Here is a 115343-nt window from a genome sequence, read left to right as displayed (position 1 = left end):
AATTTTTGCTCCAAACATTTCTTTATATGGTTGTTATTCCAATTTTATCTCAAAACATTGCAGAACACATCTATATAAAGTAGCAAAAATATTTAGTTTGTCACATTCTAGTACATGATATAAACATTTTCGAAACAATATTTTCTTTTGATAGACTTTGGATATACGAGTATTCTCCTGATTCAATAGTAGCACAAAAAGGGCTATCCAATTAGTCATCACTAATTAGATAGCCCTAGCCTGTATAACCTTATTCTAAGAAATCTTTTAAACGTTTGCTACGAGAAGGGTGGCGTAGCTTTCTAAGTGCCTTAGCCTCAATTTGGCGAATACGTTCACGTGTTACACCAAATACTTTTCCTACCTCTTCTAACGTACGTGTGCGACCATCATCTAGACCGAAACGTAAGCGAAGTACATTTTCTTCACGGTCAGTTAATGTATCTAACACATCCTCTAATTGCTCTTTTAACAATTCATAAGCTGCATGGTCAGATGGAGATTGAGCTTCAGAATCTTCAATAAAGTCTCCTAAATGTGAATCATCTTCTTCTCCAATTGGTGTTTCAAGAGATACTGGTTCTTGTGCAATTTTTAAAATTTCACGTACTTTTTCAGGTGTTAAATCCATTTCTTCCCCAATTTCTTCTGGAGATGGTTCGCGACCTAAGTCTTGTAGTAATTGGCGTTGTACTCGAATTAATTTATTTATTGTTTCGACCATATGCACGGGAATACGAATTGTACGTGCTTGGTCCGCAATAGCACGTGTAATTGCTTGACGGATCCACCATGTTGCATAAGTAGAGAATTTAAAGCCTTTACGGTAGTCAAACTTCTCAACAGCCTTGATAAGCCCCATATTCCCCTCTTGAATTAAATCAAGGAATAGCATTCCACGGCCAACATATCGCTTTGCAATCGATACTACAAGACGTAAGTTTGCTTCCGCTAGACGTTTACGTGCTTCTTCATCACCTTGCTCAATACGCTCAGCTAGAGCGATTTCTTGCTCGGCAGAAAGTAAATCAACTCGACCAATTTCTTTTAAATACATACGTACAGGGTCATTTATTTTAACACCCGGTGGTACACTCAAATCATTTAAATCGAAAGTCTCTTCGTTCGCTTCTTCTTTCATTAAGCTTTCTTCTTCAAACTCTTCTTTTCCAATGATTTGAATGTCTTTTGCCTTTTCAAGATCCTCAGCAAAGTGGAAAATCTCTTCGTTCTCCAATTCATAAGGCGCAAGTTTCTCTGAAATTTCTTTCATTGAAATTTCACCTTCTGTTTTTGCTTTTTCTTGTAGTAGCTTTTTTGCTTCATCTAATGTAATTTCTACTTCTACCTCTTTTGAACGTTCTGACTTGTCCGCCATAAACCTTCCTCCTTCTAAACAACCGAATCGGGTTAAATCGCCGATAACGATTTTCTTAAATGAATAATCTGTTGGGCGATTTCAAGTGCACGCGCATACTCGTGCATCTTCTCCGCTTCCTTTGACTCATGCATCTTTTGTTGAATTTCTTGCTCAATTCTATATTTTTGCAGCTGACGTATTGAGTCTGTGACCTCTGCCTCTGCTTGGTCGGGATCCCGTTCCGTTAAAGCCGCTTCCATTACTATCTTGCGTAATTCAGAGTCATCTAATATTTCAACAAAACGCTGATAATCAGGATGACCATATTCCTCATAAAATCCTACTAAGCGAACAAAAACAGCCAAATAGGCATCTCGTACAAACGGTTCTTTTTGCTCACTACGTAATACCCTGTCCACTACATCTATATTATGAAGCATATGAGCCAGTAATAAACGTTCTGCACGTTCTGCTGCGTCCATAGGCTTATGTTGCTGAGCGACCGGCATCGAAGGCGCCTGAACTGGCATTTCTTCTTTTGTAGAACGCACCTGATTTGCCTCTAGCTTTCGGAATTGAGCATAAATCGCTTCTTCCGAGATATTTGTCTCATTCGATAGCTGTCTTATATACAAATCTCGTTCAACTGGTGACGATCTACCTACCAGTTGTTCAAGAACTTCTTGAATATATTGAAGCGTATCATTTTCAAACTGAAAGTTCTTATTTCGTCTAGCATGCATCATCATAAAAGCAATATACGCATGAGGGTTTTCCAAAATTTGTTCTTTAAATGCTTGTCCACCTAAACTACGAATGTATTCATCGGGATCTAGCTTATCTGGTAACACTGCAATATTGACTTTCATACGTTCTACTTGAAGTAACTGTGCCGCTCTTTTTGCCGCATCAAAACCTGCATTATCACCGTCATAGCAAACCGTAACCTGCTCTACTAAGCGCTTTAGCTTTGTGATATGCTGATTCGTAAGCGAAGTGCCCATTGTTGCTACAGCATTCGTTACACCAACAGAAGTTGCTGCTAAAACATCCATAAACCCTTCCATCAATACTACTTGACGATTTTTTCTAATGGAGGTTCGTGCTTTATCTAGGTTATATAGCACTTCACTCTTTTGAAAAATCGGTGATTCTGGACTATTTAAATATTTTGCCTCTTCACCAGTCGATGTAAGAATTCGTCCTGAGAATGCTATAATCTTACCGTTCTCATCACGGATGGGAAACATAATACGCCCTCTAAAACGATCAAAATAGCGTTCTTCCCCTTCACGCTTAATCACTAAACCACTTTCCGCGATTTCTTGTAAGTTATAACCTTTTCTTTCAAGCAATATCGTTAATGCATCAAAGCTTGGAAGAGACCATCCAATGCTATTAGATTCTATAAGTTCCCTTGTAAATCCTCTTTCTAGCAAATAATTTAAAGGTTCTTCACCATCTTCCGTATTTAACAGTAAATGATGAAAAAAATCTGCTGCAAAAGCGTGTGCTTCTTTCATCCTTTCTTCTGCTTTAGATACCTTTTTCGTTACTTCTGGTAAACTTGGCCCAACATCTAAATGTATGCCAATACGTTCACCAAGTTTCACAACAGCGTCAGGAAAAGAAATACCTTCTATATCCATGACAAAAGTAACAGCATTACCACCCGCACCACAACCGAAGCAATGAAAAATTTGTTTGTCTGATGACACAGAAAAAGATGGCGTTTGTTCTCCATGAAAAGGACATAGTCCAAACCAATTGCGCCCACGCTTAGTAAGCTGCATGTATTCGCTTATGACATCAATAATATCCGATTGTGTGCGAACCTGTTCAATCACTTCTTCAGGAATCTTCCCTGCCAAATCCATCACCATCTTTAAATTACGTTCTAAAACACAATTCGCTATCCGATTTAAAAATCCTTTATTTCTCGACAAAAAAACAGGATTTTTCTCTTAATAAATATTTTTACCACAATTTTATTATTATAAAACATAAATTAGTTTTTATCTATACTATTTTCAAACCCGACTCAAAAAAACCGCCTCTTATAACCGAGGTGGTTTATCATCATTCGTTTCTTATTTACAGTTTAAAATATGCTCAATAATGACGTTTGCTGTTTCTTCAACAGCTTTGTTTGTCACATCAATAACTTTACAACCAATTTTAGAGACAATTTTTTCAAAATGCTGGATTTCATCTAATATTCGATTATGCTGCGCATAGATAGCATCATCATTCAATCCTAGAGACATCAATCTCTCTTTTCGAATTGAGTTTAATTTATCAGGAGAAATAATTAAACCAAAACATTTTTTCGGATCAATTTTTAAAAGTTCTTCAGGTGGCTCCACTTCTGGTACTAAGGGCACGTTCGCTACCTTATATCGTTTATGTGCTAAATATTGTGATAGCGGTGTTTTAGAGGTACGGGAAACACCAACTAGCACAATATCAGCCTGTAAAAGACCACGTGGATCTCTACCATCATCATATTTTACTGCAAATTCAATAGCCTCTATTTTTTTAAAATAATCATCATCTAGCTGGTGAACAATTCCTGGAGCCTCTAATGGGTATTCTTCCACAAAGGTTGCCATTGTTTTTAAAGCAGGCCCTAAAATATCGACGGCATATACATTTTCTTGCTCACACAGTTCACATAATAACGATCGCATCTCCTGTCGAACTAGTGTATATACAATAAATGCCTTCTGTTTCGCTGCGAGGCATACAATTTTACGAATGAGCTCCTCTGATTGTATATGAGGAAAACGACGAATTATCGTGTTTTCCAAACCAGGTCGAAACTGACTAATAACCGCTTTCGCTACTTGGTCACCAGTTTCACCGACAGAATCAGATACAACAAAAACCCGTAGTCTTTTCATACTGCTCTCCTTCAACTATTTAGTCATTTTGTGCAAGTGATAAGAAAGCTCGTGTAATCGTCGTTTTTGTTAGACGTCCAACAATCGTCAATCCACCTTCTTGTGGCTCAACTACTGGTAGCGAATCAACTTCTCGATCAATTAGTTTATTCGCTGCGACGACTAAAGAATCTGATCTTTCACAGTACGATATATTTGGCATGCGTGTCATAATTATATGTACAGGAATTTTGTTTAAATCCTGCGTGCCAATACTTGTACGTAGTAAATCTTTACGAGAAAGTACCCCTGTCAAAAATTCATTCTTATCTACGACAAATAGTGTACCAACATCCTCAGAAAACATGAAGCAAATCGCATCATAAACAGTCATTGTTTCTGGTACAACAACAGGTCCTGAATGAAAATCTTTCACCTTTAAATTGTTAATACTATCCGTCAATGTAACGGATGTTTTTTTACCTGAATAGAAATAGCCAACACGAGGTCTAGCATCTAAAAAGCCTGCCATTGTGAGTATTGCTAAATCTGGTCTTAAAGTTGCTCTTGTCAGATTGAGACGTTCTGCAATATGTTCGCCTGTGATAGGGCCGTTTTCTTTCACAATTTGTAAAATGTCTTCCTGACGTTTATTGAGTTCGATTGGACTCACCGCCTCAAATCTAATAGTGTTATACTTATGCTCAATTATTATATACTATTTTAATAATTATTGCGAAGAAAAGAACTACATGCTACAATATTGACACATACGCTTGTTCTCGATGTATTTTCGAGTGATTTGCGTTATATAGGCGATGACGGGAAAAAAGTATCTGTTCCATTTTAAAGCGAGTAGAAGATGGTGAAAGTCTACACAGCAACAGAGAAAAGGCACTCCTTGAGCTAACTTTTCGAAAAGAGGTTTTAAACAATTCGTTTAAAACAATCAGGGTGGAACCGCGGGTTTTAGCACTCGTCCCTGGGCATTTATCGTGCCCGGAGACGGGTGCTATTTTTAATTTAGTCTTACCTAAATTAAAAAAATTTAGCGAATTTATCAATTGTATAAATACGCTAAAACAAAATCAAAGTTCACTCTTTGAAAACTATAAAGGAGGCTATTTTTATGGCTAACAAATCAATGGAAACAATTGTATCATTAGCGAAGCATCGCGGCTTTGTCTTCCCAGGTTCTGAAATCTACGGAGGCTTAGCAAACACTTGGGATTACGGTCCACTAGGTGTTGAATTAAAAAACAATGTAAAAAAAGCATGGTGGCAAAAATTTGTCCAAGAATCAGAGCACAACGTTGGGATCGATGCTGCAATTTTAATGAATCCAAAAGCTTGGGTTGCGTCTGGTCACGTTGGTAACTTTAATGATCCAATGATCGATTGTAAGGCATGTAAAGCGCGTCATCGTGCTGACAAAATCATCGAGGATGCTGCGCTAGCTAAAGGCGATGAAATCATTGTTGATGGTATGACATTTGATCAAATGAAAGAAACAATGGTTAAATATGACGTAGTTTGCCCAGATTGCGGTAAAGCTGATTTTACAGATATTCGTCAATTTAATTTAATGTTTAAAACTTTCCAAGGTGTAACAGAATCTTCTACTAACGAAATTTATTTACGCCCAGAAACAGCACAAGGTATTTTCGTGAACTTTAAAAATGTACAACGTTCTATGCGTAAACGTACACCATTCGGTATTGCACAAATCGGTAAGTCTTTCCGTAACGAAATTACGCCAGGTAACTTCACTTTCCGTACACGTGAATTCGAACAAATGGAACTTGAATTTTTCTGTAAGCCAGGCGAAGATCTTGAATGGCACGCATACTGGAAAGAGTTTTGTAAAAACTGGTTATTAAATTTAGGCATGAAGGAAGAGTCTATGCGCCTCCGCGATCATGAAGAAGACGAATTATCTCACTACTCAAATGCTACAACTGATATCGAATTCAAATTCCCATTCGGCTGGGGCGAGCTTTGGGGCGTAGCGGATCGTACAGATTACGATTTAAAACAGCATATGGAGCATTCTGGTGAAGATTTCACTTACATCGATCCAGTATCAAACGAACGTTATGTACCATTTTGCATCGAGCCATCTTTAGGTGCAGACCGTGTGACATTAGCTTTCCTTTGCGATGCTTATGACGAGGAAGAGCTTGAAGGCGACGATAAACGTACAGTTTTACGCTTCCACCCTGCTCTAGCGCCATTTAAAGCTGCGGTCCTACCACTTTCTAAAAAGCTTTCGGATGAGGCTACTGATGTTTGGGCAGAGCTTCGTAAATCATTCCCAGTTGACTTTGACGAGTCACAATCAATTGGTAAACGTTACCGTCGTCAAGATGAAATTGGTACACCATTCTGTATCACTTACGACTTTGACTCAAAAGAGGATGGTCAAGTTACAGTACGTCACCGCGACTCAATGTCTCAAGTTCGTATGCCAATTACAGAAGTTAAAGCATACATTGAAAAACATCTTCAATTCTAAGTTCATAAGATATAAAGAGGGAGTCGCATTTTAAGCGACTCCCTTTTTCTGTGGAAAAATGACTACTCGTACTAATGATGAGGAACCGGCGATTTACCTCGACCAGCAAGATGACTTGCAATGAAAGCCCTTCCGGAAAGAGAGGCTAATCCCGCAGAAAGTGCCCACTCGGAGCGAAAATCAACCTTAGTTTTTGGATACACATTTCAATCTTTTGTCAGGTCTTAATTGATGAAAACAAGCGCTCTTGCATCTTCTCCTCAAATGAAAATCTTTTCATACTCATACCTACTAAGCTTATTAGAATTTCCTCTATATCTCCAAGCGTATAATAAAGGAAGGTTCCTTCTCGCATTGGGCGAACCCTCTTATCGATTGTTAGTTTATCTTCAATAAAGTAAGCTACATTTACGTTACAATGTTCCATCAATTGCGAAATACGTTGGTCATCATCTGGATTAATAAAAAACGGAACAATTTTGTCAATATACAAAATACTTTGCACAAGTTTTATAAAGAAATTTTCACGAAGTGCAGTTTCCACAACTACTACAGTTGTTTTTTCATGCTGGTAATCCATATACAATATATTTATTTGCTCTTCTAATAACTTTTTTAGAATATCAATAGAATTTCTATACTTTGTCATATCCGTTTGGATTTCTCTTGTTAATAAACGTAGAATTTGAAAAGCAGGTAAAAATATTTTTAAAACAATTTCTTTAGGATGTAAATGATCTATTAATCTTTTAAAGTAAACTCTTAAGCTATTTTCATCACAGCGAATTAATTGTTCTACAAATAAGTTAAAAATTTCTTCAAAGCTGTTTGTACGATAATCTATCATTTTCGAAATTTTCACACTATAATTCAAAGGTAAAATCATTGACTTTTGCTCATCTAATAGCTTAACTTTAGGCAATGTCGGGAATAAATCATAGACAAGTTCTACTTGTGCACTTCGATTATCTGATAATTGAACGACTGAGTTGACAGGAAAAATTCCTAGACACTCTACAAATTTATGCATAAATTTCTCGTTATATAAATGTCGATCACGATATAAAACAGCTAATGCATCTGTTGCAGCATATCCCGAATGGTATACTCGCTTTGATGTCATCGCTGAATAAACATCAATAATCTGCAGTATTTGAACTCCCTCACACATATCATCCTCACAAAGCTGATTCGGATAACCTTTACCAGCAAAGCGTTCATGATGATCCCGTGCTAAATAGGCAATATCGTCTTCCCCATTTTCAATGAGTAGCTCATAACCTTTAGTCGTATGAGTTTTGACAATATCAAACTCATCTTCCGATAATTTTCGTTTTAAATTTAATATATCTTGCGGAATACATACCTTCCCAATATCATGGAACAAATAGCCTCTTGCTAGCGTTTCAATATCCATTAAACCTAAATTACGGGCGAAGATTGTACCTAAAACGAAAACATCAAATGAATGAACAAAAGAATATTCATCCCATTCTTTTAATCGCATGAGTAATTCATAGCGATGTTTCTTTTCTAAAATTTTTTCAAAAACACCTCGTACATAAGCAGTGTCTTGGATGCTTTTTAAAATTTGGCCATAGCGTAATTCATGCACAACATTCTCTAATGTAGTCATAAAAAGCTGACTTACTGTTTCTTTATACTCATCTGTATCATCATTTTTATCCATTAGCGGTGCAAAAACATCCTCGTAATCCTTTGAACGCTGAACACTCAAATCATGAACAATACGGACTGAATCAGTCGGTAAATAAACAGATAATTCGTCAACTTTTCTAAGTTTAAGTAAAGCAATAATTCGTTCCGTTAAAACAAGATCTTTTTTAGCTAATAAACGATAATCAGAAAAAATATCTTCAGCTAAAATATCATTCGCTTCAACTTCATCAATACATAACGTCACTTTTCTTAGCATAATTTCTGCCACATACGCGATGCTTAAGCATTATGTGACTCCCTCCTTCTCCCGTAAGACTGCGTTGTTCGTTATTCGTCAATTATGCCTCGGCATAATTGGTCCGGAATTGGCTTTTTATTTAGGCCTGCAAATATTTTTTGTGCGAAAGCAAGGCGACAGTAGCAGCAATATGAAGGCCAACACGATGTTGGGCATTTCGCTAATGCCACAGCATGGCTTTTTTACCGATGCAGGTCCATTAGCTGTTATCACATGGATGAGATGGTTTTAGGCTAACATCCAACGCTAACTCCTTACCGATTCCATGACATCTGCGGGAGGCTTTAACTTCTTTCACATGCGTAACTTTCGCTACAGAGATTATTTATTGTAAGAAGTTAAATATCATCATCTATATCAATTACAATATCATAGATTAAAATGCCTTTTCAACTAGTATATGGCATTAGAATGAATAGTTTCTACTATGTTTATATTAAAAACTCTACCAAAATTAATATTTTATACCTAACGAATTGTATTGTATTACTCGTTAATTTGAAATAAAAAGTATATAAATACCTATATAGTAATAAGTATAAGTTTTTATTTATAAGTTATAGTTAAATTTCTCTCATAAATATTATTTCTACAATTGATAAAGGATTAATCAATTTGTCCTAATGCCATTTACAAAAATCAATGCAACTCCAAAATAAATAGCATTTTGATAAAATAACTACCAAGCATGCGAATAAGGAACATTAGAAAATCACCTTTTCCCTGTATTTCACCAAAAGTTGCGGATGACATTTGTTAAAAACATAAAAATGCCAGAAGATCAATGTTAATGGTCTTCTGGCGTTTTTTCTTGTTCTGTATTTGTTCTTATCTGAAATTCAGGCGTTCGCTCTAGCTGTTCAATAAATTTTTTAGTCTTAAAACGAATTCCTGTTTGTTCCTCGTAAATAGTTGTAATTATTTTTTTAATAAAATATTTTGTTTCCTTTTTCAGGTCTAGTTTCCCAATCTGGTCAATTGGTACAGTATAGAACATCCGAATAAGCTTAAGCTGGGTCGGTGTTAATCGAATGATATAAGGATCATGGTGATAACAGCGATGACACAAAAAACCACCTTGTGCAAAAGAAAATGCAAATTCACCGTCTACGGCACCACAAGCAGCACAAGTATGTAAAATAGGCTGCACACCTGTATAGGGTAGCATTTTCCATTCTACGAACAATGTAATGGCCTCCGGGTCATAACCTTCCTCAATGGCTTGTAACGCTTGTAGGAGCACATCAAACGCATATGGCTCAGGCTTCCCCTCTTCTACTACTCGCTCGACAAGTTCCATTATATAACTAGCATATGCTGTTGCCATAATATCCTCACGAATATGGCGCATTGAATTGAGATGCTCACCTTGTTGCAATGTTCCCATACCAGTATGATGCTGCACCATAAACATGCCATACGTAAATGGCTGTGTCACAGATGCTAGTCTACTGGAAGGCTTCTTCGCTCCACGAGCCATCGTCGCAACCTTTCCAGCTTCTCTTGTTAGTAATGTTACAATTTTATTTGATTCTCCATAGGCACGCACCTTTAGGACAATCCCTTCCCATTTATGAAGCATCGATCCCCCTCCTTTCTACACTGTTTCGCATGAAAATAGAGCTCTCCAATAAAATTATTGGACAGCTCCATTTAAAACTACAGCGATAAATAAGATTGTTGTAAAGTTGCTTCTTAACTTAAAAACAGATCCTATTAATATTCATCATCACGGAAACCGAAGTCACGTAAATGCGTTGATTTATTTCGCCAATCCTTTTGCACCTTTACCCAAAGCTCTAAATACACTTTTGAACCAAGAAGCATCTCAATATCTTTTCTAGCACGTATCCCTACTTCTTTTAATAGCGCACCACGTTTACCAATGACAATCCCTTTTTGCGAATCTCTTTCTACGATAATCGTTGCTGCTACACGAATTTTATCTTCATTTTCTTCATCACGGCGAATTTTATCAATCACAACAGCGATGGAATGAGGTATCTCTTCGCGCGTTAAATGCAACACCTTTTCACGAATTAACTCTGAAATAATGAAACGTTCAGGATGATCCGTTACTTGATCTGCTGGATAATATTGCGGACCCTCTGGTAAATATTTCGTTAATGTCGTTAATAAATCTTCTACATTATTCCCTTGTAATGCTGAAATCGGTACAATTTCCGCAAAGTCATAACGCTCTTTGTAGCTTTCAATTATCCCTATTAATTCATCTGGATGAATTTGATCGATTTTATTGATTACCAGGAAGACAGGCGTTGGATTACCCGCTAGCATTTCAAGGATGAATTCGTCACCCTTTCCAAGTTTCTGCTCTGCATTAACCATGAACATAATAACATCCACTTCACGCAATGTATTTTTAGAAACCTTTAGCATAAAATCCCCTAGCTTATGTTTAGGCTTGTGGATTCCTGGTGTATCTATAAAGATCATTTGGCTATCATTTGATGTTAGTACACCTTGTACTTTATTTCGTGTTGTTTGTGGCTTATCACTCATAATCGCAATTTTTTGACCAATAACACGGTTTAAAAATGTTGATTTCCCAACATTCGGTCGACCGATTATGGAGATAAAACCTGACTTATAGCCATTATTATTTTCCAGCATTCTCTAAATCCTCCGTTGTAAATGCAAACGGTAGTAATTCGCCTACAGACGTTACCGTGACATCACCTTTTAAATTTGTTAAATATACAGGCATAGATGGCTTGCAAAACTCCATCATCACTTGACGACAAGCTCCACATGGCGCACATGGTCCATCTGTATCAGCTACAATAGCAATCGCCTCAAAATCATAAATACCTTCTGACACAGCTTTGAAAAATGCTGTACGCTCAGCACAATTTGTCATACTATAGCCCGCATTTTCAATATTGCAGCCATGAATGACCTCTCCATCTTTCGTTAAAATCGCCGCGCCAACTTTAAATTTTGAGTAAGGTACATAAGCCTTTTCACGCGCTTTTTTTGATTCTTCTAGTAATGCTTGCATATCAATTGTCATCAATGTCCACCTCTACATAATCAATTTCACCTCGGCGTAATTGCGTCCGGATTTTGAATTGTGCCTAGGCCTGCATGAGGACCTACACGAAATCGGTCATTTCGGTAATGCCACAGGACGTGGCGTTTTTACCGATGCAGGTCAGTTAGCCGTTTTCGCAGGATGCAAAGTTGTTAGTCTAACATCCTTTGTACATTCCTTTCACAATCCGTGACATCTGCCGGAGGCTTTATCTTCATGAATGAAGATAAATAGCTCATCACCTTAAAGCGGGGTTGATTTCCGTTCCGGCTAGGCACTTTCCTAAGGGCGTCAGATGAGCCCTAAGGAGTTGCCCAAACCTCCACTCCAATCAACTTATAATTCATTTTAACAAATGACATCCCGAACTTTTGGTGAGTCTAATAAATCATAAATTCTCCAGCACAATTGCTACTACTTCATGACCGAACAGTAGTATTAAAACCATTTCGGTATAAATATGAGTAATCCGATTATAGCACTGAATATCGCAAATACAAGTACTGCACCTGCAGCAAGATCTTTCGCCTGCTTAGCAAGCGGATGGATCGTAGGTGAAGCTAAATCCACTACTCGTTCAATTGCTGTATTAATCATTTCAAGCGCAAACATTAGAGCAATTAATAACAATACAATATACCATTCTATACGAGATAAACCCGTAAAATAGCCAGCAATCAAAACTATTCCCGCACTAAGTAAGTGGGATTTAAAATTTTGCTCCGCACAGGCTGTAATAATACCTTTAAAGGCATACCCAAAAGAGCGTACAAATTTGCGAACATTCATTTATTCTCGTCCTAAGCCGAAAGATTGTAAAATCTCATCCTGCTTTCCGAACATCACCTTTTCATCTTCTGGCACCATATGATCATAGCCAAGTAAATGTAAGAAACCGTGGACTGCTAAAAAGCCTAATTCTCGCTCAAATGTATGCCCATATTCCGCTGCCTGTTCTTTTGTACGATCTGTTGAAATAATAATATCTCCTAATATACGAGGCATCCCTTCAAATGTTACTTCCATTTCTCCCGCACCTAATTCCTCCAGGGCAAATGAGATAACATCTGTCGGTTGATCCTTGTCACGATATTCTCGGTTTATTTCTTGAATCGCTTCATTTGTAACGAACGTCACTGACACTTCCGTTTCCGGCTCAATATTCTCTAGTTTCGCAGCTAGCTGCAAAAGCTTTTCAACAAGCTCCATATGCTCAGTAGCCACTTCATTTGTTTCATCTGTAAAATCAATTGTTAAAATCATAGATCCTCCTACTTATCTGCCTTTGGATATTCAATTCGTGAATGGAAAATTCCATTCAACGTTTCACAAAGTACTCTCTCTATACATTTTAACTCTTTTATCGAAATATCGCATTCATCAAACTGACTGTCTTGTACTCGATCATCAATAATTGCTCGTACCAACTTTTGAATTTTCTCTGCATTCGGTTCCTTCATCGATCGAACCGCTGCCTCAACGCTATCTGCAACACTAATAACTGCCGCTTCCTTCGTTTGCGGTTTCGGACCTGGATATCTGTACGTTGTATCATCTAAGCATTTTCCTTCTTCCTTCGCTTTAAAGTAGAAGTATTTTAACAGACTAGATCCGTGATGCTGCAAAGCAATATCAATAATTTCCTGTGGCATCTTATATCGTTTTAGCATTTCAGCCCCATCAGTAGTATGCGCAATTATAATTTCCGCGCTTTTTTCCGGAGACAATGAATCATGGGGATTAATACCAGACATTTGATTCTCGATGAAGAAGGCAGGGCGCTTCGTTTTGCCAATATCATGATAATAGCATCCTACACGAGCTAGTAATCCATCCGCACCAATTTCCTCACATGCAGCCTCCGCTAAGTTCGCCACCATAACACTATGATGATATGTTCCCGGGGCCTCCATTAGTAATTTTTTCAGCAATGGATGGTTCGGGTTCGATAATTCAATTAAACGCAACGACGACAATAAGCTAAATGCTGATTCAAAGAATGGTAAGAGACCCATTGTAAGAGCTCCTGATAATAAAGCCGATATCATTGCCGCGATAAAGTAAAACACTAACTCTGACAAGCCGTAGGAAGATTGTGTCATCAGTAAATAAAATGCAATAAATAACATATTTACGAGCCCTATAATACCTACAGTATGTAAAATATGCGAACGTTTTTCCATACTTTGCAAAAAGAATAAACTCGCAAATCCTCCAAAAATTATATACAGTGTAATTTCCATCTGCATAACAGATGAATAACCCTCTTGGAATATAACACCCGCAGATGCTGCTGTCATAACCGTAATAAGAACTGCAGCACGGTCATCCGCTAATAACCGTACTAGCATCGTTGCCAATGCTGTTGGGAAAAGGAAGGCAATCGTAACATCGAAACCTCCTGAGACTAGACTAATAAATTTCATCAGCAGGATCGATAAACTATAAACAATTACTGTTACCAACAGGGCATTACGTTTTTTGTACTCATCTATATGCCAGCGTTCGAATAAAACAAACATGAACATCATTTCAAGAAGTATTAAAATAATCAGCCCTGCAATCGGCTTCATCGATGCCTTATTACTTACCATACCTAGAAGCTCTAATTGACGGAACGCCTCATTATCAATAATTTGCCCTTCCTGTACGATGATTTGTCCTTGAAGAATTCGAGTTGGTTCAACTGATTCCCTCACTTGTTCCTTTCGAATTTTCGTTTGTTCCTCGTTTATCGTCTCGTTTTCAATAATACTCGTACGACCAATTAAAACTACCGTATTAAATATTTTATCAGGATAGCCTCGTTGTCCACGAATTTTTGTCTCAAAATCATTTTGAGACGCAAACACATTTTCAGATCGAATGGATTTTTGTAAATATTCCTGTACGAGTTTTGATAGTTGTGTACTTGTTCTTTTTAGATCCGCTTCACTTTGTACTAACAATCCTTCTAGTTGTGAATCAGTGAAGACAATGGGCATTTGCTCTGAATCTATAGATTCAAGTTTTTTACGAAGCTGCGCCACTTGATCAACAACAGGAATAGGTTCTTTGCTACTCTCAACATCTGCCTTTACCTCGAGAACATAGTCGAATAAAGACGTTACAATCGAAGCTCGCTGTTTAGCAACATCCGCAGAAAATTGATAGACTGGTGCAACTGCATTTGTTGCTTTTTCTCGTTCCTGTTGCGTTTTATAAGTATCTTCTATCGTTTTAGTAGATCGTACTGTTTCAGGCGCTAGCTGTAATGGTTTAAAATCATATGTAACACCTTTAACATTGCCATACATAAAAGTAAATTGTAGGGCTCCTGTTAAGATGAGAACGACAATTAAAAAGTAGCGAAAGCCAATAAGTTCTGTTATTTTTTTTAATTGTTTCTCCATCTTGCACCTCCTCTATCTACCTACTATCATACCAATTCAAAAAACATTTTTCCCGAAAAATGTATAAGAAAGTAAAAAAACAGCTATACACATCGTATAGCCGTCACAAATTTTTCCATTTTTAAACCTTTTTCATGCTTGTTAAGTTTTGGATCATCATCAAAACGTGTGGTTGAGTTCCGTTCCGACTGTGCGCTTTGTTACTGTCGCTTTACTTTCGCACAGTTAAAACATTCGCTGCCGCTACGTTAGGACTGCGCTTTCGCACAGAAAACATCCGTTACGCTGCAGAGTCTCGGGCCAACACGATGTTGGTCACGAAGGCGTTATCACAGGACGTGATGTTTTTAGCCTTCGTTCCTCTATATCGCTAATCCCCAAGGAGTCGCCCAGTCGTAACGAAGATCAACTTATTTACATAGTAGACGTTTTAAACAAAAGTCATCCACAACTTTTGGTGATGAACCTAAGTTTTGTATATCGCGTTACTTTGGTCTTTTAAACACCTGTTGAACCTGCCGCTACGCGGTCATATTAAAGTTGCTGCTCTTCGTATGCTTGGATGATTTTTGCTACGATTGGGTGGCGTACTACATCACCTTGTTCTAAAGTTTGGAAATGTATAGATTTTACGTACTTTAATGTTCGTTCCGCTACGATTAATCCAGATTCCATATTTTTTGGTAGGTCAATTTGTGTTTTGTCGCCGGTAATGACCATTTTTGAGCCAAATCCTAGTCGCGTTAAAAACATTTTCATTTGCTGATGTGTCGTATTTTGAGCTTCATCTAAAATAACAAAGGCATCATCTAATGTACGGCCACGCATATATGCTAAAGGTGCAATTTCTATTGTGCCTCTTTCAATAAGCCTTTGTGTTTGTTCTGATCCGTAAATATCGTTTAAAGCGTCATAAAGAGGGCGTAAATAAGGATCTACCTTTTCCTTCAAATCCCCCGGAAGAAAGCCTAGAGACTCGCCTGCCTCTACTGCAGGGCGTGTTAAAATAATACGCTTAACGTGCCCGTTTTTTAGCGCCTGTGTTGCCATGACTACCGCTAAATACGTTTTCCCAGTACCGGCTGGTCCGATACCAAAAATAACGTCCTTATGACGGATTGCTTGTATGTATTCTCGTTGACCTATTGTCTTTGCACGAATAGGCTTGCCTTTCGTCGTGCGAGCTATTTCTTCATCATAAAGTTCTGCAAAGTATTCAATCGTTCCTTTTTGTGTCATTTCAATTGCTGTTGCAACATCACGCTGATCAATATTAATACCTTTACGAATGACCTTTAAAAGAGCATGTAAAAGGAATGTTGCTTGTTCCTTTGCATCCTCTTCACCAGCAAGCTGAATTTGTTCCCCACGTGTAATAATGTGGACTTTTAGAGCCTCTTCGATTAATTTCATATTTGCATCGGAAATTCCGAGTAGCATGACCGCTTCGTTTGGATTATCCACTTGTAATACAGTTAAATGTTCTGACATAATCATTCTCCTTGTAGGCCTTGTATTGGACTGGCAATGTTTTCATTGACTAAAAATAGAACTTTCCCTTCAACTGTACCATTCCCCCACTTTACCTGTAAAAGGTTTTCTTTTTTTATAACCGTTTTCGCAGGTAGTGAACGAAGTACCTTTTCATGAAGCAATGGTATGAGCAATGAATCTATTTTGGATTCATTAAGCTCTACTTGCACTTTTTTTGAGTACTGCTCCTCAACAACCGAAACATATGGATCGAGCCAATCAGGTAAATCCTTCTTTTGCACATAGTCAACTTTATCTTTTTCTTCATGAATGCCTTTCACTAATACGCGCCACTGCTTTTGTTGTAGCGTTTCCATCGTTAGTTTTGTTGGAATTTTAAATGAACATTCAAGCCAATAATCTGCGTAAACTTCTCCCTTAGCCCCAACAAAGACTTGATCTTCACCACTTTCAATTACGCCACTTACGAGAACATCACCTTCGTAAGCCGTATCGTTAACTGAAATTTTCCGTTCTCCATTTTGAATATTAAAGTGAGTAATTACACCACTTTTTGTTGCTACTAAATGCTCCGCTAACTTTTCATTCGTTTGTTTAGTTTGTTTTGGGGACTCCTGAGGTCGTAAAATTACACGTCCACCGTACTTTTCAATATGCACCCACGAAAGGTCTCGATGCCCTTCTAATAGCTTCTGTCGCATGACAGCATCCGAGGGTAAGTTTTTTTTAGAAATGGGTGTTTCTAATTGAAATGTATCTTGAAAGGTCTTTCCTAGACGTTCCTCTAACTCCGGTGTTGCCGCTTTAATATCAATCCGCCAAATAACCTGCGCACATAGTAATGGTATTAATATCATCAACGCTAGGCCAAGCAAAGTCCAAAGCTGCGCTCGAAAAACTTGAAGTTCATCTGCATAATAGATTGCCATTTTAAGTCGGTAACGACTACGCACACGGCGAATCTTTGGTAGATAATGCATAGTTGTTTCAAAGACAACCTCTTGTTCACGAAAAACAACACGCTTTAATGGCACATGTTGCGCATGCAATGCTTGAATAAAAGGATGAACATTTTCATGGCGCTTTATACGTATGATAATTGGCCGATTATTCCACATTATCGCTCACACCCATATTCTTTGTCATTTTCATCTGAAGCTCCTGTAAATCCTCTACAGAAAGATGCAACATATCTTCTTTAAGAGCATTAATTTCCACCGATTTTCCACGCACAGTAATATGATAGTCTGCGTAGATAAAAGAGCACGATGAAGCATCAGCATGTAGAAAACGATACGGGCCAATGATTTTTAGTGTTTCATATTGTAATAATTCAAGTAGTGGCGTTAATTGAAATAGTTTTCTCATAAAAAAATGCCTCCTTCTTCGGCAATATATGCATCGAAAAAGGAGGACATGCTAGTTATTTTCTTTTTGCTTTTGGAGGGCCTAAAACTTCTGCCATTACAACAGCCTGCATGAATGATTTTTTTGATGTCGGTAATTGAAAAGCCGATTGTGGTTCAGCTACTCCCTCGACTTTTTTTCCAGCTGCCAAACGGCCAATACTTTCTCTATTCGACGTACGACCCATTTTCTCAGTCGGGACTAAAGAGGGAGCTACATAGCTCGGTGTTTTTTCAATTACTGTTTTTTCGACATTTTTTTTCGGCTCTTCGAATTGGGGCTTTTCATTTTCCCATTCACCTAAAAACCCACGTGCAAAATCCTCAAAACTCTGTGGTTTAGATTGTTGCTGTTGCGTCACCTCTGCTCTTTTTATAACAGGAGGCTCTACTTGTGAACCCTTGTTAAAAGGAGGCATTGGTTTTTGTTCTTTCTTTTTTGATTTACCGAAAATAGAGCTGACTATGGCAATTATCACAAATATAATTAATTGTTCCATTTATTAGTACCGCTCCTTTCAGTTTTTTTATTGGTTAGATTCATTAGTTTCTGATTTATCTGAGCCTACTTTAGAAATGGAGTCTCGCATCGCTGTATCTGCTTGAATGTTACGGTAGTTCATGTAATCCATAATACCAAGATTACCCGAACGTAGAGCCTCTGCCATAGCCTGTGGTACTTCAGCTTCAGCTTCTACTACTTTCGCTTTCATCTCTTGTACGCGTGCAATCATTTCTTGCTCGTTCGCTACAGCCATCGCACGACGTTCTTCAGCCTTCGCTTGGGCAATGTTTTTATCAGCCTGTGCTTGTTCAATTTGTAATTCAGCACCGATGTTTTTGCCGATGTCAACATCAGCAATATCGATCGATAAGATTTCAAATGCTGTACCTGAATCTAGACCTTTTGATAAAACCGTTTGAGAAATCATATCAGGGTTTTCTAAAACTTCTGTATGATGCACAGCCGAACCAATTGTCGAAACGATCCCCTCACCTACACGAGCAATAACCGTTTCTTCACCAGCACCACCGACTAAACGTTCAATGTTTGCTCGTACAGTAATACGTGCCTTCGCTTTTACTTCAATCCCGTTCATCGCAACACCTGAAATAAATGGTGTTTCAATGACTTTCGGGTTAACAGACATTTGTACCGCTTCTAATACGTCACGTCCCGCTAAATCAATAGCTGCACAACGTTCAAATGATAACTCAATATTTGCACGATGAGCCGCGATTAACGCATTTACTACACGGTCAACATTACCACCTGCTAAATAGTGACTTTCAAGTTGATTGATCGTAACAGGTAATCCTGCTTTATGTGCTTTTATTAATGGGTTCACGATTCGTGATGGGATTACACGACGTAAACGCATACCGATTAATGTGAAAATACTAACACGGACACCTGCAGCAAGTGCAGAAATCCATAGCGCCACTGGTACAAAGGTAAAGAATACCGCGACTACAATGAATAATAAGACTAGCCCTGCAATTGGACCTAATAAAGCTAAATCAAAACCCATTTGCTATTCCTCCATCTCTTTTTCTGTTCGTCTCACAACAATTCGTGAGCCCTCTACTTTAATAATTTCTACATGATTTCCAGCATCTACGTAGCCACCTTCCGATACTACGTCAATGCGTTCACTACCAAATAACATTGTACCCGCCGGACGAAGGGGTGTAATCGCTTTACCCACTTTTCCAAGCAGTTCTGTGCGATTCACGTTAGATACATAGCCCTCTTCCGTCGTTGTCGCATCCATCAAGACAAGCTTGTTTAAAACATGTAATTTTTTACCGAAAAATTTCATCAAGATCACCATTCCTATTATCGCTACAACAAATGCAATGAAAATCGCTATAATCATTTGCATCATGTTTGCACCTGCCAGTATTAGACTTAGTAATATTAGCGCACCACCTAAAATACCAACAATACCACCGGGGACAAAAAACTCCGCTATAACAAGCGCTAAACCTACAATAAATAAAAGTAATGTCTCATAACCTGCCAAGCCCGCCACCATATGACCGAAGAAAAATAATCCTAACGCTGACAATCCCATTATACCCGGAACACCAAAACCTGGCGAATATAGCTCAACTACAAGCCCCAAGCTTGCAATCGACAATAAAATCGGAACGATAATCGGATTTGTAATAAAACGAGCAAGCTTTTCAGCAAAAGTAGGTTCAATCGGAACGATGTCACGCTCATCTATTTGCGTTGCATTTAAAAGATCCTGGAAATTCGAAACCGTTCCATCAGAATAACCAACTTTTTCTGCCTCTGAAGCTGATAACGTTAATAAATTCCCTTTTCCTGCTCGAAATTCTGGTAAATCAACAGATACATCAGCCATTGCTCGTGCATATTTTGGATCGCGTTTTTTTGATTCTGCAGCTGCCTCCATTTGAGCAACCCATGCACTATGAGCCTTTAAATCTGCTGCATTTCCTGCTGAATCAATAACTGCAGCCGCCCCGATCGTTCCATTTGGCACCATGTAGATTTCATCCGCATGTAAGGCTAAAAAGGCACCTGCAGAATGAGCATCTTTGTTAATGTACGCAATTTTACGTATATCCGTTGCATCCATAAGCATTGCAATATCACCGGCTGCATTCACAAAACCACCAGGTGTATGAATGTCTAAAATAATCGCTTCTGCATTGTTTTCTTCCGCCTCTTTAAAAGCTCGTTCTAAAAATGCGTGAAGTCCTCTTTCTACTTCATTATGAATTGGTATGTGGTAGACCTTGCTACTTGCAAAAGCAGACGTTAGTGGAAACGCTAACAAAAATGTCATCCAAATAACTAGTAAATAACTGAGGATTCTTCGTCTTCGCATCTTTTTCCCTCCCTTCTAACATGCTTCTCTCCTGTATATACGACTGACTTTGCAAAAAGTTTCATAAATCCTAATAATTTTATTATACAGTGAATTATTAACTTATGTGGCCCCGGATAAGGCTTCTACTATAAGTATGTAACATAAAAGCCGAATGAATCACAAAGATCACATTCGGCTTCTCCAATATGTACGTAAAATTGAGCTAATGTAAAATACCTGAAATTAATCGACATGAGATTAATTTCAGGTATATTTTTGTCTGCTCAGTGAATCATACAATTGCGTGTTATGAACGTAGGGATTTTTAATGGGAAATTAAATTACCACTTACGTTTACGTGCAGCTTCTGATTTCTTTTTACGTTTTACGCTAGGTTTTTCGTAGAACTCGCGCTTTCTAACTTCTTGAATTGTACCACTTTTTGATACAGTACGTTTGAAGCGGCGAAGAGCATCTTCAAGCGATTCGTTTTTGCGAACGACAGTTTTTGACATCTCTCTTTCCCTCCCTCCGAACACACGTCAATACACAAATAGGCTAATAACCATTTGCTGTGTACTAAAGAATTATAACGTATTGTCTAAAAATGGTCAATAGAAAGTGTACGAATTAATCTGGTGAATTTTTGGTTTTATTCCCTTAAGAATTTTCAGCTCACTTTTGGACAACAATAAACATACAAATTTTATTAATTATAGGTTCAATGAGGAGAATAAAATGAAAACATTTATCAATAAATTAAATCCTCCAAAAGCACTTGTTTTGGGCTTCGCCATCATCATTTTAATCGGAACATTTTTCTTAACGCTCCCCATTGCAACGGTCGACGCTAATGGTCTTTCATTTTTAGATGCTCTATTTACCGCTACCTCCGCTACTTGTGTAACAGGACTGATTGTTGTAGATACCGGCGATACATTTTCGATATTTGGAGAATTAGTTATTCTTTTTCTTATCCAAATTGGCGGACTGGGCTTTATGACATTTGCGACGTTATTATTTTTACTATTAGGAAAAAAAATTTCTTTAAAAGAACGACTTTTGTTAAAAGAGGCATTTAATAACGTTACAATAGCTGGCCTAGTTAAATTAGTTAAAAGGATCCTGTTATTTACTGCATTAATTGAAATGATAGGTGGCTTCATTTTATCTATACGTTTTTCGTTCGATATGCCTGTAGGTAAAGCCTTTTACTTCGGATATTTCCATGCCATCTCGAATTTTAATAATGCTGGTTTTGATATAATGGGTGACTTTAAGAGCTTAACAGAGTATGTAGATGATCCTTTCGTCGTATTCACTATTTGTGCACTTATTACGATTGGGGGCTTAGGATTTATTGTTATTAACGAACTATATGAATACCGCAGAACGAAGCGACTTTCAGTGCATACAAAAATTGTTTTAACTACTACGTTTATATTAACAGTAGGATCGACGCTATTAATTTTCTTATTTGAATACAACAATAGTAAAACCATTGGCCCACTATCTGAATGGGGCAAAATTCTTGGTTCATTATACCAAGCTGTGACACCTAGAACTGCTGGCTCTAATACCCTCCCTATTGGTGATTTAACACATTCAACACTATTTTTAATCATTTGGTTAATGTTCATCGGAGGAGGTTCTGGATCAACTGCTGGAGGTATCAAAATAACGACTTTCGCAGTTTTAGTTGCTACGATGTGGTGTCAAATGAAAGGGAAAGAAGATGTAGTGCTTTTTAGGCGTAGAATTGTTAATGAAACGATTTTGAAAGCTTTAACAGTTACAATGTGTGGGATGATGATAGTCGTAATCGTTACCATCGTCTTAAGTCTTATTGAACAACGTCATAGTTTTATGATGTATTTATTTGAGGCTACTTCTGCATTCGGAACAGCTGGACTTACAATGGGGCTAACTCCCGAGCTATCAACCGGCGGCCGTCTTCTGATTATATTAACAATGTTTGTAGGAAGATTAGGCCCCTTAACAATTGCTTTCGCCATTACAAATCGTCGAAAAACGGAGGCTTTCCGTCATCCAAAAGGAAAAATTATGATTGGCTAACCATAATAAAGGAGCGATGCACACAATGACGATCAAACAATATGCTGTTATAGGTCTAGGTAGGTTTGGTGTAAGCGTAGCCCGCAAATTATATGAAGCCGGGAATGAAGTTTTAGGAATCGATATTAATGAGGAAAGAGTCGAAGATGCTGAACTTTATGTTACACACGCAGTAGTTGCTGATACGACAGAAGAAAAAGCACTTAACTCCATTGGAATCAGAAATTTCGATTGTGTCATTGTCGCTATAGGTATTGATATGCAATCAAGTATTTTAACGGTCTCATTATTAAAGGAAATAGGCATAAAAAAAATAATTGCAAAGGCTCTCGGCAAAAGACATGGACAGGTTTTAGAAAAGGTTGGAGCTGATTGGGTTATTTACCCTGAAAGAGATATGGGTGAGCGAGTAGCTAATCAGCTTCTTTCACCAAACATGCTGAATTATATTGAATTATCAAAGGAATACAGTATAGAGGAAATTATGATTCCTTCTAAAATGGCCGGACAAAGTTTACGGGATTTAGACATTCGTTCGAAATATAATGTCAGTGTTATTGCCATAGTTCGGGATGGTAATATTACCATCTTACCCTCTCCTGATCAGATTATTGAAGAAAGCGATCTATTAGTTATGATTGGCCATAGAAAGGATCTTACTATATTTTCAAGTGTTGAATAGATAAAATACAAAATAACGAAGGTTGTGTCCGAAGAAGATTTCTCCTTTGAAACAGCCTTCGGTATTTATCAGAAGATTTTCTTGTTATCCCTATCGTCTTTTAAAATCTCTACAGCTTCTCTGAAACGTTGAGAATGAACAACTTCTCGTTCACGTAAAAATTTCAAGCTATCATTTAAATCAGTGTCATCTGATAAATCAATAATCCACTGATATGTCGCCCTTGCCTTTTCTTCAGCTGCAATATCCTCATACAAATCAGCAATCGGATCCCCTTTAGCTTGAATATAAGTTGCCGTAAACGGTGATCCAGCTGCATTCTGATAAAATAATGCCCTGTCATGATTAACATAGTGCTCTCCGAGACCTGCCTCTTTTAGCATCTCTGGAGTAGCATCCTTTGTTAGTTTATAAATCATCGTGGCAATCATTTCTAAGTGAGAAAACTCCTCTGTCGCTATATCGGTTAACAGTCCAACTACTTTATCTGGAATCGTATAGCGCTGATTCATATATCTAAGGGCTGCTGCTAATTCCCCGTCTGCACCACCATACTGCTCAATTAAATACTTAGCCAGCATAGGGTTGCATGTACTAACCCTTACAGGATACTGGAGCTTTTTTTCATAATACCACAAAAATAGTTCCTCCTAGTTACTCATAATCAATTATGCCTGGAGCATAATTGCATTTAGAATCGGCTTTGGTCGTGCACAAAAAACCACTAATACATTTGGTAGCCGACGTTACACTTTCAATAAACAGTTAAACTTGCCATGGCCAAGGTGTATCTATCCAATTAAACGGATAATTTGAATAACTTCTCCCAAAATTCATAAGCGGACCAAATTTCTGTTCAAATTCAACCTTAAGTCGCATACTGATTTCAGTGTTTTCGTTAAATTGCTGAATAGCATCAAAATCGTGAGGATGAGTATCTAAATAAAGATTTAATTCCACTATTACAAAATCAATGGCTTGGATTTCTTCAAGTAGCGTATAAAATTCGGGTGGCATCTCCTTACTCATTCTTTATCCCTCCTTGCTGGGGATTTGGATAGGGGCTAAATAATTGAGGCCATAACGTGCCTGATCTGAGAGCTTCTCTAGGGGTTGGGTATTGCGGTAGCCCAGGCGGTTGAAAACCCATATATAATTGAGGCGGTGTTGAAAAACTTTTAACTCTTATAGGTGGACATGGATCGAACGGACTAACAAAAGGCTTCCAATACTTATATTGAGTAAACATTGTATCCTCCCTTCTGTATCAATTACATCAGTGGAGTATATGAAGTAGATTTAATTTATATTCAGACATAGATCTATTTAATCGTAGCAAATAATTCGCATATCATGTATAAGTATGAACACATAATAAAACTCGCATTTAAAAAATGCGAGCTATATTTTATGTTTAGTTTGGTAGGGTCCTTTGCCCATCAGACGCACAGATAAAAATTACACCTATTTATTTTTAAAATGTTACTCCAAGAAAATATCCTATAGAAATAAAAATAATTACCCATACCATCGCACCAAAACAAGCAAAAGCCAGAAAAGTACTAAACTTCATCTGTGTGATTCCAGACATGTAACTTGTAACGTGTCTAATCCCCGGAACAAAATATCCTATAATTATTGTCCACGGTCCAAAACGATGAAACCAACGTTCAACTTTAGTAAACCGTCTATTATTTAGTCCAAACCACTTTCCATATTTTATTATTAATGGTGTTCCTAATTTATTTCCAATTGCATAGCTAAATACCATACCAGTGGATGCACCTAAAAAGCTTAAGATAATACTCAATAGAAAGTTTAAATGTCCCTCATGACACAAAAATCCCACAAACGTCATTAAGATCTCATCGGGAATGGGTAAGCCAATTATTCCTAAAGATAAGATTAAAAATATAGCTAGGTATCCATATTGACTTATAAAACTGCTTATGAATTCCACGAATAGTTTCTCCTTTTTTAATACAAATCGTTACCTATTTCATTAAACATCATATATTCCCCCATTTTTTCATTTAAAACACTCGAAGGATTATTAAAAACGGAGAGGCAATTAAGATTAAATAATAGTTTTTGATTGACCTGCTAATGATCTACGCATTCAATCTTAAATTCCCTATATTATCGATGTTACTAAGCTATGTAAAAATTCGGTTCATATCTATACAAAGTTCTTGTAAAATGACCCAATCATCAAGATTTTTATATTCATAAGATTCTTAATGATAACACATAAAAATGATGATATTCCTCTCTGTACATTTTTACAAGTACTTTTCATAATACATCATCTACCATGAGTTAAAAAGAGGTGTATTGTGAATAAAACAACAACAATCGTTCAATAGGTTAAATTTTTATAATAATCATCCATAAATGCTAATGGAATTTATCAATTTGCTCATTTTTTATGTACAGGAATATCATTTCAGGAAATGAATATTTTCCATTATTAGACTCTCAATCAAATTTTCAATGAAAACGGGGCTAGTCCATAACGAACAGCCCCGTAGTCCTTACTATTAATAATTAGAATCTGCAATTAATCCGTTCATAATAGCAACACCAGAACTTGCTCCAATACGAGTAGCTCCAGCCTCAACCATCTTTTGCATATCTTCTAAGCTTCGTACACCGCCAGAAGCTTTTACACCTAAATCTGGGCCTACTGTTTTACGCATTAAGGCAATATCTTCTGCAGTTGCACCACCAGTAGAAAAACCTGTTGATGTTTTCACATAGTCAGTACCTGCTGCCACAGCTAGCTCACATGCTTTTACTTTTTCTTCATCTGTTAGTAGGCAAGATTCAATAATTACTTTTACAAGTGCGCTACCTTTTGCCGCTTCAACAACTGCAGCTATATCTGCTTGCACAACGTCATAGTTTTTATCCTTTAATGCACCGATATTGATAACCATGTCTACCTCTTTTGCACCGTTAGCAATCGCATCTTTCGCTTCGAATGCTTTAACAGCTGGTGTGTTAGCACCTAAAGGGAAGCCAATTACTGTACAAACTAAAACATCTGAGCCTTGTAAAAGCTCGCTGCTGTATTTCACCCAAGTTGGATTTACACAAACAGAAGCAAAGTTAAATTGTTTTGCCTCTGCACACAATTTTTCGATTTGCTCTTTTGTAGCTTCAGCCTTTAATAATGTGTGATCAATCATACGTGCGAAATTTTGTTCCATTTTATTAGACTCTCCTTCTATCAACAAGTTGTACGTACCTCTCTGGAATCATAACATTTTTTAACGTTTCCGTCTAATTTTGAATGAAATTAGATGAATTCAAATTATTTTAGAAACAACTCCATCATCCCTAGGCATAATTACATCCGGAATCGTGTTTGTGCTTGCACATTCGACTCCGCGGGTATTCGCTCCGCTTCCGCAGGTATTCCCACACTTCCGCGGGTATTCCCACGCTTCCGCGGGTATTCGCTCTCCTTCCGCGGGTATTCACTTCGCTTCCGCGGGTATTCCACACTTCCGCGGGTATTCCCACACTTCCGCGGATATTCCCACACTTCCGCGGGTATTCACTCTCCTTCCGCGGGTATGTATTCACTCTCCTTCCGCGGGTATTCGCTCTCCTTCCGCGGGTATTCGCTCTCCTTCCGCGGGTATTCCCACGCTTCCGCGGGTATTCACTCTCCTTCCGCGGGTATTTCACACTTCCGCGGGTATTCCCACGCTTCCCCAGGTATCCCCTTCGCTTCCGCGGGTATTTAGACAGAAAGAAGTTAAAATATAGCAAAACACCGTTCAAAGTTTGAACGGTGTTTCTATTCATAGGTACTCTTTTGTTATTTTATAGTTTCTAATACACGAACAAATTGTCCTTTAGAATGAGGATATCCAGCTTGTGTAATTTTCACTTTTACAAGCTGACCGATTAAGCTTTCAGGACCTTCAAATACTACTTTTAAGTAATTATCAGTATAACCTGTTAAAAGCCCTGCCTCACCGCTTTCATCATGCACGAATTCTTCAGGAATTACCTCTAGCACTTGATCTTCAAAGCGAGAAGAATATTCCTTCGCTAATTGATCATTTAAAGCGATTAATCGGTGAACACGTTCGTTTTTAATGTTTTCGTCAATTTGGTCCTCCATGCGCGCAGCTGGTGTACCTGTACGTGGAGAGAATGGGAATACGTGTAATTCAGAAAACTTATGGTCACGAATAAAGTTATATGTTTCCATGAACTCTTCCTCAGTTTCACCTGGGAAACCTACGATTACGTCAGAAGTGACAGCCAAGTCTGGTAAAGCTTCATGTAGTTTAGTTAAACGTTCACCGAAGAACTCCATTGTATACTTACGACGCATACGTTTTAAAACTGTATCTGAGCCAGATTGGATTGGAATGTGTAGGTGGTTAACAACGATTTTTGATTCACGTAAAACTTCAATCACTTCATCTGTTAATTGACTTGCCTCAATCGAAGAAATACGAAGACGTTTTAAGCCTTTTACATTTGCCTCTAAATCACGTAGAAGCTGGGCTAAATTGTAATCTTTTAAGTCTTGTCCATAGCCACCTGTATGAATACCAGTTAGTACAATTTCAAGATACCCTGCGTCCACTAGTTGTTGGGCTTGGCTCAATACTTCTTGAGGATCTCGAGAGCGCATTAACCCACGTGCCCACGGAATAATACAAAACGTACAGAAGTTATTACAGCCTTCTTGTATTTTTAAAGATGCGCGTGTACGGTCTGTAAATGCAGGCACATCTAATTCCTCATACACACGATTTTTCATAATGTTACGCACAGCATTAATTGGTTGGCGTTCAGTAAGATATTGATCTATGTAGCCAAGTAATTTTGTACGATCCTGTGTTCCTACAACAATGTCAACACCAGGAATTGCCATAATTTCAGCTGGAGATGTTTGAGCGTAACAGCCTGTAACACAAATGACAGCGTCTGGGTTTTGACGAATAGCTCGACGAATAACTTGACGTGATTTTTTATCCCCTGTATTTGTTACTGTACATGTATTAATGACATAGACGTCTGCTTGACGATCAAACTCCGTACGATCATAGCCTTCTTCTTTAAACAACTGCCAAATTGCTTCTGTTTCATAATGATTTACTTTACAACCTAGAGTATGGAAACTCACGATTTTTGATCGCTCGTTACTCATAATATATATCATCCTTTCAAGAGTACACTACAATAAATTAAATTATCAACGTGTCTTATAATAGCACAAATAAATATAATGAGCCTAGCTTTTTGGCTAGGCTTCAAAAAATATATAAATGAAAAGTAATTACTAATAAGAGTTACTCTACTAAAAATACAAATAATATAAAAGAAAAAAAGCCCAATCTCAAAATAAATTGCAAAAAGGCAGTTAAAAATTTAGATTCACTCTAATTTTCAACTGCCAACTAAAATAGTAAATTTTTATCAGTGCCTTTAAATAGTCTTGGGCAGTTTTTTCAATTACATTTTCTCATTGAACAGCCCTTTAATTTGTACTGTTGTTCTGCACCTCTAAAAACTAAATTATGGGCTAACAGGAGGAGTAAGTCCTAAAAGAACAGGAGTTACTACAGTACTACCCGTTCCAAGGCGAACTTGTTGAACTTGCAGTACTTTTACTGTAAGATCCAGAACAATTTTTTCGCGTAATGTGCTGAAAGTACCTTCTGGTGCTGCCATAACTGGTGAAAAATCAAGTTCAAAGAAGTTTGCAGCAACTAACTCGCCAAATGGTTGTTCATTGTACTTCACGAGATTTTGGAAGAATGCCTTATCCAATCGAGCATCCATTTGAGTTCTTTCATTCAGGAAGTTCGCTTCGGCAAACTCAGAAATTCCTATGATTGGAGTAGTGCCACCAGGTGTTTGTGGAAAAATTAGTTCAGTAAAACCAGAAAACGGAACGTCTGCAATTCTATCACGAAGTGCGCCATTACATGCTGATGAAGCATATTCTATATTTTTACGAATATGTCCTGCTACAAATAATTTAGCTCTTGTTACTCTGAAAAAGTCAGTGTTATCAATACGTGCAAATCTAACCGGCACTAATTTAACTTGATTTAGGAATACATTTTTTTTCACTCTTTTGATTTCAGTTGCTGCAGGAGTAAGCGTAATATCTGACTCCACAACTATTTGAAGTGTTGGCTCTGCAAGTACAACTGGAACTTTAATAGTTGGAGCTGTAACTGGTGTAGCGATTAGTGGAGTAGCCTCACTATTTAAAGGTATTTGTTCAGTTGATGCTACAGGACAAGGTAGCATTTGATTTTCTATTTGATCACTCAAAAAATTCCCTCTTTTCATTTTTTGTCATTAGAGAGCGCTCTCTATATTGCTAGAATATGTAGCTCTTAACTCTATGCATGGACGTATATACTAGTTTTTTTCTGATATTAAAAAAGGGATTTTTGAGCTGAGAGATAAGTTTTTATTACTGACTGTCATAACGGATTCGAATTTTCTGTACTTGTAGCATATGAATGATTAATTCTAATACTATATTTTGGCACAATTGGTTTGAATGAATTAATGATTCATCTTGTGCAGATACTGCATTTGTAGTCTGAAATGTAGTATATTCAATATTTTGATTTATAAAGCCTTCAATAAATAATTTTCCCTTTAACGCTGTACATGTCCCATTATTCAATGATCGGGAAAACTGACTAGGTACGAATCTACAATTGGTAAGTACTACCTCATTCGAGATATCTTTTATCCCCACAATTCCTTTGTCAAATTGAATAAATTCTTCAAGACATATTTCAATTTTATATTCCCCTACGACAACTGGAACTCTAATATGCATAACATCATCGGAAGCGTAAGAGTGATTATTTGTTTCTCCCTTTTTAATTGATTGTGTGTTATGTAAAGGAACTACAACTGATTTAGACGGATTACTCGTCTGTTTATTTTTTTCATAAGTATCATTTTTCATTAAAAATATTATTTCATTAATTTTTGAGTGAACTAGACGACAATCGGGCTGTTCAGGATAATCCGTTGAAGTATTAAATAGTTTGGTTTCAAGTTGAGGGGTAAGTTGATTGTTTAAATCAAGAAAATCAAATGTATTTTTAACAACCTCACCACAAATAGGAGCATGAAGAAAATCATCAATTTCTATATGAGTAGAAATTAGACTTTTTTTGGTTATAGAATTTATTTGTCCTTGCGCTGAACTAGTAGATACACTAATATCACCTGTAGAATTGTTTTTCTTCATCTCTTCTGCATCAATCTCTACATCAACTTTAGATGTGATGTGTAGCTCGCTATTAGGATCTAAATGCGCTGCTAGATCCTCTTCTTCCATAGGACTGGTTTCATCCGCCTCTTCTTTATTAAGGAGATCATTCATTTCATTCTCTACATCAACTTCAGAAGGGATGTGTAGCTCGCCATTAGAATCTAAATGCGCTGCTAGATCCTCTTCTTCCATAGGACTGGTTTCATCCGCCTCTTCTTTATTATGGAGATCATTCATTTCATTCTCTACATCAACTTCAGAAGGGATGTGTAGCTCGCCATTAGAATCTAAATGCGCTGCTAGATCCTCTTCTTCCACAGGACTGGTTCCATACGCCTCTTCTTTATTAAGGAGATCAATCATTTCATGCTCTAGATCAGCTTCAGAAGGTATGTGTAGCTCGCCATTAGGATCTAAATACGCTGCTAGATCCTCTTCTTCCATAGGACTGGTTTCATACGCCTCTTCTTTATTAAGGAGATCAATCATTTCATGCTCTAGATCAGCTTCAGAAGGTATGTGTAGCTCGCCATTAGAATCTAAATACGCTGCTAGATCCTCTTCTACAGAACTGGTATCATCAGCTTCTTCTTTATTAAGGGGATCGTTCATTTCATTTTCAACATCAATTTCAGGAGGGATGAGTAGCTCACTATCGGGATTTAGATGCGTTGCAAGGCTGGTTTCATCTTTTTCTATAGCAAGGTCATTATTTATAAAATCGGCATTTAAAGAATATGAAATGTCACATGTAGTATCTAGTTGAGGTGTATGATCTATCTTTTTCTTCGGTTTAATTTGATAATTACAATTGATGAAAACTTTTTGTTTGGAACTTATTTCTTTCATTTTTCTAAAATTAATCCATGGAGTTTTCATTAGTTCACTCCCAAATAATGTATTGACAAATAACGTGCAACAGCCTGATCCGTAAAAAACTCCTACGCATTTTTCCAGCCAAGACAGCTTTTTGATCAAATGTTCAGACTTTATGCGTTATTCTTGAGAGACATGTTCAAAATCCGTTTCTTCAAGAAAAACTCACACTAACCCTTTTTCGTTTTTAATATTTCCACGTTGCCTTAATGAATATTGATCGGTTAAAGACAGCGATTATCATTTTCTCTTTCTAATGTCTAATAACAGCTAAACACTTTTTCTTTTATTTTGATTTAAGTGTTGCATTTATAATTACAATCCATTTTATGCATTACTTTTACTTTTGCCACTCGGTACTTTCCAAATCTCAGTAGAAAATTCGATATTAATGCGTTTAAGACGATTACTTAAATAGAAAATATCTATCTTTACATTATTTCGTTTTCAACCCGATCATATTTAGCAAAAAGGCAGTTAACAGTTCTATTCAATCAAACTGTCAACTGCCAAAACTCAAATATTGGACTTTCAGTACCCCTAGAAATACCAGTTTTTATCTACTTGCTCCTCTAAAAACTAATGATTTAACAAGGATTAGAAGGAGGCTCAGGTCTAACTGGTGGATCAGCAGGACTAACCGGTGGAGTCAATCCTGGTAAAACAGGAGTTATTACAGCACTACCAGCCCCAAGACGGACTTGTTGAACTTGCAGTACTTTTACTGTAAGATCCAGAACAATTTTTTCACGCAATGTGCGGAAAGTACCTTCTGGTGATGTCATAACTGGCGAAAAATCAAGTTCAAAGAAGTTCGCAGCGACTAACTCGCCAAATGGTTGTTCATTGTACTTCACAAGATTTTGGAAGAAAGCCTTATCCAACCGAGCATCCAATTGAGTTCTTTCATTCAGGAAGTTCGCTTCGGCAAACTCGGAAATTCCGATGATTGGAGTAGTGCCTCCAGGTGTTTGTGGGAAAATAAGTTCTGTAAAACCAGAAAACGGAACATCAGCAATTCTATCTTGTAGCGCTCCATTACATGCCGCTGAAGCATATTCAATATTTTTACGAATATGCCCTGCTACAAACAATTTAGCTCTTGTTACCCTAAAAAAGTCAGTGTTATCAATACGTGCAAATCGAACAGGCACTAATTTAACTTGATTTAGGAATACATTTTTTTTCACTCTTTTGATTTCAGTTGCTGCAGGATCCAGCGTAATATCTGATTCCACAACTATTTGAAGTGTTGGTTCTGCAAGTGCAACTGGAACTTTAATAGTTGGTGCCGTAACCGGTGTAGCAGCTAGTATAGTAGCCTCACTATTTAATGGTATTTGTTCAGTTGATGTTACTGGACAAGGTGGCACTTGATTTTGATTTTCACATTGACCACTCAAAAAATTCCCCTCTTTTCATTTTGTAGTATTCGAGAGCTCTCAGTATCAGAATATGTAGCAATTAAATCTATGAATGGACGCGTATACTAGTTTTTTATTCATTTAAATAAAGGGATTTTTGAGATGAGGGTTAAAAATGAACACAATGCCAGCTACTCACCGTTGTGATACCTGATTTGACAACGTTCCTTCAACATGGGATTTTACTAAAAAAACCGATTCAAAGTTTTTTGAATCGGTTCTACTTATAGGATTATCTAATAAAAACAGTCATTGAATGTAGTTTTTAAACTTTGCACGACTGCATATATACGCAATAATAATGATGTTTACTCATGCACTGATAAGTGTGTGAAAATCCTCTTTTGACATGGTTAAACGCTGTCTCATTCAAATTCATAAGATATTGCAGATAGTGCATAGAGTGGTGCCGTTTCTGCTCGTAAAATTCGGGGTCCTAAAGACATCGTTTGAGCACCTGCTTGAAGCAGGGCATCCGCTTCTTTTCGTGCAATGCCGCCTTCAGGACCAAAGATAATAAGAATAGATTTTGACTTCTTGTCATACACGTTTTTTAGCTTCTCAGCAAACCTTGTACGTTGTTCTGCTTTTGCATCTTCTTCATCCGCTATAAAAACGGCGTCGAAATTGCCTATTTGTTCTACTAGCTGTTTAAAAGAGATCGGTTCATATATTTCAGGGATATGTGTACGATGGGATTGTTCAGCTGCTTCTTTTGCAATTTTTTGTAGACGCTCTTGCTTTTTGGCACCTTTCTTTTTATCCCATTTAACGATGGAACGCTCCGCTTCAAATGGCAACAAGGCAAACATTCCAAGCTCTGTCGCCTTTTGTGTAATCAGTTCTAACTTATCGCCCTTCGGCAACCCACATGCCACTGTTACATGGACAGGTAACTCTGGTGAAGGAACGATCTCACCCGTAGTTTGAACGTGTATCTCATCCTCTTCAAAGGCTGATATTTCACAAATATGAGCAGTATTTTGTGCGACAACTACGATTTTGTCGCCCTCTTTCATACGCATTACCCGTTCAATATGTCGGGCATCTTCTCCGCTAATTCGTGCTTCCTCTATGGCTGTCTCAATAAAATATCGCTGCATTTAATCGTACTCCTTTCTAGAAAGAAGAGAAAACGCCAAATCACAAGCACTCGGCTCCCGATTTGGCGCTTCCTCAGTCCACTTATTGTGGTCGACGGGCAATGATCGCTACCCAATCTTCCATTAATAATACTTCTTCGATTACAAAGCCAGAAGCTTCTAGTGCTGCTTTTACATCATCACGTTTTGCGGCAATGATACCTGAAGTGACATATAATCCACCCGGTTTAACAATTGAAAATGCATCGTCAGTAAAGGACATAATAATTTCTGCTAAAATATTAGCCACAACGACATCAGCTGGTTCCTTTACAGTATCCAATAAGTTCCCATGGAATACTGATACTTTATCATCCACTTTATTTAATGCAACATTTTCTTGTGCTGAACGTACAGCTACTTCGTCTAAATCAAGTGCATGCACGCTCTTTGCTCCTAGTAAGGCTGCACCGATTGATAGAACGCCCGAACCCGTTCCGATATCGATAACCATATCTTCCTCTTTTACAACCTTCTCAAGCCCCTGTAAACACATAACAGTTGTAGGGTGAGTTCCTGTACCGAAAGCCATACCAGGATCTAATTCAATAATTAGTTCATCTGTTGATACTGGTACATATTCATCCCATGTTGGTACGATTGTAAAGCGTTCAGAAATTTTTACAGGGTGATAGTATTGCTTCCATGCTGTTGCCCAGTCTTCCTCGTTAACTTCCACAATCGAAACAACATTTTCACCAATATCGATGTTGAAGTTCGTTAGATTCGTTATAGCCGCCTTAATTTCTTCGACTGTTTCATTTAAAAAACTAGACTCCGATAAGTAAGCCTTAACAATAACACCATCTTTCGGAAAATCCGCTTCATTTAACGCATAAATTTCACCATACTGATCTTCTCGTGGCTTCGCAAATTCTGCAGAATCCTCAATAACCACACCACTTGCCCCTGCTTCATGCAAAATATTCGAAATTGCTTCTACCGCTTCATTTTTTGTATGAATGGATAACTCTGACCACTTCACGTAGCTCTTCAGCTCCTCTAATTATTCACCTTGGAATTTTTTCTTAATTTTATCGAATAGTGTGCTTCCTTGCTCTTCAGGAATATCACCACTGATTTCCGCAAATTCACGTAGTAATTGCTTTTGTTTTTCTGTTAATTTTTCTGGCGTTACAACTTTTACTGTTACATATTGATTCCCTATACCATAGCCATGGACGTTTTTGACACCTTTGTCTTTTAGACGGAATTGTGCACCTGACTGTGTTCCCGCTGGAATACGTAGTTTTACTTTCCCATGAACAGTCGGAACTTCAATTTCATCACCAAGAGCTGCTTGTGGGAATGTCAGTTTTAGTTCGAAATAAATATCATCGCCATCACGCTCAAACTCTTTATGTCCTTGAACGCGGAACATAATATATAAATCCCCCGCAGGTCCTCCATTTATACCTGGCTCACCTTGACTAGACACACGAACTTGCTGACCATCGTCAACACCTGCTGGAATGTTAACTTTGATTTTCTTACGTTGTTGAACTTTTCCTTCACCACGACAAGTAGAACATTTTTCTTTAATGATTTTACCTGCACCTTGACATGTAGAACAAGTACGACGATTCATCATACGGCCAAATGGTGTATCTACTGCCTGATTTACTTGACCAGCACCTTGACATGTTGAACATGTCTCTGGATTAGTACCTGGTTTTGCACCTGAACCTTGGCAAGTATCACATACTTCGTCTTTAGGAATTTCGATTTCAGTTTCTTTTCCGAAAATTGCTTCCTCAAACGTAATATTCATACGATATTGAAGGTCATCACCTTTGCGTGGTGCATTCGGGTCCTGACGGCGACCGCTACCACCAAAGAATGAGCTGAAAATATCCTCGAAGCCGCCAAAGCCACCGCCTCCGAAGCCACCACCAAATCCTGCATTTGGATCTTCGTGGCCAAATTGATCATAGCGTGCTTTTTTCTGATCGTCACTTAATACTTCATAAGCTTCAGCGATTTCTTTGAATTTTTCATCTGCACCTGGCTCTTTATTAAGGTCAGGATGGTATTGCTTTGATAATTTACGGTATGCTTTTTTAATTTCATCTTTAGAAGCCGATTTCGTTAAACCAAGCACCTCGTAGTAATCGCGTTTCTCCATGATTCACACTCCGCTCTTTTTGCATAAAATCTATTGTATCATGCAGTTAAAAAAACTGCCTCTATTTTATTATTAAATATACATTACAATTGTTGTACCAAAGGGGTTGATTAATCATTTTTATCCACTCTTATTAATTAGAAGGCCACTTCCTCCGCTGTGCTCCGTGCAGGGTCTCGTCTGTCTCGCTTTCCCGCGGTAGTCGAGTAGCCCTACGCTACAATCAGTAAAAATGGACATTCATTAGCAAAATATCAACAAAAAACCCTTTTATCAACCAATAATAAACCAATATTTTCCTAATCCATGTTTTCTCCCTTTTCTCACAAATAATATAGCAACTAGACGACTACATGGGGTCATAGGATATAGCTAAACATAAAGAGAAAAGCCAAAGCCGCAAGCGGTCTTTGGCTTCTTCACTTAACTGTGTTACTTACTATTATTTATCGTCTTTTACTTCTTCAAAGTCAGCATCTACGATGTCATCTTTTTTACCATCGCCAGCTTCTTCACCTGCTTCGCCACCTTGAGCTGCTTGAGCAGCTGCTGCAGCTTGTTCATATACTTTCATTACTAGTGGTTGTAATACACCTTCTAGTTTTTCTTTTGCAGATTTAATGCCTTCTAATTCGCCAGCTTCAAGCGCTTTTTTCAGTTCATCACGAGCATCTTCTACAGATTTTTTCTCATCTTCTGTAATTTGTTCGCCTAAATCAGCAATTGTTTTGTCCACTTGGAACACTAATTGGTCAGCTTCGTTGCGAAGATCTGCTTCCTCTTTACGTTTAGAATCCGCCTCAGCATTTGCCTCAGCATCTTTTACCATACGTTCGATTTCTTCCTCAGATAAACCAGAATCAGATTGGATAACAATTGTTTGTTCTTTGTTTGTACCAAGGTCTTTCGCTTTAACAGATACGATACCATTTTTATCAATATCGAATGTTACTTCGATTTGTGGTACACCACGTGGTGCTGGCGGAATATCTGATAATTGGAAGCGACCTAATGTTTTGTTGTCAGCTGCCATTGAGCGTTCACCTTGTAGTACGTGAATATCTACTGCTGGTTGGTTGTCAGCTGCAGTTGAGAATACTTGTGATTTAGATGTTGGGATCGTAGTATTACGGTCAATTAATTTTGTGAATACGCCACCCATAGTTTCGATACCTAATGAAAGTGGAGTTACGTCAAGTAGAACTACGTCTTTCACATCACCAGTTAATACGCCACCTTGAACTGCAGCACCCATTGCTACAACTTCATCAGGGTTTACACCGCGGTGTGGTTCTTTATTAGTTTCTTTACGTACAGCTTCTTGTACAGCTGGAATACGAGTAGAACCACCAACTAAGATTACTTGGTCAATTTCAGATGTTGAAAGACCTGCATCAGATAATGCTTGACGTACTGGACCTACTGTACGATTTACTAATGGTAATGTAATTTCGTCAAATTTAGCACGAGTTAAAGAAATTTCTAAGTGTAATGGACCCGCTTCACCAGCAGTGATGAATGGTAAAGAAATTTGAGTAGAAGTTACACCTGATAAGTCTTTTTTCGCTTTTTCAGCTGCGTCTTTTAGACGTTGCATAGCCATTTTATCTTTTGAAAGGTCAATGCCATTTTCTTTTTTGAATTCTGCTACAAGATACTCGATGATAGCATCGTCGAAATCGTCCCCACCTAGTTTGTTATCACCAGCTGTTGCTAATACTTCAAATACACCGTCACCTAATTCAAGAATAGACACGTCAAATGTACCGCCACCAAGGTCAAATACTAATACTTTTTGATCTGTATCTTGTTTGTCTAAACCATAAGCAAGTGCAGCAGCTGTTGGTTCGTTAATAATACGCTCTACTTCTAAACCAGCGATTTTACCAGCGTCTTTTGTAGCTTGACGTTGAGCATCGTTGAAGTAAGCAGGTACAGTAATAACTGCTTTTGTTACTTTTTCACCTAAGTAATCTTCAGCATAACCTTTTAAGTATTGAAGAATCATTGCAGAAACTTCTTGTGGTGTATATTCTTTATCTTCCACTTGAACTTTTTCAGATGTACCCATTTTAGATTTAATAGAAATAATTGTGTTAGGGTTTGTTACTGATTGACGTTTCGCTACTTCACCAACTTGACGTTCGCCGCCTTTAAATGCAACAACAGATGGTGTTGTACGGTTTCCTTCTGGGTTTGGAATTACTTTTGGTTCTCCGCCTTCAAGGACAGAGACACATGAGTTTGTTGTTCCTAAGTCAATACCGATAATTTTGCTCATTAAAATTTCCTCCTATTATTGAAACGCAAATGATGCGTTTTCTAACTAATAATTGTAATTAACTAAATAGTACTAAGTCTATTCGTTCACAGATACCATCGTTGGGCGTAATACGCGATCCTTTAACATATAACCTTTTTGAAGCTCGCGTAAGACAACACCAGCCTCTTTTTCACTATCTTGCTCCTGCATAACAGCTTGGTGAACATTTGGATCAAATTGCTCACCTTCAGCTTTAATAATTTGCAAGCCTTCCTTCTCAGTTGCTTCGATCAGAGAACGGTACACCATTTCAATACCTTTTACGATAGAAGCCGTTTCTTCTGAAGTCGCTTCAACTTGTAAAGCACGCTCAAAATTATCGATGACTGGCAGTAAATCTGACAGTAAAGTTTGAGCGCGATACTTTTCAGCAGCCTCACGATCAAGTTGGTTGCGACGACGAATGTTATCGAAGTCAGCACGTAAACGTAGATGACGGTTTTCCTCATCGTCTAGCTTTGCTTGTAACTCAGCTAGCTTTGCTTCGTACTGTTCTTCGATTGTTAATTCGACTTCTTGTTCTTCTACTTTAACTTCTGTTTCTTCTACTTCATTTTCAGCTTGTACATCTTCTTGTACAAGGTCTTTGTTTTCAGTTGTTTCCGTCACTTGAAATCCTCCTCATTATCAATCACTACGATTCTTCGTAAAGGCTTGTGTTAAATCCATGCGCATTACATCTAGTAAAGCAACAACACGTTTATAATCCATTCGTGTTGGACCAATAATTGCTATAGCCCCTTGCTGTTCTTCACCAATAGAATAAGTGGTCGTAATGACACTACAGTTTTCCATTTCTAGTTGTTTATTTTCCGAGCCTATACGAATATGAATGCCCGATTCATTAGGATGGAAGAGCGACTGAACTTGGCTAGTCGTTTCCATTAAGTCCAAAATCATCCGGACTTTATTTAAATCGTGGAATTCCGGTTGGTTGAACATATTTGTTTTACCACCATAAAAAATTTTACTTTCCGAATTATGCATCGTCGCTGTCACGAGAGAGCGAATAAAATCATCCGCTGATTGAACATGCTGTTGTAATACTGTTAGCACTTCAGCTTCGAGTTTTTTATGAATATCTTCTAATGACTCACCAATTAGACGTTCATTTAAGATATTAACCATTTTCTCTAAATCAGAAGCGGTAAAATTAGGAGGTAAATTAAACATGCGATTTTCAACATGCCCATTACTCGTTACGATAATCGCTACTGCTGCATCGCTAGAGAGTGGCACAATTGAAAATCGTTTAACACGATGCCTTTGGACATCTGGTCCTAAAAGAATCGATGTATACGATGTCAGCTCCGATAAAATATTGGCTGACTTTCGGATAATATGCTCTACTTCTACTAAACGATCATTGAAAATTGATTGGATTTGCTGAATGTCCCTTGAATTAATGCCTTGCGGGCTCAACAAATGATCTACATAAAATCTATAACCCTTTTCCGAAGGCACTCGACCAGAGGAAGTGTGCGTTTTTTCCAAGAAGCCTAATTCCTCTAAATCCGCCATTTCATTTCGAATTGTGGCCGGACTAAATGTAATCTCTTGCTTTTTGGAGATTTGGCGAGAACCTACCGGCTGTGCAAACATAATAAAATCGTCTACTATAGCTTGCAATATTTGTAATTGCCGATTTGTTAGCATGATCATCACCTCTGTTAGCACTCAACTAAGAGGAGTGCTAATACTATTATTAAGTTATCAAATCCTACATTTTATGTCAATGAAATCGCTCAATCTTCTAGTAAAAATTGTTGAAATACTTCATTCCCTACAAAACGACCTTTTCGAGTAAGACGAATTCCTTTAGTATCATGCTCCAATAGACCTTCTGAAACTAATTTTTCTATGATATGTGAGTAATGCCTATGCATGGGTTCATTAAATTTTTCTTCATATATAGTGTGTGTAATTCCTTCCGTTTTACGCAGTCCTAAAAACATTTGCTCTTCACATTTTTCTTTCTTTGTTACAACATGTTCATATACAATTGGTAGTTCTCCTGCATTTACTGCATCCATATACTTTTTCAATGGTCCATGATTTGAATATCGCACACCAGCTAAATATCCATGAGCACCTGCACCAAAGCCTGCATATTCATCGTTTTCCCAGTATATTTTATTATGTGTAGAACTGAAACCAGATTGAGCAAAGTTACTAATTTCATATTGATGAAGTCCATGTGCCTCCATCTGTTTCATTAACAACTCGTACATATCCGCCTCAAGATCTTCAGTTGGTAAATGAAGCTTACCTTTTGTGTATTGATTATAAAAAATCGTTTTCGGCTCAACAATTAGTGAATAAGCGGAATAATGTGGTATATCAAGCGCGAACGCTTTTTCTAAAGTATCCTTCCATTGCGCCATCGTCTGCCCCGGCAAACCGTACATTAAATCCAAACTAATGTTTTTAAAGCCTACCTTTTTCGCTAAGTCAATTGTTTCATAGACATGATTGTTGCTATGTGTACGGCCAATCTTTTTTAACAACTCTTGATCAAAGGATTGCACACCCATGCTTATGCGATTTACACCGCCAGCAAATAATGCCTGTAATTTCGCTTCTGATAGCTCGTCCGGATTGGCCTCTGACGTAAACTCCGCCACACTGCCCATTGGAATGTACGTACGAATAAGTTCAAGAAGTCTCTCTATTTGTTGCGGTGTTAATGCTGTTGGTGTACCGCCACCAAGAAATATCGTTTCGATTTTTTTAAAACTTTCAGGATATTTTTTAGTCGCAAGCTCCATCTCCTTGCCAAGCATTTCTATATATTCATCAACTGGTTGATTTTTAAAATAAAATTTATTGAAATCACAATAGTTGCAAATTTGATGACAAAAAGGAATATGAATGTAAACACCTCGTGCCATAGCTATCCCTTCTTTCTCGTTAGTCTTTTTCCATTTCCTCATTATAAACAATCAAGACATGGAACGCCATGAATCCAACCAGTAAAATAACTAAATCAAAACTAAATGGTAGGGACATTATTTTTCTATAAGAAATTACATGACATCAATCCCGCGGACATGTTTTAAAAGGGGAAGATTGTTAAAAAGCTGTATGTACTTATTTAATTAGCCAACTTTCACAAAAAAATCAAACCCACTGCAACAAGTGGGTTTGATTTATCGAGAAAGGAATAAATGCAAATTAATATATTTTTGTGTGTGCTTAATAACATATAAGACCTACACAAATGCCAATAAGAACAAGCAAATAAGGTTGGACTTTCCAACGTATCAAGCACCATAAAAATGTGGCTGCGATTACGATGTCGAGTCCATTTTGAATTGTCTGTGTAACAATCGGATGAATAAAAGCTGCAGTTAATATGCCAACAACTGCTGCATTTGCACCAGCCATCGCTCCTCTTAATCCGGCAATACGATTAAGAGTTAGCCAAAAAGGCATTGCCCCTACTATTAGCAAAAATGCTGGTAAAAAAATCGCTATCGTTGCAATAATAGCCCCTGGCACCCCAGCAATGACCATACCTATATAAGAAGCAAACGTAAATAATGGGCCTGGGACTGCCTGCGTCATTCCGTATCCTGCTAAAAAATCGGAAGAACTCATTAATCCACTTTGGACAAATTGCATCTCTAGTAAAGGTAATACGACATGTCCTCCACCAAATACTAATGCACCAGATAAATAAAACTTTTCAATTAACATAAACCATTCATATTGAATAAATGAGCTAGCGATTGGTAAACCGATAAGCAATAGAACATACAACGCTAAAAAACATATACCGGTTATTTTTGAAATCGGCACAATCGTTTCTTTAGGTTCTTCTCTTTGATTCGTCAACTTAAAAAAGAGATAGCCTATAAAAGAAGCAACAATAATAGTAGTTACTTGAGCAAGTGGATGAACCCATAAAAGCACTACTGCAAGTGCTAACAAAGCGATTATAAAATGTCGAATACTAGGGATTAATTTTTTGGACATTTCAAAAATTGCTTGTGCAACAATTGCAACAGCCACTAATTTTAAGCCATGAACCCAGCCCATATCCAACCCTGTATGTGCAGAAAAATACGCAAATGCCATAAGGAGCAAAACCGATGGCAATGTAAAACCAAGAAATGACACAATACTACCCAATAAGCCGCCTCTTAATAAGCCAATACCCATCCCTACCTGGCTCGATGCTGGCCCAGGTAAAAATTGACTGAGCCCAACTAGTTGACTATATTCTTTATCAGGTAACCATTTACGCTTCTGAACATATTCATTTTGAAAATACCCTAAATGAGCAGTAGGACCCCCAAAGGATGTACAACCTAATTTTAGTGAAACTAAAAAAATTCCCCATAACCTTCGCAATATCTTCAACTACTTTCGATGTCATATATTTATATTACATTGAGTAATCATCTTTTTAGTTTAAGATATTGTAAAATTTAAAATTTACGGATGTAGGTTTCATTATTTATCTTCAATTTTAATAGCAGAGCCCAGTTCACTTCCATTTTTAGCAACCGGAATTAGCTTATAGCTATTATCGGTCAAATATAATGCATCGAGGCGGACACCCCATTTCGTATAATCTTCATTTAAAGGATAAGCAGAGTTAATGCGCCAAGTTTCCCCTGACGCTGATTGAATTTTAAAATGTATCGCTTCATTTAGTAAGCTTTTCTCGGAATGAAAGTAAATCGTTGTAGATATTGGTGTAGAAACAACCTTTTCTATCATTATTTTCTGACCATCTAACAGCTTTACTTTTTTCTCAACAGAGAAGGTTTTTCTATCTGCTTGTAATTGCTCTTGCGAAGCTTCCACTTGAAATTCCCATGGCTCGTCAATCTTTTTTTCCCCGTTCCAGTCGTTATAACGAATATCTAAGCTTAATATTTTATCTTCTGGTAGTTCTCTTAATTTCACACTACTATAGATTGTATAACTTTTATCGGATTGTTGGATTGTCTGTCCTCCATTTCTAACCGTGAGCTCTTTTCCATTCACAAAAACTTGTGGAAAGAAAAAGATTTGATTGTCGAAATTTAAGTCCTTAACTGGCTTAAAAGTAGCGTTCAATAATATTTGGTTATCATCAATGATTATTTCATTTAACGTTAAACGTCCGAGAACATTTTCAGTAGTTTTGTCGACAACTGTTTTGTATGCTTCAAAATTCAAATCTTTCTTAAATAAAAAATAATAAACAATGACACAAGTAGCTACCAATAAAAGCAGTACTACAATAAACCATATTTTGCGTCCTCGATTTTCCTTTGGCTGGTTCTCAACTAGAAGCATATCGGACATCATGTACACCTCATTTTAAGAAAGTATGTCTGCACAAAAGCTTTTTATTTATTGTAGTTTTCAGTTGAACATTATATAACCTCTAACGTTGTCTTGATTTGGCTGATTTCGCTATGTATCTAAAGGAATAATGTATATTCCTTTAATGTTGTTGCAAATCTTGAAGAACAAAATGGTCAATGAAATGTTTGTGATTGTTGCAGTACATTAAATTAGAGTGATTTCTCATGCCTGAAAATATATGCTATGAGAAGAGGTTGATTGGAGTGGAGACTGGGCGACTCCTCGGGGATCAGCGATAGAGGAACTAATGCGAAAATCATCACATCCTGTGATAACGCCTTCGTGACCAACTTCGTGCTGTTGCTGTCGCTGCGCTTTCGCACAAACAAAACCTGCTGCTGCCGCTACGTTACACTCACGCTTTCGCGCAAAAGACATCTGTTGGCTCGAGACCCTGCAGCGAAGCGAAGCGGCTCATCGGACGCCCCCAGGAAGCTTTGCTATGTGCGAAAGCGTAGCGGCAGCTACAAATGTTTTAACTGTGCGAAAGCGTAGCGGCAGCTACAAATGTTTTAACTGTGCGAAAGCGTAGCGGCAGCTACAAATGTTTTAACTGTGCGAAAGCGTAGCGGCAGCAACAAAACACCCAGTCGGAACGGAAATCACCCCCTCGTTTTGCGAAGAGCTTTATTCCTTACTCTTGATGACGAACCTTTTTGGCTTCTTCCATTAAATAATCTACAAACAATTCATCTTTCACTAACCATGCTTGATAATTTCTTTTCAAAAACCATTCCGCTTCATAAAAACTTGTAAAGATTTGATCTAATGGAAGTTTATTTTTTTCAATTATCCAATCAAAATCACTTATTGAATATAGGAGAAAATTTTCTTCTTCAAGGTTTTTATACATTGTCCCAAACGAAGAAAACCTTAAATTATAGCGATTTCGTTTGGCATCTTCCGGTATTGGTGCTATATGAAATGTTTGTGTTACATACTGCTCATACGCTTCATCTGTTAAAGAGCAACCAGCAGCTTTTTGATGCCCTCCCCCTCCGAATTCTGCTGCAATAGCCGAAACATCTACGTGATCATGGATCGTTCGAAATGAAATTCTTTTGCCACCCATATTTAATATAGCTATAAAATCAAGGTGTACATTTTCTTTCCCCAATTCATTTCCAAGCTCTGAGTGATAAGATTCTGCATACACTACACCTGTAAAGTAATTTCCAATCGATGTTTGTACTAGCTCCCGTTTTTTTCGGCGAATGTACCGTTCTATTTTCTCTTCTTCCATACGCAACATTTTCTTTTCAAAATCATCAAAGTCAAAGTGTTCGCTTGTCTTTAAGCGTTCAAGCATTTTTTCTTCAAAGTCATCAATTGATACTAAAAAAAAGAGAGTGTTTAGCCGACGTGCTTGTTGATTATCATTCTTTTCCCATTCCCATGTATCATACTGTCTCACTAACTCTACAAATTCTGTGATGGCACTTGTTTGTTCTAAAAATCCATGTGAAACAAGGTACTGATAAAATAAGGACGTTGCTGATGTTAAATACCCATTTTCATCTGCTACTATTACTTTACCCCATTCATAATCGTTCAAATGATAAGCTGTTTTATGATGATCGAGCAGTTGAACATTGCCAGTTGCGGTATAAAAATCATCTAATCTCTTTTCATTTTCCTCGTTTGGAGATAAGTCTGTAATAAATAAAAAAGTACCTTGGTCGTTCGTGTCTAAAAAAAATTCAATCTCGCGATCCAGCGATGAAATCGAATTGTACCTTACCTTCACTTGATCTTGAAAAGCAAGTTTGGCTAAAATTCCGCAACCTATTCCATCTAAATCATTATGCGATAGCAATTTATACATTTTTTCACCTCCCAATTAGTATGGTTTAACATTAAAAATTTATCGGTATTGTTAGGAGTGTTTATGCTGAAAAAGAGAATTACTTATTTAGGACTTGGTCTATTATTCATTGTTGCTTTAGGGTTTGGTACATATTGTGTTTAAAAGTTCTACTTTTCACAAAAATGAAATCGACAAAACCGATGTGCTTATTGGAAGTATTGGTTATACAGAAACTCCCCTTGTTCGACCGCCATATGGTAAAAAACTAATTGGTTTACCTTTTTACTAAAGTAAAAATAATCGCGATACCATTACGTGGAATTTGGAGTCAGATTCATATTTCTCATTGGTCGAGAAAAAATCAATTATGCTCATTATGCCTCGGCATAATTGCGTTCGGAATCGGCTTTGTGCTTAGGCCTGCACGAGGGCCGGACAATGATGTCGGTCATTTCGGTAATGCCACAGGACGTGGCGTTTTTACCGATGCAGGTCAGTTAGCCCTTATCGCATGGATGCGATGATTTTTTGGCTAACAACCTATACAGAACTCCATTCCGATTCAGTGACATCCGCCGGAGGCTTTAACTTCTTTCATCGGGTGTTTGGACACTCGATGAAAGAAGTTAAAGAAAAAATTCAACCAGGCTCTATAATTTTGATGCATCCTATGTACGATGATACTGGAAATGAATCACAAGCAATTGAAGGGATTTTAAAGACCTTGTTGAAGAAGGTTATACATTTGTCACTATTAAGGAGCTTAAGAAATTAGAAAGGCACATCAGATAATCCTATATGTGCCTTTCTAGTTCAATGAAGCAACTGCATTATCACAATAAAACGCATACTCCCTTTGAGTAATATTCACTTCTCATAAATAGTCATAAAGTATTAATAATCATCATTTTTTTAATTAAATGAAATTATTATTTTCATAGTATTCACCATAAAAAGTTTCTTTTCCTCTTAGCACTTCCTCGTCACTAACTTTGCAATAATTCATAAAAAAAGAGTCATGAAAACCCTTTAAAATCAACATTTCTAGAAAAATCCCACTACACTATTTCTTCCAAATATTTCACCTCAAAATAAATCTAACTATTTTGAAATGTCTAAATTATTTTTCTGGTAAAATATAAATTCATTTATTGTTATAATATGTTATCATTATTTTAGTAAAACGACCTATTTTTATGAAACAAAAAATAGAGGAAAAATGAACTAAAAAGGACGATGACTATGAAAAAAATCCAGCAATTATTCCAAAGTGAAGATGGAAATATCGAACAAAGAGAGAACTTTTTAACCCTATTAGAGAAAATTGTTACATCATTAGATGCATTAAAAGATCCACAAACAACGACTCTTGGGCCGATGAAAGAACGCTCTGACAATTTCTACAAAGAGTTAATGCAAGAAAATCAAGTACCAGTTTCAGGTGTCGGGCTTGATCAAGTTGTAAATGAATTAACGAAATTGATGCAAGGACATCCTTACCATACACGTAACTTTGTAACAAATGTTTTGCCAATGGCCAGCATTCCTGGCATATTAGGCCAATTTACAAATGCTCTACTTAATGGTAACAATCTATGGGATGTATACGGACCTGCTGCCGCAGAATGTGAGGTAAAAGTAGTTGCAATGATGTCGAAGTTAGTTGGCTACGACTATACACAAAGCTTTGGTTACACAACTTGGGGCGGACAAGGGGCTGTTTTCAGTGGGCTTCGTCTTGCAATCGCTAAACAATTCCCTAACGCAAAGGAAGATGGCGTACCTAATAATTTATATTGCTTCGCTTCAGAAAATGCTCATTACAGCTTATTAAAATCAATTGAAGCAGTCGGCATTGGTAGCAAGCATTTAATTCGTGTTAAAGCTGGGCAAGATCATTCAATGGATATCGAAGACTTACGTTTGCGTATGACTGAGGTTATCGAAAATGGTGGCATTCCAGTGTATGTAGTTGCTACAACAGGCGCTACAGATCAATTTGCTATTGATGATGTACAAGCAATCAAAAATGTTACAACTGAGCTAGAACAAAAACATTCCTTAAAGCCTATACATATTCACGCTGATTCAGCGTTAGGTGGTTTTTACGCATTTTTCAACGATTATGATTTTAAGGCAAACCCACTTCAGTTCGAGACTGATGTTTTACAAGGACTTGAACAAATTAGAGAACGTATGCAATATCTACCTATTGCAGATAGCCTTTGCTTCGACTTCCAAAAGCTTGGTCAAACACCGTATTTAACAAGCTTATTCTTAATAAAAGAAGGAAAGCATTTACAGCTATTAGATATTGATGACTTCGACACACCTTATGTAGGCAATCGAGGCTATGGTTCTTACCATACAGGCTATACATTAGAGTGCTCTCGTATGGGTAGTTCAATTGCTATTTATGCTGCATTACAGGCATTTGGTAAAGAAGGCTACCAACAAATATTAGCTAATTATGTACGTGTAAATTTAGCGTTCCGTGCGCAGTTAGCTGAGAAAACGCCAATGTTACAAGTAGTCAACGAGTCTAATATTGGACCAGTCACAGCCTTCCGTTTATATCCAGAAGGTCTGAATTGGAATTCTGAACAGTCAGGTAGCTATACACAAGATCAAATTGAATATATTAATGGCCTAAACGCTTCTTTATTTGAAATTATAGGAGAAGGTCGCGACGAAGTATTTTTCGGAGATACAACACGTGTTTGCACTGTCAACACTAGCGATACAAAACAACAAATTCCAGTCGCTGCTGCAAAATTCTTCTCAATTTCTCCTTATACTGAGATAGAACATATTAGTGATATGGTTCAGTTCTTACAACAAAAGGTGAATGTATTGGAGGCTGCTAAAGTTGAGTATAGTCAAAAAATTTAAAAGCTCGTTACTCTATAAATATATTGCAAGTTTTACTATTCCAATTGCTATTATTTCAGTAATATTTAGTATCGTATTATTTATTACATCTTACCGGATCATCGATGATTATGTTATTACACAATTTGAGTCAGAATTAGAGGTTATATCAAAGACAATTTTTAATGATATTGACAAAAATGACATCGAAGCTGCAGATAACGGCGATAAGGATAAATATGATGAAATATTAAATGAATTAAATGAAACACTTAAAGAGTATGATATTGAAAATGCTTACGTTCTTTCACGTGCAAATGGTAAAGAACATATTGTGGCATTGAGCCAAAAAGATGATTATCAAGCGAGCTATGTGTTTAGTGAGGACATGAAAGAAGCACTAAAGACTGAAACCGTTCAATCGAGTGATATTTATGAAGATGAATATGGAATTCATAAATCGATTTTCATACCATTTAAAGACACTGATATTCTTTTTGGTTTAGATATGGACGCTTCCTTTATTTCTAAGCTTCAAACAGAAACTCTTTGGATTTGTATCATCATGACCGTGATGTTTTTGATATTCGGTATTATTGTGGCTTATGTCATTAGTAAGAGCATTATTAAACCAATTAAAAATATGACTAGTTATGTTGGTAAGGTGGCACAAGGAGACTTAGCTGTTGAATCACTTAACATAAAGGGTTCTAATGAAATTGCACAGCTTTCAGATGGCATTGAAAATATGACAGAAGACTTACGCTCACTAATTCAGCAAATTGCTGAAAATGCTGAGCAAGTAGCTGCTATGTCCGAAGAGTTGTCGGCAGGCTCTGAGCAAACAAGTGCATCCATTCAACAGATTACATCTTCTATGCAAGAGGTAGCTGCAGGATCAGAAAAACAAACTTCCTCTATTGAAGAAGTAGAAACTCATATTACGACAATCTCCACAAAGATGTCAGAAGTTGTATCGAGCGTAAATGATGTCACTACTAAAGCATCTAATGCATCTTCTATTTCAGAAAAAGGTAATACGACGATTCAAAGCGCTACAGAAAAAATGGCCTTAACATCTAATGCTATTCAAGAGACTTCAGATGTTGTGAAACGTTTAAGCACTTATTCAAATGAGATCGGCGACATTGTCACTTTAATTAACGAGATTACTGATCAAACAAATTTACTCGCTTTAAATGCATCTATTGAAGCAGCACGTGCTGGTGAGCATGGTAAAGGCTTTGCAGTTGTAGCTGAAGAAGTGCGTAAATTAGCTGACCAATCTTTAGCAGCGACGAATAGTATTCGAACACGTATTGAGACGATTAAAGAAGAGTCTACTCAAGCTGTGAAATCTATGGAGATTAGCAGTAATAATCTTGCAGAAAGCTCTACTAGCTTTAATGAATCAGGTGTAGCCTTTAAAGAAATATATTCGAATATTACTTCATTAACTCAAGAGATGGATTATGTCAATAATATCATTTCTAACATTAATGACGGGGTTAACAACATTGCATTTTCTGTAGAGGAAGTTGGTGTAATAGCCGTTCAAGCGTCTGGAAACATTCAAAATGTGGCTGCTGCTTCTGAGGAACAATCAGCTAGTATCGAGGAGATTACGGCGTCTTCAAATAATTTAGCTGAGATGGCACAACAACTTCGTAATATCATACAAAAATTTCAGCTGTAAGAAATACTAATAAAAAATCCGCTATGCTTTCTGTAGGTAATTTTCTACCAACAGAAGTTTATGCGGATTTTTTCATTGACTCTTAAAAGTCTTTTTTATGCTCTCTTGTTCATCCATGCAAGCGTTTCTTCTAGTCCTACTCTATATGAAGTATTTGGTAAAGCGCCTATTTCCCTTTCAAATTTCTCCCCACTTAAAATGACCGGTTCTTCTGTTAAATAAAAGATTTCAACTACTTCTTTCATAGAAGGAGCAAATATTCCAATCAGCCGGATCATGCCTTTAGAAACTGTACGAATGCCCTTTTTGTAGCCAGTAATGTCACGTAAAATTTTCACTAGTTCTTCCCCTGCAATTGTGTGAACAGCTGGCACATTCCAATTTTGATTATAGGTCTCGTCTCGTAAAGCAAGCTCAACCATAGCCTTTGCACCATCTACTGTATAAAGAAACTCCCTCTTCACTTGCATATTCCCTACAAAATTAGCTTTTTTATCTTGCACAACATTTTTTAACGTTTCATAAAGTATTGTATTCTCTGCATTTGGTCCGTATAAATCAGGAAAATGTACAATTAACGAGGGTGCATTACTATTTTTCAATTTATTTTCCATCGTTAAACGAATTTTTCCTTTTTTCGTCTGCGGTTCCTTTCTAGCTTGCTCTATTACAGGGTTTATCGATTGTCTTCCATATGCATAAATATTATCTACAAACGCAATCTTCGCTCCTCGCCTCTCGGCTATGTTAATCACCATATCTAAGCATCGCAAATGGTGCTTTTCCCAATCTTGATACGGAAAACTAATAGCATGAAAAATAATATTCACACCGTTTGAAGCTCTCATCATGTCCTGTTCATTAAATACATCACCTGAAATGATTTCGACATTTTTGTGTTGCCGAAAAAGTGCAACTAACTTTTTTTCATTTCTAGCAAATGCCTTCACCTGTATATTTCTACTAACTAGTTCATTTACAAGCGCATAACCCATACCACCAGATGCTCCAATAACTAATGCTTTTTGCATACTATACCCCCTTTAATTAACCACTGGTCAAATAACTGCTAAAAGATGGCTCTAGATTTTTTTCTAGAGCTACTCTCTAAATGTCAAAGCCTTGATAAGAAATTTTGCATGAACATCCACGGCTTCTTTCGCTTCTTCATAATTTTTCACATAATGACGATAATGTGCTACAAATCCATGAAGAGCAATAAATGTAGAATGTATATCTGAAATCAACAGTTCTGTCTTTGATAAGGAACGTACAGATTGTGCAAATTTTTCATAGCTAAGGTTTGCTGCCTCTTGCGATAGCCCATCAATTTCTCTATCCCTCATGATAAACATTAATTCATACTGACTTTGATTATTTAAACCAAACGCCATAAAGCCTACAAAAACATTCAGCAGTTTAGTGTTATGATCTTCAGGACCGTCCATATTTTCATCTAAAGTATTATTTAGTTCAGAAAAATAGTCACTTAATATTGCATAAAATATTTCGGCTTTATTTTTAAAATGATAATAAATAGCCCCATGACTACAACCAAGCTCTTTAGCAATACTACGCATTGATATTTGCTGAAAATCCTTCGTGATAAACTGCTTATGAGCCTCATTTATAATCATTTCTTTCGTCAAATCCTTTGTTGATGGCTTACGTGGCGACATAGTGTTCTCCTTTTTGACCAGTGGTTAACAATAAGTATAAAAGCATTTTCATTTTTTGGCAATACTACAAAAAAATATAGTAATTCAAAAAAACAACCCCGTACTACTTAAGAGTAGGGGGCTGTTTCTAACGATATTAAATAAGGCCCTTCACAACTTTTGAAATAACAGCGCCTTCAGCTTGACCATTTAATAAAGGTTTTGCAATTTTCATCGCTTCACCCATGTTCATTCCCTTTACAACGCCAGCTGCCACAAGCTTTTCTGCAATTTCTTCTTCAGTTAATTGCTCCGGTAAAAATGATTTTAACAGAACTAATTTTGCTTCCTCTTTTTCAATTAAGTCAGCTCGACCTGCATTTTGAGCACCCTCAAGAGCCTGATTTGTTTGCTTTACTTCACGATTTATAATAGCCATTTCCTCTTCAGGCGATAAAGCTTCTCCTTTTTCTTTTTCAGCTAAATCTAGAGCAGATTTCAAAATCGATAATACGCCTTTTGCTAAAACATCCTTTTCTTTCATTGCCTTTTTTAATAGTTCAAATACCTCTGTTTTTAACAATCTTTTTCACTCCTTTGTGACATTTATTATACCATAAAAAAATACCGTAACCTTAAGGGATACGGTAGCATGTGTCACAAAATTATGCCGAGACATAATTGATATTATTTTACTTGTTTAAGCATAGATACTTCAGCTTTTGTCGTTATTACATCCGATGATAAAATATCAAATTTTGCATCTACAAGATCAATTTTTCGACTTAAATTTTGTTCAACTTTGTCTAATCTTTTTCCCAAAGCTTCGTTTTTTTCTTCTAATCTCTTTTCAACTGCATCGAGTTTTTCTTCTAATCTCTTCTCAACTACTTCGAGTTTTTCTTCTAATCTCTTCTCAACTGCTTCGATTTGTTGTTGAAGATCCGATTTTATGTCTTGCATTTGCTTTGAAAGCTCTAAAATTGCTTGAAGAATCGTATGTTGGTTGACTTCTTGTTCCATTTTTGAGTTCCTCCGCTCTTTTATATTTATTACATTATCTATTAATTTCTCGCATTCATCACAATAAAAATAGGTAGAGTTACATAAGCAACTCTACCTGTCATTCTATCTACGATTTATCTAAAAGTCAAAGTATTAAGGGATGGAAATTGTCAAGTATTCATCCGTTAATTTCACTTGATATAATCGCATTGCTTTATATTCCTGTATATGTCAACAGGTGCTTACAATCACTTCTCAAATTGCAATGGCACTAAGTATTTTACTCTACTTAAACAGACTACATTAGCAATATTTAGTGATTTATTAATCTCTGCCATTCACCCAATAAACAAAACCAATAACAGCTCCACCAATAATATTCCCTAGTGTTACAGGCAATAAGTTTGAAATGGCTCCACCAAACGATACTAGTTCACCATGAGGTATGAAAAGAGCAAGAGAAAACAATGTCATATTTGCTATACAGTGCTCAAATCCAATTGTGACAAATGGGAAAATACAGCAGAAAATCATCGCTAATTTTCCTGCTTCTGTTTTCAATTTATACGTACACCATACGGCCAAGCATACAAGTAAATTACATAAAATACCTCGACATAAAAGTTCAACAAAACTACCACTCATCTTAGCTGTAGCCAATTTTTCAATGTAAGCCGCTATGTCTCCACTTGCTAACCCCGAGTAAAAAAATAGTGCGGCCGCTAAAAGAGAACCAAAGAAATTTCCTATGTAACTAAACGTCCAAATGCTCAGCATCTCTAATGGTGATGATTTTTTTGATAGTGTACTAACCGTTAAAACTAGATTATCACCCGTAAATAAATTGGCCCCAGCCATCATAACCATACTAAGCGCCACACCAAATGCTAATCCTTGTAAGATTTTCATACTTGGTACCTCAGTTGGACTTAATAAGCCGCCAATAGTTGTGATGAGCAAAATTCCAAATCCGATAAAAAGCCCGCCAAAAATAGCTAACAATAAATAATTAGCAGGCTTTTGCTTCATCATGTTAATTTTTGTTTCAGCAGTTATACAAACTGAAGAAATAGTTTCTTTCATACTTTCATCTCCTAAATAACATCAAGCTAACTTAATAGCTCTTTTTTACCGTTGATCGCAAGTAGTCACCTAGTTACCACTCTAACCAACTTTTTTACAAGGCTACATTTTAACAAATATTATTCCAAAATATCGTTAATTAGCAAATTTAAAGTAAATCCCTCCAAATAAACATATATTTATGCACTTTAAAGATTACTTTATATCTACTATTAGTTCATTTGGATTAAAATAAGTATAGTTAATCAAAAATAATGCAGGAATTTCTTTCTGATAAGACGTCAATTTAAGTTACACTCGACTCACTTTTGCATAGAAGCATTGTCAATATTAATATTCCTCCCTTTACCTCAGAAAAAATTAATGTGCAGATATGATTCATTATTTTTTTCTATCATTAGATTCGATCTTTCTATCAGGTGTTTTATTGCTTAAATGGATTTATCATGATACGATTCCACCAATTCTTACAAAACAAGTAGGTTAAATAGGAACAATTATACCTCGGCATAATTGCGTCCGGAATCGGCTTTGTGCTTAGGCCTGCAGATGTTTTTTGTGCGAAAGCGCAGTGCTAGTAGCGGCAGCAACAAGATGCAGGTCAGTTAGCCGTTATCGCATGGATGCGATGATTTTAGGCTAACATCCTTTATGAATTCCTTTCCGATTCCGTGACATCCGCCGGAGGCTTTAGGCCAACACGATGTTGGTCACTCAGTCATTGCCACAGGACGTGGCGTTCTTAGACTGAGTTCCTCTATTTCGGCAAGTGTTTGGACACCCGCTGAAAAGTGACTTAAACCTCATTCATCTCACCACCTATAGAGGTGGGTGACTTCTTCTGAAAGAAGTTAAACAATTCAATGTTAATAGGTCATCCTCTGACGTATAATTGCCTTAGAATAAGCTTTTAAAAGATCGGGTTATCGGGGAACTTTTTTGAAGAAAGTTAGGAAATATGACTGAAAAGATAGGAGGTTGGAGCCGCTACTGCGGGAAAAATTAGAAAGGAAGATTTAAATGAAAACCATAGCTGGAACGATTGCTTTATGTTTTTCTTTTACTTTATTCATTTATTTATTTGGTTTAAAAATGGAACATTCAGTGAAATATGATGCAGGCTTCTTCTTTCTTCCGCTAATCCTACTTGTGCTGTCACTTATCTCCTTTTATTCTGATTACAAAATGAATAAGAAAATAGATTGAAAGAAAACCTTTAACTGTTCTAATCATAAAACAGCGCATATTCTTTGGCTCTATCGATGCCGCTTGATGCCAACACAGAAGTACGACACCGTATTCAATATCATTTAAGGCACCTTCATAGCGATACACTTTCCCACCAATCGTCACGAGATCGGTGTCGTCTTTTTTGATATGCGTTGCGAATTGTTTGGCTTGAATACAGATGCCTTGTGGATACAAAATACGGTTCGTTTTGAGTGCGGCTTCAATGATCGTACGGGATGTATACCAGCTATCGCACAATAAATACGTCGGCTGTTTTAATAGTGGCAGTTGGTTCATCATGTCTAACGAAAGTTGAATTTTACTGTCGGTTGTTTCTTTATCGAATAATCAAAAATCGTAAGAATATGCGTGTTGCCCTGATTTCATCATCAGTTGATCTCAGCTCTCACGCTTTTCCCGCTGAAGTCGCCGCCCTCCGTTCCATGTTTTTTTATCAATATATACTGATTCAAGAACAGATTTTGGTGTAGAGCCATTTTCAAGATGATTTTTTAAAAAAACATAAAATTTTATATCAATTGGGTTAAATTGGATTTATGTACTTGTTGTAAAAAGTATATACTTCGAGATTCTGCGTCCAATTAATATTCAACAAAATAAACAGCCAGTCCCCGGTGAAATACCGCGAACTGGCTGTTTTTTATACTAACTTCAATATAGAGGCAAGCACCTTTTCCACTTGACCCTCAACTCTATCAAAGCTTACCGCTTACTACTTATTGGCTTCATATACTTTCAATAACTTACCTTTGATTGTTGTTTTCTTCATGTTTTTTAAAACAATCGGGCCTTTATCATTTAATATTTCTACATAAGTAAAAGCATCTGTAATGGTAATAATGCCTATATCCTCGACTGTTACACCATCGATTTTGGCAATCGTCCCGACGAAATCTACAGCTCTTAGCTTCTTTTTCTTACCACCATTAAAATATAGCTTCATGATTTGCTCGTTCAGCTTTTCACTTTTCGCCTTTTTCAGGGTTGGTTCAATATCCATTTTCGCCTCAAAAGCTGCTTTCTTTTTTAAAGCATCTTCTTCAGTTGGCACTACTTTATTTGGAATTTTAAAACCAATATAGTCTTCAATTTCACTTAAAAAACGATCTTCAAACGGCGTTACAAGCGTAATTGCTTTCCCTTTTAAACCTGCTCGTCCAGTTCTTCCCGTACGATGGACGTAACTTTCTTTTTCTAATGGCAGATCATAGTTAATGACATGTGTGATATTATCAATATCAATTCCTCGAGCCGCTACGTCTGTGGCAACTAAATATCTAAAATCGCCTCTTTTAAAATCATTCATCACTTCAAGTCGTACATCCTGTATCATACCGCCATGAATTTTATCGCAGCTATATCCGAAATTGATTAACTGCTCACATAACGTATCGACTCTATCCTTTGTGCGGCAAAAAATGATACAGCTATCTGGATTTTCAACAATCGTAACTTTGCGCAGCAGGGATAGTTTTAGTTCTTCATCTACTACGTAAAGGGAATGATCAATTTTATCTGTTGTTAATCCCGTAGCTTGAATTTCTACATCAGTAGGTGTTTTCATATATTTAAGAGCTAAGTCTTTTACCTTCTCTGGCAACGTAGCTGAAAATAACATCGTCACACGATTTTGAGGCACTTGTTTAATAATGGCTTCGACTTGTTCTATGAACCCCATATTCAACATTTCGTCCGCCTCATCAATGACAAGATAACGTATTTTGTCTAAGACAAGCGTGCCTCTTTCAATATGATCTAACATGCGTCCCGGCGTACCAACAACAACATGTGTTTTTTGCTTTAGCTCTGTTTTTTGAATGGCAATCGGCTGTTTTCCATAAACCGCTGTTGCTTTAATGCGCTTCAGTCTGCCAATATTCGTAAAATCCTCTTTTACTTGAACAGCAAGCTCCCTTGTCGGAGTTAACACTAAGGCTTGCGGTTTGTTTTCTAGCCAATCAATGGCTTCGCAAATTGGAATCCCGTACGATGCAGTTTTCCCACTACCTGTTTGTGATTTTACAACAAGATCTGTTTTTGCTAATGCTAACGGAATGACCTTACTCTGAACTTCTGTTGGTTGTTCATATCCTAAGCTACCCAGTGCCATTATTATTTCATTACTTAATTCATAATCTTTAAACCTTTTTTTACTCATCATTAAGCCTCATTTATGTTCAATTATTTTTACTATTTCTGAAAGATAATTACCTAACATAGACTCCCATTATACATATGAAAGTGAGTAATAACTACTCTCGGAGTTACTACAACTTACCGAATTATCAGTTTACCTTCTATCCATTAGGCTTTCTCAGACATTCTCCTGCGAAAATATTTACAATTTGAACAGATGGAATGATCCAGTCCTTGCATTATGAATGATAGATCATGACATGTATATAGTGCACTTACATGTTACCTATTCATAAAAGAAGGACGTTGTATTAGCAAATTTAATTAATTATTTTTTTCTATTACTATATTCAATCTTTCTATCTGGAATTTTATTGCTTATAAGGATTTATCGTGATACGATTCCATTAATTCCTATAAAACAAGTTTGTTAAGTAAGCAAAAGATAAGGGGTTGATTGAGATGGGTCAAATTGTAACGAATAAGATCAAACAATCTATTACAGAATTAATCGGTCATACACCACTATTAGCATTAAATCAGTATATAAAAGAGCAACAGCTAGAAGCCGAAATTATCGTAAAGCTAGAGTATTTTAATCCTGCAAATAGTGTGAAGGACCGTGTTGCTAAAGCGTTGATTGAGGATGCTGAAGCTCGTGGTGTATTAACAAAAGATAAAACAATAATCGAAACAACAAGTGGCAATACTGGTATTGGTCTAGCAGCAATTGCAGCAGCAAAAGGCTATAATCTTCGAATTTACATGCAAGATGGTGTTAGTGAAGAGCGCACAAAGGTTGTAAAGGCATACGGAGCGGAGGTTGTACCATTTTCAGATGTCCCAGAAATGGTCGCTGCTTTTGAGGAAACAGAGGGTGACTTTGTTGAAACGAATAAAGTATTTCGAGAAACAGTCGTTGAACAAGAAGAAAATGTTGTGTTTTTAAATCAGTTAAATAATGATGCCAACCCAAATGTTCATAGGTTAACTACTGGTCCTGAGATTTGGGAGGATACAGACGGACAAATTGATATCTTTGTGGCAGCAATCGGCACAGGTGGTACGATAAGTGGTGCGGGTGCATACTTAAAATCTAAAAATCCAGTTATTCAGATCATTGGTGTAGAGCCTGCTGTTAATTCCATTGCAACCGTTGATAATCCAGATATCATTGAAATCACAGGTGTTCACCGCTTCTCCGATGCTGATGAGGTCCGTGTACCATCAAATGTTCATTTAGATATAATTGATGAAGTACTTGAGATAGAAACTACACAAGCTTATGAGGCAGCACGCGCAGTTGCGAAATCAGATGGTATATTAGTAGGGACTTCATCAGGTGCTGCTATATTTGCCGCCACAGCACTTGCAAAACGTGCAGAGAATAAAGGAAAACGAATTGTCGTTATCCTACCTGATACTGGTCTGCGATATTTATCAACAGATTTATTTTAGAATCACAAAGCTTAGATTTTTAGGCAAGTCATACTTATAAGGAAAGATGCTGGGGTAAAAGTGTTTCAGCTAACAAAAATACCGAACTATCCCTATGAAACGCTCATGAAGTGTTTCGGAATAGTTCGGTTTTTCTATTTATTGATAACTTGTTAAAAAAATCTTTCCTTTTGTAGTTTTAGACGATTCAACAGCCGTTATCGCCTTATTAATGTCTAACAAATCATAATGAGAATCCACCGTCATCATTTTTAATTCACCACTATTAATTAGATGGATTAAGTGCTGAAATGTACGTTGCCATCTTTCCACTGATACTTGCTTATTCCAATGACGCAAATGGAACATATTTGTATTTACATTTGCCTCTTTAACGATTCTCTGCCAATTCACTTGTACACCTGATAAAAGACCAATGGCTAAAAAGTTCCCTCCAGATTTCAGACAAAAAGCAAGGTCATTGCCCGCTGTCCCACCAATAGAATCAATAGCAGCATCAGCGCCCCTACCATTTGTTAGTTCCATTACTGTCTCATAAAGCGGTGCTTTTGAAGTATCTATTACATAGGAAGCACCAAGCTGAATTAAATCGTTAGTATGTCTATTATTTCTCGTAACCGCGATTAATTGAAAGCCTAACAATTTTGCTAGCTGAGCAAATATGTGTCCAATTGCGGACCCGCAAGCATTGACTATTAAAACATCATTTGGCTGCAATTGTAATATGTCTGTACATGTTACCCAAGCTGTCATTGGGTTGATATACATTTGTGCTGCAGTAAAATCAGCTATAGTATCTGGGATGGGTACTGCGAATTCTGCGCTTGTTTTTACAATTTCCTGCCAAGTCCCCTCCCCTCGCAAAGGTAATACACGCTTTCCGATAAGATTCTGAGAAACACACTGGCCTACATCCTCTACAATACCTACCCCTTCATAGCCAGGAATATTTGGCAAAGAAATTCGATGAGCATAACTCCCCCATATTGGGATTAAATCGGAAGGGTTAATAGGTCGCGCCAGCATTCGAACAAGAATTTCTTGTTCTTGAGGAGGTTGAATCATTTTATTTTCAAATTTCAAAACTTCTCGAGGGCTTCCAAATTCATATAATTTAATGCTTTTTGCTTTCAAAAAATTAACTCCTTTATATAGCAGTTTTTGTGACTACTCCAAAATGAAACCTCTCGGGGAGCTTTCTTCATCCTCACCAATCGTTCCAGCCTGTTGTTTGGTGTAATCCTATATATTACTCTATTTTGGATTTGCTTCACTTAAGGAGATTCGGTCGTAAAACATCTCCTTTATACTTGTGAGCTTTACTATACTTTCTACCATCTGATACTTTTTTTGTAACACAATTCGTTCTCCGGCAATATTGATTGTTACTGTGGCAAATAGCACAAAGAAAAATTGTTGTGCATGATGGGGATAATGATTAACCTCAACTATTTTAGCAGCCATACGCTCAAAAATAATACTGAGATCATTATTTTTCACTAAATGCCATCCATCATATTGATCTCCCCATATTTAATGTTCTGCATACTGTTTGCTAATTTTCAAAGCTGATCTACCTGAATTCTTAATTCTTATGGATATTTACCTGATAATTCTATAAAATATAAATAAGGGTAATAACTTTTAAAAATCCTAAGCAGTAAGGAGTGAGAACGTTGAATATCCAAAAACAATTGTTGGGCACTGTTCTCGGATATATGCTTGCAATCGTAATTGCATACATCTTTTTTGATTATTTTTCTTGGTCGTTTACTCTAGGTTCTTTTATAGGTATTTGTTTATTTGCTCTAATTTTAATGTTCATCAAAAGGGGATAAATTCCCTATTCATAATGTAATTAAATACTTTTTCGAATTTGTTTGCACTCATAATTTCATATGAAATAACTGACCATTGCAAAATAGTCCAAAGGTTGTCCATATGATAGGTGCATTCTGTGCTTCATCTTTCGTCATTAGTTGATATGTACGAAAAGGAATGCCCCTTTTCTCTACTATATTTTTCAAATCATCTATAAAATCTACTGCAAACGAACATTAGGCCAATATAAATTTGAATATAATTCACTTTACCACCCGCTTCTTTACCTACAAAAATTAATCCTGCTATTGTATTATTCATCACCAAACCAAACTTATAACGTGACAGACATTTAACGAATGCCTTCCCAAACTTTTTATGATGACCCTATTTTATTATATTGAAGGAAGATAACGGATAGTAATTATTAGAATGAAAATAGCCAACATATAATTCGGAAGTGAAATTTCCCATTATAAAAGAGGAGGAAAAATTTATGCAATATAAAATCTTACAGGAGCAAAATGAACATAAAAAATCTTTCATTAATAAAAAGCTTTACGAATACAATTTAAAACACTTCCCAAAAGATTTAAGAGGCCGATATCAAGAAATCAACCTCTTCCTTACAGATGAAAATGACCTAGTCCGTGGTGGCATATTGGGAGAAATTTGTTGGAATTGGTTAGAGATACATACACTTATGATCGATGAGGAAATTCGCGGATTAGGTTATGGCTCTAAATTATTAGTAGAAATCGAACAAATAGCTTTGAATAACAACTGTGATTTCATAAAGGTCGATACTTTAAGTTTTCAGGCTTTAGATTTTTATGAAAATCACGGATATCAAGTTTACGGCACATTAGACAATGTTGGACGGGATTATAAGCACTACTTTTTAAAAAAGGATCTTTCATAATAATCTCCTAAAGGAACTTCCTATCTAACAAAATAATAAATAATCCTCTATTTAATGTAGCAATAAGTTGTAGTTGTAATCATTTAGTATTCATTATGTTTTACAATTACAACTTAATTAATGAATATACATCGTGAGTTTTATTAAAAATAAACGATTCCTTTTCCTTTATTAAACCATTTTTTTCAGCCACACGAATAGAAGGTCCATTTTTGGGGTCAATAATACTTATTATTTTTTCTTGTCCCAAATGTACAAATCCATATTCCACACAACCTTTAGCTGCTTCAGTTGCATATCCTTTAGACCAATATTTTTTATGAATATGGTAGCCCACCTCAATTTCATTTTTTCCATCAACTATTTGTTTAACGAGGCCACAATCTCCAATTAATTCCTTCGATTCTTTTAAACAGACAGCCATAAACCATAACCATCTTCTCGATATCTTTGTTTATTTTTCTCAACCCAATTTTTAGTTTGTTCTAAATTAAATGGTGATGGATAATATTTCATTGTTTCGGCATCTGAAAAAATTGAGTAAAGGACAGAAATATCCTCATCATTAAATTCTCGTAATTCTAGTCTCTCTGTTTCCATAATTATCAAAATAGTGCCCTCCTTAAATCATTTTTCTTATTCTAAGTTTATAACAATCCAAAACAGTATTGTGCAAATCTGTTAATTTATTTTTTCAAGGTTTATGTAAGAATTAAGTTTCTTAGGAGTATATTTAAGGTAAGTAAGACGATGCTCTACTAACTCTCTTTCAAGTGAGGGCTCATTAATAACGTATTTCTTGCCATTAAAATAATAAACGATACTGTTACATAAACTTCTCATTAAACAGACTTTGAAAAGATGCATAATGGTATTTCACCATATTTATTGATGGAGGGACAGTGCATGCGTAAATCGTCTTGGTTACTTATATTATTAACTCTAGTAGCGGTTATTTCAGTCTATTCTTTGATAGATTCATCAAAACAATCAAAAGAGGAAATTACATTCACAGAAGGTACAGATCAAAAAGAAACTTTACAGAATGTGACAAAGGAAGTTTCCTCCCCAAGCTCTTTATTTGAAGAAACGCGCCTACAAGTTAGTAATGAACGAAATCAACTTCGCCAAAAATTAACTCAAAAAATCACATCAGATGGGTATTTTGCTGAAGAAAAAAATAAGGCAGCTATTGAAATTGATACTCTCAATAAAGAAGAATCTACAGAAACAATGCTTGAGATGCAAATTAAGTCACTAGGCTATCCCGATGCTTTAGTAAGAATAGAAGGCAAAGAAGTTTCTGTAACACTGATGGCAAAGGAACTATCGAAATATTCCGCAAATGAAATTATCTATCTGGTAATAAAAGAATGCAGGGATGCTAATGTGCAAGTTAAATTCGGCGCTACTAATTATTAAAGACTAGAGAAAAATGGTCTACAATATATAAACAAACGTTTCTGGGTAGCGTTTACGACATGTAGAGATTTTTTTGTTAGCTTACACCCGTCTCCCAAAATGAGTGGCTTTTTTCATCGTTTAAAAACAAAGAAATAATATTTATCAAGTTTATAGCCCTTCCCACTTCCCTTCTTCAACATATCCTAGCGATAAAAGGAGGGAAGTTTGTGTGCAAAAATAATTGTAATAGTTCATCAGTAAGAAAAGATTGTAATAACTTAGGACCATTTGTGGCCACAGATATCAATTGTATAAATTCAGAAATTGGGAATGGCGGAGAAAATCAAGGTGGTTCAATAATTCCCTTCTCCTCTGGAAGACAAACAGTCGTTGAAAATATACTTGGCAATAGGCTTGCTAGTCTCATAGGGTTTGGTTCTGCTGTAGACCTTGTACCTCTTGCAAATAATACGATTAATTTAACTGCAATTTTTAGTGAAGCCTTCAGCGTCCCACGTGACGGGAAGATAACTGCTATTTCAGCCTCATATAATGCACTCTCAGGGCAGGTTGAATCAGGAGCTTTGACAATCCGTGCTCAAATTTTTCATGCACCTGTAGGTAGTAATACTTTTACTGGTACAAGTGCTAGCGTTGATTTAGTTCCATCTATTACAGAACCTATTCCCGTAGACCTTTTAGTTTTTGCATCGGCTACTATCCCACCAGTACCTGTAACTGCAGGTGATCGTTTATTAATGGTATTTTATATTTCATCGTTACCAGGAGAAATTGCAGTTGACATTATTATTGGTAATGCGAGTGCAGGAATTAATATTGTTTAAAATAGGTTCTCATCCATTTTTGACTCTTGTTGAATCGCTCTTTTCAGATCAATCTATATTTTTATTTAGCCGGTGAGCCTGTACTATATAAGGCTTTATCGCTTCACTTTACTTTCGCTTCTTCACGATGTTAGATACGTGTCAATAAATAAGGTTTTAGCCTCCATTCTCCTACTCTATATTGCATAGAAAGTTTAGATCGTATGATGAATAAAAGACCAGGTACTAACATGTTTATGAGCGCCTGGTCAGCAGTTGTTTATTGGATATAGTACGTGAATTAAATTTGTTTTTCAAACCTTTTAAAAGCATCAGACATTCTGTTAATAATCTCTTCAACCTGTTGGCTTGTAATAATAAGCGGTGGCGCAAGAGCAACTGTATTTGTTCCCTTCCAATCGAAATAACGTAATTGTAGGCCTAAGTCCATGCATATATCTGTATACAGAGCTGCCGCGTGTACCGCCGGATCAAATGAGATGCCGTTTTCAGGATCTTTAACTAGCTCAATACCGGCAAGTAGGCCAAGACCTCTTATATTCGTGATATGTTTATAATTGCTTTCGAGATACTTAAGTCCTTTTAATAATTCTTCACCGCGAAGTCTACTATTCTCAACAATTTGATCTCTTTCTAATATCTCAAGTGTCTTCAGGCCAACCGCGCAAGCCATTGGATGTCCACTATATGTGAATCCATGGAACATCATTTCATCTGATTGAATAAATGCTTCTCTTACATGCTCTCTCATAATTACAGCACCTAGGTGGGCGTAGCCGCTCGAGATTCCTTTTGCAACACATAAAAAGTCCGGAACAATGTTCCAATTATCAACACCAAAGGTCTTTCCTGTTCTTCCAAACCCACAAATCACCTCATCTGCAATAAGCAAAATGTTGTGTTCGTCGCAAAGTTTGCGAACAGCTTGAAGGTATCCGTCAGGAGGGAACCTTACCCCGCCTGCGCCTTGGATTGGCTCCAGAATGACAGCGGCAATGTTACCGGATCCTTCTGACTCAATTATCCCACGAATAGAACGCGAATAATTTGGATCACTTTTATCACCAAGTTCTGCATTCAAAACATGCGCTGCAGCTGTAAGGAAGTTCGGAGCATTAGAAGTCGTAAATTTGTTGAATCCTTCGATTCCAGTAGCACTAGTGGCTCCTACTGTAACCCCATGGAATGATTGTTCAAGAGAAATAATTTTAGTTTTCTCTGGCTGACCTTTTACTTTCCAATAAAAACGAGCTAGCTTAAATGCAGTATCATTAGATTCCGAACCTCCCGATGTGAAAAAGCAAACATTCAAATCACCAGGTGCTAATGAGGCCACTTTCTGTGCTAAAAGGATAGCAGGCTCATTGGATTGTCCGCTGAAAGAAGAGCTGTAAGAAAGTTTTAACATCTGCTGTTTTGCTACCTCAGCAAGCTCTTCATTTCCATAGCCAAGGTTAACATTCCAAAGCATCGAAACCCCATCAATACGCTCTTTCCCCTCTATGTCTTTCAGATAAATTCCTTTACCTTCTGTAAAAATTGTTGAGGGCCCTGATAAATAATGAGCTCTTGGTGGAGTGGTTGGATGTAAATAATGTTTTTTATCTAGTTCTGATAATTCCAATTTGTTTAAGTTATTCCGCTTTGCAACGTATTGCATATTTTATTCCTCCTTTAATGTCTGAGTAGGTATAAAGCTTATTATTTTAGTTAACTAATATTCTGCCCTTTTATATCTGTTAAGAGTTTCTTGGATTCTTTTGAATACATGGATCGAATCGAGAAATAACAAACACCAAATCCCATCCAAGTAAATCCAACTATTTTTCCGGCTGTTGAAAGCCCCCACAAAATATAAAGACAAACCGACACCCCAATTAATGGAACAACCAAATATTTAACGATATTTTTTCGCTTATTTTTTAAATAGTAATGATTAATAACACAAATATTTACGAAAGCAAATCCTAATAATCCACCAAACGCGACTAAGTCGGATACAATTTGCAAATCCAAAGATATTGCACCAATAACGCCGATTATTGACATTAATAAAATATTATTCATCGGTGTTTTATACTTTGGATGAATATAGCTAAAAAATTTTTGAGGGATGACATTGTCACGCCCCATCCCCAAGAGCAGACGACTTGAAGCTGATTGGCTTGCTAAAGCGCTTGCAATTCCAGATGCGATAATCGTAAATGTAATAAAAGTCTGAAGAAACCCGCCCCCTATCGTCTCTAAAACGTTGAAGAAGGCTGTGTTGGGATTATCAATAGTTAAATAGTTTCCTACAAGAATCACTGCTAAATAAGTGACGGAAACATAAAATACCGTTTGAATGACACAGGTAAACATAATGGCCAAACCAATTTTATTCCCCTCTACGTTCGTCTCTTCAGCTAAGGTTGTAATAGCATCAAAACCTAGGTAAGCGACAATAACAATTGCTGCCCCGCCAATAACTGCTCCTATTGAAAAAGAATCACCATCATAAATTGCCTTATAATTTATTAAAGATAAATCACCCGTTATTATAAAATGACTTGCGCTAAAAACGAAGGCAATCACCGCGATAATCATGAAGAGCACTAAAACTGAATTCAACTTAGTTGCTATATCAATTCCGATTATATTAACAATCGTGATTGGAATAGCGAAAATGAGAACCCACCCCCAAACCGGAATACTTGGTACAAGGGCGTTTGCAAAACTTGCACTGATCAAAAAAGTTAGCATGGGTATCAACAGATAATCAAGCAGCATTCCCCATCCAGCAATAAATCCTATTTTAGGGTGTAGCGCTTGATGGGCGTAGGTATAGGTTGAGCCCGCAACCGGGTAAGCTTCAACCATTTTACCGAAACTGTACGCTGTAAATAACATAGCAACAAAACCAAGAACATATGAGAGGACAGAATGGCCCTGAGATACCAATGTGATAATTCCAAACATTGACATCGCTGCAACTGGTGCCATAAAACCAAGACCAAAAATAACTAAATCTCGCATCTTTAAACTTCTTTTTAGACTTTGCCCATCTGATACAATTTGAATGTTCTCTATAATCCCTACCCCCATTGGCATTATTATAATTTTGTTATTTATACAAAGCGTTACCCTCCGTATTCAAAACTTTCCTATTAAAGTAAACCCATGCGTGCTTTGTCTAACTGTACATTTCCGGTTCTGAGATCAATAGACTCAAACGTTCTACTTGACGTAGCCTCAACCCAATTACCATTAATGAACAGTTGGTATTGCGTCAATCATCTGACTCCCCTCTTTTGTTTTGTTGATTGCCCATTTTTCCTTTGACTGTAGTAGGAACAATAAGCATTCTTTCTATTAATTTCAGATTATCAGAATAAGATAATTTGATATTGTAAAAATCGGAACATTCTAAATCTTCACCTAAAAAAAGTTATCAAACGCGTATGTCAGGCGCACGTAAAAGAGGGTGGGACATAACTAATTTGTCCTTTATGAAAGACGGATAATTTTTAAATTAACAAAGAATATAAATAGAAAACCCGAACTATTACGAAACACAGAATGCGCGTTTCGTAATATTGTTCGTGTTTTTATTGGCTAAAATCCTTCTGTCCCAGCCTCTTTAGCTAGACAATCATTATTCTTTTTTGCCCCGTTAATTGGTAAGGTGTCGTGCATCCAAAATTCCGAAACTCACGAATCAAATGAGCTTGGTCATAATAACCATTCTCATAAATAACATCATTTAACGTAAAGTGGGTTGTCCTCAGAAGCATATTTAGTGATGATTGAAATCTAACTATTTGGCTAAATAATTTGGGGGAAATTCCAATATGGTCTTCAAATTGTTTTCTTAAATATCTAGTTGAATATCCTACTTCTTCTGCAAGTTGCGTAATGGTAATATTTCCTCTTGTCGCGTATATATTATATAATGATTGTTTTATTAGTTTTGTTGATTTATCAATCTCAAAAATATGACTTTCCAATATTTCATTGAATATATTGACTCTCTGCATAAAACTTTCATCGGTTGCTACCCTTTCTAAAATATTCGTATTTACAGGAAACATTTCATTTAAGGAAATTTCTTTATCTGTAAGGTCTTTTATACCGAATTTTAGTTTCTTAATATCTAGGCATGGCAGAAAACGAATACCAAAGTATGTACTGTTTGGGAGTAGATTAATCACTCTACTTTTAGTAACGCTTCCACAAATATTACCGTAGTGCTGATCACAATTAATGAGAATATCGATACATCCATCCGGAATAACAGAAATTTGACTACTTACCCCTCCCATTTTAAATTGATAAAACAGAATAGATGGTTGATTTGGTTTAATTCTAACTTTTTGTTCAATATAGTAATCTGTTTGAAATTCAAAGTCAGGCTGGGACGGCAAGTAACTAATTATTTTCGAATTCAAAGGACTAATCAACTTTTTACCCCCTTGTAATACAAATTAGTAAACGCTTACAATTCGATGCTTAATATATGATTATTTCCTAGGTTAATCAAATAACAGCTAAATCAACTGTTTACTACTTTTCTTACACAAAGTAAGTTTAAGTAGGTATTTTGCAATTAATCAGGGTTGATTCCTTATCTACGTCTACTCTCTGGCTAAATGATTACAAGGAGATAAGGTATGATGAACTTAATCTTAATGCCTTTTTTTCGCATAAAAATAGCCATCTTCATTTCAAGAAGTAGCTATTCTTCATTTTGGAAATACCCTGCCAGGAGATTTTCCAAGACACACCAAGCCTTAAATTAAATTTTTCTATACTTACATAAATTAACTCAATAACATGCTATCTAAAAAATTCAAAAATGAACCAAAGTATATTTCTGAATTAGTAGAGCTTTCATATTCCACGTCACTACGAACGTTCGTAAAAAAAGTGTAATTAAAAAAGGAAAAATAATCAATATAACTTTTGGAAAATTTAGATAATTAATCACCTTCCCTCAGTGTTACTGACTTTTTATTTAATGATGATGGTTATTACTTTATTTTAAATCGGAAGTGGCATTGCCGTTCCTGATTCAATCATCGTAAAATCCCTAAATTCATTGAAAAAGTAAAACGAGTTATCAAAAAACGAATAGCGGGAAAATTTTAAAATAGCAATTTAGAGCGCTTTCCCACTCTTAATTACTATCAGTATTTAAGTTAAAAGCCTGTATCCCTTGTTACCTCAAGGTTACAGGCTTTTTTAACAACCATGAATTTCGCTGCAATCCTAAAACGGATAATCTAATTTGCTCGTTTGTACAGATACCCATTTCGCAACAGTAAACTCCTCTACAATCCATTCATATCCAAAGCGTCCAATTCCACTTTGTTTCACTCCACCAAATGGAACATTTCCTTCTAGCACTGCAGGCATATCATTTATATGTGTTGTACCAGATTCGATCTCAAGGGCTAATCTTTCCCCTCTTTCTATGTCACTAGTCAGAATGGCAGAGGATAATCCATATTCCGTGTCATTCGCAAAGCGAATGGCCTCTTCATCACTTTCAGCCGGAATAATTTGTGCAACAGGACCGAAGATCTCGCAAGATGCAAGACTTGAATCATTAGGTACATCAACAAATACAAATGGAGAAATAACATTTCCTGTACGGTCACCTTCTACGGCAACTTTTAATCCCTTTTCCTTTGCTTTATTAACTAAATCCATGATTTTATCAGCTTGTTTTTCATTTATAACAGGTCCAATAATTGTTTTTGGGTCTTTAGGGTCTCCTACTGTTAATCCCTTAACTTTTTCTACGTATTTAGTAACAAATTCATCATAAATATCTTTATGAACAATAATTCGATTTGTAATCGCACAAATTTGACCACTATGCAAAAATTTCCCGAAGATGGCTACTTTCACCGCTTGTTCAACGTCGGCATCTTTTAAAACTACTAAAGGGTTATTGCCTCCAAGTTCTAATGCCATTTGTTTTAATGTTCCGCCTGTTACTTTATTAATATATTTTCCTACTTCAGTTGATCCTGTAAAACTGATAAACGAAGAATTCGTATTTAACAGGAATTCATCTCCTGCTTCTTGAAGATCAGTTAAAATTGTATTAAACACTCCAGCAGGAAGTCCTGCTTCTTCAAAAGCTTTTGCAAAAACTTGTCCGCCAACTATTCCTACTTGGAGATCTGGTTTATGAACAACACTATTCCCGAGAGCAATGGCAGGGAAAATTGTTCTTGTTGCCATGTTAAATGGGAAGTTAAAAGGTGTGATGGACGTAATAACACCTAAAGGTAATCGATATACACGACTAACCTTTCCCGGTGTAGAAGATGTATAATGTTTAGGTGTGTAAATTTCATCTACCATATTTATAGAATCTTTGATGTCACTAACTCCAAAGCCAAACTCAATTTGAGCTTTAAGTAGTGTTCCACCAGTTTCTCGTGTAATTAATTCCAAAATATACTCTTTATTTTTCTCTAAATAGTGTAATGCTTTCGTTAAAACTTCTCTTCTTTGTTCTGGAGTAGATTTAGCCCACTCCTTTTGTGCTGCTTTTGCTTTTTGATAAGCGTCTTTTATTTGCTCTATATTCGCTAATTCTACAGATGTAATAATTGACTGATCATATGGATCCTTTATTGAATAGGTTCTTGCACTACCACCCTCTACCCATTGACCTCCAATATAACTTTTGTTGATTTTACTTGCCCATTCAATGCAGTTCACATCTAAAGCTTGATTGTTTGTCATTTAAAGTCCCCTTCCTAAAATGAAAATCTACACTTAACGCGATGTAACCTAAATTGTAAGCGAAATCAATTTTTTTTTATTGTAAAAAGCGGAACTACTCTTACAAACAGATTCAACCATTGTTTCATATTTACCTCGTTCACATTGTATTTCGCCTTTTCCTGCTCGTTTTCACAATGCATGTTTCATCTAATAAAACGAGTCATCCCGAATGTTGTCTAAAGGCTCATAACCTCGGAAAAATGGAGGTTATGAGCCTTTTAATCAATAAAAAACAACAGTGATGAAAACTAGAAAACTCCTTTTAGCCAAATTCTAATCTATTACCTTGATTGACTTTCAGCCCTTTTACTTTTTAAAACGCTTATGGATATTATTATACTTGTAAGTACCTTCCTCACTGAATTCAATCAATTCCATCGATAATGCTAGATAGCGCCTATTATATAAATCAGCAAAATGATCCTTGATTACTTCGAATAGTTCGTCACAAGTTTCTTTCTTATGTTCAGCCGATCTACCTGCCCCAATTTTTAATGTAGCATGAACAAATGCATCATCTTCTTCTCCATCTGCTACTCGGTAATCATGAAGTTCAACTGCTCTTGATCGAATTCCTCCAGTTGGAAAAAGATTACTACGGCTAATCAAAACATCATTCACTTTTTCAAGCAAATTTGGAATGGCTGCTTCTTCCTTTATGTTATCGGTATACTCAACAATAAAATGCGGCATGTTTTCATCCCTTTCACTGACTAAAAATGGCGTTCTCACTTTCTGTTCTTAAGAACTGTTTTTCACTAATAATAGTATTTACTAGTCGCCCCACACCTTCAATTTCAGTAATGACTTCATCCCCTACCTTTGTATCAACTAAGCCCTCAGGCGTACCAGTAAGGATAATGTCGTTTTTATTTAATGTCATAAAACTACTTAAATACTCAATTAAATGCGGAATACTAAAAATCATATCTTTCGTTGTGCCTTCCTGCGTAACTTTTCCATTTACATAAGTACGCAATGTAAGATTCATAGGATCTTCAATATCTTTTGCATCGACTAGCCATGGACCGATTGGTGTACAATTATCTCTATTCTTTACTTTTAAGTTCGGACGATAATAGTTTTCTAAATAATCACGGATGGCATAGTCATTTGCAACTGTATATCCTGCTACATAATCATAAGCATCTTCTCGTTTAATGTTAGTCCCGGAACGCCCTATGACAACTGCAAGTTCACATTCATAATGCATATTGGTAGCCTCAGCCGGTCGGTACGTCTGACCTCGATGACCAATAAAAGTATTAGGACCTTTTAGAAAAACTAAAGGTTCTGTTGGTGCTTGAAAAGCAAGTTCCTTTGCATGATCTGCATAATTTAGCCCTAAAGCGAAAACGGTTCTAGGTTGGACAGGCGGTAGCCAGACCACTTCCTCCTCAGAAACAATTTGTCCATTATCTAGTTTCAGGTGACCATCATCTGTTTCAATCGCTTGATGAATGACATCCTGAAATACTACACGTGCATGTTTCATAATAATCACGCTCCTTTATAAAACAATGAGATTCTCATTTAACTGTATTTTCTAAATAACCGATTCCATCGATTTCAATTCGTACTCGATCTCCCTCTTTAACAAGAGGAGGATTTTCAGGTACCCCAACTAGTAAAACATCGCCCTCAAACAGGGTCATGAATCCCGAAATTTCAGAAATAAGTTGTGATACAGGTCGAATTAAATTGGCCGTTGTATTCTTTTGTTTTAATTCATCGTTAACGAATACTGTAATCGTCAACTTATTCGGGTCAGCGATTGCATCGCGTTCAATAATCCATGGACCTACAGGGCAAAATTTATCTCTTGCTTTTTGTTTAATAGCTGGTCGGTATAAACTCTCATGTGGAATACTCACATCATTTACAATGGTGTATCCTAATACATGATCTAAAGCTTTTTCTTCTGTTACACGAGTAGCCTTTTTCCCAATGACAATGCCTAATGAGGCACCTACTTGCAGATGCGACGTATCCTCGGGTAGTGGAATTGAAGATTTAAATCCAGTAATCGTGTTTACCGGTTTTATATATAACACAGGCGCTTTGGGAGGCTGTTTATAAGGTTCTATCGTTAAAGATGAGCCTAATGCCTCAAGCTCGCCACTATAATTTAATAAAGCCCCATATACTGTACCCGAAATTGGCGCCTCCAAAGAGGACTGCTCTAAGGTTACATTTCTATCACCGAGAATGATTGTATTGCTTTGAGGATCTACTTCCACTTCTTTTGTGTGAAGGGTTTCACTCAATTTAATAATTGCCTTACTCATAACTATTCACACCTCTCATAAACTCGTAAAATTCTTCTGATGATTACTTAATCTTTTTGAACTTGCCAAACTATCACTAATGATTAACTACACCTTTAACATCATTACCTATATTTGACTTAACGATAATTTCTGAAAAATTATCCTCTACATTTTTTGTCTTACGGGCCCCTATTAATGTACCAATATAGCAGCCTAAGAAACCTAACGGTATAGAAAGAATTCCTGGTGACGCAAGAGGGAAAATAGGCTTACCAGTAAATAAGGCTACACCTGGTTCCGGATTCCAAACATTTGGACTTAACATAACTAGACCAATCGTGCTAATTAATCCTATAAGCATCCCGAAGATTGCTCCATTTTTGTTGAACTTTCTCCAAAAAATAGTTAATAAAATAACTGGTAAATTCGAACTCGCTGCTAATGTAAGAGCGATTGATGCTACAAAGGCAACATTAAAATTTTGAAGAAATAGTGATAAGGCAATGGCGATAGCAGTGATGACAATCGACGCAAGACGTACCATAAACATTTGCTGTTTTTCGGTTGCTTTCCCGTCTTTTAAAATTTCGTTATAAAAGTCATGAGAAAATGCTGTTGCTCCCGTAACTACAATTCCAGCAACAACTGCGAGAATAGTAGCAAAGGAAACCGCAGAAATAAAAGCAAACATAAAATCTCCGCCAATATACTTTGCTAATAATGGCGCTGCCATATTTCCTGCTGGGTTAGCCTCAATAATTTTCGAAGTTCCAACTAGCTTTGCCGCTCCAAACCCAAGGAAAATAACCATAATATGGAACAACCCCATAATCCACATAAGCCAAACAACTGACTTTCTGGCAACCTTAGCATTCGGTACAGTTAAAAAGCGAACTAATACATGGGGTAGACCCGCTGTCCCAAGAATGAGCCCAAGTGTTAAAGAAGCAGCATCCCATCCGTTTTTATATTTCAAACCAGGGTTTAAGAAATCAATTCCAAAAGGAGTGGCTGTTTTCATATCCGTAAAAATGCCAATAAAATTAAAATTAAATTTCCACATAACCATTACAAACATAATAAAGGTTCCACCTACTAAAAGAACGGCTTTAATAATTTGAACCCAGCTTGTTGCGGTCATTCCTCCAAACAAAACAAAAGCTAACATAGCAACACCAACAATAAGGACTGAAGTATTATACGGAATACCTAATAATAATTTGAATAAAGCTCCAGCAGCAACAAGCTGTGCAAGCATATAAAAAACTGAGATGATTATTGTATTGAAGGCAGTTACTCCTCGTACTTGTTTAAACTTAAATCGAGCAGTAATCATATCACCTAACGTATATTTCCCTAGATTCCTTAATGGTTCTGCAACTAAAAATAAAATGACAAGAAATGAAACTAGCGCACCGTACATGAGGAAGAATCCGTCATATCCCGTTAAAGAAAAGGCTCCAATTAACCCTAAAAAGGTAGATGCAGACATAAAGTCACCTGCTAAAGCAAGTCCATTTTGCCTAGCAGTCAGACCCCCTCCAGCTGTATAAAAAGAACCTGCTGTTTTTGTTTTTTTGGAAGCATAGTACGTAATGAAAAGTACCCCTATTGACATGAGTACAAAAAGAAGAATAATATCCCATCCCATATGTTTACAGCCCCTCTTTTACTATGATTTGCTTTACTTTTTCGTCAAATTCAGCAGACTTCTTTACGTAAATACTGCATACTCCAAATGACATAAAGATAATTGAAATACCGTAAATCCACGCCAACGTAATGTCTCCTATTACTTGAACGTTTAATATATTTGTAAACAATGATAGGAATGGTAAAGCTAGTGAATAAGCCAAATAAAAAATTGTGTATGAAATAATAAACTTTTTCTTATCTAAAAGTAGTTGTTTAAAATCCTCTGAAGTGGAAATTTTGTCATAATCGATTTGGTTGTTGTCCTGTTGTTCGATATCTTTTTTTACATTACTCTGTTCTTTTACTAGCTCCAAATTGATAGCACCTCTTTCCTAATAATTCAATAGGGTTCTTAAATGCTTCTAATTTTTAATTTCTATTAAAAACTACTAGTTTTAGCTCTGTCATTTCCTCTACGGCATATTTTATGCCTTCTCTTCCGACTCCACTTTCCTTCACACCTCCATAAGGCATGTTATCTACACGAAACGTTGGAATGTCATTAATCATTATGCCTCCAACATGAAGGTTTTCAGCTGCAGTTAACGCTGTATGAACATTATCCGTGTAAATTCCCGCTTGGAGACCATATCGCGAATCATTTACTTGCTCAATCGCTCCCTCTACTGCTTGCACTTTATTGATGATGACAATTGGAGCAAACACTTCTTGACATGAAACTTTTAACGAAGACTCTGCGTTTAATAATACCGTTGGCAATAGAATATTTCCTTTGGCGATTCCTCCAGTTGCTACTTCTGCTCCATGTTGTTTCGCCTCATGAATCCAATCTAAAGTACGTTCCACATCTTCTTTTGAAATAAGCGCTGAAACATCCGTACGTGGATCTAAAGGGTCACCAATTTTGAGTTGCTGAGTTGCTTCAACAAATTTTTGCACAAATGTTTCGTACAAACTTTCATGAATATAAATGCGTTGTAATGATATACATACTTGACCTTGGAAAGAAAAGGCTCCCTTCACACAACGATTAATAATTGAATCTATATCGATCCCTTTATCAATAATAACGGCTGCATTCGAACCCAGTTCTAATGTCACGCGCTTCAGTCCAGCTTTGTTTCGAATACCAATCCCAACAGCTGGGCTTCCGGTAAATGTAATAGCTGCAATTCTATCATCGGTCACGATTTTATCCCCCACGACTCTACCGCTTCCAGTAATAACATTAAGAGCTCCATTAGGTAAACCAGCCTCCTGTAACAACTCTGCTAAAAAGAAAGAAGATAGTGGAGTTTGAGATGCTGGTTTTAATACAACTGTATTTCCTGCGGCAATGGCAGGACCTACTTTATGGGCTACTAAATTCATCGGGAAATTAAATGGAGTAATCGCTCCAATAACCCCAATAGGTTCACGCACCGTATATGCTACTCGTTTTTCTCCGCCTGGTGCAGCATCCAATGGAATTGTTTCTCCATGAATTCGCTTTGCTTCTTCAGCTGCAAACTTATATGTTTGTATGGTCCGTTTTACTTCTTCGATTGCAGTAGCAATTGGTTTAGCTGCCTCTAAAGCGATAATTTCTGCAGCTTCATCTAAACGCTTCTCATACAAATCTACTAAACGTTCCAAAATAGCTGCACGTTCGTGAGCTGGCATTTTCGCCATGACTGTTTTTGCACGACATGCAGCATCAATTGCCTCATTCACTTCTTTTTCATTAGCCTTAGGAATATATGCAATAACATCTCCAGAGTATGGAGATGTTAGGGATGCATGTTCAGTGGCTTCTTGCCATTGACCATCAATATATAAGTTTTTCTTTCTTACTTGCACTTTTAAATTCATATTCTACTCCTTTCTGTAATAGCCTACTTTTAATTAGATTACTAGTTCATCTTTTTTCATGTATTCATTCATTCCGTATGACTCATTCTGCTTGCCATATTTATAATCTAGCCACTTTACCTTAATCCGCTTCTTGTATGGGTATACAGAACAATCTTTTAATTGTATTAATATTGAAGAATGTTGCTCATTTATAGATATTTGGTGGCAGGTTCCATCATAATTATTACCATCTAGTTCAACTTGAATATGGTAAATACCAGGTTTAGGCATTCGGTATCTCTTTTTTACTATTAATTTTAGAAACTGATGTTTATTGTAAAAAAGAAAACTTTGATTCACTTCTCCATTAATTTCATAAAAATCACCAAGGTACATAGGAATCTTTTGCACATGACCTTCATCAAGCAATTTTCGGATTGCTGTTGAACTAATTTTTTCATCATAATATTGGATCTTTGAAACAGTCGTTACTTCAAAACTTCCGGGACTATACTCTGATAACGTTTTCATATTACCGAGACCTTTATAGCCATAATGATAATCAAAGCCTGCTACAACATGTATACATCCAAGTCCAATAATGTATTGTTCAACAAAATCGTTTGGAGAAAGACGGGCAAACTCGGAGCTAAACTCAACAACAAATAACTTCTCAACACCTAACTTTTCGAATCGATCTTCTTTCAAAGGAAGCGGAGTTAAATAAGTCATTGGCTCCATATGAGGAAAGAGTATATCTTTTGGGTGCGGATAAAACGTTATAACACCAAAGGCACATTGTTTTTGCCTAGCAATTTGTTTTGCTGTTTCAAGAATTTTTTGATGGCCGATGTGAACGCCATCAAAAAAACCAAGAGCCAAAACACAAGCTTCCATTTCAGTGAACTTTGATTTATCAATTGAACTGTTGATAGTAATTGTCTCCATCGTTTGCCCTCCCCTTTTATGTTAAGTTAACTGCGGCGCGGTGATCTGGCCATATTTTCCTGCAAAGAATGTCAGGGGATTTCCTTCACGGAGCACAATATCTTCTATTTCTCCAAGGAATAGCGTATGGTCACCAGCTACTTGCTTTCCATATACATTACATACAATATTCGCCAGAGCATCCTTTACTACCGAGATTTCGCTTAGGCGGTCAAATTCTGGTTCACGCTTTTCTTTGATCTGGCCGGCGAATAACATAGAAACTTCTTGCTGGTCTTCCGATAAAATATTCACTGCAAATTTACCGGAGCGGTTAATTTTATCCAGCATTTTTGCATTTTCTTTAATCGATATTAGTACGAGTTTCGGATTTAGCGACACTGACATGAAGGCATTTGCCGTCATGCCATGAGGCTCTCCATCAATATCCGTTGTAATAACTGTTACGCCGGTAGCAAATTTACCCATGGCATCTCGAAATATACGATCATCCATTGAAACTCCTCCATTCTTTTAATTTATATAACAAGTTCTGGTTTCCTCTGTGCAAGAATTGGTGACATCGATTGAATTTGTTCATTTGTTTCAATATCTAAAAACGGAGATGTTTCATTAAACCAGCTGTCCGGTGCTTTTGCACCCCATAATGTTTGACGACGTGGGTCATTTAAATCCCATCGGATTGGCTCGAAGTCATTGTCACTTGTTAAGTAATCTCCGTTATACAGCTCAATGCGGTATCCATCTGGATCTCTTAAATACAAGAAGAACGCATTGGATAAACCATGGCGTGCTGGACCTCTTTCAATGTTCTGTGAATAGCCAAGAGAAGCTAAAACATCGCAGCAGTGAATTAGAGCAAGTGGATCCGGTAGCCAGTAAGCAAAGTGATGAAGACGCGGACCATCTCCGTTCATAAAGGCTTGATCATGCACAGTCTGTTTGCGGTGGAGCCACGCAGCCCAGATACTTCCATTTTCTATAGTTGTATATTCGGAACATGCAAAGCCTAGTTCGTTGATAAAGAAGTTGTAAGCTTTTTCCACATCCGGTACAGCACAGTTTACGTGGTCAATCCTTTGAATTCGTGCCCCGCTGTATAAGTCGTAGCGCTGAAGTAAGCGCTCTGCTTTTTCAATCTTGCAGAAAAATTCAAGAGGCATTCCTGAAATATCATGTACATGCAGTGCACGTCCAAGAGCATGCTGGGTTCCTTCCTTGAGCCACTTTGTTTTTAAGCCTTTTGATTGAAACAATTCAGCCAGACGATCAAGATCTTCTTCTTTTTCTACTTTGTAACCGAGTGCGTGTACCCCTAACGTCTCGGACTTTTTAAGAACCAAGCTGTGGTGTGTGTGTTCTTCAAGCCCTCTTAAATAAACACAGTTGTCCTTTGTTTCCGTTTCAATCATGCCAAGCGCTTTTACATAAAAATCTTTTGAACGATCTAAATCCTTCACATTAATAACAGTTCTGGCAATGCGAATGATATTGAAATCCATACTCCTCATCTCCCTTAGTCGTTTAATTAGCTATTTTTAACAAACTCTTCTGATCGATTCAAAAATTCTTTTACACGATTAACATATTCCTGTTTGTCATACCCGTTATAAAGCGTACTTGCCATTCTAACGGGATCACCAAAGAAGAAGCGCTCATAAAGTGTTTGTCGAGAACCGAATGAACTTATACATACATCCCACGCCAAACGATAAAGTTTCACACGATCATAAGCATCTCCAGTAGCTGATTGTAAATACTTATCAAGATCCGGACGAATATCAGAATTGAAGTCTGATTCTGATGGAATCGCCATTAAGCCACTTGCACCCATTAATTGCATAATTTCAGTAAAGCGAGGGTAAATTTTAGGGAAGTAATGACGTGCTGCATTTAACGGTGCAAAATCTGGTGTCATAGTTCCCCATCTATCCACTTTTGCATTTGCTTCGGCAGCAACGACATATGCTTTCATCGTTTCAAGTGCAATAATTACTTCAGAGATTTTCTCCTGTATATGTTGGTATTGGCCAATATTAATTGTCTCTGCCATTAATTGAAGAATACCAAGTACAAACTCTGTTTTCGCGATATTTTTTGATACAACTTGATGGGTCATATGAACAACTGCATTACTTTCGTTGTAGGCCTGGTTACACACATTAACATCACCAAGGGCAAAGACTCGATTCCAAGGAACGACAACATTATCAAACACTACAATAGTATCCATTTCTTCAAAGCGAGACCCTAGCGGATGGTCGAAATGAGACTTACCATAATCAAAAGATTCTCGACAAATAAACTTTAAGCCCGGAGTATTATTAGGAATAGAAAATGCAAATGCATATGGATTTTCTTCAGCTGATTGTTTTAACAAAGTAGATGGGAATACCATGATTTCATCTGTAATACCACCTTGAGTAGCAAGTAATCTTGCCCCTTTAATAACAACCCCTTCAGATGTTTTCTCTTTAATCCGTGCTGCAATATACGGATCTGGAAGCTGTGCTGAATTTACTCCCCTATTGACTTGAGGCTGAATCAACGTATGTGTTAAAGATAAATCATTTTCACGGCAATACTCGTAGTAGTTGGCCATGTTTTCGGCATAAATGGAGTCCTGTTTTCCAAACATTTCTGAAGCTGAACCATACGCCATCATCCCGACATTAATGTAATCTGGGGAACGTCCCATCATGCCACCATTATATTTCGCCCATTCTTGCATCATTTTACGACGTGTCACCAAATCTTCTTTTGTTTTTGGCTGTATAAAAGATGTACCTACCCGTTCACCAGTAGTTGGAGATACATATGTCATGTAATCCCTTTTTTCTGGATCATGTTGCAAATCATAAAGTTCTGCCTGAGTTTTCATAACCCCCTTAAAAGCTGAATGTTCAGAAATTTTACCTTCTACTCGTTTTCCATCAATCCATATATTTGCTTGTGCATTATCAACTCTTTCAATATATTGCTTTCCTGTTTTTGCTGGCATTATTGCTTCCCCCTCAAAAAATAGTTTTTACTTTCCAAATTGCGGAATATGATGATCACCTATAGCAACATGGATTACCTTTGGTTCTGTATAGAATTCAAACATTGCGTAATGACCGCCCTCTCTTCCAATTCCACTATCTTTCATACCGCCAAATGGAATTCGAAGATCTCGTACGTTTTGAGCGTTAATCCAAAGCATACCCGCTTCAATAGCATCCGCCATACGATGTGCTCGTTTTAAATCTTTTGTCCATACAAAACCTGCTAGTCCGTAAGATACGTCATTTGCCATATGAAGTACTTCTTCATCTGTTTCAAATTCAATTACGGCCATAACAGGACCAAAAATTTCTTCCTGACATACTCTCATGTCATTTCTTGCATTTAATAAAAGTGTCGGTGGTACAAAATTACCTGCCTTAACCTTCTCCGGAACCACTCCCTGAATTACTTCACAACCTTCTTGTTTAGCGATTTCTATATACTTTTTTACTTTGTTGTAATGATCTTTTTCAATTAGCGGACCAAGCTGAGTTGATGAATCCATTGGGTCACCGATTTTAATGTTAGCGACACGTACTTTTAATTTTTCAACAAATTGATCTTTAATATTTTTATGCAAGAATACCCGAGAATTGGATGTGCAACGTTCACCATTAAAAGAGAAAATCCCCCATATTGCTGCATCTAGAGCTCGTTCAAGATCTGCATCATCAAAGACAATTAAAGGTGATTTTCCACCAAGCTCCATCGATGTTTTCTTTAAAGTATCCGCAGAGTTTTTAATAATAGTGGAACCTGTAGTCGTTTCACCTGTAAATGAAATCGCTTTCACATTTGGGTGAGCAACAAGAGCAGCCCCTGCTGTTTCTCCAAAGCCATGAACGACATTAAAGACTCCATCCGGAACTTTTGCTTTATGAATAATTTCAGCTAATTTATTTGCCGTTAATGGTGAAAGTTCCGCTGGTTTTAGAACAACAGTATTTCCAGTTGCTAATGCAGGCGCTACTTTCCAAGTCTCTAACATGAATGGGGCATTCCATGGAGTAATTAACCCTATAACTCCTAATGGTTTATAAACTGTATAATTAATGAATTCATCATCCATTGGGTAAGATTCACCATGCAATTTTGTCTCAACCATTCGTGCGTAGAAACGGAAATTTTCTGCAGCACGTGCGGTTTGATTTCTTGTTTGGCTAATTGGCAGACCTGTATCTAATGCTTCTAAGAAAGCAATTTCTTCAATCTCCTCATCGATAAGATCTGCAATTCTATTAATATAATTCATTCTTTCTTTCAATTTCATCTTGCCCCACGGACCATTCTCAAATGCTTCTTTTGCTGAAAGAACAGCTTGATTTATATCCGCTTCACGCCCCTCAGCGATATAGTTGTTTATTTTATTGGTAAATGGATTTTTATTTTCAAAAGAAGCACCTGATTTACTGTCGACAAACTGTCCATTAATAAAGAGTTTTATATTTTCTACTTGCATGTGTTCGTGATTTTTTTGAGTCTCAGTTACTTGAACTTGCATGTTATTACACTCCTTATTCTTCTCTTACTCCTCTAATAAGGAGTAAGAGAATTTTTTAGATTTCGAATTTATTATTTAGTTACAATCTCATTTGATAAAATACCATATTGATTTAAAACTTCCCGAATTTCGTTTTGCAGCGCCTCAGATGGTAAATCCATTGGCTTGCGTAAAACTGGCGTAATTTTATCCATCATCCCCAGCGCTGCTTTTACTGGTCCAGGATTAGTCTCTTTGAATAACACATCATTTAATGTCATTAATTCAAAATGAAGATCTAACGCTTTTTCAGTGTCTCCTTCCTCCCAAGCATTATGCATTTCTGCTACTTTCGCTGGTGCAACGTTTGCTGTAGCGCTAATAGAACCTTTCCCACCAATTGTTAACATTGGGTAGCAAAGAAGTTCAATTCCCGAGAATAGACTAAAATCTCTCCCACAATTTAATAGCACTCGATTGACATGTTCGAAATCTTTATTAGACTCTTTGGCACCAATAATGTTCGGGCAATCTTCAACAAGTCGAGCCATAGTTGTTACTTCCATATTCACCCCTGTTCTTCCAGGAATGTTATATATAATAATTGGAATATCCACGGCATCTGCAATAGTTTTATAGTGTTTATATAATGCTTGCTGAGAAGGCTTATTATAGTACGGAACAATGACCATCGCGGCATCTGCTCCCATTTCTTGAGCAGCCTTTGTTAGCCGAAGTGCTTCATTATGATTAACTGATCCCGTTGCTGGTATAAATGGAACTCGTCCATTAATCGTTTTACTTGCTGTTTCCATCACAAGCTCTCTTTCTTCGATCGTTAGAGAACTAGGTTCCCCAGAAGTCCCGGTTACCGAAATGCCATGGCTCCCACTCTCTATCTGCCAGTTAATTAAACTTTTAAATGTCTGTAAATCTAAACTTTCATCTTCCTTGAATGGTGTAATAACTGGTGCAATCGAACCTTTTATACTTTCTTTAGCTTTTCGAATTCTAGACATTTTATCTTCTCCTTTTCTACCTTTTCATGGAATCGTTTTCAAGATTAATGTATCATTAAGTTTGAAATATTTAAAATATTTAAAATGTTTGTAACGTATATAAAATAAATATGCTTTCTAAGGAGGATTTTCATGGATATAAGACAATTGCGATACTTTACCACTATTGTTGAAGAAGGCCAGATCACTAGAGCAGCAAAAAAGTTACATATGGCCCAACCCCCCCTTAGTCAACAGCTAAAAGCGCTGGAGGAAGAACTTAGTACTCTTTTGATAGTACGAAATGGAAAGAATATAGAACTAACAGCAGCAGGAAAAGTGTTGTATAAGAGAGCTACCAATCTTTTAAGTCAGATTGATGAAACAATTATGGAAGTGAAAGAAGTAGGGGAAGGTCTTAAGGGTACATTATCAATTGGATCTGTAAAAACATGCTTTTCTTACCTACCTGAACGCATTCGTTTTTTCCGAGAAAAGTATTCAAACGTTACATTTCGTTTATACGAAGGGGATACCTATCGATTATTACAAGATTTAAGAAATAGGCATATTGAGGTTGCTATAGTCCGGTTACCTTTAGAGGCTGAATCAGATGACTTATCCTCACTGCCATTACCTCCCGACCATTTTGTTGCCGTTATCCCTGAGGCGTGGAATTATGAAAGTACATTAAGACTAGATGAACTTTCAAGTATGCCACTAATGTTGCTACAACGTTTTAAGGGTGTTGGTCAATACGAACTCGTTATAGAAGCTTGTAGAAAATATCACTATGAACCAAATATTGTCTGTCAATGTTCAGACGCTGCTATGATTATGTCCCTAGTTAGAGAAGGTGTCGGTGCTTCCTTACTTCCAAGGTCTGTCTTACATTCATTTTCTATGAATGGCCTGAAAATATTGGAGCTTGAAGAACTAAGTATTCAATCAGATTCCGCCGTTATCTGGTTGAAGGACCGTTACCTTTCAAAAGGTGCTATTAAATTTATTGAAACTTTTGAGAGTGAATACAATTTAAATATCTCACAAGTAGAATGACTCAAATAATTTCATGATTCTATAAATCATATGTGTTGAATCAATTTTAAAGATTTTAATTACTCCCTTCTACCAAAGAAAGTATGACAGTGGATGCCTAGAGGTGGTCCACTCGATTGTTGAATCAAGAAAGTGGCTATAATATGGATGTATATAATGTGTCTGTTTTCATCTGACACCTTCCTTTTCTGCATCATAAAAGCCCTCCACAGATGATTGTGGAGGGCTACGAATTAAACGCCTAAAGATTCTCTTATTTTGATTAATGCATCTTCTATTTCATAAGATGTTTCAAGTACCTCAGAATTCTCACGGTGATTCGATTGAATGTACCGAATGATTGTATATAATTCATCAATCATTTCGTCATCACTTTTATATATTTTCATTTTGTTCCCTCCTTGATGTTATTTAATCATAACAAAAAGGTGGATGAAGGTATAAAAATAACGCTAGCCTATGCTCCGTTTACTCGTTTACTGTAACATGATTATGTATGCAAAAAAGAAAATGGCGAACATTGTACGTCAAGTGTCTTCAAATATAATACTAAAAAAATTAAATATCAGTTTTAACTATCATTTCATGCGCCACACACACGAACAACATTAATTGAAAATGGTGGTACATCTGTTAAAATTGTGCAAAAAGATTAGGACACAGCAGATCAGTTATTACAGAAGACCACTATGTCCATCTTACAGAGAAAATGTTCAGAGATGCTGTAGATATCTTTGATTCATTTGCTCAAGATCTTTAGGTGTAATATGAATATAAATTCTAAATGGGTGGCAAACGGGTGGCAAATGCCTGCCAACCCTTGATATTCCTAATTACTTCGAATCATCCATCTTCAGAACAGCCATGAATGCTTCTTGTGGTACTTCGACTGAACCTACTTGTTTCATACGTTTTTTACCTTCTTTTTGTTTATCAAGAAGTTTACGTTTACGAGAAATATCCCCACCGTAACATTTTGCTAAAACGTTTTTACGCATAGCTTTAATTGTTGAACGAGCAACAATTTTTTGTCCAACAGCTGCTTGAATTGGTACTTCAAATTGTTGGCGTGGGATTAATTCTTTTAATTTTTCAACGATGACTTTACCTCGCTCGTACGCAAAGTCACGGTGCACGATAAAGCTTAGTGCATCGACTTGCTCACCATTTAATAAGATATCCATCTTCACTAGTTTTGAAGTCTGATAACCAATGAGTTCATAGTCAAATGACGCATAGCCCTTCGTATTTGATTTTAAATAATCAAAGAAATCATAAACGATTTCTGATAACGGCATTTCATAAATAATGCTGACACGTGTAGTATCGATATAATCCATTGTCATGAAGTTACCGCGTTTTAATTGACAAAGCTCCATAACAGCTCCTACATAATCGTTCGGTACCATAATTGTCGCTTTTACATATGGTTCTTCCACATGATCAATTTTTTGAGGATCCGGCATAAATGACGGGTTGTCAACCTTAACTGAAGATCCATCTGTCATGTGAACATTATAAATTACAGAAGGCGCTGTTGTGATTAGATCAATATTAAACTCACGCTCAATACGCTCTTGAATGATTTCCATGTGTAAAAGCCCTAAGAAGCCACAGCGGAAACCAAATCCTAGTGCTTGTGATGTCTCTGGCTCATATTGAAGTGCAGAGTCATTAAGCTCTAACTTTTCTAACGCTTCACGTAAGTCATTATATCTCGCTGTATCGATTGGATATAATCCGCAGTATACCATTGGATTTAAACGACGATAACCTGCTAATGGCTCAGCTGCTGGGCGATTAGCAAATGTAACTGTATCACCGACACGAGTATCACCTACATTTTTAATGGAGGCTGTTAAATAGCCTACGTCACCAACAGTTAATTCAGACTGTGGTACAACTTTCGGTGTGTGTACACCAACTTCGATAACTTCAAATTCTGCTCCAGTTGCCATCATTTTAATTTTATCGCCAGGTTTTACTGTACCGTTCATGATTCGAATGGAAATAATAACACCTTTATAAGCATCATAAACAGAGTCAAAAATAAGGGCTTGTAAAGGTGCTTCTGGATCACCAGTTGGTGCAGGCACTTTCTCTACAATTTGTTCTAAAATATCTTCAATTCCGATACCAGCTTTAGCAGAAGCTAAAACCGCTTCTGAAGCATCTAACCCGATTACGTCCTCAACTTCTTGACGAACGCGTTCTGGGTCTGCAGCTGGTAAATCGATTTTATTGATAACTGGTAAAATTTCTAGGTCATTATCAAGAGCTAAATAAACATTTGCAAGTGTTTGTGCTTCAATACCTTGTGCTGCGTCTACAACTAAAATAGCACCTTCACAAGCAGCTAGACTACGTGATACTTCATATGTGAAATCGACGTGCCCTGGTGTGTCGATTAAATGGAATGTATACACTTCGCCATCTTTTGCTTCGTACTTTAATTGTACCGCATTTAATTTAATCGTAATGCCTCGCTCACGTTCTAAATCCATTGAGTCAAGGAGCTGTGCCTTCATTTCACGAGATGTTAATGATTTCGTTTGCTCTAAAATACGGTCAGCAAGCGTTGATTTCCCGTGGTCAATATGTGCAATAATAGAGAAATTTCGAATATTCTCTTGTCTTTTTAAACGTGCTTCTCGGTTCATCTTTTCCACTCCTAATTAAACTATAATGAATTATACTATGAAAGATATGCAAAGTACAACAACAACTAGACTAGAAAGCCTGTTACATCAATACTTGTAAGTGTTTTATGCATTTTTTAGATTTTGCAGGTTAATGTATATTACAGCATGATTTCGGGGCTATTTGGGGCTAGATTGGGACTAATAAAATACGGCAAGCGTGTGTACAGGAATGCGTGAATAAGAAAGATTGAGGCTAATTGCTTCGATCTTTTTTGTTGGTAAATTATAAGAATATCTCACTTACATAAAAATAGCACTATACATATTTGTCCAAGGAATATGTTCAGAACATCTTTCGCATTTATCTACATATTTATCACGTAAAATACCATCGCTAAAAAGACATGCCATTGTTTATCCGATTAATAATAAACTTTACGAGTATAATTCAAACATTTCCCGAAGATTTACGAGGCAGATATCAAGAAATCGACCGCTTCCTCACAGATGAAAATGATCAAATCCACTGCGGCATATTAGGAGAAATTTGTTGGAATTGATTAGAGATCCATACACTGATGATTGATGAAGATATTCGCGGATTATGTTACGGTTCTAGCTTATTTATTAGAAATCGATTACTTTAAATAACAAATGTTATGCCTCTCCGTTTGTCAGAATTGTGTCTAAGTTATGTCCAGGCCAGCTGTTAAACCGCTTGGCGCTTTAATAACGCACTTCAAGACCCCACAAAAAGCTGATTGGCCATTTTACAACGGGCAATCAGCTTTTTTGTCGTTTAGAGATGATTAATATACGTTGAATTGAAAACTACTCGCCACTTAGCTAACGCTTGAAGCGGGAGCCTTCTGTCAGGATCTAATAAAAAATCCTACCGCCAACGCTCGGCGCTTGGGGATATCACCCGCAATAAAATAAACAGAAAACTACTGTCAGTCCTATTATTTTCGCCTATCACGGTAGGCGCGTTCGCCGAATGATAGATTAGCATCTTTATCCTATATATCGAGTAAAGCAATAGGTGCTTACCCGAATTGCCACGGACGATTTGCGCCCGCCTTTTTCCTTGGTATATTGCTCCCTAATTCTTCTCGACTCATAATTTGCGGTTCCATTCCCTTTTCGATTTGAGAACTAAGCGCTCTCGAAAGTGTATACACATTCGGTGCAAAATAGACCCGATTTGACTCTAATTGGCAAATAGGACAAGTTGATTTGTCTTTATTCCCTGCCATTGATTTAAAAAATAACGTAAAATCTCCACAATTATTGCAACGAAATGTGTAACTAGGCAAGAATAAACCTCCTTATCCTATTATTTTGGCATAATATTTTTATCGAATATTTTTGTAGGGATTGCAATGGTACAACAAGCATTTGGAACATCGACTATGCCATTGATTCGACTTTCAACTGGTGCTGTACTAAGCAACATATAGGCTTGTTCACCTGTATAACCCAGCGTTTTTAAATACTCAATTGCATTCAAGCATGCGCGACGAAACGCAAGATTAGCATCTAAATAGTGTTGTTTCCCATCCTTATTATCTACTGAAATCCCTTGGAAAACGAGGAAATCATTATAGTTTGGATCTACTGGGCCCGGTTGGAATACAGGATTCTCGTAAATTTTATAGGTTTCCATACCACCTTTAATGACATCCACCTTTAGATCAATCCATCCTGCCATCTCGATACCACCACAAAATGTGATTTCTCCATCCCCTTGTGAAAAATGAAGATCTCCTACCGATAACTTCGCCCCCTCCACAAATACTGGGAAGAAGATTTTCGACCCTTTAGATAGATTTTTAATATCACAGTTCCCGCCATTTTCCCTTGGTGGTACTGTTCGAGCTCCCTCCTTAGCTACTCGATCAAACTCAGCCCCTTTTAATGTGCCGAGCACTGCCCTCTCTGGAGTCGGTGCATTGGCCAACGTTGGAACCCGGGCCGGGTCGGTCAAGATGAGTTCTTTTTCTCGTTCATTCCATTTTTGCAAAAGTTCCATAGAGGGAGCAACGCCTATTAAGCCAGGATGGATAATCCCAGCAAACTTCACACCAGGTACATGTCTCGAAGTCGTATAAATGCCTTCAAAATCCCAGATTGATTTAGCTGCTTCTGGAAATTCGTCAACTAAGAAACTTCCCCCATTCTCTCTTGCGAAAATGCCGTTAAACCCCCACGCCGAATCTTGGAAAGTACCAATATCTAAAATATCTACGACAAGTAAATCTCCAGGTTCAACGCCGTTCACATAGACCGGTCCACTCAACACATGAACACGTGCAAGATTCACATCCCGAATATCATTTGGACTATCATCATTTTTAATTTGTCCATCTGTCCAGTCTTTACATTCCATTCTAAAAGAAGTGCCTGGATCTACTGAAAATGCTGCTGGTATGTCTGGGTGCCATCGATTGTGACCAGGATGCGCCTGTTCTTCCATTGATTTGCTTAAATCTAGTTTGTACAGAGTTTTCACCATTTGATTTACTCCCCCCAGTTTCTATGTAAGTAATGTATGCGATTTCATATTATCAAAGATCAATAGAGGTGTCAAATTATTGTGAATATTCTTTCTTTTAACAAGAAACAAATTAGAATGAATTGAGGGCAGTCAAACGTACTATCTATTATTTAAAAACCTCACACATTTAATATCTCCTTCAACTCACTAAAATTATTAGAACATTCTGATTATTCTCCAGATAAATGGATACAAACAACTATTTATATAAAGTTGGATTATTTAATTTCTTTGTCATTTATTATGCATCTAAAAATAGTTTGTGACTAGGCTCAATAATCTTTTTTATGCAAATATGTATCGACAATAAAGTACAGTATATTGGAACGCAATGTAGAATGAAAATCTCGTATCTGGACTGTAGGCTGTGTCTATAAGATTTACGGCCATGTATTGAAGGAATTAGAGGAGCAGTCCGTAACACTGTTTAGTAAAAGTTTATTGGCAAGCATGGCAAATTCCGGGGCTAAAATACTAGTCCTACACGCTCTGAACCTTTGATATAAAGGGGATTCTTGAAACTTCAAACTAGTATGAATTATACTATGAACCTTATACAAACCCAATAGAACAGCATAATTGCTGTTAAGTCAATCATTATTCTGAATAATGTGTATTTTCCTATACTCTTAACAAAAAAATAGCCAGCTACACCTATAACATGGTGTCTGCTGGCTATTTTAATATTGAACAATTATATATTGACTGATTGTTGAATTAGGCTCGTTAACGTATTAATACCTTTTTGTTCTAAATGTACGCCATCTGGAGCAAAAAATTCCGGATGATTGATAGCAGTCGAATGCCAATCAATCAATGTAATATTATCGTGCTCTTGAGCTTTTTGTTGTAATGAATAATTCACTTTACCTTCCCAAGCACGAGGTACCCGTGTATTCACTAAATAAATATCGGCATTGGCGAAAGCTTCAAGTAGTGCATCAATCTGATCATTCGTAAAGAAACCATTTGTGCCAAGTTGAATAATAACAGCTTTATTTGGCTGATTAAAACTAGCATAATTAGGTGCCAATTGGATTGCTTGTGAAACTTGGCGGCCAATTTTTGCATCAATTGTAATGTTTGGATAGATATTATGTAAACTTGTAGCGATATCTATCATTAAAGAATCTCCAATAGCTAATATTCCATTATAGGATTCACTTTCAGGGTTAGCAGTTGTATCATTTTCTCCTTGCTTAGGTTCTTCTTTGTCAGGAGGGCTAGCTTCAGCTTTTTCATTCTCAACATTCCCTGAGTCGCTTTCTGGTGCTTCTTTTTCCGCTACTGCATCATTCTGCTTAGACGGTTGTTCTCCGCCATCTATTTTAATTTCTGTTGGTTGAGATTCTTTTGACTCCGTTTTTTCTTCACCTACTACACCTGTCATCCCAGTAAAAAATACTAACAAGAATAGTGGAACGAGCACCGTTGAAATTTTTCTAGCAATCGTTAGGCTACTCCACTTATTTTTATTAATGACAAGGTACTGTCGATAGTAGGCACGGAATCCTTCCTTCCGTATTGGCATTTCGATAAATCGATACGATAATTCAGCAATCATTAAAATAAGAACTAATTGGAATGCAACTCGCCAGTACGCAGGATTACCTATTTCATGGACTGGCGTACCCAATACCATAATCGGATAATGCCATAGATAAATTCCATACGATCTTGAACCTATCCAACGCAGAGGCTTCAACGAAAGTATTTTTCCTAAAATGCTAATTGGATGACAAACACATGCTATTAATATAGCTGCATTCAAACAGAAAAGGAACATACCTCCTCTATATAAGTAAGTTTGATATTCATCTACAAAAATAATACTTAAAATAAAAATACTAAAAGCAACCAAACTTATTGCATTTAGTTTATTGACATGGTCAGTAGATAATTTTTGAGAAGATAGTCTTTTCATCGGCCAAACGAGCGCTAGCCAGCAGCCTATAAGTAATTCAAAAGATCGCGTATCTGTCCCGTAATATACTCGACTTGGATCCGCTCCTGGTTCATACATTACGCCCATTAATATAGCTGAGCATATTGCAGCGATAAAGATATAAATGGCTAATTTAGCCTGCTTTTTAACAAGAAAAAGTCCTAGCATTAACACAATTGGCCAAATCAAATAAAATTGTTCCTCAATGGCTAAAGACCATAAATTTTTTATAGGTGAAGGGGATCCAAAACTATCAAAATAAGAGAGTTTATGAAAAATGAACCACCAATTACTTGAATAAAAAATAGAGGATATTGCATCTCCACGCAATGTATCTAGAAGTTCCTTATGAAATAAGGTAGCCCACGCGAATGAAGTAATAATCATTACGTATGCAGCAGGTAGTAGGCGTCGAAATCGCCCAATCCAAAATGCCCCCAATCCTACCGTTAACTGATTGCCTTTTAAGGGTAAAACAGTAGAAGTAATTAAGTAACCCGATAAAACAAAAAAGATATCCACTCCTAGGAACCCACCACTGGCCCATCTGAAGTTAAAATGATAAGCTATCACAGCTAGTACTGCTAAAGCTCGAATCCCGTCTAACCCAGGGATATAACGATGATTGACTGCCTTGCCTGACATAATATTCCGTCCTCTTCTTCCGATAATCCATAAACCTTTGCGACATTTTTATAGTGTAAACGTTAGTTTTAAGTTACATCGTCCCCTTTTAACGATTGAATCAGTGCATTCACTTATATAATTGACGAATGAGTATTTATAAAAGTTTACATTTTATCACATAAACAACACGAAATTCTTCTCATATGTATAGTTACCCTTTATCCTTTTTGGAATAAAGGTTCATTTTACCCATCAAAAAAGCATCTCCAAAAATGGTAGATGCTTCAAAAGCGTATTTCGCCTATTGCATATGCCTCAAAACTTTTACAATTCAAAGTCAAATCTTTATGTGCTGACTCGAAAATTATAAGGCAAGAAACGAATAATTAAAAGGCTTAACTACAATTTTTTCTAAAAAAATTTCTAGCATTTTTGCAATCATTTATTCTTTTAAAAAAATATTAAATGCAACGCCTAATTGGCAAAAAGAGAGACTATTATGATAATCTCTAATACTATTGTTTTTCTGTAACGAAAGATTTTGCTATTGCTTTTCCTATTACAGCAATTGTACGATTTAATTCCTCTTCTGTATTGTCAATTCCACCTATTTCAATTAAGACCATTTCTTTTGTTAAATCTTGATTATAACGTCCATCCACAGTGTCACCACTTTTTGATATAACACCTCTAGAAATTTTCGGCACAATTTCATTCATTGTAGCTGATAAACTTTCTGCATACGCAGTATTCCATCTATAATTTTTATGCTCAGCACCAATGACAATTGCAATCCGTGCATATGATTCATTATTATGAGTTATCGTTGTCGCATTTTTCCTAGCAGAATCTCGATGTAAATCAATCACTAAATCGTAGGATTGCTCTTGTAAACGTTTTGCTAAATAAGGACGTACGACGTTGTAAGCTGCCGGAAAAAGTTTTTTCTGACGTTTTAATTCCTTCATCACATCAACATCTAAAACGTCCGTTTGTATACCGTTCATACTAAAATGCTTAGAAATAGTATCTTTTAAACTAAAAATATTTGTTTTGTCATCATAAACTGCCGCTTTTCCGCTAACAGCTTGCACCATTGGTTGATATGCTTCCTCTGAATGCGTAAATACTAACAATACTTTAAATGGATCTTTTATTTCCTCTTTTATTTCCTCTTTTGTTTCCTCTTTTGTCTCCTCAAGGAAACTTTGTTCAGGTAAATTAGTAGCGGCAAACACGACTGGTTTATCCTCTGGCTCTTTAATCGGAGTCGATGCTTGCTTGTTGAACGGAAGTTGCCCAGCAATGACAGGTAATACGAAGAAGAACAATAATAAACCAAATGACCACTGTAGTTTTTTTAGCAAAGTCACACCCTCCTCCCCTTATCGTATGGAGAGGATGTGCCTTTTAGAACGGAAAAAATTATAGATTATTTGCCCAATTCATAAGCATAGATGATACGAGTTTTGCATAATTATCTATCCAATAATCGGCTTCTTTTGGAGTAACCATCAGCTGGTTATGAGAGCCGGCGAAAGTCTCTGCAAACAATTGTTGACGCTCTTCTTTAGACCATGTTGCCCATTCACCAAAAATCGGCTGTACTAAAGACATGTCTAGTTCTTTATTTATATCTGGTTGCCAAGAAGACAATGATAATTTTGATGAAGGTTTACTCCGCTCTGACACTCGTGCAGCTATAGAACGTAGCATTACCTCTACAGCATCGGCAATTAGTACAGGTGCATCAACTACTGTTGGGATACCAATTGCAGTAACAGGAATGCCAAGCATCTCATATGAGATTTCCTTACGCTTATTTCCTACGCCTGAACCAGGGTGTATCCCTGTATTCGTTAATTGAATTGTTTTACATAAGCGGTCACTAGCTCTTGTTGCAAGTGCGTCTACAACAATAATTAATTTTGGCTTTAATCGTTCAGCTATCGCCGCTACAAATTCACCCGTTTCATATCCTGTTTGACCCGTTACACCAGGCGCATACATGACGAATTTTTCATCAATTACATCTAAACTATGCAAATGATCAATAAGATATGGTCCTATAGCATCAGGTGTAATTGTACGATTACCTAGACCAATAATTAATATTTTGTCATCTTCTTTCCATGACATGGATTCATGCATTTTTTTAAAATTCACAAGCAATTCTTTCTCAAGCTGCTCAAATCCATCTCGATCTTCCAACGTCAAAGTAGGCACAGAGAGGGTAATATACTGCCCCTTCTTTTTCCCAATTTGTTGTTCGCCTTCTGCATTCACAACTACATCAGTGATTTTTACCCTACCAGCATTCCGATCTTCAATTTGAATACCACTCGACTCTTCAAGCGTTTCTTTTTGTTCTTTCGTTTGATGTAATACAACCTCTTCAGATTCATCGATTAAATCTGTACGTTGCCAATTAAAATTTTGCATACAGTTCACCTCAACAGTAGTTTGTTCAAACTGTCAAGTAAATATTCTTTGCATTTATCTATTGCAATTTGGCCAAGCGTTTGTTAAAATGATTTTTGTTGTATTGACACAAGAAATTAATGAGAAGATATCATCTCGTACCTATTTTAGGAGGTGAAACATATGCCAAACATTAAATCTGCGATTAAACGCGTAAAAGTTAACGAAAAAGCTAACGCTGCTAACACAAAAGCTAAATCTGCAATGCGTACTACAGTGAAAAAAGCTGAAAACGCTGTTGCTGCTAAAGCTGAAAACACACAAGAACTTTTACAAGCAGCTTACAAATCTTTAGATAAAGCAGCTTCAAAAGGACTTATCCACAAAAACGCGGCGGCTCGTAAAAAGTCTCGCCTTGCTAAAAAAGCGTAATTGTTGTAAAAGATCAGTATACTCTATTAAGAGTTGCTGATCTTTTTAATTTATAAGAAAAATTAATTACGCCTAAAAGAGCTGCCCATATTGCTTCGGACAGCTCATCAATAGTTGTTTTCATTTCTACACAACCGTTATTCCCTTAAAGTCGGCGCAGTAAGAAGAGTTCTAAATAACGCTCACGATTGCCTCCTGTTGATTTCAATTGTAAATCGACCTCTGCTAACTGATATAAAGCCTTCAATAAGCTTTCCTCTGACGGACGATTACGCTGCTCAACCATTAACTTGACACGATAAGGATGTATTTTTAAATTTTTTGCGATTTGCTGTGGATGATAACCCTTTTTTAATAAATAAAAGACATTGGACATCGTACGCACATTTGATGCAAGCAATCCAACAAGCATGATAGGTTCTTGCTTTTGACGCAGTAAATCGTGATAAATAGACAATGCTCCAACAGAATCGTTTGCAAAGTAAGCATTTAACATTTTAAAGGCATCCTGTTCTAATGTTTTTGCTACTAAATCCTCGACTAGTGTGGCAGTTATTTCACCACCCTCGCCTACATAAATAGTTAACTTCTCAATTTCCATTTGCAACTGTAGCATATTCGGTCCAACCATTGCGACAAGCTGCTCAATTGCATGTTGATTTATGCTGTTGCCTTCTGCTTTCACTATACTTTGTATCCACACAGCTAAGTCCTGCTCCTTTGGTGTTTCAGCTTGGACTAATAACGCATGCTCCTTCATCATCTTTGTCACTTTTTTACGTTCATCCAATTTCTCATATGGCGCGATAAATACTGTTACTGAAAAATCAGAAGGGTTAGCGAGCCATGATTCTAAACGTTTTATATCATGGTCAATTTTTTCTTTTCCCTTTTCTGTTGCCTTTAAAAAAGATGCATTTTTAGCAATAATAAGTTTTCGCTCAGAGAAAAAAGGAATTGTATCTGCTTCATCTATAACGACATCCACTGGCATTTCTTCCAAATCAAATGTTGACATTTCAATCTCTTCTTCGGGTCCTATCGCTTCTTTTAGCCGTTTAACTGTTTCGTCTATAAAATAGCTTTCTTCACCAACTAGTAAATAAACTGGTGAGAGCTGTCCTTTTTTAATATTATTCCAAACCGTTGAAATCATAATTTTCCCTCCATGTAGCAATACTACTAGTATACATGATTTATATTCCTTTGTGACTTTGACTGAATTGTGTCGATTCCTTGCCATATGGCAAATTCTCCGTTTCTTTATAGCTTTTATGAAATTGATGTCTTATAATAAATAACAGAATTGGAGGGATAACAATGAATCCATTTGAAGGAAAAAACATACAATGTCGCCGCAACGATGCAATCGATTCTGGAGTTGGCTTCGGTGTATCATTTGGGATGTTTACGCTTATGTTTCTTATCGCAATTATAGTAGAAGTAGCATCTAGATAATTATTTTATGTCTAGGAAAAAGACCTTGCTCATTGGACAAGGTCTTTTTCCTATTGCACAGACCAACTATTTTTACGAATTCTTACTTCAATCGTCCCATCTATTCCAGTTGTTAATGTAGATAAATGTCGACTTGTAAAACGCTCCACAATCTCTTTATGTGGATGACGGTAGCGATTATTGAGCCCAGCGCTGAAAATGGTTAGTTCAGGCCGTAACAGCTCTACAAATGGCTCAATACTTGATGTTTTACTACCATGATGCCCGGCCTTCAACAATGTCATATTCGCTAACTTCTTGTTGTAAAGATGAAGAAGCTCTTGTTCGCCATGCTCCTCTAAGTCACCTGTTAACAATGCTCGAAATAAGCCCTGTTGCATATATAAAACGATCGAATCGTCATTGCCCTCATAAAGAGTGTCACGGGGCCATAAATAATGAAAACTAGTGTTTCCTATGCGCCACGCTGTTCCCTTCATTTTTTCTTTCACAGGAACTTTTTTCTTTTTGGCTTCCATCAGTAAATCCCGCATTACTGGCTTGTCCATTGAACCTGGAGTGAGGTGAATTTCATGCATGTTAATCTCTTGCAAAATCTCTTCAGCGCCCTCTACGTGATCGGCATCCGCATGAGTGACGATAAAAATATCAATGTTTCGTATCCCTTTTCCTTTCAAAAACGGTACAACAACTTGTCTCCCGACCTCATATGGACTTTCTGACGTCTTCCATATATCCTGCTGCTCAAAGCGTAGTAAGCCTCCTGAATCAATGACATACACAGCCCTTCTAAACGGTAATTCAATAACTGTACAATCACCTTGACCAACATTTAAAAATGTCAGTTTAGTTTCGCTAAACAGCATCGGTAAAAAGTGAATACATAATGCAGGAATAAAGATCACAACTGCAAATTTACCATACTGTTTTATCTCGATAAAATAGAGGCCAGCTAATACACTTATTAACGCCACGCAAATAAGCCATATCACAGGCTTCCCTGGCGACCACAGCTGAAACGGCAAATCCTGAAGATATAAAATAAACTTCGCAAGCCAAATACGGAGCGGCTCGTACATATCAAATAAAGCTTTTGCTACTGGCTTTGATAGTATGGTTATAACAAACAAAGTCATATTAAAAGGCAGAATAACAAAGGAAAACAGTGGTACGAAAATAATATTTGCTAAAAATGAAGAAATAGAAATTTCATAAAAATGATGGAGCAATAATGGATAAACAAGAAGCTGGCACACGAATGTAATGAAAAATGAGCGGATTAACCAGTTCGCAAAACGTCTAAAAATGACAGCTGAATAGACGAGACTTACCGCTGCTAAATATGACAATTGAAAGCCAATCTGATAAATGACACCTGGCTCAAGAAGAACAAAACAAATAAAGCTAATGGCTAGTGCATCATCAATAAATACATGCCACCTAAAGTACCGCATTAACATGATTAATTCTACGACAGATACTGCACGCCATACGGAAGGAGCACCACCAGCTATCACACCATATATAGGTAAGATGATGAGTAACACTAAGGTCGCTATTTCCTTCCTTACGCCTATACGTAGAAGACCTTCAAAAAACAACCATGAGACAAACGCCACATGTAAACCAGAGATAGCAAATATATGTGTGATGCCTAGTTTTTGATAGGCTCTTTGAAGATCATGGTCGACTTGATCCTGCAATCCTATTAGAAGTGCTTGTGCTTCTGCAACTAGCGACTTCGGGAATGTTTTTTCAATATGTTTTTTCATATAGTGTCTCTGTTTAGCAAGAAACGAACGAATGGTTTTTCTCTCTTCTATAAAGGTCCAGGTTGAAACTTCATATATTCCCCTAGCACCTTTACTGATTAAATATTTTTCCATAGAAAACGCATACGCATGTGCGGGTGGAAGGGGTGCTATTAGTTCTCCCTGAACTAAATAGGTCCTACCTGTCAATGACGTAGTCTCATAAAAGCTTTTCTCTTCTTCTGACGAAAAAGTATAGACGACATACAGTTTCTCATCTGTTTCAGTTTTTACAAAGCCTCTGAGCTTTTGACCATTTATTTTATATTCACTCGACCAAGTTATTGGGAATGTTGACGGTAGAGGGGAAGAATCCGTCAGTTGAAATGTAACGATGAAGAAATAGGAAAGAAATCCAAAGACAATCACAAGAGCTGAAATTAAACGTATTTCACCTTTCCATTTAAGCCAGAATGTGAAAAGTAGAAGAACGGCAAGTAGCCAAGCTGACTTGTGTGCCGCTATTGAAGCAACAAGTACAGCTAGTGCTACGTAAATCCATTTATGCTTTAAAGCTTTTTGCCAAATAATGAACTCACCTTCTGTTCATATGGAAGCAATTTTTCTGCTGGCATACCACTCTCACGAAGTTCATTTAGCATGTCTATGTACAAGGCTAATTTTTCGTCGCTTAAGAAGTCGATTTTACGTTCATCAAACGGAACGTGTACTACCTCTACACTTGCTTTTTCAAATAACTCTTGTGCATAAGGGTTATTTTTATAATCCGTAGCGTAATACACACGTTCAATACCTGCTTGAATAATAGATTTCGTACATGGTAGACATGGGAAATGTGTAACATATAAGTCTGCACCTTTTGTAGGCGTCCCATATTTAGCACATTGTAGTAGTGCATTCATTTCAGCATGCACTGTGCGCACACAATGGTTATCAACTACATAGCAACCATTTTCTATACAATGTTCATCACCTGTAATTGAACCATTATAGCCACCTGCAATAATTCGCTTATCTCTAACGACAGTTGCTCCTACTGCAAGCCTTGTACATGTACTACGTAATGCGAGTAAATGGCTTTGCGCCATGAAAAATTGATCCCAAGTAATTCGCTCCATATGACTACCTCCGAAAATTTACTTATATTGATTATTTACGCTGTGCTTTTATTGCAACAGTCCTTTTCTACTATAGTGTAGCCCTTTTTGAAAAGAGTCGTCAATATCTCAAAACTTACTGCCATTACAGGTATATTGATTAACCATTTTTATCCACTCTAATTAATTAGAAGGCACTGATTTCCGCTGCGGGCGAGCGTCGAGCCGCTTCCTCCGCTTCGTTGCTGTCGCACAGAAAACATCCGCTCCGTGCAGGGTCTCGTCTGTCTCGCTTTCCCGCGGGAGTCGAGTAGCCCTACGCTACATTCATTTAAAATGGGCATATATTAGCAAAATAGCAACAAAAAAATCATTTTATCGCTCAATAATAAACCTGTTTTTCTCAATCAACACGCCTGCTACCATTACTTAACTGTAATAAAATCCTTTAGCTTCTCAAATGTTTTGTCGCCAATACCGCTCACTTTTTTTAAATCCTCAATTGTTTTAAAGCCACCATTTTCCTCACGGTACGAAATAATGCTTTGCGCCTTTGATGGACCAATACCTGATAATGTCGTAAGCATTGCTTCATCTGCTTTATTTAAATTGACCTTTTGATCTTTCATACCGTTGTCGCCTTGTGAAGTTCCGCTAGTAGGCATCGTCAAAATAGAGGACGTAATTTCGTCCAGCTTTTCACCCTTTTGAGGAATGTAAATAACCATCTCATCCTCCACTTTTTGCGCATGATTAATGAGTTGCGTATCAGCATCCTGGGTATAGCCACCTGCAAGCTGTACGGCATCTATAATGCGTTTATCGGACTGTAGCTCATAGACACCAGGATACATAACAGCACCCTTTATATCAACAAATACCTGCTGTCTGACCGCTTCATCAACAGATTCTTTTATTTCATATTGTTCAATAGGTTGGATTGTTTCGATAAGCTCTTCTTGGGGAGGTGAAGAGTCAGAACTCGAAAAAAAGAAGTAACTAAGTCCACTGATAACAAGTATGCCGGGGAACAACATACTTTTTTTATACTTTTGCCAAAAAGATTGGATCATCAACTAACATCCTTTCCTTTGCAAAAGGTAATCATATGGAGTCTATTTCATCTTACAATATCCTTCATGCGTTGAAAAGATAATTTATCTATTAAGACAAAAACGAAAGCAACTTTGACCTTTGCTTATTATGACACTGACATAATGAAGTAAAATTATGTTATGCTTTGAATAATAAGGGCTCATCACTGAAACGTGTGGTTGATTTCCGTTCCAGCTGGGCGCATTCTCGGGTCCATGGTCCAGTCTCCACTCAACCAATATATATGGCTAACATTTTAACAAATGTCATCTACAACTTTTGGTGATGAGTCACAATAAAAAAATACATAATGCCTTTGCGTACTGAATGGAGGAAGAATATGCAGCTAACAATACAGGCAACGGGAGAAAATGTGAAAGCAATCTCCTACTTACTATCAAAAAATCCGAATAATTTATATGAACGGCGTGTAAAAGATCATTTCGTTCGACTTGTTTATCACGAGCTTTCTGAAACAAGCCTTGTTGTGACAATATTTGTTACACCAAATGCACTCGCTCTTGTTCAAAATGACAATGCACTTGATATTACACATTATATTAATGACCGTGAATTCGCCGCTAGTAGTATTTTTTTATCCCTTATCCGTTCTGCTTTAGGTACTGCGTTAAATGGCAAACCAAAAGAACAATATATTGAATGGGTAGCTCAAGCATTTTCATTTTCATTTGAATTCGGTCCAATCGCTTCAGCTATGACAAATGAAGCAATAAATGAATTGTTTCAACCTCTTGGATACACTGTAAAGATCGAAGCTTTGAATAACGAACATCGCGCGCGTTTTCTCACATTATCTGCAGACATTACACTACAAAAAGCACTACAGCATCTCTTTGTACTGATCCCCGTTTTAGATGATTATAAGCACTACTTTATCGATGAATTGGAAGTTGATAAGCTGAAACGATACGGAGAAGGTTGGTTAAATACACATCCAATGAAAGAATTTATTTATAAAAAAGCTCTACGCTTCTCCCATTTATATGATGGTAACACAGCACCACAAAATGTAACGCGGTCACTCAATACATTACGCTACGAAAAAATTGTTGAAGCCATTAAAAATCTACCTCGAAAATCATCAATCGTTGACTTTGGTTCTGGTGAAGGAAAGCTTTCAAGTTTACTTGCCTATGTTAAAGGAATTGATGAGTTGCTTGCGGTTGAACCAAGTGAAGCTGCAATGAAAAAAGCAATCAAGCGTTTTGAAGGTTTAGAGGATGCATTTGTAACCCCAAAACCTACATGGGGCTCGTTATTTTATTTCGATGCACGATTAGAACATAAAGACGTCATTGTTTTATGTGAAGTCATTGAACATATTAATGAGGAACGATTACCTAAAATAATGAAGTTGCTTTTAACTCAATATAGTCCTCAAACATTAATTGTGACAACACCAAATGCTGAATACAATGCTGTATACAAATTAGATGAAATGCGTCATGATGATCACCGATTTGAATGGACACGCCAACAATTTCAAGAGTGGTGTCATGCGATGAATCGCAATGAACAATATGCGCTTTCATTTACTGGCATCGGCGATCAACATGATATATACGGACAACCTACCCAAATGTGCATTTATACGAAAAAGGAGGAGAATGTATGAACATCAAGATTCCACATGCAGGGATTGTTCTGCTAATTGGTCCATCCAATAGTGGAAAATCTACTCTTTTACAACAATGGGTTAATACAGGTATGCTTTCTCCTTCTGAAATTATTAGCTCTGATGCATATCGGACACTTGTTTCCGATACGGATTATATCGATTTTCAACATCATTCGAAGGAAGAAGCAGATTTATTATATGATGAATATTTCGCTATTTCAGCACAAGCCTTTGCAGTTATGGAACGCGTAATAGAGGCTAGAAGCTCATTAAATAAATGTACCTTTGTTGATGCTACACATTTACAATCAGAGGAACGTCAAAAATATATTTCGCTTGGAAAAAAACTACATGTCCCTGTTAGTGCAATTGTATTGGACATTCCTCTTGATGAATTGTTACATCGAGATACTTTGCGCAAAGACCCAAGAGGTAGTAAACGTATTAAACAGCAGGCACGCTTATTAAAATCAGAAAAACGATTTATTAAAAAAGAGTCGTTTACTAAAACCTATTTTGTAACAGAGACGGATGGACTAACATTATCAAGACAAAAGTCGCCGCTACTGTTAAATGTAGAGTCTGGACTTGATATTATTGGTGATATTCATGCTTGCTTTGATGAATTTATCGAATTACTTGGTAAGCTAGGCTACGAAGAGAATGAGGAAGGTTACTATATTCATCCACAAGGTCGACGCTTTGTTTCAGTTGGAGATATTATGAGCCGAGGACCAAAATCAATCGCAACGATGGACTTTTTCGATCGCCATATTGAGCGTGGGCTTGCTTATATGACTGACAGTAATCATGGCTGGAAAATCGCTCGTTGGTTAGATGGACGCAAAGTAACATTACATCATGGGGATGAGCTAGTTGAAGCTGAATTTAACGTTTATGAAGAAGATTACGGAGCAGAGAAAACAAATTCCTTAAAAGCTCGTCTCGCAAAATGTTTACTTGCTGCTCCCTCTCACTATTTGTTAGTGAATAATGGCATTTATTCAGCTGTAGTTACACACGCAGGTATCCGTGACCGTTATATAGGCAAACAATCGACAAGAATTTCTGATTTCTGTCGTTACGGTGATGTTCAAGGGCAAGATAAATCTGGAAAGCCTATTCGTAATGATTGGTTTATAGAGCATCAAACATCACAGCTTATTATTTGGGGGCATGATCCTAAAATTCAGCCGTTAAAGCTAAATAATACGTTGAATATTGATCAAGGAGTTGTTTTTGGGGGGCAGCTAACTGCTTTTCGCTACCCTGAAAAGACATTTGAGTTTGTGAAGGCGTATAAAAACTATGCCGGTATCGAACGAAATCCTCTAATTGAGGCAAAAGCTCAACGTTTTACACCACCAAACATCGGGGCATTTTTAGAAGGATTCACAGTGGAAACTGCCTACTTTAACAATGTACAAATAGGCGGTGCTCATGCAAAGGCAGCGATCGACAGTGTTTCTCATTATGCATTGCCGTTAGAACAGCTAGTTTATATTCCACCAACGATGAGCCCAACACCACAAACATCTTCGTTAGCAGATACGTTGGAACACCCTTCTGAAGCATTTGCTTATTATAAAAAGCACGGTGTCCAGACAATGATTGCCGAGAAAAAACATATGGGCAGTCGCGCTGTTCTTTTACTGTTTAAAGATGCGCTTATTGCAAAGGAATACGTTGATACAGAAACACTTGGTATAATTACAACTAGAGCAGGAAGACGGTTTTTCGATAAAGAGACGGAACAAAAAATTTTGCAACAACTTCATACAGAATTAATAGAGAAAAATTATTTCGAACAGTTTAATACAAATTTCGTACTACTCGATGCAGAAATTTTACCTTGGAACTTAAAAGCGCAACAACTAATCGATCAACAGTATGCACATGTAGCTGAGCAAGCACTAATGGACCGCACAAAGCTTATGGAGAAACTACGTGACACAGTACAAACCGATGTTTCAGAATGGCTTCAGGAGTATCAGGGATTACTTGAAAATGCACAACGATTTTCAACTGTTTACCAAAATTATTGTTGGGATGTCCAGGATGCTTCATCTATTCAAATTGCACCCTTCCATGTATTAGCACATAGTTCGGAAACGTTTTTCCATAAACCGCATATATGGCATATGGAAATGAATAGACTTTTCGCCAATAATTCAACACTATTTATTGAAACAGAGTTTAAAGTCATTACGGATGAAGCTTCTGAACAGGAGATCATTACTTGGTGGGAGGAAATGACTGCTGCTGGTCATGAAGGTATTGTTATTAAACCTGAAATATTTGTCACAAAATATAATGGCAAGCTCATTCAGCCCGCAATTAAAGTACGTGGTCGTGAGTATTTACGAATTATTTATGGTATGGACTATTTAGAGCCTTCACATTTAACGAAACTGAAGGAACGTAATCCAAGTAAAAAAATGAAGCATGCATTGCGCGAATTCGCACTCGGACTAGAAGGAATAGAACGTTTTGTTAAAGGTGAATCGACTGCCCGTATTCATGAATGTGTACTCGGGACATTAGCACTCGAAAGTGATCCTGTCGACCCTAGACTTTAGTAAGATCGCCACTCATCATGTGGAGGTGAACACAATGTGTTGCTTTCTCAAACATTTTGGTGAAGAACTCTTTTTCTGACATTCTATCCGTCACTTTTATTTTTATGGTCATAAATTTTGAGCTGCAGTTTTGAGATTTATCGAGAACTTTTGATTGTTTATCGACCAACTTTATCGATTTATCAACCAACTTTTTTAATTTATCTACCAACTTTCGAAAAATATCGACATCTACCTTCATACAACATTATCTGACCGCACTAATAATTTGCGTATAAAAATTTTCACATCAAAAAAGCGCGAGAAATCAACGTTTCTAAATTGATTTCTCGCACTTTTTAATGTTTCGACCAGTTTTGTCCCACCTCTTTTCAGCATTACTTTCTACAAGCGTTATTCTGCTAAGATATCTTTAAATTTCGCTTGGAGCTCAGTCGTTAAGATTCCCTCATTGTAAAAATGGCGAATAAACACATTTTGCATCATATCATCCTCTTGAGCAGGATTCATCTTCATTAAAATATGATTAATCTTCTCCGCGAGCTGTACTGGATTGGCATACATTGTATTCCATGCGCGAACCTTTAACTCTAAATCCGTACCGAGGGCCGCCTCCTCCAAGTCCTGTATTGGTACTGGCTCACTAAAATGTGCATACGGGTCTTCATATGTATCTGTATGTAAAAAATGAATACAATCATCTAATTTGTCTGCCACACATATTGTATCTACAAAAACGCCTTGATCATTTTCATATAGATTGCTATTTTCTAAAACTAAAAACGGTGCGTGTTGCTGAATCCCGATTACTCGTTTTTTTAATTGTGGTGTAATAAAGATTAAACCATGCTCTAGCTGCAATGTTTGAACGTATGTAGAAAAATTACCGTTTTCAGCAAAATCAATATATGTTTTTGGGCGATAATAAAATTCAGCGTCTAACTCCGCTGCTTCAATCGTCCATTCCACTTCTGGACAATCAAAAATAACACGTAGTGCCATTCCATTCGCTGTTTTTCTGAGCTCATCATAAATATAAAACTGCTCTGGTTCTACTTGACCTACCTCACTTAAAATTTTGTTAAATGTTAGAGAAATGATTGATTTTGCAGTAAAGCCCCCTGCCATATCAAATGTTAATTCAACTTGAGTAGCATTACGTTGAATACTAACTATTGTTGCATCATGAAGGCTTTGTTCAAAGACCTCTCTCTCCTTCGGTTTCATATAAACTAACGTTTTCTGCTTTTCCTCATATGCTGCATCGAGAATATTTTCAAATAGCTGCTCCTGTTCATTTCTCCATCCTAAAAAATCTTCTCGTACATGTTTAGGAACATCTGGTGTATTCAACGTACTATCTAAAATATATGTATGAAATCGCAGTGGTAAATAGTTCATTAAACTATCGCGTATTACATCTAACTCTTGCTTCTTTTCCTTATATGGATCAATATCATTTTCCTTTGCATAGGCAAGGTAATCTGTCCACTCTTCATCTGATTCGTAAATAAATAGTCTCATCGCATTTTCATATGCTTTTTTATCTTGCATTGTTAAGTGCCACATAATTTCAGCTCCTTTAATTGGGTAGTTTGAAAAATTACTCTTACAATTATTTCGTTTATTTAGCCTGCAAGGTATTCTGAATCGAAAATGATTTATATCTTATTATTTTGCGATTTTCTGTTCCCTTTCGTGACAAACTCAATTGTTGTAATCAGGATTTTCATTACAAAACTTATTGATAGCCCTTCGGTTATAGCATTATTAAAAGAAGCGGTTGTATGCATAAACACAAACCACTTCTTAATATTTTCTTTATTTTCAGAACGCTGATTACAACATCTTACTATCGTACGGTTTATTTTCACGAATAAACTCTTCCACAAAGGTTACACACTCACTAAATCTCTTATTGTCCAATTATCCTGCAACTGTGCCCTATCCCCTGTTACATGATGATGATGATGGTGTGGATCACTATTGAGCCCCTCTTGTAGCATGTGGTGAGGACAAAATGGTGCTCATTTTCCCAGGCACTGATATGACCAGGCTTCTTTCTATTTTTTTCTATGAATAGCAGTATTGTATTTTATTGTCATTTTTATCAAACCACTCACGAACCCTAAGTTGGGTTTCGCCATAAAAACCACTAAGAAAGTAATGTAATTTTGATTACTGTATTGTCTGGATTAATAGGACCATCTTCAATTAATAAATCTGTAGGTTGACGTAAGATTGGATTGAAGCGAGTTAATAATGGTGCATAATCAGTTAATTTAGGCATTTGTACCTTTCTTAGCCTGTATTTGCTTTAATAAAGCATTTTTCTGCACTATATACCCCTTCCAATCAAAAACGTCTACAGCCTCATCTAATCCATCAATTAGGCTATCACTTTTATTTCCATACAAATATTCAAACTCTCCGCCATATTCAATTTCATATTCAGTTATTCTACCTTGGATAACCTCCAACTTTTCTTCCAGTGTTTGGGCTCTACGTTTTTTCTCTTCGTGTATCCATTGCATTTCAAACGATATAACTGGATCGGACCATAATTTAAGTGCAACTCTAGGAATTTTTTTAACGTTGTTAATTATTTTATATTCTAGACCATTATTTAGATACTTATAAATAGTTGGCTTTGAAACCCCTAAATATTCTGCTGCTTGCTCAGTAGAGACTAACTCGGCTATATCATAATCATAATCTATATATCCGCAATCTGTCGTTTCTAAAAACAATTTTTCAAATGCCAACTTAACAGCACTTAACTCATTTTTTTTCTGATTTTTTTCATCCAATAGTTCTAATACTTGATCAAAAAATAGTTTGATTGTGTCCGACATGAATTTTTCAGATGACTTTAATTTTGTTTCTCTTAATTGAATATATCGAACTGATTCTGAAAATGTATCAGGGATAGAATCCCCAAGAGAATATAGAAGGAATTGTGTTTCTTTTTCTAATAAATCTGCGTCTTTAGTTTGAAACGCTAAGTCAATGGATTCTTGTGTTTTTTGGATTACCGCTATACTCATTTTCATCACCTCTCACCACCATACAATGTATTTTTTTACAAAAATACAATTTTATCTATTTACAATATCCCCTTTTTGTAAATAATATATGCGAATTGTCTTAAAATAATTCGTGCTATTATACATTCTTTTCTGCTTTATTCACCACTTCAAAATCGATATTACAATTCTGTTTTCTTAGTAAAGAACTTGTTCACAAAGCAAAAAAACAGCTTGCTAGTTAGTTTACCAGCAAGCTGTTCTTCTATTTCACCGCACGGATAAAAATGCGTTCACTTTCATATTCAGGACCTTCATCAGTAAAATCAGCTGTTACTTCTACATGTTTAAAGCCAATTGCATGAAGCCATGCCATATACTGATCGATTGAGAACGTGCGCTGATTATGCTCTTCGTCAAAGCGTTCATACAAATCACTCGCAGCATCACGCACATAAAAGGTCATTTGGTGGACAACGGAATGTTCAAAATCGCCAGGCTCCGTATGCCATACATAGCTAATGTCACCATCGTCATACGTAAACGGACCGTCTAAAAATATATCATTCATTTTAAATAACGAATGCACATCAAAAAACAGTTGGCCTTCATCTCGTAAAGCAGCATGAATACGTTCTAATGTTGAATAAACTGCTTTTTCGTCCATTACATAATTCAGCGAATCAATAGCAATCGTTACAACGTCAAGCGCCCCAAATCCATCTAATTCATCCATCGACATACAATAGAGAGGCACATGTAATCCTGCATCAGCAAAGCGCTCTGCAGCAATGGAGAGCATACTTTCCGATAAATCAACCCCACTCACCTTGTAGCCTGCCTGCGCAAACGCCAGGCCAAGCACGCCTGTACCGCAGCCGATATCTAAAAGATTCGGGTATTGAGTGCTTGGTGCATGCTGCAAAACCCATCCTACATAACGTTCATAAGGGATATCCGTTTGCAACTCGTCATACACGTGTGCAAATCGTTCGTAGCTACTCACCCTTAAGCCTCTGGCATGTCTAATTGCGGTGCATCGCCCCATAGACGTTCTAAATTATAATAAGCACGTTCATCTTTGTGGAATACATGCGCTACAACATCTCCAAGATCCACAAGAATCCAGCGTGCTGCATCAAAGCCTTCTACACGACGAATTTCATAGCCCTCTTTTACTGCTACCTCTTGTAATTCACGTGCGATTGCTTGCACTTGGCGGTCAGAATTACCATGAGCAATAATAAAGTAATCTGCTAAAAGTGAAATGCCCTCCATATTTAAAACGACAATATCCTCACCGTGTTTGTCGTCAATTGCTTTGTAAGCTGATTGTAATAAAGTTGAAGTCATCCTTCACTGTCCTCTCTTTTCATCATATCGTTGTAACATTCTATTGATAATGGATAAATTGGTTGTTTTGTGTCAATTAAAAATCCCAATGTATGGCGTACACAAGCGCTCATCACTTTATCCAAACTTTTCTTTGCTTTTTTTCGCAGACGATCAACACCATCAAATTTACGATTCGGTTCAATCATATCTGCAACAAAAATAATTTTTTCTAAACGGCTCATGCCTACGCGTCCTGTTGTATGAAAACGAATAGCATTTAACATATCCTCATCAACAATGCCAAATTCGCTTTCTGCAATATAAGCACCTACTGGACCATGTAGTAATTCACTACCCCAGCCAATAAAGCGAGCATCTAATTTTTCATCAAGGACGATTTGCTCCATCCATTCAATATCTGCATATTTCGCAATATCGTGAAGGATGGCTGCAATTTCAGCCTTTTTTTCATCCTCACCATAAAATTTTGCTAGCTCAATGGCTGTTTCCATTACACCAATGGTATGAATATAGCGCTTCTCAGGCATGCGTGGCTTAATCGCCGCTAGGTACTGTTCGCGTTCCATAAAGACCTTCCTCTCGTATGAACGTCTCTACCGCTTCTGGCAGTAAAAAAGTAACCGTTCCTCCAGTAGCAAGGCGTTCACGAAGCAGTGTGGACGATAAATCGATTTGGGGAGCTTCCACCATTAGTATAGGATACTCTGTTGTGGCCTCTGTTCCTGGACGCTTTACTCCTACAAATTGCACAAGCTTCACTAATTCATCAATACAGTACCATGTATGAAGTGAATCAATCATGTCACCGCCAATGATAAAGTAAAACTTCACATTAGGCTCTCTTATACACATCGCAGAAAGTGTCTTATATGAATAGGATACGCCACCCTTATCCACCTCATACGACTCCACAGAAAAATACGGATATGGACTTATTGCACGCCTTACCATTTCAAGGCGCTCCACATCACTAGCATCATGAGGTGCAAACTTATGTGGTGGTATTGCATTGGGCATAAAGCGAACTTCATCAAGATCTAAAGCATGAAGTACTTCATTAGCCATCATTAAATGTCCAATATGTGGCGGATTAAATGTACCTCCCAGTAAACCGACCTTTTTCATCGTTTCACCTTATTTCGTTGCTTTTGGTAATGCAATCTTTTTATTATTACGTGACTCTTTATATAAAACAACTGTTAGTCCAATTAATTGTACAAGCTCTGCATGAGCACCTTTAGCAAGTGCTTCTGCCACTCCATGCTTGTCTTCTTCACAGTTATCTAAAATACGTACCTTAATCAACTCTCTTACTTCTAATGCTTCACGAATTTGCTTTGTCATTTCGTCATTAACGCCGCCTTTTCCTACTTGGAAAATTGGTGTTAAATGATGTGCTTCTGCACGTAAAAAACGTTTTTGTTTACCTGTTAACATAAAAATTAATATCCTCCTAATTGCACCTTTAGTTGGGCAATCACTGAATTTGTATTCGGGTATTCACCAAGCCAATGCTCAAAAGCAATAGCCCCTTGATGAACAAACATTCCAAGACCCGTAACGACGGTTGCTCCTTTTTCATCAGCCGCTTTTAAAAAAGGCGTCATTAATGGATTATACACAATATCGGCCACAATTGCGCCTTCTGTAAGTTGTTCTAATGAAAATGGCATTGAAAAATTGCCCGTAGCAAGGCCAGCCGATGTCATTTGCACTAAAATGCCGAAATCAGCTAATGATTCTTCTGCATCTGCTAAAGAAATAGCATTTCCTATACCCATTTCATCGACAATTACCTTTGCGTTTGCCACTGTGCGATTGGCAATGGTTAAATTCGTATAACCTTGCTGCTGCATAGCAAAAGCTATGCCACGAGCAGCACCGCCCGCACCAATCAGAAGAACCGGCTTGTCTTTATGTGACTTGCCAACAGCCTCTTCAAGCGAGCGCACAAAACCAACACCGTCTGTATTGTATCCCTTTAATTTTCCTTCTTTTGTACGGACAACCGTATTGACAGCTCCCATTTTTTCTGCCAACTCATCTAGCTCATCTAAATAAGGAATGATCGCTGTTTTATGTGGAATTGTAACGTTCCAACCACTTGCACCTAATGTTTTTAGACCAGCAACCGCTGACTCCAAACTTTCAGAAGATACACGAATTGGAATATACGTCGCATCTATCGACAGTTCCTCGAACCAAGCATTATGCATCGCTGGGGATTTTGAATGCTCGATCGGATCACCAATAACCGCAAACCATTTCTTCATTTCCTAGTCCCTCTTCTCTACTTGTACAACTTAAATTAGTGATGGGCGAATTGAAACTTGTACACCCTTTGGTGCATAAGCTGCTACAACTACATCAGCATGCTGCACAGTAATCCACCCAAGACCTGAGAATACAACATCTGTTTTCGCTTCTTTGATTGAGAACTCATGACGCACTAATGGCGGTAGTTGTTCTATAAATTCAGCAGTTGGAGGTGCAAGCAACTCACCCTTATGTTCTGCATATAATGTATCTGCCTTCTCAAGCTTTGTACGGTGAATTGGTAAATCATTTGCCACATGAACCGTAAATGCGGAACGATCTCCTTGAATAAAGTCAAAACGAGCAAGGGCACCAATAAATAATGTTTGTCCTGCATTTTGTTGATATACTTTTGGCTTTATTTCTTTTTTAGGCATAATATATTTTAATTCACTAGCGTCAATATGGTGTGCCATCTGATGATGATTAATAATTCCTGGTGTATCATATAATGAGCTACCATCATCTAGTGGAATTTCAATCATATCTAAAGTGGTACCTGGGAAATGAGAAGTTGTAATTACTTCACCTTCACCCGTAGCCTGCTTGATAATGCGATTAATGAACGTGGATTTCCCAACATTTGTACAGCCGACAACGTAAACATTTTGTCCATTACGGTACTCATCAATGGCTTCCATCGCTTCAGCCATCCCTTTTCCTTTATGAGCACTTACTAAAAGTACATCAATAGGTTGTAGACCTAGAGCCTTCGCTTCTCGTTTTAGCCAATTAATCACTTTTTTCGGTTTCACAGATTTCGGTAATAAATCAGCTTTATTGGCGATTAATAACACAGGATTTTTACCTACGAAGCGGTGCAGTCCCGGTAGCCAACTCCCATTGAAGTCGAATATATCAACAATTTTTACGATTAAGCCTTGCTGAGTTCCAAGACCGTTTAAAATACGTAAAAAGTCGTCATCTGTTAATGACACTGGTTGAATTTCATTATAATTTTTCAAACGGAAGCAACGTTGGCAAATGACCACGTCTTTTTCTAATGATGATGGGGGTGCATACCCAACTGCTGTTTTATCTTCTGTTTGAATTGTTGTACCACAGCCAATACAATTTGGCATTTCGTTCATTCTTTTTCCTCCCAAGTACTGATTCCTTTTCTTTTTAAAGTATTGAACACACGGCGTTCAATAAATCGATTGAATTTTGTTACGAGCCCATCTGATTGTGCAACCGGCTTTACTAGTACCGTATGCAAGCCTAGACGATTTGCGCCCATTACATCAGTTAGTAGTTGGTCTCCTACCATTACTACTTCCTGCGGTCGTAGCCCCAATTGAATAATGGCGCTATAAAAGGCATTACGAAGTGGCTTTCTTGCCTTATGAATATAAGGAATACCTAATGGCTCAGCAAACTGCTTAACACGCGCTTCTTTGTTATTCGACGCAATAATAACACGAATGCCAGATTCTTTCATAATGCGAAGCCAAATAATAAGCTCTTCCGTTGCATCTGCACGGTCCCATTCCACAAGCGTATTATCTAAATCCGTAATAATCCCTTTAATACCTAAGTTTTGTAGCTTTTCCGGTGTAATTTCATAAATACTCGTGACAAATTCATTTGGTAATAAAAAATTATACAAAATAGCGACCCCTAATCTAAACGTATTATTCGACCATTATAGCATATTTGCGAAGGCTTCACCCATTTGAATTGGGCTTCCTTGTACAACATTTTCCGTAAATTCTATTGCATCCTTTTCAAACAGCATAACTACTGTTGAGCCAAATGAAAAATATCCGACTTCTTGACCCTTATGCCACTGGGTTGTTGTATTAGTGAGCACAATAGAGTTTACAAAGGTAGCGCCAACTTTAATAAACGCTATCTGCTGTTTATTTGCCACTTTCAGCTCCGTTACCGAACGATAATTGTGCGATATTGGCTTTTTACCGTATGTAAGACCGAGCTGATTAACAGGATAGGATTTTTGACCAAGTGTATACTGTCGTAACACCTCTCCATCAATCGGGCTATGAATTCGGTGATAATCTGCGGGACTCAAGTAAAACACAATAAAATGCCCATCTGCATATTGTGAAGCACGTTCTGTATTGCCAAGTAAATCTTGTAATGAATAAGGTTTACCCTTTACAAGAAATGTCATATCCCATTCGATACGCCCAAATGATTCTACTTTGGCATCCACTGGACTCACATAAGTACTGGGATTTTGTTCAATTGTACGTGCATCTTCTAAAAGCTCTCTTGTAAAAAAGTCATGTAGACTTGAAAATTGTTGTTGTTTTTTCGCAACCTCTTCAAGTTTAATATCGTATACTTTCATGTAACTAGGAATAATACGTTTACTCCACTTTGCTTTTGCAATAGATTGCAAAAGCTGGGAAGATTGCTTACCGTTTGTTAATTCAATTAAGCGTTGATATAGTTTTTCTTTCATAAAACAAAACCCCTATCGATTAATTTAGACTGTCAATTTTTTCGCATTCGAAGTATAATGGTACAATATCTTAAGTGCAAAGGAGTGATCCCCCTTGTTTTTTTATCACAAGTTGGTGGATACCACGGTTAAGAAAATGAAATCGCAAGCAGCAAATTTTATCACAATCAGTAATATGTCCTTCGGCGGCGCGGCCATAATGGCTACACTACATGAATACTATAGCTACAGTGTCTTGTTTATCTTTATCGCAGCCCTTCTTGATCGCTATGACGGGAAGGTGGCTAGAGCACTTGGACAAGTGTCTGATTTAGGCAAACAATTAGATTCTATGAGTGATATTATATCATTTGGTGTGGCACCTGCATTATTAATGTATAAAGTTGTCTTAGTCGACTTTGGTTTTGTCGGTATGACAATGACAGTATTGTATATCGTCTGCGGTGCGATGAGATTAGCTCGCTTCAACATTTCAGAAGCAAACGGCTATTTCACAGGGCTACCGATTACTGCGGCAGGTACAGTCTTAACTTTAACGTATTTCGCATCTAATACGTTCCACCCGGTATTTTATCTTTTCCTATTCCCTATACTAGCATTACTAATGATTAGTACACTCACGTTAAAAAAAGTGTAACAGCGCATTTGCTGTTGCACTTTTTTTCATTTAACACAGCTTTAAAACATATACTGTCGAAAAATGGGGAAAGGATGAAATCATTCAATGAGCGGAATTTTTACATCTATGTTGCAGTTATGGCTTGAGATCCCAGCATTACTTGGCTATTTAAAGGGGCAAACTTTCCATAAACCCTTTTCAAAAGAAGAGGAAGCTGCTTGTATTGAACGATTTTTAGGCGGTGATGAGCAAGCGCGTCTTGACCTAATTGAACGTAATATGAGACTTGTCGCACACGTTGTAAAAAAATTCCACCCGAAGCATGAACAACTTGATGATTATATTTCCATCGGTACGATTGGTCTGATGAAAGCCGTAGAAAGTTATACGCCTGACAAAAAGACCCGTCTTGCCACTTATGCCGCCCGCTGTATCGAAAATGAAATTTTAATGCATCTGCGTACACAAAAAAAAGTGCAAAAAGATGTTTCCTTATTTGAGCCAATCGGTACAGATAAGGATGGTAACGCCCTACAAATCCGTGATCTCTTACAATGCGATGAAGAAAGTGCAACAGAAAAAATTGAACATAAAGAGCATGTTGCACAACTATATCACTATTTGCATATGCTCGACGAACGTGAGCTCGAAATCGTTACACTTCGCTATGGTCTTAACCAGCAGGATGCACTCACACAAAAGGAAATCGCTGCACGTTTAAATATTTCTCGTAGCTATGTATCTCGCATTGAAAAGCGAGCACTTATTAAACTCTATCAATTATATAAACGAGATCAAAAAATTATTGAGTAATAATAATTCAATAAATATATGACATTATTACGCAATGAATCTTGTATTTTTATCGGTACAAAAGGAGACATTTGTAGCTGACGTTTCACTTTCGCTACGAAAACATTTGCTAAAATAAAGAAAGCCCTCTTGCGTCATTAAAATGAACTGAACCCTATTTTGTAGACAGTTTAATAAAAAGGGATGTAGTTGTAAGTTAAGCCGCAATGAGATGGCTTCGGTAAGTTGCCGGAGCCATCTTTTTTAGTGTCCATTGTTTTCGTGTGTGAT

At 37.0% G+C, this 115343-nt stretch carries 105 protein-coding genes and 2 pseudogenes; 19 read left to right on the top strand and 88 right to left on the bottom strand.

What is annotated here, in order from left to right; all coding sequences use genetic code 11:
* Window positions 1-250 precede the first annotated feature (250 nt).
* The 4 genes from rpoD to ccpN form a co-directional block, all read right to left on the bottom strand.
* Entirely contained in the window at window positions 251-1378 is a 1128-nt protein-coding gene (gene rpoD / locus ACVYAD_RS17690; RefSeq protein ID WP_079563872.1) for an RNA polymerase sigma factor RpoD, read from the bottom strand.
* A gap of 32 nt (window positions 1379-1410) precedes the next feature.
* A complete protein-coding gene (gene dnaG, locus ACVYAD_RS17685; protein WP_476427347.1) occupies window positions 1411-3243 on the bottom strand; it encodes a DNA primase in 1833 nt (610 codons plus the stop codon).
* 207 nt (window positions 3244-3450) lie between these two features.
* Complete coding sequence (locus ACVYAD_RS17680) at window positions 3451-4263, bottom strand: pyruvate, water dikinase regulatory protein (protein ID WP_349660385.1); 813 nt, start codon at window positions 4261-4263, stop codon at window positions 3451-3453.
* A gap of 19 nt (window positions 4264-4282) precedes the next feature.
* Window positions 4283-4915 carry a transcriptional regulator CcpN gene (gene ccpN, locus ACVYAD_RS17675; protein ID WP_079563877.1) on the bottom strand — a complete coding sequence of 211 codons (633 nt, stop codon included), beginning with the start codon at window positions 4913-4915 and terminating at the stop codon, window positions 4283-4285.
* A 456-nt stretch (window positions 4916-5371) separates the two neighbouring features.
* Here ccpN and ACVYAD_RS17670 point away from each other — a divergent pair, with 456 nt between their 5' ends.
* On the top strand, window positions 5372-6757 hold the full coding sequence (locus ACVYAD_RS17670; RefSeq protein WP_476427330.1) for a glycine--tRNA ligase: 1386 nt from the start codon (window positions 5372-5374) through the stop codon (window positions 6755-6757).
* A gap of 217 nt (window positions 6758-6974) precedes the next feature.
* On the opposite strand, the gene ACVYAD_RS17665 is transcribed toward ACVYAD_RS17670, so the two are convergent.
* The 14 genes from ACVYAD_RS17665 to rpsU form a co-directional block, all read right to left on the bottom strand.
* Complete coding sequence (locus ACVYAD_RS17665) at window positions 6975-8693, bottom strand: HD-GYP domain-containing protein (protein ID WP_476427329.1); 1719 nt, start codon at window positions 8691-8693, stop codon at window positions 6975-6977.
* Window positions 8694-9522: 829 nt separating this feature from the next.
* Entirely contained in the window at window positions 9523-10317 is a 795-nt protein-coding gene (recO, locus tag ACVYAD_RS17660; protein WP_349660388.1) for a DNA repair protein RecO, read from the bottom strand.
* Window positions 10318-10451: 134 nt separating this feature from the next.
* Window positions 10452-11369, bottom strand: a complete 918-nt coding sequence (gene era, locus ACVYAD_RS17655; RefSeq protein WP_079563883.1) for a GTPase Era — start codon at window positions 11367-11369, stop codon at window positions 10452-10454.
* Window positions 11356-11769 carry a cytidine deaminase gene (locus ACVYAD_RS17650; protein ID WP_079563886.1) on the bottom strand — a complete coding sequence of 138 codons (414 nt, stop codon included), beginning with the start codon at window positions 11767-11769 and terminating at the stop codon, window positions 11356-11358. The genes era and ACVYAD_RS17650 overlap by 14 nt, the downstream gene beginning before the upstream one ends.
* Before the next feature lie 459 nt (window positions 11770-12228).
* Window positions 12229-12579, bottom strand: a complete 351-nt coding sequence (locus tag ACVYAD_RS17645) for a diacylglycerol kinase family protein (RefSeq protein ID WP_349660389.1) — start codon at window positions 12577-12579, stop codon at window positions 12229-12231.
* Window positions 12580-13053: an rRNA maturation RNase YbeY gene (gene ybeY / locus ACVYAD_RS17640; protein WP_349660390.1), complete on the bottom strand. Its 474-nt coding sequence runs from the start codon at window positions 13051-13053 to the stop codon at window positions 12580-12582.
* 8 nt (window positions 13054-13061) lie between these two features.
* A complete protein-coding gene (locus ACVYAD_RS17635) occupies window positions 13062-15182 on the bottom strand; it encodes an HD family phosphohydrolase (RefSeq protein WP_349660391.1) in 2121 nt (706 codons plus the stop codon).
* Window positions 15183-15716: 534 nt separating this feature from the next.
* On the bottom strand, window positions 15717-16673 hold the full coding sequence (locus tag ACVYAD_RS17630) for a PhoH family protein (RefSeq protein WP_349660392.1): 957 nt from the start codon (window positions 16671-16673) through the stop codon (window positions 15717-15719).
* Window positions 16674-16675: 2 nt separating this feature from the next.
* Complete coding sequence (locus ACVYAD_RS17625) at window positions 16676-17794, bottom strand: sporulation protein YqfD (protein ID WP_349660393.1); 1119 nt, start codon at window positions 17792-17794, stop codon at window positions 16676-16678.
* On the bottom strand, window positions 17784-18044 hold the full coding sequence (locus ACVYAD_RS17620) for a hypothetical protein (protein ID WP_079563475.1): 261 nt from the start codon (window positions 18042-18044) through the stop codon (window positions 17784-17786). Before ACVYAD_RS17620 ends, ACVYAD_RS17625 begins: the two co-directional genes overlap by 11 nt.
* A 55-nt stretch (window positions 18045-18099) precedes the next feature.
* A complete protein-coding gene (locus ACVYAD_RS17615; RefSeq protein WP_476427328.1) occupies window positions 18100-18582 on the bottom strand; it encodes a hypothetical protein in 483 nt (160 codons plus the stop codon).
* Between the two features lie 27 nt (window positions 18583-18609).
* Complete coding sequence (gene floA, locus ACVYAD_RS17610; RefSeq protein ID WP_349660395.1) at window positions 18610-19614, bottom strand: flotillin-like protein FloA; 1005 nt, start codon at window positions 19612-19614, stop codon at window positions 18610-18612.
* Window positions 19615-19617: 3 nt separating this feature from the next.
* Window positions 19618-20946 carry an NfeD family protein gene (locus ACVYAD_RS17605; protein ID WP_476427327.1) on the bottom strand — a complete coding sequence of 443 codons (1329 nt, stop codon included), beginning with the start codon at window positions 20944-20946 and terminating at the stop codon, window positions 19618-19620.
* A 323-nt stretch (window positions 20947-21269) separates the two neighbouring features.
* On the bottom strand, window positions 21270-21443 hold the full coding sequence (gene rpsU, locus ACVYAD_RS17600; RefSeq protein WP_004227078.1) for a 30S ribosomal protein S21: 174 nt from the start codon (window positions 21441-21443) through the stop codon (window positions 21270-21272).
* 223 nt (window positions 21444-21666) lie between these two features.
* Between rpsU and ACVYAD_RS17595 the strand changes: the two genes are divergently transcribed.
* Window positions 21667-23004: a TrkH family potassium uptake protein gene (locus tag ACVYAD_RS17595; protein WP_476427326.1), complete on the top strand. Its 1338-nt coding sequence runs from the start codon at window positions 21667-21669 to the stop codon at window positions 23002-23004.
* 25 nt (window positions 23005-23029) lie between these two features.
* Entirely contained in the window at window positions 23030-23686 is a 657-nt protein-coding gene (locus ACVYAD_RS17590) for a potassium channel family protein (protein WP_349660398.1), read from the top strand.
* Between the two features lie 68 nt (window positions 23687-23754).
* Here ACVYAD_RS17590 and ACVYAD_RS17585 read toward each other — a convergent pair whose 3' ends face one another.
* The 21 genes from ACVYAD_RS17585 to ACVYAD_RS17485 form a co-directional block, all read right to left on the bottom strand.
* Window positions 23755-24324 (bottom strand): manganese catalase family protein, encoded by a 570-nt coding sequence (locus ACVYAD_RS17585; RefSeq protein ID WP_476427325.1) that lies wholly within the window; start codon window positions 24322-24324, stop codon window positions 23755-23757.
* A 127-nt stretch (window positions 24325-24451) separates the two neighbouring features.
* Window positions 24452-24715 (bottom strand): spore coat protein CotJB, encoded by a 264-nt coding sequence (locus ACVYAD_RS17580; protein WP_079563481.1) that lies wholly within the window; start codon window positions 24713-24715, stop codon window positions 24452-24454.
* Complete coding sequence (locus ACVYAD_RS17575) at window positions 24708-24935, bottom strand: spore coat associated protein CotJA (protein ID WP_349660399.1); 228 nt, start codon at window positions 24933-24935, stop codon at window positions 24708-24710. Before ACVYAD_RS17575 ends, ACVYAD_RS17580 begins: the two co-directional genes overlap by 8 nt.
* Window positions 24936-25160: 225 nt before the next feature.
* Window positions 25161-25646: a DedA family protein gene (locus ACVYAD_RS17570; protein WP_349660400.1), complete on the bottom strand. Its 486-nt coding sequence runs from the start codon at window positions 25644-25646 to the stop codon at window positions 25161-25163.
* Between the two features lie 580 nt (window positions 25647-26226).
* Window positions 26227-26898, bottom strand: a complete 672-nt coding sequence (deoC, locus tag ACVYAD_RS17565) for a deoxyribose-phosphate aldolase (RefSeq protein WP_476427324.1) — start codon at window positions 26896-26898, stop codon at window positions 26227-26229.
* Window positions 26899-27028: 130 nt separating this feature from the next.
* Window positions 27029-27502 carry a hypothetical protein gene (locus ACVYAD_RS17560; RefSeq protein ID WP_476427323.1) on the bottom strand — a complete coding sequence of 158 codons (474 nt, stop codon included), beginning with the start codon at window positions 27500-27502 and terminating at the stop codon, window positions 27029-27031.
* Window positions 27503-27515: 13 nt separating this feature from the next.
* A complete protein-coding gene (gene mtaB, locus ACVYAD_RS17555; protein WP_386827565.1) occupies window positions 27516-28865 on the bottom strand; it encodes a tRNA (N(6)-L-threonylcarbamoyladenosine(37)-C(2))-methylthiotransferase MtaB in 1350 nt (449 codons plus the stop codon).
* 368 nt (window positions 28866-29233) lie between these two features.
* Window positions 29234-30001: a CsxC family protein gene (locus ACVYAD_RS17550; RefSeq protein ID WP_349660463.1), complete on the bottom strand. Its 768-nt coding sequence runs from the start codon at window positions 29999-30001 to the stop codon at window positions 29234-29236.
* 145 nt (window positions 30002-30146) lie between these two features.
* A complete protein-coding gene (locus ACVYAD_RS17545) occupies window positions 30147-31847 on the bottom strand; it encodes a BC_2427 family protein (protein ID WP_476427322.1) in 1701 nt (566 codons plus the stop codon).
* A gap of 584 nt (window positions 31848-32431) precedes the next feature.
* A complete protein-coding gene (locus ACVYAD_RS17540) occupies window positions 32432-33247 on the bottom strand; it encodes a CsxC family protein (protein WP_386827568.1) in 816 nt (271 codons plus the stop codon).
* Between the two features lie 386 nt (window positions 33248-33633).
* Window positions 33634-34371: a 16S rRNA (uracil(1498)-N(3))-methyltransferase gene (locus ACVYAD_RS17535; RefSeq protein WP_476427321.1), complete on the bottom strand. Its 738-nt coding sequence runs from the start codon at window positions 34369-34371 to the stop codon at window positions 33634-33636.
* An 82-nt stretch (window positions 34372-34453) separates the two neighbouring features.
* A complete protein-coding gene (gene prmA, locus ACVYAD_RS17530; protein ID WP_476427320.1) occupies window positions 34454-35395 on the bottom strand; it encodes a 50S ribosomal protein L11 methyltransferase in 942 nt (313 codons plus the stop codon).
* Window positions 35396-35416: 21 nt separating this feature from the next.
* Window positions 35417-36535: a molecular chaperone DnaJ gene (dnaJ, locus tag ACVYAD_RS17525; RefSeq protein WP_476427319.1), complete on the bottom strand. Its 1119-nt coding sequence runs from the start codon at window positions 36533-36535 to the stop codon at window positions 35417-35419.
* 442 nt (window positions 36536-36977) lie between these two features.
* Window positions 36978-38816: a molecular chaperone DnaK gene (dnaK, locus tag ACVYAD_RS17520; RefSeq protein ID WP_476427317.1), complete on the bottom strand. Its 1839-nt coding sequence runs from the start codon at window positions 38814-38816 to the stop codon at window positions 36978-36980.
* 78 nt (window positions 38817-38894) lie between these two features.
* On the bottom strand, window positions 38895-39467 hold the full coding sequence (gene grpE / locus ACVYAD_RS17515; protein WP_386827572.1) for a nucleotide exchange factor GrpE: 573 nt from the start codon (window positions 39465-39467) through the stop codon (window positions 38895-38897).
* 18 nt (window positions 39468-39485) lie between these two features.
* Window positions 39486-40514 (bottom strand): heat-inducible transcriptional repressor HrcA, encoded by a 1029-nt coding sequence (gene hrcA, locus ACVYAD_RS17510; protein WP_349660142.1) that lies wholly within the window; start codon window positions 40512-40514, stop codon window positions 39486-39488.
* Window positions 40515-40603: 89 nt separating this feature from the next.
* Window positions 40604-41749: a radical SAM family heme chaperone HemW gene (hemW, locus tag ACVYAD_RS17505; RefSeq protein WP_476427314.1), complete on the bottom strand. Its 1146-nt coding sequence runs from the start codon at window positions 41747-41749 to the stop codon at window positions 40604-40606.
* A gap of 304 nt (window positions 41750-42053) precedes the next feature.
* Complete coding sequence (gene chrA, locus ACVYAD_RS17500; protein WP_476427313.1) at window positions 42054-43214, bottom strand: chromate efflux transporter; 1161 nt, start codon at window positions 43212-43214, stop codon at window positions 42054-42056.
* Window positions 43215-43316: 102 nt separating this feature from the next.
* A complete protein-coding gene (locus ACVYAD_RS17495) occupies window positions 43317-44162 on the bottom strand; it encodes a DUF4179 domain-containing protein (RefSeq protein ID WP_476427312.1) in 846 nt (281 codons plus the stop codon).
* 222 nt (window positions 44163-44384) lie between these two features.
* Window positions 44385-44600, bottom strand: coding sequence for a hypothetical protein (locus tag ACVYAD_RS17490; RefSeq protein WP_476427311.1), 216 nt, complete (start codon window positions 44598-44600; stop codon window positions 44385-44387).
* Between the two features lie 256 nt (window positions 44601-44856).
* The gene (locus ACVYAD_RS17485) at window positions 44857-46047 is read right to left on the bottom strand and encodes a DHH family phosphoesterase (RefSeq protein WP_476427310.1); all 1191 of its coding nucleotides are present in this window, start codon (window positions 46045-46047) and stop codon (window positions 44857-44859) included.
* Window positions 46048-46645: 598 nt separating this feature from the next.
* Here ACVYAD_RS17485 and ACVYAD_RS17480 point away from each other — a divergent pair.
* The 3 genes from ACVYAD_RS17480 to ACVYAD_RS17470 all read left to right on the top strand — a co-directional run bounded on the left by ACVYAD_RS17480 (window position 46646) and on the right by ACVYAD_RS17470 (window position 50596).
* Window positions 46646-46804 (top strand): hypothetical protein, encoded by a 159-nt coding sequence (locus ACVYAD_RS17480; protein ID WP_432760145.1) that lies wholly within the window; start codon window positions 46646-46648, stop codon window positions 46802-46804.
* Window positions 46805-47271: 467 nt separating this feature from the next.
* Complete coding sequence (locus tag ACVYAD_RS17475) at window positions 47272-48921, top strand: pyridoxal phosphate-dependent decarboxylase family protein (RefSeq protein ID WP_476427309.1); 1650 nt, start codon at window positions 47272-47274, stop codon at window positions 48919-48921.
* On the top strand, window positions 48899-50596 hold the full coding sequence (locus tag ACVYAD_RS17470) for a methyl-accepting chemotaxis protein (RefSeq protein WP_476427308.1): 1698 nt from the start codon (window positions 48899-48901) through the stop codon (window positions 50594-50596). Before ACVYAD_RS17475 ends, ACVYAD_RS17470 begins: the two co-directional genes overlap by 23 nt.
* A 95-nt stretch (window positions 50597-50691) precedes the next feature.
* Here the strand turns inward: ACVYAD_RS17470 and ACVYAD_RS17465 are convergent, their stop codons facing one another.
* From ACVYAD_RS17465 to ACVYAD_RS17445, 5 genes are all read right to left on the bottom strand, one after another.
* Window positions 50692-51627, bottom strand: a complete 936-nt coding sequence (locus ACVYAD_RS17465; RefSeq protein ID WP_476427307.1) for an SDR family NAD(P)-dependent oxidoreductase — start codon at window positions 51625-51627, stop codon at window positions 50692-50694.
* 69 nt (window positions 51628-51696) lie between these two features.
* On the bottom strand, window positions 51697-52275 hold the full coding sequence (locus ACVYAD_RS17460) for a TetR/AcrR family transcriptional regulator (protein WP_476427306.1): 579 nt from the start codon (window positions 52273-52275) through the stop codon (window positions 51697-51699).
* Window positions 52276-52411: 136 nt separating this feature from the next.
* Window positions 52412-52837: a GatB/YqeY domain-containing protein gene (locus ACVYAD_RS17455; protein ID WP_386827581.1), complete on the bottom strand. Its 426-nt coding sequence runs from the start codon at window positions 52835-52837 to the stop codon at window positions 52412-52414.
* A 104-nt stretch (window positions 52838-52941) separates the two neighbouring features.
* On the bottom strand, window positions 52942-53277 hold the full coding sequence (locus ACVYAD_RS17450; RefSeq protein WP_476427305.1) for a hypothetical protein: 336 nt from the start codon (window positions 53275-53277) through the stop codon (window positions 52942-52944).
* A gap of 306 nt (window positions 53278-53583) precedes the next feature.
* Entirely contained in the window at window positions 53584-54342 is a 759-nt protein-coding gene (locus ACVYAD_RS17445; protein ID WP_349660130.1) for a formate/nitrite transporter family protein, read from the bottom strand.
* A 1020-nt stretch (window positions 54343-55362) separates the two neighbouring features.
* Between ACVYAD_RS17445 and ACVYAD_RS17440 the strand changes: the two genes are divergently transcribed.
* Window positions 55363-55548, top strand: a complete 186-nt coding sequence (locus ACVYAD_RS17440; RefSeq protein WP_100545925.1) for a hypothetical protein — start codon at window positions 55363-55365, stop codon at window positions 55546-55548.
* A 757-nt stretch (window positions 55549-56305) separates the two neighbouring features.
* Here the strand turns inward: ACVYAD_RS17440 and ACVYAD_RS17435 are convergent.
* Window positions 56306-57751, bottom strand: coding sequence for a DEAD/DEAH box helicase (locus ACVYAD_RS17435; protein WP_476427303.1), 1446 nt, complete (start codon window positions 57749-57751; stop codon window positions 56306-56308).
* 440 nt (window positions 57752-58191) lie between these two features.
* Between ACVYAD_RS17435 and ACVYAD_RS17430 the strand changes: the two genes are divergently transcribed.
* Window positions 58192-59187, top strand: a complete 996-nt coding sequence (locus tag ACVYAD_RS17430) for a PLP-dependent cysteine synthase family protein (protein WP_349660129.1) — start codon at window positions 58192-58194, stop codon at window positions 59185-59187.
* Between the two features lie 138 nt (window positions 59188-59325).
* On the opposite strand, the gene ACVYAD_RS17425 is transcribed toward ACVYAD_RS17430, so the two are convergent.
* From ACVYAD_RS17425 to ACVYAD_RS17415, 3 genes are all read right to left on the bottom strand, one after another.
* Window positions 59326-60321: a zinc-dependent alcohol dehydrogenase family protein gene (locus ACVYAD_RS17425; RefSeq protein WP_476427302.1), complete on the bottom strand. Its 996-nt coding sequence runs from the start codon at window positions 60319-60321 to the stop codon at window positions 59326-59328.
* Between the two features lie 120 nt (window positions 60322-60441).
* Window positions 60442-60687 (bottom strand): hypothetical protein, encoded by a 246-nt coding sequence (locus tag ACVYAD_RS17420; RefSeq protein ID WP_476427301.1) that lies wholly within the window; start codon window positions 60685-60687, stop codon window positions 60442-60444.
* Window positions 60688-61073: 386 nt separating this feature from the next.
* Complete coding sequence (locus ACVYAD_RS17415; protein ID WP_476427300.1) at window positions 61074-61214, bottom strand: YoaP domain-containing protein; 141 nt, start codon at window positions 61212-61214, stop codon at window positions 61074-61076.
* Between the two features lie 290 nt (window positions 61215-61504).
* Here ACVYAD_RS17415 and ACVYAD_RS17410 point away from each other — a divergent pair, with 290 nt between their 5' ends.
* Complete coding sequence (locus tag ACVYAD_RS17410; protein ID WP_476427299.1) at window positions 61505-61930, top strand: GNAT family N-acetyltransferase; 426 nt, start codon at window positions 61505-61507, stop codon at window positions 61928-61930.
* Window positions 61931-62036: 106 nt separating this feature from the next.
* On the opposite strand, the pseudogene ACVYAD_RS17405 reads toward ACVYAD_RS17410, so the two are convergent.
* A pseudogene (locus ACVYAD_RS17405) lies at window positions 62037-62530 on the bottom strand (GNAT family N-acetyltransferase).
* A gap of 306 nt (window positions 62531-62836) precedes the next feature.
* Between ACVYAD_RS17405 and ACVYAD_RS17400 the strand changes: the two are divergent.
* Window positions 62837-63352, top strand: coding sequence for a SpoIIIAH-like family protein (locus ACVYAD_RS17400; protein ID WP_476427298.1), 516 nt, complete (start codon window positions 62837-62839; stop codon window positions 63350-63352).
* A 209-nt stretch (window positions 63353-63561) separates the two neighbouring features.
* The gene (locus ACVYAD_RS17395) at window positions 63562-64179 is read left to right on the top strand and encodes an exosporium glycoprotein BclB-related protein (RefSeq protein ID WP_476427297.1); all 618 of its coding nucleotides are present in this window, start codon (window positions 63562-63564) and stop codon (window positions 64177-64179) included.
* A gap of 280 nt (window positions 64180-64459) precedes the next feature.
* Here ACVYAD_RS17395 and ACVYAD_RS17390 read toward each other — a convergent pair whose 3' ends face one another.
* The 16 genes from ACVYAD_RS17390 to hpaI form a co-directional block, all read right to left on the bottom strand.
* Window positions 64460-65839, bottom strand: a complete 1380-nt coding sequence (locus tag ACVYAD_RS17390; RefSeq protein ID WP_476427296.1) for an aminotransferase family protein — start codon at window positions 65837-65839, stop codon at window positions 64460-64462.
* Window positions 65840-65889: 50 nt separating this feature from the next.
* The gene (locus tag ACVYAD_RS17385; RefSeq protein WP_476427295.1) at window positions 65890-67194 is read right to left on the bottom strand and encodes an APC family permease; all 1305 of its coding nucleotides are present in this window, start codon (window positions 67192-67194) and stop codon (window positions 65890-65892) included.
* Between the two features lie 608 nt (window positions 67195-67802).
* A complete protein-coding gene (locus ACVYAD_RS17380) occupies window positions 67803-68618 on the bottom strand; it encodes a helix-turn-helix transcriptional regulator (RefSeq protein WP_349660120.1) in 816 nt (271 codons plus the stop codon).
* Between the two features lie 808 nt (window positions 68619-69426).
* The gene (locus ACVYAD_RS17375) at window positions 69427-70920 is read right to left on the bottom strand and encodes an aldehyde dehydrogenase family protein (RefSeq protein WP_476427294.1); all 1494 of its coding nucleotides are present in this window, start codon (window positions 70918-70920) and stop codon (window positions 69427-69429) included.
* Between the two features lie 348 nt (window positions 70921-71268).
* The gene (locus ACVYAD_RS17370; protein ID WP_349660118.1) at window positions 71269-71655 is read right to left on the bottom strand and encodes a 5-carboxymethyl-2-hydroxymuconate Delta-isomerase; all 387 of its coding nucleotides are present in this window, start codon (window positions 71653-71655) and stop codon (window positions 71269-71271) included.
* Between the two features lie 13 nt (window positions 71656-71668).
* Window positions 71669-72457, bottom strand: a complete 789-nt coding sequence (locus ACVYAD_RS17365) for a fumarylacetoacetate hydrolase family protein (protein ID WP_476427293.1) — start codon at window positions 72455-72457, stop codon at window positions 71669-71671.
* Between the two features lie 34 nt (window positions 72458-72491).
* The gene (locus ACVYAD_RS17360; protein WP_476427292.1) at window positions 72492-73250 is read right to left on the bottom strand and encodes a fumarylacetoacetate hydrolase family protein; all 759 of its coding nucleotides are present in this window, start codon (window positions 73248-73250) and stop codon (window positions 72492-72494) included.
* 76 nt (window positions 73251-73326) lie between these two features.
* Window positions 73327-74883: a solute symporter family protein gene (locus ACVYAD_RS17355; protein WP_476427291.1), complete on the bottom strand. Its 1557-nt coding sequence runs from the start codon at window positions 74881-74883 to the stop codon at window positions 73327-73329.
* A gap of 4 nt (window positions 74884-74887) precedes the next feature.
* A complete protein-coding gene (locus ACVYAD_RS17350) occupies window positions 74888-75241 on the bottom strand; it encodes a DUF485 domain-containing protein (protein ID WP_349660114.1) in 354 nt (117 codons plus the stop codon).
* A 55-nt stretch (window positions 75242-75296) separates the two neighbouring features.
* Window positions 75297-76739, bottom strand: coding sequence for an aldehyde dehydrogenase family protein (locus ACVYAD_RS17345; RefSeq protein ID WP_476427290.1), 1443 nt, complete (start codon window positions 76737-76739; stop codon window positions 75297-75299).
* A 33-nt stretch (window positions 76740-76772) separates the two neighbouring features.
* A complete protein-coding gene (locus ACVYAD_RS17340; RefSeq protein WP_476427289.1) occupies window positions 76773-77669 on the bottom strand; it encodes a cytidyltransferase in 897 nt (298 codons plus the stop codon).
* Window positions 77670-77690: 21 nt separating this feature from the next.
* Window positions 77691-78164: a flavin reductase family protein gene (locus ACVYAD_RS17335; RefSeq protein WP_476427288.1), complete on the bottom strand. Its 474-nt coding sequence runs from the start codon at window positions 78162-78164 to the stop codon at window positions 77691-77693.
* 23 nt (window positions 78165-78187) lie between these two features.
* Window positions 78188-79171 (bottom strand): 3,4-dihydroxyphenylacetate 2,3-dioxygenase, encoded by a 984-nt coding sequence (hpaD, locus tag ACVYAD_RS17330; RefSeq protein ID WP_349660110.1) that lies wholly within the window; start codon window positions 79169-79171, stop codon window positions 78188-78190.
* A gap of 26 nt (window positions 79172-79197) precedes the next feature.
* Window positions 79198-80670, bottom strand: a complete 1473-nt coding sequence (gene hpaB, locus ACVYAD_RS17325) for a 4-hydroxyphenylacetate 3-monooxygenase, oxygenase component (protein WP_476427287.1) — start codon at window positions 80668-80670, stop codon at window positions 79198-79200.
* A gap of 27 nt (window positions 80671-80697) precedes the next feature.
* Window positions 80698-82215 (bottom strand): 5-carboxymethyl-2-hydroxymuconate semialdehyde dehydrogenase, encoded by a 1518-nt coding sequence (gene hpaE / locus ACVYAD_RS17320; RefSeq protein WP_476427286.1) that lies wholly within the window; start codon window positions 82213-82215, stop codon window positions 80698-80700.
* A 71-nt stretch (window positions 82216-82286) separates the two neighbouring features.
* A complete protein-coding gene (gene hpaI, locus ACVYAD_RS17315) occupies window positions 82287-83213 on the bottom strand; it encodes a 2,4-dihydroxyhept-2-ene-1,7-dioic acid aldolase (protein ID WP_349660107.1) in 927 nt (308 codons plus the stop codon).
* Between the two features lie 132 nt (window positions 83214-83345).
* Between hpaI and ACVYAD_RS17310 the strand changes: the two genes are divergently transcribed.
* The gene (locus ACVYAD_RS17310) at window positions 83346-84251 is read left to right on the top strand and encodes a LysR family transcriptional regulator (RefSeq protein ID WP_476427285.1); all 906 of its coding nucleotides are present in this window, start codon (window positions 83346-83348) and stop codon (window positions 84249-84251) included.
* A gap of 233 nt (window positions 84252-84484) precedes the next feature.
* Here ACVYAD_RS17310 and ACVYAD_RS17305 read toward each other — a convergent pair whose 3' ends face one another.
* Together ACVYAD_RS17305 and lepA are read right to left on the bottom strand one after the other, a co-directional pair.
* Window positions 84485-84640 carry a hypothetical protein gene (locus tag ACVYAD_RS17305; protein ID WP_476427284.1) on the bottom strand — a complete coding sequence of 52 codons (156 nt, stop codon included), beginning with the start codon at window positions 84638-84640 and terminating at the stop codon, window positions 84485-84487.
* 444 nt (window positions 84641-85084) lie between these two features.
* The gene (lepA, locus tag ACVYAD_RS17300; RefSeq protein WP_349660093.1) at window positions 85085-86911 is read right to left on the bottom strand and encodes a translation elongation factor 4; all 1827 of its coding nucleotides are present in this window, start codon (window positions 86909-86911) and stop codon (window positions 85085-85087) included.
* Window positions 86912-87278: 367 nt separating this feature from the next.
* Between lepA and ACVYAD_RS17295 the strand changes: the two are divergent.
* Window positions 87279-87522 (top strand): annotated as a pseudogene (locus ACVYAD_RS17295) (hypothetical protein); the annotation flags it as partial.
* Window positions 87523-87939: 417 nt separating this feature from the next.
* On the opposite strand, the gene ACVYAD_RS17290 reads toward ACVYAD_RS17295, so the two are convergent.
* The 5 genes from ACVYAD_RS17290 to gpr all read right to left on the bottom strand — a co-directional run bounded on the left by ACVYAD_RS17290 (window position 87940) and on the right by gpr (window position 94464).
* Entirely contained in the window at window positions 87940-88209 is a 270-nt protein-coding gene (locus tag ACVYAD_RS17290) for an FmdB family zinc ribbon protein (RefSeq protein WP_349660092.1), read from the bottom strand.
* Between the two features lie 20 nt (window positions 88210-88229).
* Window positions 88230-89408, bottom strand: a complete 1179-nt coding sequence (gene fmdA, locus ACVYAD_RS17285; RefSeq protein WP_349660091.1) for a formamidase — start codon at window positions 89406-89408, stop codon at window positions 88230-88232.
* A gap of 736 nt (window positions 89409-90144) precedes the next feature.
* On the bottom strand, window positions 90145-92040 hold the full coding sequence (locus ACVYAD_RS17280; protein ID WP_476427283.1) for an acyltransferase family protein: 1896 nt from the start codon (window positions 92038-92040) through the stop codon (window positions 90145-90147).
* Window positions 92041-92537: 497 nt separating this feature from the next.
* Window positions 92538-93395, bottom strand: coding sequence for a stage II sporulation protein P (gene spoIIP, locus ACVYAD_RS17275; RefSeq protein WP_476427282.1), 858 nt, complete (start codon window positions 93393-93395; stop codon window positions 92538-92540).
* A 52-nt stretch (window positions 93396-93447) separates the two neighbouring features.
* On the bottom strand, window positions 93448-94464 hold the full coding sequence (gpr, locus tag ACVYAD_RS17270) for a GPR endopeptidase (RefSeq protein WP_349660088.1): 1017 nt from the start codon (window positions 94462-94464) through the stop codon (window positions 93448-93450).
* A gap of 162 nt (window positions 94465-94626) precedes the next feature.
* On the opposite strand from gpr, the gene rpsT reads away from it, so the two are divergent.
* On the top strand, window positions 94627-94875 hold the full coding sequence (rpsT, locus tag ACVYAD_RS17265) for a 30S ribosomal protein S20 (RefSeq protein WP_079562884.1): 249 nt from the start codon (window positions 94627-94629) through the stop codon (window positions 94873-94875).
* Between the two features lie 145 nt (window positions 94876-95020).
* On the opposite strand, the gene holA is transcribed toward rpsT, so the two are convergent.
* Window positions 95021-96031, bottom strand: coding sequence for a DNA polymerase III subunit delta (holA, locus tag ACVYAD_RS17260; RefSeq protein WP_476427281.1), 1011 nt, complete (start codon window positions 96029-96031; stop codon window positions 95021-95023).
* Window positions 96032-96195: 164 nt separating this feature from the next.
* Between holA and ACVYAD_RS17255 the strand changes: the two genes are divergently transcribed.
* Window positions 96196-96333, top strand: a complete 138-nt coding sequence (locus ACVYAD_RS17255) for a YqzM family protein (RefSeq protein WP_349660086.1) — start codon at window positions 96196-96198, stop codon at window positions 96331-96333.
* 50 nt (window positions 96334-96383) lie between these two features.
* Here ACVYAD_RS17255 and ACVYAD_RS17250 read toward each other — a convergent pair whose 3' ends face one another.
* The 3 genes from ACVYAD_RS17250 to ACVYAD_RS17240 all read right to left on the bottom strand — a co-directional run bounded on the left by ACVYAD_RS17250 (window position 96384) and on the right by ACVYAD_RS17240 (window position 100275).
* Window positions 96384-98513 (bottom strand): DNA internalization-related competence protein ComEC/Rec2, encoded by a 2130-nt coding sequence (locus ACVYAD_RS17250; protein ID WP_476427280.1) that lies wholly within the window; start codon window positions 98511-98513, stop codon window positions 96384-96386.
* Window positions 98514-98653: 140 nt separating this feature from the next.
* The gene (locus tag ACVYAD_RS17245; RefSeq protein WP_476427279.1) at window positions 98654-99223 is read right to left on the bottom strand and encodes a ComE operon protein 2; all 570 of its coding nucleotides are present in this window, start codon (window positions 99221-99223) and stop codon (window positions 98654-98656) included.
* A 404-nt stretch (window positions 99224-99627) separates the two neighbouring features.
* The gene (locus ACVYAD_RS17240) at window positions 99628-100275 is read right to left on the bottom strand and encodes a helix-hairpin-helix domain-containing protein (RefSeq protein ID WP_476427278.1); all 648 of its coding nucleotides are present in this window, start codon (window positions 100273-100275) and stop codon (window positions 99628-99630) included.
* 362 nt (window positions 100276-100637) lie between these two features.
* Between ACVYAD_RS17240 and ACVYAD_RS17235 the strand changes: the two genes are divergently transcribed.
* Both ACVYAD_RS17235 and ACVYAD_RS17230 read left to right on the top strand, forming a co-directional pair.
* A complete protein-coding gene (locus ACVYAD_RS17235) occupies window positions 100638-101933 on the top strand; it encodes a methyltransferase domain-containing protein (protein ID WP_476427277.1) in 1296 nt (431 codons plus the stop codon).
* Complete coding sequence (locus tag ACVYAD_RS17230) at window positions 101930-104515, top strand: polynucleotide kinase-phosphatase (RefSeq protein WP_476427276.1); 2586 nt, start codon at window positions 101930-101932, stop codon at window positions 104513-104515. The genes ACVYAD_RS17235 and ACVYAD_RS17230 overlap by 4 nt, the downstream gene beginning before the upstream one ends.
* A 393-nt stretch (window positions 104516-104908) precedes the next feature.
* Here ACVYAD_RS17230 and ACVYAD_RS17225 read toward each other — a convergent pair whose 3' ends face one another.
* The 12 genes from ACVYAD_RS17225 to ACVYAD_RS17170 form a co-directional block, all read right to left on the bottom strand.
* Window positions 104909-106084 carry a DUF4085 family protein gene (locus ACVYAD_RS17225; protein ID WP_476427275.1) on the bottom strand — a complete coding sequence of 392 codons (1176 nt, stop codon included), beginning with the start codon at window positions 106082-106084 and terminating at the stop codon, window positions 104909-104911.
* Window positions 106085-106670: 586 nt separating this feature from the next.
* Window positions 106671-106805 carry a hypothetical protein gene (locus tag ACVYAD_RS17220; RefSeq protein ID WP_476427274.1) on the bottom strand — a complete coding sequence of 45 codons (135 nt, stop codon included), beginning with the start codon at window positions 106803-106805 and terminating at the stop codon, window positions 106671-106673.
* Window positions 106798-107562: a helix-turn-helix domain-containing protein gene (locus ACVYAD_RS17215; RefSeq protein ID WP_476427273.1), complete on the bottom strand. Its 765-nt coding sequence runs from the start codon at window positions 107560-107562 to the stop codon at window positions 106798-106800. The genes ACVYAD_RS17220 and ACVYAD_RS17215 overlap by 8 nt, the downstream gene beginning before the upstream one ends.
* A gap of 244 nt (window positions 107563-107806) precedes the next feature.
* Complete coding sequence (locus ACVYAD_RS17210; protein WP_476427272.1) at window positions 107807-108547, bottom strand: class I SAM-dependent DNA methyltransferase; 741 nt, start codon at window positions 108545-108547, stop codon at window positions 107807-107809.
* 2 nt (window positions 108548-108549) lie between these two features.
* Complete coding sequence (gene rsfS / locus ACVYAD_RS17205) at window positions 108550-108894, bottom strand: ribosome silencing factor (protein ID WP_349660074.1); 345 nt, start codon at window positions 108892-108894, stop codon at window positions 108550-108552.
* Window positions 108891-109463, bottom strand: coding sequence for a bis(5'-nucleosyl)-tetraphosphatase (symmetrical) YqeK (yqeK, locus tag ACVYAD_RS17200; protein WP_476427271.1), 573 nt, complete (start codon window positions 109461-109463; stop codon window positions 108891-108893). The genes rsfS and yqeK overlap by 4 nt, the downstream gene beginning before the upstream one ends.
* Window positions 109432-110022 (bottom strand): nicotinate-nucleotide adenylyltransferase, encoded by a 591-nt coding sequence (locus tag ACVYAD_RS17195; protein WP_349660072.1) that lies wholly within the window; start codon window positions 110020-110022, stop codon window positions 109432-109434. The genes yqeK and ACVYAD_RS17195 overlap by 32 nt, the downstream gene beginning before the upstream one ends.
* A gap of 9 nt (window positions 110023-110031) precedes the next feature.
* On the bottom strand, window positions 110032-110334 hold the full coding sequence (gene yhbY, locus ACVYAD_RS17190) for a ribosome assembly RNA-binding protein YhbY (protein WP_349660071.1): 303 nt from the start codon (window positions 110332-110334) through the stop codon (window positions 110032-110034).
* A gap of 5 nt (window positions 110335-110339) precedes the next feature.
* Window positions 110340-111170, bottom strand: a complete 831-nt coding sequence (gene aroE / locus ACVYAD_RS17185) for a shikimate dehydrogenase (RefSeq protein ID WP_476427270.1) — start codon at window positions 111168-111170, stop codon at window positions 110340-110342.
* A 30-nt stretch (window positions 111171-111200) separates the two neighbouring features.
* Window positions 111201-112304 carry a ribosome biogenesis GTPase YqeH gene (yqeH, locus tag ACVYAD_RS17180; protein WP_349660069.1) on the bottom strand — a complete coding sequence of 368 codons (1104 nt, stop codon included), beginning with the start codon at window positions 112302-112304 and terminating at the stop codon, window positions 111201-111203.
* On the bottom strand, window positions 112301-112822 hold the full coding sequence (locus tag ACVYAD_RS17175) for a YqeG family HAD IIIA-type phosphatase (RefSeq protein WP_349660068.1): 522 nt from the start codon (window positions 112820-112822) through the stop codon (window positions 112301-112303). Before ACVYAD_RS17175 ends, yqeH begins: the two co-directional genes overlap by 4 nt.
* Before the next feature lie 36 nt (window positions 112823-112858).
* Window positions 112859-113641: a phosphatidylserine decarboxylase gene (locus tag ACVYAD_RS17170; RefSeq protein WP_349660067.1), complete on the bottom strand. Its 783-nt coding sequence runs from the start codon at window positions 113639-113641 to the stop codon at window positions 112859-112861.
* A 136-nt stretch (window positions 113642-113777) separates the two neighbouring features.
* Between ACVYAD_RS17170 and pssA the strand changes: the two genes are divergently transcribed.
* Together pssA and sigK are read left to right on the top strand one after the other, a co-directional pair.
* Window positions 113778-114278 (top strand): CDP-diacylglycerol--serine O-phosphatidyltransferase, encoded by a 501-nt coding sequence (gene pssA, locus ACVYAD_RS17165; RefSeq protein WP_386827752.1) that lies wholly within the window; start codon window positions 113778-113780, stop codon window positions 114276-114278.
* Between the two features lie 87 nt (window positions 114279-114365).
* Complete coding sequence (gene sigK / locus ACVYAD_RS17160) at window positions 114366-115073, top strand: RNA polymerase sporulation sigma factor SigK (RefSeq protein ID WP_049667745.1); 708 nt, start codon at window positions 114366-114368, stop codon at window positions 115071-115073.
* Window positions 115074-115343: the final 270 nt, after the last annotated feature.

It is taken from the genome of Lysinibacillus sp. G1-3, assembly GCF_056322905.1.
The sequence above is the reverse complement of the archived record's forward strand: the minus strand, read 5'-3'. Positions and strand labels throughout refer to the sequence as shown.

What these genes read in the sequence shown, in the direction of transcription:
- rpoD (WP_079563872.1), bottom strand. Translation starts at nt 1,378, where the DNA reads ATGGCGGACAAGTCAGAACGTTCAAAAGAGGTAGAAGTAGAAATTACA.
- dnaG (WP_476427347.1), bottom strand. Translation starts at nt 3,243, where the DNA reads ATGGTGATGGATTTGGCAGGGAAGATTCCTGAAGAAGTGATTGAACAG.
- ACVYAD_RS17680 (WP_349660385.1), bottom strand. Translation starts at nt 4,263, where the DNA reads ATGAAAAGACTACGGGTTTTTGTTGTATCTGATTCTGTCGGTGAAACT.
- ACVYAD_RS17670 (WP_476427330.1), top strand. Translation starts at nt 5,372, where the DNA reads ATGGCTAACAAATCAATGGAAACAATTGTATCATTAGCGAAGCATCGC.
- ACVYAD_RS17665 (WP_476427329.1), bottom strand. Translation starts at nt 8,693, where the DNA reads ATGCTAAGAAAAGTGACGTTATGTATTGATGAAGTTGAAGCGAATGAT.
- recO (WP_349660388.1), bottom strand. Translation starts at nt 10,317, where the DNA reads ATGCTTCATAAATGGGAAGGGATTGTCCTAAAGGTGCGTGCCTATGGA.
- era (WP_079563883.1), bottom strand. Translation starts at nt 11,369, where the DNA reads ATGCTGGAAAATAATAATGGCTATAAGTCAGGTTTTATCTCCATAATC.
- ACVYAD_RS17650 (WP_079563886.1), bottom strand. Translation starts at nt 11,769, where the DNA reads ATGACAATTGATATGCAAGCATTACTAGAAGAATCAAAAAAAGCGCGT.
- ACVYAD_RS17645 (WP_349660389.1), bottom strand. Translation starts at nt 12,579, where the DNA reads ATGAATGTTCGCAAATTTGTACGCTCTTTTGGGTATGCCTTTAAAGGT.
- ybeY (WP_349660390.1), bottom strand. Translation starts at nt 13,053, where the DNA reads ATGATTTTAACAATTGATTTTACAGATGAAACAAATGAAGTGGCTACT.
- ACVYAD_RS17635 (WP_349660391.1), bottom strand. Translation starts at nt 15,182, where the DNA reads ATGGAGAAACAATTAAAAAAAATAACAGAACTTATTGGCTTTCGCTAC.
- ACVYAD_RS17630 (WP_349660392.1), bottom strand. Translation starts at nt 16,673, where the DNA reads ATGTCAGAACATTTAACTGTATTACAAGTGGATAATCCAAACGAAGCG.
- ACVYAD_RS17625 (WP_349660393.1), bottom strand. Translation starts at nt 17,794, where the DNA reads ATGTGGAATAATCGGCCAATTATCATACGTATAAAGCGCCATGAAAAT.
- ACVYAD_RS17620 (WP_079563475.1), bottom strand. Translation starts at nt 18,044, where the DNA reads ATGAGAAAACTATTTCAATTAACGCCACTACTTGAATTATTACAATAT.
- ACVYAD_RS17615 (WP_476427328.1), bottom strand. Translation starts at nt 18,582, where the DNA reads ATGGAACAATTAATTATATTTGTGATAATTGCCATAGTCAGCTCTATT.
- floA (WP_349660395.1), bottom strand. Translation starts at nt 19,614, where the DNA reads ATGGGTTTTGATTTAGCTTTATTAGGTCCAATTGCAGGGCTAGTCTTA.
- ACVYAD_RS17605 (WP_476427327.1), bottom strand. Translation starts at nt 20,946, where the DNA reads ATGCGAAGACGAAGAATCCTCAGTTATTTACTAGTTATTTGGATGACA.
- rpsU (WP_004227078.1), bottom strand. Translation starts at nt 21,443, where the DNA reads ATGTCAAAAACTGTCGTTCGCAAAAACGAATCGCTTGAAGATGCTCTT.
- ACVYAD_RS17595 (WP_476427326.1), top strand. Translation starts at nt 21,667, where the DNA reads ATGAAAACATTTATCAATAAATTAAATCCTCCAAAAGCACTTGTTTTG.
- ACVYAD_RS17590 (WP_349660398.1), top strand. Translation starts at nt 23,030, where the DNA reads ATGACGATCAAACAATATGCTGTTATAGGTCTAGGTAGGTTTGGTGTA.
- ACVYAD_RS17580 (WP_079563481.1), bottom strand. Translation starts at nt 24,715, where the DNA reads ATGAGTAAGGAGATGCCACCCGAATTTTATACGCTACTTGAAGAAATC.
- ACVYAD_RS17575 (WP_349660399.1), bottom strand. Translation starts at nt 24,935, where the DNA reads ATGTTTACTCAATATAAGTATTGGAAGCCTTTTGTTAGTCCGTTCGAT.
- deoC (WP_476427324.1), bottom strand. Translation starts at nt 26,898, where the DNA reads ATGGAACAAAATTTCGCACGTATGATTGATCACACATTATTAAAGGCT.
- ACVYAD_RS17560 (WP_476427323.1), bottom strand. Translation starts at nt 27,502, where the DNA reads ATGAATAGAAACACCGTTCAAACTTTGAACGGTGTTTTGCTATATTTT.
- mtaB (WP_386827565.1), bottom strand. Translation starts at nt 28,865, where the DNA reads ATGAGTAACGAGCGATCAAAAATCGTGAGTTTCCATACTCTAGGTTGT.
- ACVYAD_RS17545 (WP_476427322.1), bottom strand. Translation starts at nt 31,847, where the DNA reads ATGAAAACTCCATGGATTAATTTTAGAAAAATGAAAGAAATAAGTTCC.
- ACVYAD_RS17535 (WP_476427321.1), bottom strand. Translation starts at nt 34,371, where the DNA reads ATGCAGCGATATTTTATTGAGACAGCCATAGAGGAAGCACGAATTAGC.
- dnaJ (WP_476427319.1), bottom strand. Translation starts at nt 36,535, where the DNA reads ATGGAGAAACGCGATTACTACGAGGTGCTTGGTTTAACGAAATCGGCT.
- dnaK (WP_476427317.1), bottom strand. Translation starts at nt 38,816, where the DNA reads ATGAGCAAAATTATCGGTATTGACTTAGGAACAACAAACTCATGTGTC.
- hrcA (WP_349660142.1), bottom strand. Translation starts at nt 40,514, where the DNA reads ATGCTAACAAATCGGCAATTACAAATATTGCAAGCTATAGTAGACGAT.
- hemW (WP_476427314.1), bottom strand. Translation starts at nt 41,749, where the DNA reads ATGGCACGAGGTGTTTACATTCATATTCCTTTTTGTCATCAAATTTGC.
- ACVYAD_RS17495 (WP_476427312.1), bottom strand. Translation starts at nt 44,162, where the DNA reads ATGATGTCCGATATGCTTCTAGTTGAGAACCAGCCAAAGGAAAATCGA.
- ACVYAD_RS17490 (WP_476427311.1), bottom strand. Translation starts at nt 44,600, where the DNA reads ATGTCTTTTGCGCGAAAGCGTGAGTGTAACGTAGCGGCAGCAGCAGGT.
- ACVYAD_RS17485 (WP_476427310.1), bottom strand. Translation starts at nt 46,047, where the DNA reads ATGTATAAATTGCTATCGCATAATGATTTAGATGGAATAGGTTGCGGA.
- ACVYAD_RS17480 (WP_432760145.1), top strand. Translation starts at nt 46,646, where the DNA reads ATGAAAGAAGTTAAAGAAAAAATTCAACCAGGCTCTATAATTTTGATG.
- ACVYAD_RS17475 (WP_476427309.1), top strand. Translation starts at nt 47,272, where the DNA reads ATGAAAAAAATCCAGCAATTATTCCAAAGTGAAGATGGAAATATCGAA.
- ACVYAD_RS17465 (WP_476427307.1), bottom strand. Translation starts at nt 51,627, where the DNA reads ATGCAAAAAGCATTAGTTATTGGAGCATCTGGTGGTATGGGTTATGCG.
- ACVYAD_RS17460 (WP_476427306.1), bottom strand. Translation starts at nt 52,275, where the DNA reads ATGTCGCCACGTAAGCCATCAACAAAGGATTTGACGAAAGAAATGATT.
- ACVYAD_RS17450 (WP_476427305.1), bottom strand. Translation starts at nt 53,277, where the DNA reads ATGGAACAAGAAGTCAACCAACATACGATTCTTCAAGCAATTTTAGAG.
- ACVYAD_RS17445 (WP_349660130.1), bottom strand. Translation starts at nt 54,342, where the DNA reads ATGAAAGAAACTATTTCTTCAGTTTGTATAACTGCTGAAACAAAAATT.
- ACVYAD_RS17440 (WP_100545925.1), top strand. Translation starts at nt 55,363, where the DNA reads ATGAAAACCATAGCTGGAACGATTGCTTTATGTTTTTCTTTTACTTTA.
- ACVYAD_RS17435 (WP_476427303.1), bottom strand. Translation starts at nt 57,751, where the DNA reads ATGAGTAAAAAAAGGTTTAAAGATTATGAATTAAGTAATGAAATAATA.
- ACVYAD_RS17430 (WP_349660129.1), top strand. Translation starts at nt 58,192, where the DNA reads ATGGGTCAAATTGTAACGAATAAGATCAAACAATCTATTACAGAATTA.
- ACVYAD_RS17410 (WP_476427299.1), top strand. Translation starts at nt 61,505, where the DNA reads ATGCAATATAAAATCTTACAGGAGCAAAATGAACATAAAAAATCTTTC.
- ACVYAD_RS17400 (WP_476427298.1), top strand. Translation starts at nt 62,837, where the DNA reads ATGCGTAAATCGTCTTGGTTACTTATATTATTAACTCTAGTAGCGGTT.
- ACVYAD_RS17390 (WP_476427296.1), bottom strand. Translation starts at nt 65,839, where the DNA reads ATGCAATACGTTGCAAAGCGGAATAACTTAAACAAATTGGAATTATCA.
- ACVYAD_RS17385 (WP_476427295.1), bottom strand. Translation starts at nt 67,194, where the DNA reads ATGCGAGATTTAGTTATTTTTGGTCTTGGTTTTATGGCACCAGTTGCA.
- ACVYAD_RS17375 (WP_476427294.1), bottom strand. Translation starts at nt 70,920, where the DNA reads ATGACAAACAATCAAGCTTTAGATGTGAACTGCATTGAATGGGCAAGT.
- ACVYAD_RS17370 (WP_349660118.1), bottom strand. Translation starts at nt 71,655, where the DNA reads ATGCCGCATTTTATTGTTGAGTATACCGATAACATAAAGGAAGAAGCA.
- ACVYAD_RS17365 (WP_476427293.1), bottom strand. Translation starts at nt 72,457, where the DNA reads ATGAAACATGCACGTGTAGTATTTCAGGATGTCATTCATCAAGCGATT.
- ACVYAD_RS17360 (WP_476427292.1), bottom strand. Translation starts at nt 73,250, where the DNA reads ATGAGTAAGGCAATTATTAAATTGAGTGAAACCCTTCACACAAAAGAA.
- ACVYAD_RS17355 (WP_476427291.1), bottom strand. Translation starts at nt 74,883, where the DNA reads ATGGGATGGGATATTATTCTTCTTTTTGTACTCATGTCAATAGGGGTA.
- ACVYAD_RS17345 (WP_476427290.1), bottom strand. Translation starts at nt 76,739, where the DNA reads ATGAATTTAAAAGTGCAAGTAAGAAAGAAAAACTTATATATTGATGGT.
- ACVYAD_RS17340 (WP_476427289.1), bottom strand. Translation starts at nt 77,669, where the DNA reads ATGGAGACAATTACTATCAACAGTTCAATTGATAAATCAAAGTTCACT.
- ACVYAD_RS17335 (WP_476427288.1), bottom strand. Translation starts at nt 78,164, where the DNA reads ATGGATGATCGTATATTTCGAGATGCCATGGGTAAATTTGCTACCGGC.
- hpaD (WP_349660110.1), bottom strand. Translation starts at nt 79,171, where the DNA reads ATGGATTTCAATATCATTCGCATTGCCAGAACTGTTATTAATGTGAAG.
- hpaB (WP_476427287.1), bottom strand. Translation starts at nt 80,670, where the DNA reads ATGCCAGCAAAAACAGGAAAGCAATATATTGAAAGAGTTGATAATGCA.
- hpaE (WP_476427286.1), bottom strand. Translation starts at nt 82,215, where the DNA reads ATGCAAGTTCAAGTAACTGAGACTCAAAAAAATCACGAACACATGCAA.
- hpaI (WP_349660107.1), bottom strand. Translation starts at nt 83,213, where the DNA reads ATGTCTAGAATTCGAAAAGCTAAAGAAAGTATAAAAGGTTCGATTGCA.
- ACVYAD_RS17310 (WP_476427285.1), top strand. Translation starts at nt 83,346, where the DNA reads ATGGATATAAGACAATTGCGATACTTTACCACTATTGTTGAAGAAGGC.
- ACVYAD_RS17305 (WP_476427284.1), bottom strand. Translation starts at nt 84,640, where the DNA reads ATGAAAATATATAAAAGTGATGACGAAATGATTGATGAATTATATACA.
- lepA (WP_349660093.1), bottom strand. Translation starts at nt 86,911, where the DNA reads ATGAACCGAGAAGCACGTTTAAAAAGACAAGAGAATATTCGAAATTTC.
- fmdA (WP_349660091.1), bottom strand. Translation starts at nt 89,408, where the DNA reads ATGGTGAAAACTCTGTACAAACTAGATTTAAGCAAATCAATGGAAGAA.
- ACVYAD_RS17280 (WP_476427283.1), bottom strand. Translation starts at nt 92,040, where the DNA reads ATGTCAGGCAAGGCAGTCAATCATCGTTATATCCCTGGGTTAGACGGG.
- gpr (WP_349660088.1), bottom strand. Translation starts at nt 94,464, where the DNA reads ATGCAAAATTTTAATTGGCAACGTACAGATTTAATCGATGAATCTGAA.
- rpsT (WP_079562884.1), top strand. Translation starts at nt 94,627, where the DNA reads ATGCCAAACATTAAATCTGCGATTAAACGCGTAAAAGTTAACGAAAAA.
- holA (WP_476427281.1), bottom strand. Translation starts at nt 96,031, where the DNA reads ATGATTTCAACGGTTTGGAATAATATTAAAAAAGGACAGCTCTCACCA.
- ACVYAD_RS17255 (WP_349660086.1), top strand. Translation starts at nt 96,196, where the DNA reads ATGAATCCATTTGAAGGAAAAAACATACAATGTCGCCGCAACGATGCA.
- ACVYAD_RS17245 (WP_476427279.1), bottom strand. Translation starts at nt 99,223, where the DNA reads ATGGAGCGAATTACTTGGGATCAATTTTTCATGGCGCAAAGCCATTTA.
- ACVYAD_RS17240 (WP_476427278.1), bottom strand. Translation starts at nt 100,275, where the DNA reads ATGATCCAATCTTTTTGGCAAAAGTATAAAAAAAGTATGTTGTTCCCC.
- ACVYAD_RS17235 (WP_476427277.1), top strand. Translation starts at nt 100,638, where the DNA reads ATGCAGCTAACAATACAGGCAACGGGAGAAAATGTGAAAGCAATCTCC.
- ACVYAD_RS17230 (WP_476427276.1), top strand. Translation starts at nt 101,930, where the DNA reads ATGAACATCAAGATTCCACATGCAGGGATTGTTCTGCTAATTGGTCCA.
- ACVYAD_RS17225 (WP_476427275.1), bottom strand. Translation starts at nt 106,084, where the DNA reads ATGTGGCACTTAACAATGCAAGATAAAAAAGCATATGAAAATGCGATG.
- ACVYAD_RS17220 (WP_476427274.1), bottom strand. Translation starts at nt 106,805, where the DNA reads ATGCCTAAATTAACTGATTATGCACCATTATTAACTCGCTTCAATCCA.
- ACVYAD_RS17215 (WP_476427273.1), bottom strand. Translation starts at nt 107,562, where the DNA reads ATGAGTATAGCGGTAATCCAAAAAACACAAGAATCCATTGACTTAGCG.
- rsfS (WP_349660074.1), bottom strand. Translation starts at nt 108,894, where the DNA reads ATGACTTCAACTTTATTACAATCAGCTTACAAAGCAATTGACGACAAA.
- yqeK (WP_476427271.1), bottom strand. Translation starts at nt 109,463, where the DNA reads ATGGAACGCGAACAGTACCTAGCGGCGATTAAGCCACGCATGCCTGAG.
- ACVYAD_RS17195 (WP_349660072.1), bottom strand. Translation starts at nt 110,022, where the DNA reads ATGAAAAAGGTCGGTTTACTGGGAGGTACATTTAATCCGCCACATATT.
- yhbY (WP_349660071.1), bottom strand. Translation starts at nt 110,334, where the DNA reads ATGTTAACAGGTAAACAAAAACGTTTTTTACGTGCAGAAGCACATCAT.
- aroE (WP_476427270.1), bottom strand. Translation starts at nt 111,170, where the DNA reads ATGAAGAAATGGTTTGCGGTTATTGGTGATCCGATCGAGCATTCAAAA.
- yqeH (WP_349660069.1), bottom strand. Translation starts at nt 112,304, where the DNA reads ATGAACGAAATGCCAAATTGTATTGGCTGTGGTACAACAATTCAAACA.
- ACVYAD_RS17170 (WP_349660067.1), bottom strand. Translation starts at nt 113,641, where the DNA reads ATGAAAGAAAAACTATATCAACGCTTAATTGAATTAACAAACGGTAAG.
- pssA (WP_386827752.1), top strand. Translation starts at nt 113,778, where the DNA reads ATGAAATCGCAAGCAGCAAATTTTATCACAATCAGTAATATGTCCTTC.
- sigK (WP_049667745.1), top strand. Translation starts at nt 114,366, where the DNA reads ATGAGCGGAATTTTTACATCTATGTTGCAGTTATGGCTTGAGATCCCA.